Genomic DNA, 112,382 nt, shown 5'->3' with positions numbered 1-112,382 from the left:
CCGCGGCAAACAGCTCTTCGGGGTTGGTGGCGCCGCGCTTGCCGCCGAGGCCTTCGGGCACCGACATGTCGAGGTCGATGACGCCCGAGGTGGAGCGCACGTGGCCGCTGCGGCCGCCGACGGCCTGCGCCTCAGCGGTATACAAGGTTTTCTTTTCGGACGAAGCCATAGGAACGGAATTAGGGTTTGGGTTGGTATCAGACTAAACTGCCAACCGGAATAGAAGGTTGCGGGCGGAATTTTCAGGAAAACGCCGCCGGGATTTGGCTGCGCCGCATTTTTGCCTACTTTTGTCGCCCACTACCGGCCACGTAGTACAACGGATAGTATAGGAGTCTCCGAAGCTCTTGATCCAGGTTCGATTCCTGGCGTGGCCACTTTTCAAGCTGCTTGCCCTTGCCGCCCGGCGCCTTCACTGGTAGCCGGGCGGTGGCTTTTGGAGCGTTGATGAGTAGCGCAGCAATCCGGTCGGGGGGCAGGCGTCGTAAGTCGGGTACAGTTCAATCTCACCCACACCAACACCTTACGACCATGCTTAAGCACGCTTTTACCGCCGCCCTGCTGCTGGCCCTCACGGCCGGCTATTCCGCCACGGCCCAGGCCCAAACCAAAATGAAGGCCAAGGAAGACCGGGTGAAAATGAAGGACAAAGACAAAAAGGCCATGAACGGCACCACCACCGGCGGCGGCATGGGCACCTCCGGCAGCATGGCCGGCTCCTCGGCCGGCGTGATGGTAGGCGGCGCGATGATGACGCCCGACAAGGACATCGTGGCCAACGCCCTCGGCTCGGCCGACCACACCACGCTGGTAACGGCCGTAAAGGCCGCCGACCTGGTGCCCACGCTGCAGGGCGCGGGGCCGTTTACGGTCTTCGCCCCGACCAACGCGGCCTTCGGCAAGCTGCCCGCCGGCACGGTGGAGACGCTGGTAAAGCCCGAAAACAAGGCCAAGCTCACCACCGTGCTGACCTACCACGTAGTGCCCGGCCGCTACCTCGCTTCTGACCTGAAGGACGGACAGAAGCTCACTACGGTGGAAGGCGAAACGCTGACGGTGATGAAAAAGGGCAACGCAGTGATGCTGCACGACACCAAAGGCGGCATGGCCACGGTGACCATTCCGAACGTGGTATCGAGCAACGGGGTGACCCACGTGGTGGACACGGTGCTGATGCCGGCCCGCTAAGCGGCAATTTCGCTTTTCCTAAAAAGCCCTTTCCAAGCGCCGGAAAGGGCTTTTTTGCGTACAGCGCGGGACAGCGGAGGCCCGTCTGGCACCCCCGGCGTTATCCAGAATGAATGGCGTGCGTATAAGGGGGCACTAGGATTCCCTTTCTAACCTCCCAACCAAGACCCGTCATGTTGAAGCAAACCATTTCTGTACTCGCGCTGGGCCTGGCCCTCTGCACGGTAGCCGAAGCTCAAACCACCAAGACTTCGAGCGACGGCACCAAGACCAAAACCAAGGACATGGACACCAAAACCAAGTCCAAGGACGACGACAACGGCAATACCAAGATGAAGGGTAAGTCGGAAGCTGGCGACAAGATGAAGGCCAAGATGAAGCCCATGAACGGCACCACCGACGCCTCCATGAGCGGCAGCAGCGGCGGCTCGATGATGAACTCCTCGACCACCGAAACGACCACGACCCCGGCCACGGGCACGATGTCGACCACGCCGACCACGCCCGCTACCGGCACCACCACTGATCCGGCCATGAACTCGTCGGGCACGATGTCGACCACGCCCGCTACGACCACGCCGGCCACCGGCACCATGAACAGCGGCACCGACATGAACCCTACGGGCGACACCAACCCGGTGAGCGGCACCACGACCACCGTGGGCGGCGTGACGACGCCCGTTGCGCCGGCGGATGACATGCGCGTAGGCCGCCGCATGAAGCCCGATAAGGAAACCAAGATGAAGGAGAAAAAAGACAAGATGAAGGCTAAGTCGGAAATGTAAGCCCGGCTACTGCCCTCACTCGCGCGGCGGGTCACGGAAACTTAACCGTGACCCGCCGCTTTTTTTTGGGCCTGCATAGGCGAGTAACTAAAGGATTTCAAGACCTTTGAAATCCTTTTGCATTTCCCAACACACTTACCTATTGCATGAAGCACTTCTTCGCTAAGCACATCTGCGCGGCCCTGGCCGCTACGGCCCTGGTGCTGAGCACGGCGACGGCGCAGGTTCTGCCGCCTTCGCCGCCCGCCAACCTGCAGGGCGTGGCCCTGCGCGACTGGCTGCGCCAGAACTGGTACGACGGCAAGCGCGTGGACCTGGGCTACGACGTGGCCCGCGGCAAGATGTACAACTACGTGGACGTGTTCAACGGCCAGCTGACCTGCGTGTACTCCGGCTACTCGGTGCCCAAAACCATCGACTCGACGGCCACCAGCACGGCCAACGTGGGCCTGATCAACTGCGAGCACAGCATTCCGCAGTCGTGGTTTAACGAGGTGAGCCGGATGCGCTCCGACATTCACCACCTCTACCCCACCTACACGCAGTGGAACTCCAACCGCGGCAGCGACATGTTCGGTGAGATTCCGGATGCGCAGACGCAAACCTGGATGCGCAACACCACCAGCCAGAGCAGCATTCCGACCAGCAACCTCGCCGAATGGAGCGAGGATACGAACTCCATGTTCGAGCCCCGCGAAGACCACAAGGGCAACCTGGCCCGCACGGCCTTCTATTTCTACACCATGCACGCCGGGCAGACCTTCGACGCGGGCAAGGACGTGATTACCGCGCTGGCCAACCTGCAGACCCTCTACCAGTGGCACCTGGCCGACCCGGTGGACGCCCGCGAACGGGAGCGAAACCGCCGCGCCGCCAAGGCCCAGGGCAACTTCAACCCCTACATTGCGGACCCCTCGCTGGTGGCCCGCGCCTGGGGCTTCGTGACGGGCCCGACGGTGAGCTTCGCGGCCGCTGCGGGCAGCATCGGGGAGGGCAACACCGGCACCAGCACTTACACCGCCACGCTCACGCTGAGCCAGGCCCAGACCACCGCTGCAACCGTGCAGGTGAGCGTGGACGCGGCCAACTCCACCGCCACCAACCCCTCGGACTACACCTTCACCACGCAGACGGTGACCTTCGCCGCCGGCCAGACCTCGCAGACGGTGACGGTGACCATCAACGGTGACACCCAGCCCGAAGCCAACGAAACCGTGCGCCTGACGCTCGGCACCACTTCGACGGGTCTCTCCGTCGGTTCGCCGAACGCCCACGACCTGACCATCACCAACGACGACGGCCAGCCCCCGCTGGTGAGCTTCGCGGCGGCCACGGGCAGCATCGTGGAAGGCAACGCGGGCACCAGCACTTACACGGTGAACGTGGTGCTGAGCGGTGCCGCGCCCACCGGCGCCTTCACCCTGCCCATCACGGTGGATGCGGCCGGCACCACCGCCGACGCCTCGGACTACACCCTGAGCACGACCTCGCTGAGCTTCGCGACGGGCGTGACCACGCAGGCGGTGACGGTGACCATCAACGGCGACACGCAGTCGGAGGCCAACGAAACCGTGCGCCTGCTGCTGGGGACGCCCAGCGGGGGCGGGGTAGCCGTCGGCGCGCCCACCAGCCACGTGCTCACCATCACCAACGACGACGCGCCGCTGCCCGGCGGGGGCGGCAACTGCTCGGACCTGTTCTTCACGGAATACGTGGAATCGAGCGGCGCCACGCGGGCCGTGGAAATCTACAACCCCACGGCCGGCTCGATTAACCTGAGCAGCTACCGCCTGCTGCGCTACGCCAACGGCAGCACCACCCCGCAGGCACCCTACACGCTGAGCGGCACCATCGCGGCGGGCGGCACCTACGTGGTGGCCACCACCGGCTCGGTAGCGGCCGTGACGGCCGTGGCCAACGTGACCAACAACGTGGTGGATTTCAACGGCGACGACGCCATGGCCCTGTTTAAAGGCACCGACACGCTGGACATCATCGGCGTAATCGGGCAGCAGGCCAACTGGACCGTAACCGGCGGCACCACCCTGAACAACACCCTGCGCCGCCTGCCCACCGTGGCCGGGGGCAGCACCCGCTGGAGCACCGCCGCCGCCGGCTGGACGGCCGTGGGCGTGGACGTCTTCACGGGCCTGGGCAGCCACAGCAGCACGGCCTGCACCACCACCGCTACCACCAAGCCGAACGCGCTGGGCGTGGGCATCGAGGTATTCCCGAACCCGGCCGCGGGCGCGGTGCAGCTGCGCCTGCCGGGTCTGAGCGGCCGCCAGTCGGCCCGCATCGGCCTGTATGACGCGCTGGGCCGCGAGGTGCTGACGACCACTCGCGCCCTCACCGGCGCCGACGTGACCACGCTGGAGCTGCCCACGCTGCCCGCCGGCCTGTACTCGGTGCGCGTGACGGTGGCCGGGGTGCAGTACGCCGCCCGCCTGGCCGTACAGCGCTAAGGGCGGCCGCCGGTTTCGGCACGGCTGTTCCACGATTTTCTAAAAAACGCCTCCCCGTTCGGGAGGCGTTTTTTATTGCGGCTCATCTGCAGGCGGCCCGGGCAGGCGGTTTCGGGAACGGTGTAGCGCGGGCTTGGCTATGCCGGTTAGGAAACGGCTATAGGCAGTCCGAAGCGAGTCAGGGCACGGCCGGGGCCTGGTAAATAATCAACGCAATATTCACCACGCTTACAACTTGACTATTAGCCCTATACCCGCTTTGCAATTGCCGCCGCCCTGATTGTATCTTGCAAGGCCAAACGCCGCTAACCCCGGCATTGGCTGCTCCGCCCCTGCTTTCCACATCCCACCCGTTGCGTATGCTCGACGCTTACTCCCGCCGCGGCCGGCGCTGGCCGCTGCTCCTGGCCCTATTGCTGCTGTTGGCGCAGCCGCTCTGGGCCCAGCAAACCCACAAGAAAGTAGTGCTCCAGGCCTTTTGGTGGGACTACTGGAACAGCAACTACCCCGCCGGCTGGGCCAACTACCTGGCCGACCTGGCTCCGCGCCTCAAAAGCCTGGGCATCGACGCGGTGTGGATTCCGCCGACCGCCAAAAACAAAAACGCCACCTCGGACGTGGGCTACTCGCCCTTCGACCACTACGACCTGGGCGACAAGTACCAGAAAGGCGCCACCGGTACCCGCGTGGGCACCAAGGACGAGCTGCTGCGCCTGGTGGCCGTGCTGCACGCCAACGGCATCGAGGTCATTCAGGACGTGGTGCTCAACCACGCCGACGGGGCGGGCACCAACAGCGGCGCGGGCGGACAGGACCCGGACCCGTACGCCATGTCGAGCAACAACGGCTACAAGACCTTCCGCTACGCCTGCTACGCCACGCCCCTGCCCGAGGCGGGCGAAACCGCGGCGGAGTATCTGCTGCGCCAGGGCCGCTGGACCAAGAACTACCCCAACTTTCACGCCCACGCCGGCCACAACACCACCTCCGGCGACATGGCCGCCCCCCACTTCGGCCCCGACTTCTGCTACGGCGCCGACGACGGCGGCAGCGACGGCTACGGCCCGAGCACCAACAGCAGCTACAACCCGCCGCAGGGCGCCGGCTACTCGCGCGACCAGGCCCGCAGCTGGCTGGTGTGGCTCAAGAAACAAACCGGCGTCGACGGCTTCCGCTGGGACGCGGTGAAGCACTTCAGCTACGCCGCCCAGCAGGACTGGAGCTACAACCTGAAGTACCTGGCCGGCTGGGCCAACGGCGGCGAGGCCATGTTCAACGTGGGCGAGTACGTGGGCGGGGGCGGCGACCTGGACGCCTACGTGGGCAACGTGACGGGCCAGAACGGCGGCTCGGAGTTCCTGATGGGCACCTTCGATTTCGGCCTGCGCGACGGGCTCTACGGCATGGTGAGCGGCAACGGGGGCTTCAACATTGGCAGCCTGCCCGACTACCAGCAGGGCCGGCGGGTGGCGCAGTACGGCTCGGGCAGCAGCGCCGTGTACGTGCACCGCACGGTGCCCTTCGTCAACAACCACGACACCTTCCGGCCCCGGCTCGACGCCGACGGCAACTACACCGGCTGGAACACCGGCTCGGAGCTGGCCCCGCACATCGACCCGTTCGACCCGCGCCTCTCGGCCGCCTACGCCGCCGCCTTTGCCGTCGACGGCAACCCGCAGGTGTTTTTCGAGGACCTGTTCAACGTGGGCGGCACCGGCAAAAGGTTTTCGCACCTGCCCACCTCAGCCGCCGACCTGCCCCTGCGCGACGACCTGGTGAACCTGATCTGGTGCCACCAGAACCTGCACTTCAAGGACGGGGCTTACAAGGTGCGCGCCCGGCAGGCCGACCACCTCGTTATCGAGCGCGGCGCCAAGGCCCTTATCGGCATCAACGACAGCTACGACACTTGGCAGGAAACCTACGTCGACTCGGACTTCGCGCCCAACACCCGGCTGATCGACTACTCCGGCGCCAACGGCAGCTACGTGTACGTGGTGCCCCAGGACCAGCGCGTGCGCATCAACACCCCGCCCTGCAACGGCTCGGCCCTGGGCGGCCGCCGCGGCTACTCGGTGTGGGCGCCCGAGGGCCAGGGCAGCAGCAACGTGCTGCCCGCCCGCGCCGCCGCCACCATCCAGGAGTGGGAGCTGGCCGACGACCTGGGCGACCAGAACTGCCAGAGCCTGGGCCAAGGCGGCCGCCTGCCCGATAACTCCACCAACCAGCGCGTGGTGGGCAAAATCTACGTGCAGAGCGGCCAGCCCGTGCGCTACGAGCTGTACCCGGAGCACGGCGGCACCGGCCGCGACCTGACCTTCGGCCTCTACGACCGGCAGGGCAACCGCCTGCAGGCCGCCACCGGCGCCGGCACCCTCACCGGCACCTACACGCCCACTGCCACCGACTGGCTGGTGCTTAAGCTGCGCAACACCAGCAGCACCTACGCCGGCCAGCGCTGCTACGTGAAGGCCACTTACACGGCTCCGCCCACGCTCGGGGCCATCGGGGCGCCGGCCGCCAACACGGTGGCTATCTGGACCGGCAACGACAACAGCGCGGACGCCGGCAGCTGCCGCAACTGGGAAGGCGGCCGGCAGCCGGAAGCCGGCACCGACGTGCTCATTCCGGCCGGCAGCAGCTACATGCCCACCCTCGGCAGCGGCACCCTGCAGGCCCGCAGCCTCACCGTGGAAAGCGGCGCTACCCTCACCCTGGCGGCCGGCAGCACCCTGCGCCTCACCGGCAACCTAACCAACCACGGCACCGTCGCCGGCAGCGGCACCGTGGCGCTGGCCGGCTCCAGCCTCCAGACGCTGGGCGGCGCCCTGAGCTTCGCCAACCTGACCATCGACAACGCCGCCGATGTGCAGCTGCTGGCCCCGGCGAGCGTGACGGGTACCCTCACGCTGCGCACCGGCCACCTGCTGCTCGGCGACCAGAACCTGACGCTGGCCGGCACCGCCACCATCAGCGGGGCCGATGCCAGCCGCTACGTGGTAACCAAAAACGACGCGGCCAGCGGCGGCGCCCTGGTGCGCCCGGCCCCGGCCGGCGCCACGCTGCTCTACCCAGTGGGCACCAGCGCCAGCTACACCCCGCTGACGGTGCAAAACACCGGCAATACCGCCCCATCGGTGCCGGTGCGCGTGTTTGGCGGGGTGCGGCAAAACGGTACCAGCGGCGCCGCGCACGCCCAGGCCAGCGCCTTCGTCGACCGGACCTGGGACATCAGCCCCAGCACCGCGCTGACGGCCGCGCTGACCTTTCAGTGGAATGCTCCGGACGAAAACGCCGGCTTTGAGCGCAGCCGCGCCGCCGTGCTGCACTACAACGGCAACGGCAGCTGGGGCTCGTACTCAACCACGGCCGTGAGCGGCAGCGGGCCTTACACCGTCACGGCCACCGACGTGAGCAGCTTCTCGCCGTTCAGCATCGGCACGGGCGGCGCGGTGCTGCCCGTCACCCTGCTCGATTTCGTGGCCCAGCGCCGCGGTCCGGCCACGGTGCAGCTGCGCTGGACCACGGCGCAGGAGCAGGACAACGCCGGCTTCGAGGTGGAAAAATCCGGTGACGGACGCGCGTACCGCCGCATCGGGCAGGTGGCCGGGCGCGGCACCAGCACCCAGCGCCAAGCTTACTCGTTTGCCGACGAGGCCGCGCCAGCCGCCGCCTACTACCGCCTGCGCCAGACCGACTTCGACGGCAAGGCCACCTACAGCGCCCCGCAGTACGTGGCCGCCGGCCCGGGCCCCGAGCTGGCCATCCACCCCAACCCCACCACCGGCGACGTGCGCCTCGACGGACTGCCGGCCACCGCCCGGCTGCAGCTCACGCTGCGCACCGCGCCCGGCCGGGTGGTGCTCAGCACCCCGCCGCTCGCGTCGTCGGAGGCCTCGGCCCGGCTGAGCGCGGCGCTGCGCCGCGCCGCTCCCGGCCTCTACGTGCTGACGGTGCTCCTCGACGGGCGGCCGCAGCACCTGAAAGTGGTGAAGCAGTAACGGCCCGACGCGCCGCAGCAAACGGCCGCTTCCGAATCCGGGAGCGGCCGTTGCGTTTAGAGAGGTCGGGGAAATCGGCTTTTACGGGCTGCTATCCTGGGGGCAGGGCGGCGTGGCCAAGGCTGCTGGGCGAAAAACCGCCACCGGCCTGCCGAACGGCTTATTTCCCGTCGGCTTGGTCCAGCAGCTCCTGGTACTCGGCGTGCTGCTGCACGAACTTGGCCATGTAGGGGCAGCTGGTGCGCACCCGCAGTTCTTCCTGCCGGGCCCAGTCGAGGGCGGCTTTGGCCAGGGCCTCGCCGGCGCCCTGCCCGCGCAGGTGCTCATCGACGTAGGTGTGCTGGAAGTCGACCACGCCCTCGGCGGGGCGGCTGTAGGCCAGCTCGCCTTCGTAGCCGTGGGAAGTGAGGTAAAACGTCTGGTCTTCGGTTTGGTGCTCGACGTGCATGGCCGCAACGGTTCGGAGAGAGAAGGAAAACAACAAGGCCGGGCCGGCGCGGCAAACCCGGCCGACCAGGCCCCTGTACGCGGGCGGGCGGCTGTCCGTTCGGGCGGCGTTTGCGTAGAAGGGACGCGGCGGCGTCCCACAGCCGTCGGTTTTTCCCGTATCTACCTATGAACCAAAACCCTACCTCCCCGCCCGCTGAGCAAACGCCCTTGTCGGCTCAGCGCCCCACTCCCACCGTTCCTACAGCGGCGGCCTCGGCTGCTGGTGTTGCCACCCGCCCCGCTCCCCGGCGCGTGCGCTACTGGGAGCAGCTCGATCCGGCCTGCCACAGTCTGTATCCCGTCGACTAACCGCTCAATCTTCCTCCCATGCATCCGGACACTCCCGAAAAAGCCCCCGACGCCCAACGCCCGCAGTCGGCCGCCGCTACCAGCCCCGACCACTCCGAAGGCACTTCGCAGAGCATGCTCGACCGCGAAACCTACGGCCAGATTCTCGACCAGCCCGCGCCTGATGCGGATACCTCGGACCTGACTTCAGCCCTCAACCAGCCCGCTTCGCAGCACCTTGGCAACGAGGAACGCGTGCCGGGCGAGGAAAACCCCAACGCGCGGGCCGACTAAGCCCGACCGAACTACTCGCCCCGGCCCCGCGCCGGGGCTTTTGGTTGCCCGTCGCGGCGGACTCTGGAGCCGCCGGCTCGTCCGCCCGGACGCGGACTACGTACAGGTAAGCCATACCCAACCTAGTTTCCACAACCATGGCAGCCAAATCCCAACAGCCGCAGCCCGCCGACGAGCAGCCGCGCCGCGACGCCTCGGACCGCCCCGACGCGGCCCAGGAAAACAACAACACCGAAGGCGGCAGCACGGCCATGCTCAACCGCGAAACCCACGGCCAGATCATGGCCCGCAACACGGCCGACCGCCTCTACTCCGACGGCAGCGACGAAACCGCTACCCCGCGCCCGCCCACGCTCAGCGACGACACGGCCGGTTTCGATCCGACCAACCGTTCCCACTAACGAGCTGTTAATCAACGTCCCGCCGGGCTGCCGTTTTTCTTCTCCGAAAAAATGGCGGCCCGGCGGTTTCTTTTTAACCGACTATGACGTATGTTTACGTCATACTTCATAACCACCCCATGACCTACGCCAAGCTCACCGAGTTTACCGAAGCCCAGCAGCAGCTGGCGCGGGTGGCCAAGGCCCTGAGCCACCCGGCCCGCGTGGCCATCATCGAGCTGCTGGCGGCCCGCAAAACCTGCATTTCGGGCGACATCGCGGCCGAGCTGCCCCTCTCGCGCACCACCGTGTCGCAGCACCTGCAGGAGCTGAAGGCGGCCGGCCTCATCCGCGGCGACATCGACGGGCTGACCGTGTGCTACTGCCTCGACACCGAGCTGCTGGCGCGGGTGCAGCGGCAGTTTGCCGGCTTCTTCGAGCAGGCCACCTGCTGCGACGGGCCCGCGGGCTGCGCCTGCTGACCCGGCCCCGCTTTTCCTCCGACGCTTCTCTCCGACGCTTTTCTGTTCTCACTTTTTCCAACCCTTTCTGCGCTATGACAACCACCCTCTTTCCCCGCATGCACGTTAGCCTGTACGTGGCCGACCTGGCCGCTACCATCGGCTTCTACGATGCCTTTTTCGGGCAGCCGGCCACCAAAATCAAGCCCGGCTACGCCAAGTACGTGCTCGACGCGCCCTCGCTGATCATTTCCTTTGTGCAGAACCCGGCGCGGGTGGCCAGCAACTTCGGCCACCTGGGCTTCCAGGTCGAAACCGTGGCGCAGCTGCAGCAGCGGCTGGCGGTGGCCAAAGCCGCCGGGCTGGTGCAGCGCGAGGAAATGGGCACGGCCTGCTGCTACGCCAAGCAGGACAAGTTCTGGGTGAACGACCCGGACGGTACGGAGTGGGAGGTGTACTACTTCCACGAGGACGCCGAGTTCAACGACCCGCGCTACGCCGACGACTACCAGGCCGACGCCAGTGCCCAGTGCTGCATTGCGCCGGCCGCCCAGGCCGTGCCCGCCGAGGTGCTGACCACCGCCCCCATGGCCTTCACGCTGCTCGATACGGCTGCCGCGCCGGCTGCCACCGAAGCCTGCTGCGCCCCGGGCAGCGGCTGCTGCTAACCTGTCCTGCTGTCTTTCGGAACGCCCCGCCGCGCACCTGCCCAGCGGGGCGTTCTGCCGCCAAGCCTCCTGCAAACCGCTGCTATGACCCTCGCCTTTTTCTCCGACGTGCACGGCAACCTGCCGGCCCTGGAAGCCGTGCTGGCCGACCTCGACCAACGCCGCCCCGACATGACCTTCTGCCTGGGCGACCTGGTGGGCTACGCGCCCTGGCCCAACGAAGTCATTGGCGAAGTGCGCCGCCGCGGCATTCCCACCATTGCCGGCAACTACGACCAAGGCATCGGGCTGAACAGCGCCGAATGCGGCTGCGCCTACAAAACCGACGCCGACCGGGCCCTCGGGGCGCAAAGCATTGCCTACACCAACGCCGTGGTGGGCGCCGAGGAGCGGCGCTACCTGCGCCTGCTGCCCCGGCACCTGCGGCTGGAGTTTCAGGACGAGCCGTGCCCGCTCAATCTGCTGCTGGTGCACGGCTCGCCGCGCAAAATCAACGAGTACCTGTTTGAGGACCGGCCCGAGGCCAGCTTCCGGCGCGTGCTGCAGGATGCCGGCGCCGATGTGCTGCTCTTCGGCCACACCCACAAGCCCTTTCACCGCGTGCTGCCCGCCGCCCCGGACGCCCCGCCGCACTACCGCCACGCCCTCAACATCGGCTCGGTGGGCAAGCCCAAGGACGGCGACCCGCGCGCCGCCTACCTGCTGCTGCACCTCGACGAGCAAACTTCCCTGGCGGAGCCGACCGGCCTGCGCTCCGAGCTGGTGCGCGTGCCCTACGACGTGGAGCGGGCGGCGCGGGCCGTGGAAGCCTCGCCCCTGCCCGACGCGTACGCCGACATGCTCCGCCGGGCGTACTAACATGGATGAAACGGAGCCGGTGAAACGGGAAGGGCCGTGCTACTTGCGCGAAATGCGCACTTTTGGCCTTCCGAGCACCAGCTCCCCGTTTCACCAGCTGTCATTTCACCGCCGATGACTATTTCGCCGCTTACCGAGGCGCACTGGCCCGACGTCCGGGCCATTTACGAAGCCGGCATTGCCACCGGCAACGCCACCTTCACCACCGAAGCGCCCTCCTGGGACGAGCGGCACCGCGGCCACCTGCCCCACAGCCGCCTCGTGGCCCTCGACGAGGCCACCGGCCGGGCGCTGGGCTGGGCGGCGCTGTCGCCGGTGTCGGGGCGCTGCGTGTACGGGGGCGTGGCCGAGGTGAGCGTGTACGTGGCCGCCGAGGCGCGCGGCCGGGGCCTGGGCCGCGCGCTGCTGCTGGCGCTGATTGCGGCATCGGAAACGCACGGCATGTGGACGCTGCAGGCGGGCATCTTCCCGGAAAACGAGCCGAGCGTGCGCCTGCACGAGGCCGCCGGCTTCCGGCTGGTGGGCCGCCGCGAGCGAATCGGCCGGATGGGCGGCCGCTGGCGCGACACCCTGCTGCTGGAGCGCCGCAGCGCCGTGGTGGGCACCGATGCCGAACCCCTGGCCCCTGCGACGGATGGGCGCTACCTCTGAGCCCACCCCGCGGGCGGCGCTGCTGGCCGAGCTGCTGGGTACGGCCTTCCTGGTGTTTCTGGGCACCGGCGCGGCCGTCGTCGACGAGCTGGCCGGGGGCGTCATCGGGCACGGGGGCGTGGCCGCAGCCTTCGGCCTGGTGGTCGTCGTGCTGATTTACACCTTCGGCGACGTATCGGGCGCGCACCTGAACCCGGCCGTGACGCTGGCCTTTGCGGCGGCCGGGCGCTTTGCCTGGCGGCGGGTGCCGGGCTACGCGCTGGCCCAGGTGCTGGGGGCCGTGGCGGGCAGCGGCCTGCTGCGGCTGCTGTTTCCCGGGGCCCGCACCCTGGGCGCCACGCTGCCGGCGGGCACGGCCGGGCAGGCCTTCGTGCTGGAAGTGGTGCTGACGCTGCTGCTGATGCTGGTGGTGCTGCGCGTCTCCACCGGGGCCCAGGAAAAGGGCATCACCGCCGGCCTGGTGGTGGGCGCCCTGGTGGCGCTGGAAGCCCTGGTGGCCGGCCCGATCTGCGGCGCGTCGATGAACCCGGCCCGCTCCCTGGCCCCGGCCCTGGTAAACGGGCAGCTGCAGCACCTGTGGGTGTACCTGACCGCGCCCGTGCTGGGGGCGCTGCTGGCCGTGCCGCTGGCGCGGGCCGTGCAGCCGCCCGCCGCCGAGCCGCCGGCCCCGCTTCCCAGCCCGCCGCCGGCCAAGCGGCTGTCGAAAATCAGCCGGGCGCAGGGCCCTTCCCCGCGGCAGAACTCGTAAACTAAGGCCCCGAAAGGCCCTTTTGTGCACCCTGAAACCGCCTTGCCCATGCTAACCCTGCTGGTTCTCACCGACTTTTCGCCCGCCGCCGACTACGCCCTGCGCTACGCCGCCACGCTGGCCGCGCCCGGCGGCGCCCACTTGGTGCTGCTGCACGTGCGCCCCTCGCTGCTCAGCCCCAACGCCCTGACGGCCGCCCCCGAAACCGAGGAAGACGCCCATGCGCTGCTGCGCCAGCGGCTGCAGAGTCTGCCCGCCGGCCTGCCCGCCAGCGCCGCCGTGGCCAGCGGTGAGGTGGCTGCCGAGGTGGCCGCCGCCGTGCGCCAGCGCGAGGCAGCCGTGGTCATCGTGGGCCGCCCCGAGCTGGGCCCGGTGCCCGACGAGCTGGTACACACCACTTCGCTGGGGCTGCTGCGCCACCTGCCCTGCCCGCTGCTGGTGGTGCCCCACCACGCCGCCGGGGCCGTGCCGCCGCAACGCGCCCTGCTCGCCGTCGACGACCAGCCGCTGCCGCACACGCCGGGTACCGCCGCGCTGCGGCCGCTGCTGGGCCAGGCCGCCCTTACGGTGGCCTTCGTGGCCGACGAGGAAGTGGCCGCCGACCCGGAGCAGGCCTTCCGCAACGCCCGGCACGCCGGGCTGCTGGCGGGGTTCGGGCCGGTGCAGGAGCGCGGCTTTGCCAACGCCGACGCGGCTGCCGGCATTGCCGACGCCACGGCCCTGGTGCAGCCCGATTTGCTGGCGGTGGTGGCGCGGCGGCGCAGCCTGCTCGGCCGCCTGTTTCACCAGAGCGTGACGGCGGCCGTGGTGCGCGACGCCACGGTGCCGGTGCTGGTGCTGCCCGAGCACGCCGATTGATCGGCTAACTTTACCGAAAAGTTACCAACCCGCTCCGCCGCAGAAACGCGGCGGCTTTTTCCGGCGTAGTCCGGCTGCTATGCGTATTGTTTCCTCCCTCCTGCTGGCGCTGTGGCTGACTGTCGGCGCAGCCCACGCCCAGATTCCGCAGAACCCGGCCGCGGCCCCGGCCGACACCACCAAGAAGTACGCCAACCCCGGCGGAGAACCGGCGCCGGTGAAGCAGCCCTGGTACCGCGGCAAGCTGGTGCGGGCAGTGGCCATTCCGGCGGTGCTCATCGGCTACGGGGCCAGCACCATCAACGGCAACGGCCTCTACAGCAGCTACGACGCCCGCCGCGACATCCGCCGGCAGTTCCCCAACTTCCACACCAAGGTCGATGACTACCTCATCTTCGCGCCCTACGCCGAGCTGGCCCTGGTGCAGATAGCCGGCGTGGAAGGCCGCAACGACCGGCTCAATACCCTGCTGGTCATCCTGAAATCGGAGGCTATTTTCGGGCTGACGACCTACGTGGTGAAGAACACCACCAAGGTGCTGCGCCCCGACGGCAGCACGCGCAACTCCTTCCCCTCGGGCCACACGGCGCAGGCCTTTCTGGCCGCCAGCATCGTGCACACCGAGTTTCGCGACAAAAGCCAGTGGTACGGCATCGGGGCCTACACCATTGCCACCGGCGTGGGCGCCCTGCGCATGCTCAACGACCGGCACTGGCAGTCCGACGTGTTTGCCGGCGCGGGCGTGGGCATCCTATCAGCCCACTTGGGCTACCTCTCCCACCGCAACCGCTGGGGCCGCAAGCCCCTGCCCGGCAAGTACGGCGTGGGCCCGCTCATCTACCCCGGCGCCACCGGCCTGACGGTGGTATGGCGGCCCTAGGCGGCGCGACGCACGCGGCATCCTCGGCGCGGGGCCGGCCAACCAGTGGTTGGCCGGCCCCGCGCGCGTTTGGCCCGAAAATGCCGCCCTCGCCCCAAAGGCCTGGCCGCGGCCAGGTGCGAGCTGCCGGCTGCGCAGCGGGCCCGCTGGCAGCGTAGCCCCGGCCGCGGCGCAACGGGACGCCGGGACGGCAGCGGCCTGATCCGCAAACGTTTGCCGGTGGCGCGGCCATAACCTGCGGCGTCGGCTGCCCGTTAGGGTAGGCTGTTGCCCTCTTTCCAACCACTCCCCGCACGCCCATGGACGCCACCGAATCGCGCCGGCAGTTTTTGCGGCAGGCCGGGCTGAGTGCGGCGGCGGCCGTGCTGGCCGGGCCCGCCGCCGCCACGGCCCTCGCCCCCCTGACCACTACCACCCGCTTCATGCAAGACGCCAACCAAAAGAAAGTCGGCTTTGCCATCGTCGGCCTGGGCAAGTACGCCACCGAGCAGATGCTGCCCAACTTCAAGAACTGCCAGCACGCTCGCATTGCGGCCCTGGTGAGCGGCTCGCCCGACAAGGCCCGCCGGCTGGCCGCCGAGTACGGCGTCGAGCCGAAAAACCTCTACTCCTACCAGAACTTCGACACTCTCAAGGACAACCCCGAGGTGGACGTGGTGTACATCGTGCTGCCGCCCGGCCTGCACGCCGAGTACACGGTGCGGGCCGCGCAGGCCGGCAAGCACGTGCTCTGCGAAAAGCCCATGGCCAACACGCCCGAGGAGTGCCAGCGCATGATCGAGGCCTGCCGCAAGGCCGGCAAACAGCTGATGATTGCCTACCGGGCGCAGTACGAGCCCTTCAACCTCGACGCCATTGCACGCATCCGCAAGGGCGAGCTGGGCAAGCTGCGCATGATTACGGCCGACCACGGCCGCCAGGTGCAGCCCACCAAGGACCCGGCCGACGCGTGGCGGGTGCAGAAAAAGCTGGCCGGCGGCGGCTCGCTTATGGACATCGGCATCTACTCGCTCAACGCCGCCCGCTACCTCACCGGCGAGGAGCCCGTGGAGGTGACGGCCCAGGAGCACTCCGACAAGGCCGACCCGCGCTTCCGGGAGGTGGAGGACGTGATTCACTTCACCCTGCGCTTCCCCAGCGGGGTGCTGGCCAGCTGCACCAGCGCCTACAGCATCGAGGGCGTGAAGCGCTACCGGGCCTTCGGCGACAAGGCCTGGCTGGACCTAGACCCGGCCACCGACTACAACCGGCACCGGATGATAATCGGCGACCAGGACGGGGAGCGGCAACCCCAGCTGAAGGAGGGCAACCAGTTTGCCGCCGAGCTGGACCACATGGCCGAGTGCGTGCGGCAGAACCAAACGCCCAAAACGCCCGGCGAAGAGGGCCTGCGCGACATCAAGCTCATCATGGCCATCTACGAGGCAGCCCGCAAAGGCAAGCCGGTAAAGGTGTAGCCCGCCGCCGCTGCCACTAGCCGCCCCGGTCACCCGCTGCCTTTTGGTTCGGGGGGCCGGGGCGGTTTGCATTTTCGGCGAATGATTGCACCATTAAATGGATTTAATTATAACAAGAATTAATTATACATTTTATTAGCACTATACCCATTTTCTCCTCCTTATGAAACAGCTCATCCTTCCCCTGGCCGCGCTGCTGGCGCTGGCCGGCTGCCAGAAGCAGGCCGTAGAGCCCGCCGCGCCCGTCTCCCTCAGCGCCCAGGCCGCGGCCGATGCCACCGCCCGGCTGGCCTGCGGCTCGTTCCGCACCTACTCGCAGGGCGGCTGGGGCAGCCCGGCCCGCGGCAACAACCCCGGCACCTACCGCGACGCCCGGTTTGCGGCCGCACTGATGAACGGCTCCGTCAACGGCCTCGTGGTGGGCGTCACCGGCCAGCTCAACCGCCACTACATCCGCTTCGAGACGCCGGGCGCCATCGAGGATTTTCTGCCCCAGGGTGGCACCCCGGCGGCGCTGACCGGCAGCTACGAATTTCCCTTCCTGACGCCCACGCGGCAGTCGGTGCTGCTGGGCCAGGCCGTGGCGCTGAAGCTCAACGTGTACTACGACAACGCCGAGAAGTACGGCACGCCGGCCCTGCACCTCTACGAGCTGGTCATTGTCCGCGGGCCGTTTGCGGGCTTGCCGGTGGGCGACTTCCTGGCGGTGCTGGAGCGCGCCGTGGGCGGCGACCCGGCCCGCACCGTCAGCATCGGCGGGCGCCCGGTCCCGTTCACGCTGGCCCAGCTCAACGACGCGGCGGCGGCCATCAACGAGAATTTCGAGGGCGGCAGCGCCAACAACGGCTTCCTGCGCTGCCCCGTCCCGGGCAGCTGATAGCCGCAGCCCGGCCCGCAGTGTACAACGGCGGCGCCGCCTCGCGCCGGGGCCGGTGGCCGCACGGCTACCAGCGCCAGCCGAGCGTGGCGCCGCCGTAGTAGCTGCGCCCCGGTGCGGGCTGAAAGGAGCGCCCGCCGAAGGCGTTCAGGTCGTTGCCGAGGGAGTAGCGGCGGTCGGTCAGGTTGTCGAGCCCGGCGTACAGCTCGGCTTCCAGCTTGCCGAAAAGCGTGTGGCGCCACCCCCCGCGGGCGCCGAATACCCAGTAGCCGGCGGCGTAGTCGGTGTTGGCGTCGTTGAGCGGCAGGCGGGCCTGGTGGCTGGTGGTGGGGCTGAGGTAAAAGCCCGAAAGCGCGCTGAAATCCAGGCCGGCCGTGAGCGTGTGCGGCGCCGTGCCGGTGAGGCGGTGGCCGCTGAAGTCTGCGCCGCCCGATTCGTAGCGGCCGAAGCGGTAGTGGTTGTAGGCGTAGCTGACAAAGGCGCGCAACCCCGGGCCCGCTTCCGCCGCGGGGCCGGCCGGTCTGCCCGGCGTCGCTTCCCGGCGCCCCTGCGGCTGCCAGAGCCAGCCGCTCAGGGCCGCTTCCACCCCGCGCTGCCGGGTGTGGCCGGCGTTGTAAAACAGCTGGGTCCCCTGCTCGTTGGAGCGCGTGACGATGGTGTTGCGCAGGCGGAAGTCGTAGGCGGCCACGTCGAATTTCAGGCGCTGCCCCAGGACTTCGCCGCGCAGGCCCAGCTCGTAGCTGCGGCCGCGCTCGGCCTGCAGGCCCCGGTTCAGCGAGCCGTCGGACGGGCGGATTTCCTCCTCCGTCGGCGGCGAGAAGCCGGTGCTGACGCTGGCGTAGGCCGACACGAGCGGCGTGAGCTCCTTGAGCACGGCCAGCCGCGGCGACACTTCGGGCCGGAACGTGCGGGTCACGTCGTAGGGTTGGGCGGGTGTGTTCAGGGCGTCCTGCAGGCGGTGCACGCGGTAGCGCAGGCGGTTGTAGCTGGCCGCGGCCGTCAGCAGCCAGCCGCGGGGCAGCTCCCAGTCGGCCTGCCCGAACGCGAAGCCGGTGAGCGTGCCGATTTCGTCGTCGTAGCGCAGCGGGCCGGGCGCGCCGGCCTGGTTCTGGTAGTTGCGGCTGCTCTCGAAGCTGGTTTGCAGCTCGGCCCCGGCCGCGAGGCGCAGCACTTGCCCGGCCAGCCGGGTGCGGTAATCGAAGCGGGTGCGCCCGCCGCCGCCGAGCTGCGTATTCCGCTCGAAATCGACCAGGTAAGGCGTGCGAATCACACTGCCGGTGCCGTAAAGGGTGGTTTTGCTGGTCAGCCGCCCGCTGAAGCGGTACTCGTGCGTAGCCCCGAGCAGGGTCGTGCGCGAGGCGTAGAAGGTGCGCTGGGCCACGGTGCCGGGCGCGGTGGCCGTGCCGGGGCGGGCCTGCCGCGGGTTCTGGTTGAACTGCGCCCGCGTGAGGCCGCCGGGCAGCTGGTAGCGCAGATCGGTGTAGAGCAGGTGCAGGCCCAGCGTGTGCCGGCCGGGGGCGGCCAGCTCGCCGTCGAGGGCCAGCACGTCGCGGCGCTGGGCGCTTTGCTGGCGGTAGCCCTGCAGCTCCTGCCGCAGGTACTGGGCCCGGATGAAGCCGTGGTCGGTGGCCGTTTCGGCCGTGGCCTGGTAGCGGCGCAGGCCGAAGGAGCCCACGCCGAACCCGAGCTGCGCGCGGGCCTGACCCGGCTGCGGGCGCCGGTTGCCGAGCAGCACCACGCCGCCGGTGCCCGCGCCGTAGGCGCTGCCCGCGGGCCCCTTGACGACCTCGATGCGGCCGAGCTGGGCGGGGTCGAGCAAGTTGAGTGGGGTGCTGCCGCTGGCTTCGGTGAAGGGAATGTCGTGGTAGTACACCTTCACGTTGCGCACCCCGAAGGGCGAGCGGAGCATGCTGCCGCGCACGCTGAGCCGGTAGCTGGCCGTGGCCCGCTCCTCCAGCCGCACCCCGGGCAGGGTGTTGACGGCCTGGGTCAGATTGGCTTCGCTGAAGCGCCCCACCGTGGCGGCGTCGACCACGCCCACGGCGGCGGCGGTGCGCCGCAGCGGCAGCCGCTGCCCGTAGCCCACCACGGTGGCCTCGGGCAGCCGTTGCACTACGACGGGCCCGTTGGTGGTATCGGGCGGCGCGGGCGACTGGGCCTGCAGGGCGGCGGGCAGCGTGGTCAGGAGCAGCAGAATCGGCGTGGAGTGGTGAGGCATTCGGAGAAGCTTGGTATGCCCTGCGCCAACGGCAAAGCGGCGGATGGGGTTGACTACGGGCGTAACCGGCGGCTGGCTCCTGGGTTTTGTGCTATTTACCAGCCGGGTGGAAGGCAGGTTGAAGCCCCGTTCTGGATATACCTCGGATTTACCTTCCCTTTACCTACGCTTTAGAAGCCATCCGGCAATAATTCAATATCCAGCATTTCAACAGGTAAGTTGTACGCGGCGGCCTTTGCGGAGCGTTATGACTGGCATGTACGTAGTTCGTCGTCATTCGCGCAAGCTGCTTTTCCCAGCCGGGCTGCTGGCTTTGGCCTGGCTGCCGGTGCTGGGCGGCGCGCTGCTGGCGGCGCGGCCGGAGCTGCGGCGGGGTCGGCAGCGGGTGCTGCAGCTCCGCATAGTTTCACCTGAACAAATAGAGGCGACGAAGCAGAAACCGTTAAGCGCCTTTTCACCCCAGCTGTACACAGCTCCGCTCAAGCTACCCACCCCGTTGCACACGGTGAGCTTTACCGGCAACGCCTGGCAGGATGACCTCAGCGTCCGCACAGCCACCTTCGTGGCCCGGCAACTCCAAGAGGAGCCCAATCAGGACCGGGGTCTACGCATCGAGTTCGAAGTTGACAGCCACTATCAGGCTCTCGTTAGAATGCTGGATTTAATGCGTTCGACTGACCAGAAAAGGTATTGGCTTGATTTAAAACGCTTGCCAGTTAGCCTCAACGCTTTCACGGTGTATCATCCACCCAGCGACACCGGCTGCTTCCTTTGCAATGATGTCATTCCATACACTCCCCCAACGCCGCCACCGCCATCGTGGCACCATCAGTTACGGGCGGAGTTGGCAGCGGCATTTCGCCTAAGCACCTGGCGCCCCCTGTTTAGCCCCGCCTGGCGCTACTCCACGCTGCTGTTGCTTCTGCTGCCGTTTGCCGCCGCCTGGCAACTGCGGCGCCTGTTCGCCACTAATTTCCGCCACTGATGCTGCTTTGCCGCCTTCGTCTGCGCCGCCGGGCTTTGCGTTTGCCGCTGGGGTTGCTGACGCTGATGCTGGTGTTGCTGCTGGCCGTGCAGCGGCTGGCGCGGGCCGTGTACCGCCCGCAGCGGCACGTGATGCAAATCAGCATGCCCATTCCCTGGCCGGTGGCCCAGGCCCGAATGCGGGAACGTCGCGAGGAAGTCCCTCCCGTGGGCTATTTCACCGTCCCGCCCGACCTGGACCGGCGCCGCCGCTGGCTCTGCTACACCCTCATCGGCAATGCCGGGCACGACGCGGCCATGCTGCGGGCGGTGGCCGAGCGCCTGCGCCGGGGCCGGACGCAGCCGGCCGAGCGGGCCGACTTGTGCATCCGTTTTGCGGCCGGGGCGCGCTACGCCAGTCTGGTGGCGGCGCTGGACTTGATGCCGCAGCTCAACCAATCGAAATACGCGCTGGACCTGTACCGGCCCGAGCCGGTGCTCTACGTGTTCGTAACGCCATTTCGGCCGTGGTGGTAGCCGGGCGCAACCCCGCACCCGGAATGGCAGTTTGAACAATCCTCATTCGTTCGATCTGCTCATGCTGCAATCCTCTTCCCTCCTGCTCTGGCTGGCCGCGACTCTGCTGCCCGCCCTGCCCATCGCCGCCCAGAACGTGCCGCCCGAGGCCACGCCGTTCAAGATGACGGGCAACATCTACCTGCCCAAGAAGCTGCCCGCCACGCCCGAGCGGGTAGCCAGCCTGAAGGCGCCGCCCGGCTTCGTTATCAGCCAGTACGCCACCGGCCTCGACATGCCGCGCATGCTGGCCGTGGCCCCGGGCGGCGACGTGTACGTGTCGAACCGGGTGAAGGGCACCGTGACGCTGCTGCGCGACGCCAACCGCGACGGCAAGGCCGAAGTGGTGCAGCAGGTGGCCCAGAAGCCGCACCTGCACGGCCTCGCGCTCAAGGACGGCAAGCTCTACATGGCCGCCATCCGGGAGCTGTACGTGGCCGACGTGAAGGCCGACGGCACCCTGGGCGAGCTGAAAACCCTCTACACCGACCTGCCCGACGCCGGCCAGCACGCCAACCGCACCCTGCGCTTCGGCCCCGACGGGCAGCTCTACCTCTCGGTGGGCAGCACCTGCAACGCCTGCGACGAGGACAACCCCGAAAACGCCACTTTGCTGCGCATCAAGACCGACGGCTCGGGCCGCACGGTGTACGCCCGCGGCCTGCGCAACACCATCGGCTTCGACTGGCACCCCGGCACCGGGCAGCTCTTCGGCATGGACCACGGCATCGACTGGCTGGGCGACGAGGACCAGATGGAGGAGCTGAACCAACTTAAGGAAAACGCCCACTACGGCTGGCCCAGCATCATTGCCGACGGCAAGCCCTACCCGGCCAACAAGCCCAAGAGCGGCGACTCTTACGCGCAGTTCGACGCCAAGTGCGTGCGGCCCGCGCTGCTCTACAAAGCCCACTCGGCCCCGCTGGCGCTGACCTTCAACCGCGTGCAGCTGTTCCCGCCCGCCTACGAAAACGACGCGTTCGTGACCATGCACGGCTCCTGGAACCGCGCCCAGCCCGCGGGCTACAAAATCGTGCGGGTGCACTTCAACGACCGGGGCCAGCCCGAGCGGTTCGAGGACTTCGTGACCGGCTGGCTGGTGGAGGGCGACAAGGCCGAGTTTGGCCGCCCCTGCGCCCTGGTGCAGGCCCCCGACGGCTCCCTGCTCGTCTCGGACGACGACAACGGGGTGATTTACCGCATCAGCTACAACGCCCCGCGGCAGGCCCCGGTGCCGGTGCAGAAGGCCAAGGTGAAGACGAAAGGCTAACCGGCAGCCGCACGGCGAAAAGCACGTTTTCCTGAGCACCGCGAACCGCCGGCCGACGGGCTTTTTCGCTGTGCCGGCCGGCTTCCCGATACCGGACCTCCGCCCGAACAACCCGCCTTTTCCCGCGTAACTTGCCCGGACATGAAGAAACTGACCAGCAACCTCACCGTCCAGGTACTCACGGCTATTGCCCTGGGCGTGCTCGTCGGGGCGTTTTTTCCGGGCGTGGGCGCGGCCCTGAAGCCGGTGGGCGAAACGTTCATTCGCCTGATCAAGATGCTCATCGCGCCCATCATCTTCCTGACGGTGGTGCTCGGCATTGGCAGCATCGGCTCGCTCAAGAAAGTGGGGCGCGTGGGCGGCAAGGCCCTGCTGTACTTTGAAATCATCACCACGCTGGCGCTGGTTATCGGGGTGGCGGCGGCCAACCTCATCCGGCCCGGCGCGGGCGTGGATACCTCGGCGGCCACGGCCCGGGCGGCCGAAACCCAGAAATACGCCGACCAGGCCGCGGGCATGGACTGGGTGGCCTTTTTCACCCACATCGTGCCCGAAAACCTGGTGGGCGCCTTCGCCCAGGGCGAAGTGCTGCAGGTGCTGCTGATAGCGGTGCTCTTCGGGCTGGCCCTCACGCGGGTGCCCGAGGCGGTGGGCCGGCCGCTGCTCAGCACCTTCGAGCGGCTGAGCCACGTGCTGTTCGGGGTGCTGGCCATGGTGATGAAGCTGGCCCCGCTGGGCGCGTTCGGCGGCATGGCCTACACCGTTGGCACCTACGGGCTGAGCACCTTGCTGCCGCTGGCCAAGCTCATGGCCTCGGTGTACCTGACCATGGCCGTGTTCATTTTCGGCGTGCTCGGGGCAGTGGCGCGCTACTACCGGTTCAGCATCCTGAAGCTGCTGGGCTTCATCAAGGAAGAGCTGCTGATTGTGCTCGGCACGTCCTCGTCGGAGTCGGCCCTGCCCCGGCTCATCGACAAGCTCACGGCTTTCGGCTGCTCCCGCTCGGTGGCGGGGCTGGTCATTCCCACGGGCTATTCCTTCAACCTCGACGGCACCACCATCTACCTTTCGATGGCCAGCATCTTCCTGGCGCAGGCGTTCAATATTCCGCTCACCCTGGGCCAGCAGCTCACCATTATCGGCATTCTGATGCTCACCAGCAAGGGCGCGGCGGGCGTTACGGGCTCGGGCTTCGTGGTGCTGGCTTCCACCCTGGCGGCCACCAAGGTCATTCCCGTCGAGGGCATGGCCCTGCTGCTGGGCGTCGACCGGTTTATGTCGGAGGCCCGGGCCATTACCAACATCATCGGCAACGCCGTGGCGACGGTGGTGGTGGCCAAAAGCGAAAACGAGTTCGACGAGGCCAAAAACCGGCTGGCCCTGGCCGGCGCCGTGCAGCCCGAAAGCGACGTGCTGCCCCCCGAGCACCCGCTGCCGCCCGCCCACGAGCCGGGGCCGCGGTAGGCCCGGCGGCGCGTCAGCGAATGACGAAGAACACCGCCAACTCGTAGGGCACCGCCACAGGCTGCCCTTCCACCACGGCCGGCGCCCAGCGGGGCATGGTCAGTAGCGCGTGCTCCACCGCTTCTTCCAGGCCGGCGCCCACGCTTTTGAGCCGTTGCGGCTGCTGCACCCGCCCCGTGCCATCGACCCAAAAGCGCACAAGCACCCGCCCTTCCACCTGGTTGCGCAGGGCCAGCGCCGTGTACCTCACTTTGCGCTGAATCCAGCCGGCCGCGGCCGTGTCGCCGCCCGCGAAGCTGGCCGGGCGACTAAAAGCGAAGTAAGCGGTGTCGTGGCCGGCGCGGGTGAAGCACCGGGCGCCGGTGCGCACGCCGCGGCGGTAGGTTTCCTGGCGCATCAGCTGGCCCGAGGCATACCAGGCGCGCAAGGTGCCGTGGCGCTGCCCCTGCGCGTACGGCAGCTGCCAGCGGCGCTGCCCGCCCGGGTACCAGGCCTGGGCCAGGCCGTGCAGCTGGCCGCGCTGGTAGCGGTAGGTGCTGGTGCGCCGGCCGGCGGTCCAGGCGGTGCTCGGGCCGTGCAGCTGGCGGGCGGGCAGGTGGGCGTACTGCTGCTGGTGCAGGCGGCGGCCATCGGGCCGGTAGGTGGTGATGGTGCCGCCCGCGCCGCGGCGCTGGGTGCGGGTGTAGTAGGCGGCCGAGTCGGGGGCGGCGGTGGGGCGGCCGGCGGCGGTGAAATAGGCGCGCGGCGGCAGCTGGGCGGCTACGCCGAGCGACGCCAAGAGCAGGAGGACTAAAAGAACGGGGCGCCGCATATGGAAACGGAGGTGGTGCAACATCCACTGCTTGATGCCAGCCGGCCCACGTTTCCACAAGCCCCCATGCCCTCATCGTCCGTGTACCTCGCCATTGCCGAGCCCTGCCCCGCAGACTGGGCCCGAATGACGCCCACCGCCTGCGGCCGTTTCTGCCAGGCCTGCCAGAAGGAAGTGCTCGACTTCAGCGGCCTGGCCCCGGCCGACATCCTGGCCGTGCTCCGCGCCCACCCCGCCGGCAGCGTCTGCGGCCGTATTCCGGTGGCCACGCTGGCCGAAAGCCGTCGGCAAGCCGCCGCGGCTACTACCAGCGGCGCCTGGCCCGGGGCGGCGTGGCTGCGGCGGGCACTGGCGGCGCTGAGCCTGCCCCTGCTGGCGCCGGCCGCCCTGGCCGCCCCGGGCCCGGCCGCCCCGGGCCCGGCCGCCCCGGCGCAGCTGGCTTCCGCCGCCGCGCCGGCCCGCCCATCCCGCGCAGTGGTGGTGCGCGTGCTCGATGCGGCCGCCAACCAGGGCCTGGGCTTCGTCCGCGTGCAGCTGTGGCAGCGCGGCGCCCCGCTGCTGAGCCTGCAGACCGAAGTCGACGGCTCGGTGCAGCTGTCCATCCCGGCCGACTACTGGGCCGATTCCTTGCAGCTGCGGGCCGAACTACCCGGTTATCAGCCCGCGGCGCTGACTTTCACGCCGGCCGAAGTAGCGGGCGTACTCGCCCTGCCGCTGACGCGCGGCCCCGTCGTGCTGCCGCCGGTGCGCAAGGAAGGCATCGGGTACGAGCAACGCTCGCACGTTACCGGCGGCGCCATCAGCGTCGTTACCTACACGCGGCCGTCGTTGCTGAAGCGCGTGGTGGTGTACCCGCCGTGGCGCCTCTACCTGCGCGCCAAGCGTTTGAGCCAGCACTTGTACTACCGGCTGGTGGACTAAGCACCGGTCGGCCACCGAATTTTCGGCCTGCGGCTCGGCGGCCGCCGGTTGGCGCGGGCCGCCCGGCGTAAGATTATTGACCTTTTCGGAGCCAAAAGGACGGTTTTTGCGTTATTGAAGGTCTAGTTCTTGTACGCATTCCTCCCCGATGGCTTCTCTTCCGCCCGCCCTGCGCAAAGCCCTGCTCAACCTGCCCCAGAAGGAAAAAGACCAGCTGCTGGTGCGCCTCGTCTGCCAAGACAAGGTGCTGACCGAGCAGCTGCAGTTTCGCCTGCTCGAAGGCCCCGACGCGCTGCAGGAGCGCCGCGCCCGCCTGCGCGAGCGGCTCGACGACCCGGTGCGCGGCTACCACCAGACGCCCAACGACCTGCTGCTCATCCTGCGCCAGCTGCAGAGCCAGATCGGCTACCACGCGAAAATCACCGGTGACCAGTTCGGCGAAGTGGAGCTGACGGCGCGCCTGCTCAACCACGTCTTTCAGCACCAGCCCGCCGCCGTGGCCCGCCTCACCGGCACCACCCAGCCCCTGCTCAGCCACCTGGCCCGCCGCGCCGACACCGCTCTGCGCCTGGCCGACAAGCTCGACGTGGACTACCACCTGGAGCTGGCCGACGCCATCAACGAGCTGCTCACCAACCTCTGGGGCACCGCCGCCGCTCCCCTGGCCCGCGACCTGGGCCTGCCCCGGCAGTGGGGCGGAATGGTCAAGTGGTGATTCGGTGAGCTTACGCGCTGCTCGCACCAGCTGTTAGCGCAGCTTTGTTGCTTGACCAAGTCACCCGAACGACACCTCACGAAGCCGCTAAATCACCAATTCACTTATTCCAGCGCCCGGAACACGATGGGCAGCGTCACGGCCACCTTCACCGGCTGGCCGCCGACGAGGCCGGGCGTCCACCAGGGCATGATGCGCACCAGGCGCAGGGCTTCCTCGTCGAGGCCGGCGCCGAGGCCGCGCACCACCTGCGGGTCGAGCAGGTGGCCGCGCTCATCCACCACGAACTGCACCAATACCTTGCCGGCCACGCGCTTACGCAAGGCTTCCTCGGGGTACTTCAGCTTGTCGCGCAGAAAAGCCAGCTGGGCCGCCGCGCCGCCGGGAAAGGCGGGCATCACCTCGGCCACGTGGTAGACGGCCGGGGCCGCCTCGGCTGCGCCCCCGCCCTCCACGGCCGATTGGGTGGCGCTGTCGGTGCCGGAACCGCTGATGGCGAGCGGCCGCCCGGCCTGGCCCAGCGCGGCGGCGCACCGGCCAAGCACCAACATAAACATCAGTATTACAATACGTTGCATAGGCAGCAAGGAGCTTCAAGGGGCGGTACGCAAAAGTAGGCGGGGGCCCAGGCCAGCGTATTACTGCTGCGTTATGGTTGAGTTGCATTTAGGTTGGTAACACGGCCGGGCGGGCGGCGGGGCATCTTTTCGGAGCCGGGGGCAGTACAAGGCCTTACCGCCGGGCGTGGCTGGCGGCCCTTCCCTCTCGCTTCTTGCCATGTCATACGTTCCCAATCCTAACCACATGCGTGCCCCCCACCACCTGAGCACCGTCGAGCTGCAGCAGGCGCTGGACGAGCTGGACACCAAAATCAAGACCCTGCATGCCCGCGCCAACACCACCGCGGCCGGTGCCCCGCACCACTACCACGAGCACATTGCGGCCCTGGAAGTGAAGCGCCGGCAGCTGGGCGAGCAGCTCGGCGACGCCGACCGCAGCACTCCCGCCGACGACGACCGGAGCGGCAGCGTGTGGACCGACCTGAAGCGCGGCATCGACACGCTGCGCGAGGATATCAGCAAGCTGTTCTAATCCCTGCCCCGATGCTGACCCGACGCCTTTTAGGCCTGATGCTGCTCGTGCTGCTGGGCTGGGCCCTACACGCCTGCACCGCCCAGGAAAGCTTCCAGAACGCGGAGCAGTGCGTGAAAGTGGACATTGGTATGACCCAGGAGCAGGTGCGCCGCACCATGGGCGCCCCCACCGGCGACGACACCCGCCCCGACGGCGGCCACACCTGGTCGTACCTTTTCGGCAGCGCCACCGATACGCAGCCCATTCGCATCCTGTTCGGCGCCGACGGGCGCGTGACCAGCAAGGAGTGCGCCCCCCAGGCCCGCGGCGACCAGCGCCCCGACGACAACACCACCAAGATGGAATAGGCGGCCCCGCCGCCCGGCCTTGCCGAACGCAGCGCCGTCACCAGCCCGCGCAGGGTGGTGGCGGCGCTGCTGCGTTCGGGCCGGCGACGGGGCCTCGGCCGCTGGTCGTTGCCGCTTCGCCATTCGCCCCGGCTTTTCGGCCCCTCGGCCCGGTGCCTTACCGCTCGGCCAGGTTTTGCTTCCGCCCGGGTCGGGCTTGCCCCACTTTTGGGTCATCAACCACGCTTCCAAACCCCTGATGACCATGATTCGCTTTGCTACCGCCCTCCGCACCGCCTGCGCCGCCCTGCTGCTGACCACGGCCGCCCCCTTCGCCGCCCAGGCCGCTCCGGCTGCCCCCGCGCCCGTCGACAACCCCGCCCAGCACCCCACCTTCACGGTGCGCGTGGTGGGCAAGGGCCGGCCGGTGCTGCTGATTCCGGGCCTGACCTGCCCCGGCGCGGTGTGGGACGAAACCGTGGCCCGCTACCGGCAGCAGTACCAGTGCCACGTGGTGTCGCTGGCGGGCTTCGGCGGCGCGGCGGCCCCGGCCAGCACCGATAAGCTGCTGCAGAACGTGCGCGACCAGCTGCTCGGCTACATCAAGGCGCAGCAGCTGCAGCGCCCGGCCGTCATCGGCCACAGCCTCGGCGGCTTTGTGGCCCTGTGGATGAGCGCCACCCAGCCCGAGGCCGTGGGCCCGCTGCTCATCGTCGACTCGCTGCCCTTTCTGGCGGCCATTCAGAACCCGGCCCTGACGGCCGAGGCGGCCCGCCCCATGGCCGAGGCCTCGCGCCAGCAGGTAAGCCAGGGCCGCATGCCGGCCGCCCAGCAGCGCCTGATGCTAGCCAGCATGATTACCGACACGGCCCGCCAGACCGTGGCCCTGCGCTGGGGTCAGCAGTCGGACGGCCGCACCGTGGGCCAGGCCATGTACGATATGTACACCACCGACCTGCGCCCGGACGTGGCCCGCATTCAGCAGCCGGTGCTGGTGCTCGGTGCCTGGGCGGCCTACCAGCCCTACGGCGCCACCCAGGAAAGCACCCGCGCCATCTTCGAGCAGCAGTACGCCCGCCTGCCCCAGCACCGCATCGAAATGTCGGCGGCCGGCCGCCACTTCCTGATGTGGGATGATACGCAGTGGTTTTTCGCCCAGGCCGACGCATTTTTGAAGCAGCGCCCGGTGGCGGCCCAGTAGCCGCGCCCGCCGCGGTGGCGCCGCGGCCCTACCTTTCGCCTCTATGCCCAAGCTGCTGACTTCTTACGCCGCGGTACCGCCGCCGAGCCGCCTGTACTGGCGCTGCCAGCTGATCGGCTGGACGTTCTACGCCGGCTTCAACCTGATGGTGTTTTCGATGTTCGGCCGTTTTTCCCTCGACGGCGTGTTCATCTCGGCCATCATTGCCCTCACGCTGCTGGGCCTCTCCCACGGCCTGCGCTACCACATCCGGGCCCGGGGCTGGACGCAGCTGGGCCCGGCCCCGCTGCTGGGCCGGCTGCTGCTCACCAACCTGCTGCTGGCTCTGTTCAGCCAGGTTATCATCTGGGGCCTGATTGCGGGCGTGGTGCGGCCCGCCTCCACCGGGCAGTCCTACGGGGTGGGCCAGTTTATCGGCTACGTGTTCAACGTCAACTTCCTGCTCTGGCTGTGGAGCGGGTTCTACTTCGGCTGGTTTTACCTGCAGCGCTACCGCCAGGCCGAAATCGACAAGTGGAAGCTCACGGCCGCCGTGCGCGAGGCCGAGATGCAGACGCTCAAGGCCCAGATCAACCCGCACTTTCTCTTCAACGGGCTCAACAACATCCGCTCCCTTATCGGCGAAGACCCCGAGCGCGCCCGCCACATGCTCAGCCACCTCTCCGAGCTGCTGCGCTACGCCATTCAGCTGAACCGCACCGAGCAGGTGCCGCTGGGCCGCGAGCTGGCCGTGGTGCGCGACTACCTGCAGCTGGAGTCGCTGCAGCTGGAGGAGCGCCTGCGCTACGCCATCGACGTGCCCGCCGACTGCCTGCCGGTGCTGGTGCCGCCCATGCTGGTGCAGGTGCTCGTCGAAAACGCGGTGAAGCACGGCCTGGCCCCGCTGCCGGCGGGCGGCGAGCTGCGCATCGGGGCCCGCCGCACCCCGCAGGAGCTGCTGCTGACGGTGGCCAACACCGGCCAGCTCACGCCCCACCCCACGGCCCCCCGCCCCGACGGCACCGGCACCGGCCTGCGCAACGTGCGCGAGCGGCTGCGCCTGCTGTTCGGCCCGCAGGCCGAGCTGCGCCTGGAGCAGGCCGACGCGGCTACCGTGGCCGCCACCGTGCGCCTGCCGCTGGGCAACGAGCCGCTGGCCCTGGGCACTGACCACCTGCCTTTGCCGGCGGCCGCCGTGCCAGGCGCGCCGGCCCCTGCTTCCTGCTGATTGCTCCTTATTCATTGACCCCATGAACGTTCTCGTAGTCGACGACTCCCGCCTGGCCCGCCAGGAGCTGCGCCGCCTGCTGCAGCGCCACCCCGACGTGACGGTGGTGGGCGAAGCCGCCAATGCCGATGAAGCCCAGCTGCGCCTGACCGAGCTGCGCCCCGATTTGCTGCTGCTCGACATTCACATGCCCGGCCGTTCGGGCTTCGAGCTGCTGGCCGACCTGGAGGACGCCGCCCCGCAGGTCGTCTTCACCACCGCCTTCGACCAGTACGCCGTGCAGGCCTTCGAGGTGAATGCGCTGGACTACCTGCTCAAGCCCGTGGACGAGCAGCGCCTGGCCGCCGCCCTGGCCAAGGCCCGCACGGCCCAGCCGGCCGGCCCCGCGCCCGACGCGGCGGAGCCCGCCGCCGCCGCCCGCGAGCTGCTGCGCGAAACCGACCAGGTGTTCGTCAAGGACGGCGAGCGGTGCTGGTTTGTGCGCCTGCAGGACGTGCGCCTGCTGGAAGTGGCCGACAACTACACGCGCCTGCACTTCCACGACGTGCGCCCGCTTATTCCGCGCACCCTGCAGCAGCTGGAAGCCCGCCTCGATCCGGCCGTTTTTTTCCGCGTCAACCGCCAGCAGATCATCAACCTGAAGTGGGTGGAGCACATCGAGCCCTGGTTTAGCAGCACGCTGAAAATCCGGCTGCGCGGCGGCGGCGAAGTGGAAGTGTCGCGGCAGCAGTCCACGCGCTTCCGCGAGGCCCTGAGCTTTTAGAAACGCGGTGCGGGCCGTAGTCCATGCGGCCCGCACCGCTTGCCGTTCGAGTCGGGCCTGGGCCCGTTCGGCGCCATAACTCGCCCGCTGACTGAAGCCCGACGTGGTGCGTGGCCGGTGGAAAACCCCGGCCTACCCGGTCGGCACAGCCCGACGATTCGTCATTTTATAAATTACCTTGTTTTTAATATTACTTTAACAATAATAACTTGAATTTGTGGTACCTTGCACAGACACCGCGGCTACTCCGCCGGTGGCCGCAGGCCATGACGACATTCAGCGTATTAATGAACGGCTCGGCCGCCGCCGACAATGCCCTGGCCTATGCTCTGATGTTGATTCGGCACCTGCGCAGCCACCAACAGCCCGCCGAGCTGCGCCTGCTGGCCGTGCTGCCCGCCCCCCACGATGCGGCGGCCGCGCACTTCCCGCTGCCGCCGGGCCTCTCGGCGGCCCAGCTTACCGCCCGCCTGCACACCCAGGCCGCTGCCCTGGCCACGCAGGGCCCCTGCCGCCTCACGCTCATAACCCGCGACGTGGCCACCGAGCTGGCCCGCTGCCCGCAGCCCGGCACCACCGACGTGCTGGTGGTCGGCCGCCCGCCCGCCGCCGATGCCCCCGGTCCGGCCGCGCACCCGCTGTTTTTGCTTTGCCGCCTATTGCCGAATCCGCTGCTGGTGGTGCCCGCCGCCTTCGCCGCCCCGGCCGAAGTGCCCACCCGCCTGGCCCTCGACACCGACGGGCAGGCCGTGCGCCTGCCCGGCAGCGCCCGCCGCGTGACCGAGCTGCTGCTGAGCCTGCGCCAGGACACGCGGGTGCTGTACCTGGGCAGCGGGCGGACCGCCGCCGCCCGGTTGCTGGCGCAGCTGGTTCCCTCCACCGTGGGCATCCACGTGTACACCGCCGACGAAGCCCTGCCCCCGCCCGCGGCGCTGCTTGCCCGCTTCGCCGAAATCGGCCTGCTCGGCGACCTGCCGCACACCCTGCACACGGCCTACCACGCCTCGGTGGAAGAGGGAATTCTGCAGCTGCTGCGGGCCTGCGACGCCGACCTGCTGCTCTTTGTGGCCCGGCAGCGCACCCTGCCGGGCGAGCAGTTCGACACCAGCACCGGGGCCCGGCTCATGCTGCGCAGCCCCATTCCCACGCTGGTGGTGCCCGAGGCCGCGCCGGTGCGCTGGCTGCGCCGGGCCTAACACCCAGCGGGTTGGCCTGCGCAGGCCCCCGATATTTCTGGGGCCGGGCATATCCTTTTCGGGCGGAAGGCAGTAAAAGGAACGGTGTGGTGCTTAGCTAATAAGCTGGCACTTCTCCCTTCTCTCACTTTCGCTGCTTCCACCATGAAACCTCTACTATACCTCCTCGCTGCGGGCTGCCTGCTCAGCGGCACGGCCTGCTCCCGCGGCGACGCGGCCATGCAGAATCCGCACAACTACAAGTCCGTCTCGAACCGCGGCGCCGAGCGCGGCAACGACAAGCGGCAGTACAAGCAGACCCGCGGCGGCAGCGTGGGCCTGGGCCTCGACACGAAAGCGAACAACCCCTACCAGTTCCGCACCGTGAAGGGCAGCAAGAAATTCAAGTACAGCAACGGCAACGCCAGCCGCAAGGCCGCTTCCAATTAAACGCGGCCGCGCAAGCACAAAAAAGGACCGTCAGTTTTATCTGACGGTCCTTTTTTAATGCTCAAGTTTTAATTGCCTTACACCGCTGGTTCGCGGAAGCCCACCCAGGTAAAGCGCTTGAGCACAAACTCGGGGTTGGTGAAGGAGGCGTTGCCGGCCGGGTTGCCGCCCGTGACGTGGAAGTCGGAGAAGGCCGCGTTCTGATTCACGTAGATGCCGCCGGTCAGGTTGAAGCTCACGGCGGTGCCCGCCAGGCTCATCTGGTCCATGATTTCCTCCTTGATGGCGGCATCGGTGGTATAGGCCGCGCAGCTAATGGCGCCGTGCTCCCGCGCCAGCTCGGCCGCCAGCCGGATGCTCTCATGCGTGTCCTTGGTCTTGATGGCCAGCATGATGGGCCCGAACAGCTCCTGGCTGAACTGCTCCTTCTGCGTGGCATCCACTTCGTAGAGGGCCGGCGAGCAGGTGCGCGCGTTCTGGAACATCGGGTTTTCCACCGGGCCGTGGGCCAGCACCGAGCGGTGCCCGCGGTCGGCCATCTGCGCCACGCGCTCGTGCGTGGCCGGGTTCTGAATGGCGCCCAGCACGTGCGGGGCGGCCTTGGGGTTGGTAGCCAGCCCTTGCACGGCGGCGGCCAGCTTCTGCGTCACTTCCTCGAAGGGCACCAGGGTGTCGCCCACTTTCACGCCGGCGGCCGGAATGAAGAAGTTCTGCGGGGCGGTGCACATCTGGCCCGAGTACAGGCTCACGGAGAAGGCCAGGTTCTGGGCCACCTTGTCGAGGTCGTCGCACGAGTCGAGGATAACCGAGTTGACGCCGGTTTTCTCGGTAAACACGGTTTTGCCCTGCTGCTGCAGGCCCTCGATGTAGTTGCCGAACTCGGTGCCGCCGGTGTAGTCGATGAGCTTCACCGCGGGGTTTTCGGCCAGCGCCTTGGTGATGAGGTGGTCGTCGGCATCGACGGCCAGCTGGCAGATGGCGGCGGGCAGGCCGTTGGCCACCAGCACTTTCTGCACCTCCGCTACCACAATGGCAATGGGCAGCACGGCCTTGGGGTGAGGCTTGATGATGACGGGGTTGCCGGTTACCAGCGAGGCGTACATGCCGGGCACGGTGTTCCACGTCGGGAAGGTGGAGCAGCCGATAACCAGGGCCACGCCCTTGGGCACCGGGCGCCAGCTTTTGTTGAGGCTGATGGTGAACTTGCCCATGGGCTTGTCCCAGCGCGTCTGCTCCGGGAAGCGCGTCTGCTCCTCGTAGCCGGCGGCAATGGCTTCCAGGGCGCGGTCGGCGGCGTGCGGGCCCGAGGCCTGGAACGACATCAGGAAGGCCTGCCCGGTGGTGTGCATGGTGGCGTAGGCAATTTCGAAGAAGCGCTGCTTCATGCCTTCCAGGCTCTCAATGAGCAGGGCGGCGCGGTCGGCGGGCTTCACCTTGCGCCAGGCGTCGAAGGCCGATTGGGCGTTCTGCACCAGCGTTTCGGGGGCGAAGAAGGGGTATTTGATATCCAGCCCGGCCTGCTCGTAGGGCGACTCTTCCTGCCCGGCCCAGCCCTGCGGCTCGCCCTGCTGCAGCTCCTGGAACTGCTGGCCGCGGCGGGCGGTGAAGGCCGCGCGGCCCTGGGCGTCGGCCTCGGCGCCGTACACGTCGGGCGAGGGGTTTTCGGGGTACTGGGCGAAGAACGTGCGGCCGTGCAGGGCCTGGACTGCCTGCTCCAGGGTAGCCTGGTGCTTCTGGGTCGTATCGGTCATAAACTGAGGTTGAGGGAATGCGGGGCGAAGTTGGTCGAAAAGTTCGGAGCCGATGCCGGCTCGGCGCTAAATTTACGTAGTTAGGTCCGAGCTGCCCTATCACATCATTTACACCGATGAACCGACTCCTACGCCTGTTAGTTACCGCCTGCGTCTGCTTTGCCCTGGCTTTCAGCTCCGCCGCTCAGCCGTCGGCGGCGGCCGGCGGAGCGCCCTCGCCCACGCTGCCCGGCACGGCGGTGCTGCGGCTGGCCGCGGGCGCCCAGATCGGGCAGCTCGAAGCCGCGCTGCGCCAGCTCGGGGCCAGCGGGCTGGAGCAGAAGTTTCCGCGGGCCCTGCCGCCGAGCCAGGAGCGGCCCGGCAGCGTGGAGCTGCGCGGCATCTACCAGTTCCGGTACGCCGCCGGGCTGCCGCTGGGCAAGGTGCGCCAGCAGCTGCTGAGCACCGGCCTGGTGAGCTACGTGGAGCCGCTCTACCAGCGCGCCCCGCTCTACCAGCCCAACGACCCGCTGGCCGACTCCACCATTGCCAACCAGGCCGCCACGCAGTATTACCTGCAGAAAACGCAGACCTACCGCGGCTGGGACCTGGACCGCGGCGACTCCACCGTCGTCATCGGCATCACCGATACGGGCACGCGCTTCACCCACCAGGACTTGCGCGGGCAGATCAAGCTCAACTACGCCGACCCCGTCGACGGCATCGACAACGACAACGATGGCTACGTGGACAACTTCCGCGGCTGGGACACGGCGGACCGCGACAACGACCCGAGCGTGGGGCCGCCCTACGGCGGGCACGGCGTGCTGGTGGCCGGCTGCGCCGTGGCCCGCCCCGACAACGGCAAGGGCCTGGCGGGCGTGGGCTTCAACTGCCGCTACCTGCCGCTGAAAATCTACCCGAGCACCGCCGCCGGGTCGTTCGGCGGCTACGAGGCCATCGTGTACGCGGCCGACCACGGCTGCAAGGTTATCAACGTATCGTGGGGCGGCACCGGGGGCAAGTCGCAGTACGAGCAGGACGTCATCAACTACGCCGCCCTCAACCGCGACGCGGTGGTGGTGGTGGCCGCCGGCAACGCCAACGCCGAGCTGGACTTCTACCCCGCTTCCTACGACAACGTCATTTCGGTGGCCGGCGTCTCGCCCACCGACCGGCAGGTCCTCACCTACAGCTACCGCGTCACGCTCTCGGCCCCCGGCGACTTTATCCTGACCACCTCGGCCGACCACGACAGCGCCTACGTGGCCGTGGGCGGCTCGTCGTTTGCCTGCCCCATCGTGGCGGCGGCGGCCGGGCTGGTGCGCCACCGGTTTCCGCAGCTGACGGCCGCGCAGGTGGCCGCCGTGCTCCGTCGCACCACCGATGATATCTACGCGGTGCCGGGCAATACCACCATTGCTGGCCGCCTCGGCTCGGGCCGCCTCAACGTGCGCCGCGCGCTGAGCCTGGGCCCGAACCAGCAGGCCGTGCGCATCCGCGCGCAGCGCCTGAGCCGCCCGCGCCTGCTGCCCACCGACACCGCCCGCCTCACCCTCACGGCCGAAAACCTGCTGCTGCCGGTACAGGGCCTCACGCTCACCGTCACCTCGCTCACGCCCGAGCTGACGGTGACCAGCGGCCCGACCACCCTCGGCAGCCTGGCCACCGGCGGCACCGCGCTGGCGCCGGTGCAGCTGCGCGTGGCCGCCGGCACGCCCATCAACACCCGCGGGGTGCTGCGCTGCCGCTTCACGGCCGCCGGCGGCTACCAAGACGACCAGTACGTGACCGTGGCGCTGAACCCCGACTACGTGGTGCTGACCGCCAACGACCTGCACCTGACCGTGACCAGCCGCGGCAACCTCGGCTACGACGGGACCAACAACGAAATCGGGGCCAGCATCACCTACCGCAACTCGCCCCTGCTGCTCTCGGAAGGCGGGCTGCTGGTGGCCACGGGCCCCACCCGCGTCATGGACCGCCTGCGCAGCGCCCCGCTCTACACCACCGATTACGACTTCTTCACCCGCCAGGCCATTCGGATGGTGCCCCTGACCACGGCCCACCAGCAGGCCAGCGGCACCTTCCAGGATTCGCTGCCCAGCCTGAGCCGGGGCCGCACCCTGGGCGTGCGGGTGCGGCAGCGGGCCCTGGCCTACGCCGCCCCCGCCGCCGACCGCGACTACGCCATCGTGGAGTACACCGTGCGCAACGCCTCGGCCGACACGCTCCGGCCCCTGCACGCCGGCCTGTTTATGGACTGGGACCTGCCCGCCGAAGCCGCCCGCAACGTAGCCGCCTGGGACTCGACGCGCCTGCTCGGCTACGTGGCCAACGCCGCCCAACCCACCGCCGCCAGCCTCTACGCCGGCGTGCGGCTGCTGCGGCCCGATACCCGCGCCGTGGCCTCGTACTACGCCCTGAACAACAACGCCGGTAGCACCGCCCCGGTGTATTTCGGCGACGGGTTTTCCTCGGCCGAGAAGTTTCTTACCCTCAGCAACCGCGCCCGGCAGCGCACGGCCGGCGGCTCCTTCGGCGCCGATGTGTCGCACGTGGTGGGGGCCGCCCTGGGCCGCCTCGCCCCCGGCGACTCCGTGGTCATAGCCTTTGCCGTGCTGGCCGCCCCGTCGCTCCCGCAGCTGCAAGCCGCCGCCGATGCCGCCCAGATTCGCTACCTGCAGGTGCTGCCGACGCGCGCGGCCGCCGCGCCGTTGGCCTGGCAGGTATATCCTAATCCGACCACCGGCCGCCTGCGCGTGGTGCTGCCGACGACCAGCCCGGCTCGCCGCGTCGAATTGCTCGATGCCTTGGGCCGCACGGCAGGCAGTTGGGCTGTACCCGCCGCCAGCAATGATTTGGACCTCAGCAGCGTGGCTCCGGGCGTATACTCGCTGCGCCTGACTTCGGTCGGCGGTGCAGAAGTGCGCCGCGTGGTAGTGCAGCGGTAAAACCGCCTCAGGATGTGCACAGCAAGCAACAACCGCTTTCCCACGCACCCGGAAACGGTCGTGCTGAGCTTGCCCCAGCGTCTTCACCGAGCAAAATCGTCTGGTAGAAACGCTTCGGCAAGCTCAGCACGGCGCCTTTTACTGGCCGCTCAGCCTAATCCGTTGCTTCAGCCGAGTGCCGCCTAGCTGCGCACCGCCCACAGCTCTTGCCAGTCGGTGGTATACAGCGCCGACATCATGTTGCGCCGCCCGCGCCACGCGGTATCACCAAGGCCGGTGGCGGCGTGGCGCACGGTGCCGCGCCCAAAGCGGGCATTTAGGGCGTCGAGGCGGGCCATGAGCTGCTGGCGCTGCTGCAGCTGCTCGGCCGAATGACCGAACATACTCAGCTGCGCCTGCCCGGCCGGCTCCAGGCCGCTGAGCGTCACGCCCGCCCGGTGGTAGGCCGTGCCGGGGCGCGCCAGCTGCCGCAGCCGCTGCAGCGCTACGCCGATCAGCTCCCCGGTGTCGGAGGTGGCGGTGGGCAGCGCCACCACGGCCGTGTGGGTGGGCGGGCCGCTGCCGGGGGCGTGCTTGTCGGTGCCCAGCAGCACGGTGAGCACGTGCGCGGCCAGGCCGTGACGGCGCAGCTTTTCGGCGGCCTGGCTGGTGAAGGTGGCCACGGCTTCGCTCAGCGCCACGAGGGAGCGTTGGGGCTGCCCAAAGGAGCGCGTACACGTCACGCTGTGGCGGCCCGGGGCTGGCTGCCCGGGCTCGGCGGCCAGCTCGGCCGGGTCGAAATCCAGGCAGGGCTGCCCGCGCAGTTCCTGCCAGAGCCGCACGCCCACCACCCCGCCCAAATGGCGCCGCACCCAGCTTTCGGGGGCCCCGACCAGGTCGGCGGCGGTACGAATGCCGGCCGCCTCCAGCTTGGGCGCGTAGCGGCGGCCGATGCCCCACACGTCGGCAATGGGCGTTTGACTGAGGGCGGCCCAGCGCTGCTCTTCCGTGGCCAGTACCAGCACGCGCTGGGCCGGCGGCTGCCGGCGCGCGAGGCGGTTGGCCAGCTTGGCCAGCGTCTTGGTGGGGGCCACGCCCACGGCCGTCGGGATGCCGACATGCGCCAGTACCGTGCGCCGAATGGCTTGGGCGTAGGCGTCCAGGCCCGCTCCGGCGCAGTACTGCAGGCCGTCCAGGTTCAGGAAGGCCTCGTCGATGGAGTACACGTCGACTTCGGGCGTGAAGTCGCTGAGCACGCGCAGCACCCGGCGCGACATGTCGCCGTAGAGGGCGTAGTTCGAGGAAAACACGCGCACACCGTGCTGCTGCAGCCGCGGCCGGGCCAGGTGGTACGGCTCCCCCATCGCGAAGCCCAGGGCCTTGGCCTCGTCGGAGCGCGAAATCAGGCAGCCGTCGTTGTTGCTGAGCACCACCACCGGCTGCGTTTCCAGCTGCGGCTGAAAAACCCGCTCGCACGACACGTAGAAGTTGTTGCAGTCGACCAGGGCAATCATGGCGGTCAGGGGCGTTTGCGCGGCCGGGCGGTCGGGGGTACGGCCCGCGCTTTTCGCTCGCGGAAGGAGTGGATAACGTGCGTGACCACCCCGAAAATCACCAGCTGGCAGCCTTCGTTGAGCCGGATGATGGGGTAGCGCGGGTTATCGGGCTCCAGCCAGGTTTGCTCGCCCAGGCGGCGCAGGCGCTTCACGGTGTGCTCCCCGTCGAGCACGGCCACCACGATGCTGCCGTCCTGCGGCTGCAGGGCCCGGTCGACGGCAATGATGTCGTCGTGGCGGATGCCGGCGCCGGTCATGGAGTCGCCCGATACGCGGGCCAGAAAGGTGGAGGCGGGGTGCGTAAAGAGCATTTCGTGTAGGTTGATGGGCGCGTCGAGGTGGTCGTCGGCCGGTGAGGGGAAGCCCGCGGGCACGGCGCAGGCAAAGAGCGGCAGGGTCTGCCCGGCCCAGTCGGTGCCAACGGAAAACGGGGTAATACGCATCATAGAGCGGGCCAACCCGCGCAGTTACGCCGGCGACGCTGCTATTTACTAATAATTTTAGTATTTAGTTTTCCGAGCCCGCTTGAATAGTTCCGCGACGGTTGACTTTTTTTCGCAGAACCCCAACTTGATCTACTTTACATCCCATTAAAAGCGCGCTAATCCGGAAAAATTCTTTCTATATTTCTACCTAATTTTTTTAGTTGTTGCCAAATATCCGTATTTTTGGATATGCGCAGAACGAAGAAGAGTCAACTTCCAACTCCCCTCCCCGTCCAGCAGTATGCCCGTTGCGTGGACGCCACCAGCCGCCCCACCGACCACATCGGTGACTGGCCCCTGGCCGGGCAGGTGTACCCGGTGGAATACCGCACCAACGCCCGCACCGGCCTGCCGCAGGTGCACGTGCTCGGCTTCTACGCCGAGCGCCCGTACGGCGCTTTCGCCACCCGGCGCTTCGAGCCGCTGGCGGAGGTGTGGCTGAACTAATCCCCCTCTCCTCCTTACTCCAACCCTCGTCCGGCCGCCCGCAGCGGCCGTTTCCTTTTGGTACCCACGGGGTTGCCCCAGCCGGCTCACCATTTTAGCTAAGCCGCGCGCCGCCGGGCCAGCAGCGCGCCCCCCACGGCCAGCAGCGTAGGCAGCCAGAGCCACCGAAACTCGCTCAGCAGCGTGGCCACGCCGCGGGCCGAAAAAAAGCCCCCGCCCACCGGCGACACCCGCACCGGCCGCCAGGGCAGAAAAAACCGCTCGGCGCTGAACGGGGCCAGCAGCGCCACGCCGAGGCCGCCGTTGGTGAGCATGTCGAGCACGGGGTGGGTGGCCGTGGCCAGGACAAACCACAGGGCCAGCGGGGCGCGCGGCCGGGCATCGGTCCGGGGCCAGAAAACATAGGCCATCAGCAGGCCCGCGAGGGCGGCGAAGACCAGGGAATGCGTGAAGCCCCGGTGCCCCCACATGCTCGCGTAGGGAATGCCGAGCCGGAAAGTGACGACGTCGAAATCGGGCAGGATGGCGCACAGGGCGGTGAGCCACCAGAAGCGGGCGGGCTGCCGGCGGGCGTATCTGATGCGGCCGAGGCCGGCCGCCACGAGGGCGTGGGTGAAGATGGTGGGCATGGCAGGCGGAGGATGCGCGGCAAGTAAGCCGCCGCCCGCCGAAGTGCCAAACCCGCGGCCGCCGTTAGCGGTAATGGCGGAAAATCCCGTGGTCGAAGGGCGTCCAGAGGGCAGCGCGCTGGCCGGCGGCCTTCAGGGCGGCGTTGGCCCAGGAGTTACAGGTGTAGAAGAGGTTGTAGGTGCCCCGGGCTTCGTAGAACGCGTCGCAGGGCCCGTAGCTGTGGCCCTCGATGTGCCGCGCGCGGCCGCGCCGGTCCAGCTCGAAGCTGTTGAGGATAAACCGAACCAGGCGGGCGTACTCGGGGCGGGTGAGGGTGATGGGCACGCACTCGGGGCCCGGTGCGGGGCGGTGGTGGAAGGTGGCATGCATGGCCGTGGTGCTCAGCCAGAACATGGCCTCGAAGGCCACGCGAGGCTGCAGCTCGGCCCAGGTAGGCGTGTTCAGGTAGAAGCCCTTGTCGCCCCAGCCGAAACCGAGGTAGTCCATCGTGGGGTCGGCGGCGGGGGTGTCGGCGTAGGCAATCAGGCGGCTCCAGTCCATCTGCGCGCTGCGCACGGGCACTACGATGTCGGTGTGCACGCCGTTGGAGAGAATAAAGCACTCGACGACTTCGGGGCCGTCGGGGCGGCGGCGGCGCACCGGGATGCGCGAAAGGGTGACGGCGGCCAGGCCGTACAGGGCCAGGGCGCCGAGCAGGCCGCCGCCGGCGTAGGCCGTGGCTTTGGCCGCTTTGCGTAGGTAGTTGGTCATTGCAGAATCGGCCGGTTTGCCGCGGCCGGCTGGGCCTGATACGGAGCCGACCCGGAGCCGGCTGCCGGGCCTGGCGCAAAAGTAGCTCAGCAGCCGATTCCGGTTCTGCGGGACTTCAGCAGGCCCTGCTATCCGGCCCATTCTACCCGCTTCAGCACCCTGCACTTAGCACCCACGACGGGGGGGCAGCTGCGGGGCTCGGAGGCAGGGCTAAGCCGCCGCTGGCCGGCGCCGGCGCAGTTGCCACCAGCCCAGGGCGCCGCCGGCAGCCAGTAGCAGGACGGCCTCGCCGTCGAGGGGTACGGCCGTGGGGGGCGTGTCGTCGCCGGCATCGAGGGCGCTGTGGGCCTTGAGCACCTCCTGCTGCTTGCGGCGCAGGGCCGCTTTCTGGGCCTCGTTTTCCAGCGAGAGGTAGGCCGTCAGCGGGGTGAGGATGCCCGAGCGGAAGCTGGCCTGGATGGCCGGCGGCCGGGTAGCTTCGGCCGCGGCGGGCCGCAGAGCCAGCAGTTGCTGGTAGCCCTGCAGCCGTAGGCCGGTCAGCCAGCGGGCTTCGGCCGTCGGCGGCACGGGCACGGCGGGCTGGTTCAGCACGATGCTGGCTTGTTGGTCGTCGGGCAGGTAGGCGCGCGGCCGGGCCACCGCTGGCCAGGCCCGCACCAGTGCCGGGCTGCCGGGCGCGGGCGCCCCAGACCAGACCCGGGCCGATTCGTAGCGCAGCGAACGGGCTTCGAGCGGGCCGCGGGTAGGCAGCACGTAGTAGGCCGGGCTTTCGGGGTAAGCGGCGGCTAAGTCAGCAAAATCTGGATCAAGGACGGCCTGGGCAGCGCGGTCCGTCACCACTACCAGCACCGGGTAGGTGGTGGCAGGATGCAGCTGCGTCTGGGCCAGCGTTTGCCGCAGGGCGCCGGCCAGGTATAGGCCACCCGCGTTGGGCGCATCGATCAGGGCTTGCTGCCAGTCGGCGCCGGCGGGCACGGGGCGGGTGTAGGCGTTGACCAGGCTGAAGCGCGGAGTACCAGGCAGCGGCTGCCGCGCCAGCAGCGTCCGCACCGCCCGAGTGTAAGCAGCCTTGCGCTCCTGCTGCCCGGCCGATACGTCGAGCAGGAAATGGTAGTAGGGCTGGCGCTGCACCCGCGGCAGGCGCTGCTTGGCGGCCCGGCTCAGGTACACCACCTCGCGCCCGGCCGTGGCCACTTCGCCCACCGCCGGCTGCCGCGCGGCGTCGCCCAACGTCAGGAGTTGGCCGTCGACTTGCAGCTGCACGGGCTCCTTGTGCACGAAGCGGATGCCGGTGCGCCGCACCTCGCCCGCCGCGAAGGGAAACACGCGCAGGCCCAGGCGGTTGCCGGTGAGATAGTGCAGGATGCCCGGGTCGCGGCTGCGGCCTTCGTTCAGTATCTGGGCGTACACCCAGGCGGCGGCCTTTTTTTCGGCCAGGATGCCGTGCTCCCGCCGCCCGGCAATGTCGAGGTAATAATCCTGCACCCAGCAGCCCGGCGGCAGGGCCAGCTCGGTGGCGTACTGGGGCTGGTTCCACGGTTGCACGCTGTCGGGAGCGGTAATTTCCAGGTCGACCCAGCTAATCCAGGCGGCTTGGGTGGCGTCGTAGGTGCTGCGGTGCTGCGCCCGGGTGAGGCGCGGACCGCCCGGCGGCCGCACGGGGGCGGGCGCCAGCCAGTTGTCAGCGGCCACCGAGTCAGCATCGGCCCCGAAAATGCGGCGCAGGTAGTCGAGCTTGTCGCCCGCCAGCGTCAGGTTGTCGAGCACCAGCCAGTTGAAGTACGTCGACAAGTACGGCTGCCCCCGGCCGGACCACTCGACGTCGATGGCTTTGTGGCTTTGCACCACGTTCAGGGTGGCCAGCAGCGCATCGGCGTCGAGGGGCTGCGGCGGCCGGGTGTAGTCGGGAGCGTAAACGTAGGCCAGGGCCGCGTGCAGGGTGCGGCGGCCGTGCAGGTAGGCGGCCGTCAGGCCCAGCGGCAGCACCAGCAGGCCGGCCAGCACGGTAGTGGTCAGGGCCCAGCGCGGGAAGGCGCCGCGCAGGCGCGTGAGGTCGTCGTCGAGCACCTGCGCGTGCACCAGCAGCAGAAGCAGCGGCGCCAGCATCAGAAAGCCGGTGCCAATCAGTATCACCGCCAGCACCGACAGCGGCAGAAACGGCAGGAACACCACGAAGAAGTAGAGCGTGTAGGCCAGCGTGACGCTGCGGCCCAGCAGCAGCGCCAGCCGCCCCCACCGCCCGGCCGGCGCGGGCAGGCAGAGCAGCAGGGCATTGAGCGCGGCCAGACCGTAAAACCACGGGCTGCGGAAGTCGCCGAACACGCCGGGCCGCGACAGGCTGGCGTTGACGGCCAGGCCCAGCAGCGGCAATACGCCGGCAATCAGCAGTTTCCAGAGCAGCTGGTGCTCGTGCCACAGGCCCGCTTTCCGGCTGACCACCACGTAAAGCCCCCGCGCCAGGAAAAACAGAAACACCAGCGGCGCCACGATGAACAGGCCCGTCACCAGCAGGTGTTCGATGGTGTGGCCGAAGCTCCCGGGCAGCGCCCCCAGAAGCTGAGCCAGCAAAAACGCGCCCAGCGGCACGCCCAACGCCACGCCGAAGCTGGGCAGCGCCGCCACGGGACGGTCGGCGGGCACGGAGTACACGACCAGCAGCAGCGTGGCGTGGGCCACCGTAGGCATCAGGAAGGTGAAGGCGTACAGCTCGGCTTCGCTGCCCACCATCCAGCGCGGCACCGCGGGCGGAAACAGCAGCTCGGCCCCCACGGAGAAGTAGTAGTACATGCCGCCGAGGTTGAGCAGCAGGGCCAGCACCCCGTAGGCTACCGGTAGGGCCTGGCGCCGCCACAGGCACCAGAGCGCGTAGCCGGTGTGCAGCGCGCCCAGCCCCAGCAGCCCCGCGCCCACCATACGCCAGGCGTGCAGGCTTTCGGGGCGGAGCAGGGACTGAATCACGCTGAACTTCCCGCCCAGTAGCAGGAGCAGCACCGCCACGGGCAGGGAGTTCAGCAGCAATAGCCACTTCGGATTCAACAGGTTGCGCATCGGACTTACTTAGCATAAGCGGCGGAACGGGCCGCGGTGGATAACGTCGCAAACATATTTCAAATTACTTTGCAATTCAAAGCATGATATAAAATATTATCTACTGCCTTGAATTTCCTGACGTCGCCGAGTCCCAGCGGCGTGTATTTTTGGCTTCTCTCCTACCCTACCTGCAATGCAACCGGCTGCCAACGACCCGATTTACGCCATTCCGGCGTCTTTCCGCCGCATGGAAAACCTGCACATCGTCTTCTGGCTGCTCAAGGACGTGGGCTGGTGCATGATCTGGAAGCCGCTGGGCCTGACGATGATAGTGCCCACCCTGGCCATTGCCGTGGTTATTGCCTGGCGCACCCGGCACCTGGCCTCCGAGCTGGCCCACAACCTGGCCATCGTGCTCTGGATTTCGGCCAACTCCTACTGGATGATCAGCGAGTTTTTCGGCTTCGACACCGTGCAGTTCGGCCACGGCATCACGGGCAAGCACCTGGCCCTCATCCCGTTTACCTTGGGCTTGCTGGTGCTGGCCTACTACTACCTGGTGCAGAAGCCACGCGAGTCGCGCGGCACGCAGGTGGCCACGCTGTAGCCACTACGCCACCGTTCTTTTGAAACAACGAAGGGCCGCTTCCCGGGAAGCGGCCCTTCGTTGTTTGGCCTAGCCTTAGGCAGGATGCTATTCAGGTTTGGGCTGCTCGCGGTTGCCTTCCATGCCGTTGGTCTGGTCGCTGTCGCCGTAGCTGCCGCGCTGGCCGCTGCCGTCGCCCATGTGGCCCTGGGTGATGATGGGCGCCGCTGCATCGGCGCTGGTGCCGTGGTCCACGGGCTGCTCGCTGCGGCGAGCAGCGGCTTCATCGGCTTCGTTGGGGATGCTGTCGAATTCTGCGGGGTCGGGTGTCATGGCGTGCGGAGGAAAAAAGGGTGGCGCCGTTCGAGTTGCAAGCGGCTTCCTCCGCTGTACGGCCGCCGGCCGCCGTGGTTCCTTGCCTACAGCGGCCAGCCGCCGCCAGCCACCACGCTCACACCTACCCGCGTGCCCGGCGCCAGGCCGCGCTCGGGGGTACGCACGCGCACGGCCGCGCCGCCCGTCAGCTGCACCGATGCTTCGTAGTAGCTGCCGAAGAACCGTACTTCCTGCACCGTACCCGGTACCCCGGCCTCGGGCCCGCCGAGCTGAAAATCCTCGGGCCGCACCAGCAGATTTTTGCCTTTTTTGACCGCGCCCGACGCCACAAACGGCCGCGCCGCCGCGCCGGGCAGCAGGTTGTAGTCGCCGAAGAGGGCGGCTACGTACTCGCTGCGGGGCTGGCGGTAAAGCTGCTCCGGCGGCCCCTGCTGCACCACGCGCCCGGCCTGCAGCACCATGATTTCATCGGCCCAGGACAGGGTATCGAGCGGGTCGTGCGAAACGAGCAGGTAGCTCAGGTCGAGCTGCTGGCCCACGTCGCGCAGCACGGTTTTCAAGGTTTGCTTGTGGGCGCTGTCGAGGTTGGAAAAGGGCTCGTCGAGCAGCAGCAGGCGCGGGGCGCCGAGCAGCAGCCGGGCCAGGGCAATGCGCTGCCGCTCCCCGCCCGAGAGCTGGTTGGTTTTGCGCGGCAGCAGGTGGTCGATCTGGCACAGCTCGTAGAGCGCGGCGGCCTCGCCGGGTCCGAGCTTGTCGGCGTAGCGCAGCACCTGCTCCACGCGCAAAAACTTGGGCAGCTCGAACTGCTGGGTGAGGTAGGCAATGCCCGGGTGGCCCGGAATCAGCTTTTCGTGCGGATCTTCTACCAGCTGCCCCTCGAAGTGCACCGTGCCGGCCGAGGGGGCGGTGAGCCCGGCAATGATCTGCAGCAGCGTGCTTTTGCCCGCGCCGGTTTCGCCGGCCACGGCCAGCTTCTGAAAGCGCCGCTGCCGGAAGCTGATGTCGCGTAGGCCGTTGGCGCCTGCTTCCTGAAACGTAATACCTGAAACCGAGAGAAAATCCATACCAGCCGAAAACGCGAAGCTACGACGCCCCTCGGCAGTACGGCGCCTTGCGAACTACGGCTGCACCGTCAGGTTGTCCAGCGGCTGCCGCAGCAACGGGCGCAGGCTGCCCTTCCGGCCGGCTACCGCACCGGTCAGTTGCAGAGTCTTGACCCCGATGCGGGCCGTCACGGACAGCGCGCCACCAGCCGTTTCGCGGATTTCGTACCGGGCCGAGCCGTTCTGGAAGCGCAGACTCAGCCCGGCTTTGGCGTTGTGCAGCGTGAAGGGCAGCGCTTCCGCCGCCTGGAGCGCCGGGTAGCTGAACTCCACGCTTTCGTCCTTGCGCAGCAGCGCGTAGTAGAGCGTGGTGGAATCCCGGGCGAAAAGGACGACTCGCTTGCCGTTTTCGGCCAGCCGAAACGAGCAGATTTCCTCCTCGCCGCTGGGATATAGCTCCTGCCACTCCGTCGACACCAACCGCTGGCCGTTCCACTCCTCCCGGGAGTACGTCACGAAGGGGTCCTGCGACTGGTCTTCCCGGTAGCGGCTCACCACAAACAGCTCGTTGTTTCGCACGCTGAACTGGGTTTCTTCCCCGCCCCAGGAGCCCGCCTGCTGCACGCTGATTCGCTTCCGCTCGGCGTCCACCTCGAACATGCCGCAATAACTCTGCGCCAGGTCGGTAAATGCTTCGTTGTGCGCGAAACCGGTAGGTGTCGCCAGGTACACCTGAAACGAGACGTTGCCGCGGCAGCTGTTGTGTCCGTCCTGAATGGCCAGGTCCGGGCGCCCGTCGAAGTTGAAATCGTTGCTGATGAGCCAGTGCTGTTCGGCGTAAGGAATGCGGGCAACGGCAGCACCGGGCCGTTGATAATCCGGCTCCACGTACAGCTCCGTCGACTCCAGTTTTATCAGCGGCTGCTTGGTCTGGTCGTACACGGCAATCCAGCCAACGCCGCTGGTGTCGTTGTCGACGTGGATGCGCGCGACATACTGCGAGGAGAAGTCATCAATGAGGTATTCCTGCTGGGCCCGGGCGGTAAGAGAAGCCAGCAACAGCATCAGGGCTACATAGCAGCGCATAGGAATAAGGCATCGAACTGTTTCGGCACAAAGAACGGGCATCGGTGGCTGTCCACTAGCCCACGACAGCAGATAGAGTTGTCCCGTTGGGCCATCCCGCGCAGGTTGTTGGGTGGGAGCTTTTCGCTGAACAAGATTCCCAGGTGTCAGCCCGCCAGATGTCCCGGCTTCGCTCGACATGACGGCCTTTTAGCGCAGTCCCCAAACGCAAAACCGGCCGCCTCCCCCACGGGAAGCGGCCGGTTTCTGCTTGGAGCCGTCGGGCAGCTTAGGCTACCGTCTGGGCCGACTGCTGCAGGCGGATCAGGTTCAGGGCCGAGCCGGCTTTGAACCACTCGATCTGGCCTTCATTGTAGGTGTGGTTCACCGTGATGAGGTCCGTGTCGCCGTCGGCGTGGTGCAGGCGGATCTGCAGGGGCTTGCCGGGGGCAAACTCGGTCAGACCGATGATGTCCACCGTGTCGCCTTCCTCGATCAGGTCGTAGTCGGCCTTGTTGGCGAAGGTCAGGGCCAGCATGCCCTGCTTTTTCAGGTTCGTTTCGTGGATACGGGCAAACGACTTCACCAGGATGGCGCGCACACCCAGGTGGCGCGGCTCCATGGCGGCGTGCTCCCGCGAGGAGCCTTCGCCGTAGTTTTCGTCGCCCACCACGATGGTGCCGATGCCCATCGACTTATAGTTGCGGGCAACCTGCGGCACGGCGTTGTACGACTCGCCCTGGGCCACGTAATCCCGCACGCTGTTGGCTTCGCCGTTGAAGGCGTTGGTGGCGCCGATCAGCATGTTGTTGGAGATGTTGTCGAGGTGGCCGCGGTACTTCAGCCAGGGGCCGGCCATCGAAATGTGGTCGGTGGTGCACTTGCCCTGGGCCTTGATGAGCAGGCGCAGGCCCGACAGGTCGGTGCCTTCCCAGGGTTTAAAGGGCTCCAGCAGCTCCAGGCGGTCGGAGTTCGGGTCCACCAGTACCTGCACCGAGGAGCTGTCCTCGGCCGGGGCCTGGTAGCCGGCGTCTTCCACGGCGTAGCCCTGGGGCGGCATGTCCACGCCGCGGGGCTCGTCGAGCTTCACCTGCTGGCCGTCCTTGTTGGTCAGCGTGTCGGTCAGCGGGTTGAAGGTCAGGTCGCCGGCAATGGCGAAGGCCGTCACTATTTCGGGCGAGGCCACGAAGGCGTGGGTGTTCGGGTTGCCGTCGTTGCGCTTGGCGAAGTTGCGGTTGAAGCTCGTAATGATGGAGTTACGGCGCTTGGGGTCGTCGGTGTGGCGGGCCCACTGGCCGATGCACGGGCCGCAGGCGTTGGCCAGCACCACGCCGCCCATCTGGGCGAAGGTGTCGAGCAGACCGTCGCGCTGCACGGTGTAGCGCACCAGCTCCGAGCCGGGCGTTACGGTGAACTCCGCGTTGACGGCTAGGCCTTTCGATACGGCCTGTTCGGCAATGGACGCGGCGCGGGTGATGTCCTCGTACGACGAGTTGGTGCACGAGCCGATCAGACCAACTTCCAGCTTCTCGGGCCAGCCGTGCTCCTTGACGGCGGCGGCAAACTGCGAAATCGGCCAGGCGGCGTCCGGGGTGAACGGGCCGTTGACGTGCGGCTCCAGCTCCGACAGGTTGATTTCGATCAGCTGGTCGTAGTAGGTAGCCGGGTCGGCGTACACTTCCGGGTCGGGGCGCAGGTGCGCGGCCACGGCGTTAGCGGCTTCGGCAATGTCCTGGCGGCCGGTGCCCGAGAGGTAGGTCACCATCGACTGGTCGAAGGCGAATACCGAGGTGGTAGCCCCGATTTCGGCGCCCATGTTGCAGATGGTCGCCTTGCCGGTGCACGACATGTTTTCGGAACCCTCGCCGAAGTACTCGACGATGGCGCCGGTGCCACCCTTCACCGTCAGGATGCCGGCGACTTTCAGAATCACGTCCTTCGGCGAAGCCCAGCCCGACAGCTTGCCGGTCAGCTTCACGCCGATGAGTTTCGGGAATTTCAGTTCCCAGGCCATGCCGGCCATTACGTCCACGGCGTCGGCACCGCCCACCCCGATAGCCAGCATGCCGAGGCCGCCGGCGTTGGGGGTGTGCGAGTCGGTACCGATCATCATGCCGCCGGGGAAGGCGTAGTTTTCGAGCACCACCTGGTGAATGATGCCGGCGCCGGGCTTCCAGAAGCCGATGCCGTATTTGTTGGACACCGAGGCCAGGAAGTCGTACACTTCCTTGTTCTCCGAGTTGGCAATGGCCAGGTCTTCGGCGGCGCCTTCTTTGGCCTGGATCAGGTGGTCACAGTGCACCGTGGAGGGCACCGACACTTTTACTTTACCAGCCTGCATGAACTGCAGCAGGGCCATCTGGGCGGTGGCATCCTGCATGGCCACGCGGTCGGGAGCGAAGTCGACGTAGGAAACGCCGCGGCCGAATGCTTGTTCGGGCGCGCCGTTGTAGAGGTGGGCGTATAGGATTTTTTCGGCCAGCGTGAGGGGGCGGCCCACTACGCGGCGGGCAGCTTCTACTCGCTCGCCCAGACCGTTGTACACGGTCTTGATCATTTCCAGGTCAAACGCCATGGGATATCAGCGGGAAAAGGGTGACAAAACCAAGCCTAAAGCGGCTAAGGCGCAAATATAGGCCCCGCCTCACCGGCCGGCAAACTTTATATTCGCCGCAAGGTTGTACGCGGGTTCGGCCATTGGGGTCGGCCACGGAGTGTACTTTTTCGGGTCTTTTTGCGCCCATCTTCCTTAGTAACAGATGACTTTTCAATTCGTTTCGGGCCGCCGGCTGCTGGGCAGCGCCGCCCTGCTGACCACGCTGCTGAGCGCCTGCAACTCAGGCGGTGATAAAAATGCCACTGCCTCGGAAAGTGGCAGCGCGGCCACCACGGCTACGGCCCTGACGGCCGGCACCTGGCGCGGCGTGCTGTCGGCTCAGGGCCAGGAAATACCGTTCCTGTTCGACTTGAAGGACGAAGGCGGTAAGCAGGTGGTATACCTTATCAACCGGGGCATCAACGGCGAGGAAAAGCTGCGTTGCGACGAAATCAGCACGGCTGGCGACTCTACGACCATCCGCCTCGGGGCTTTCGACGCGGCGCTGGTGGTGTCGGAGAGGTTGTCAAAAGCCGCCTCATCTGGAACACTCACTGGTTATTGGGTAAAGTACGATGCAAAAGGCTCTTACCGAGTACCCTTCAAAGCTTCTCATCCCACGCCACAAACCTTGTTTTTTGGGGAAGCAAAAGAGCGCACCGATTACCCATTACTGCACCAAGCACAGAGCTTCAGCGTAGTATTCAAAGATGATTCGGGTGAAACGTATCCGGCAGTAGGCATCTTCCGCAAGGAAGCTGACAGCGACAAAGCGTACGGCACTTTCCTGACTACCACGGGCGACTACCGTTACCTGAGCGGCAACATTGTAAAGATGCGCGACGGGAAGGAACGTTTACAGCTTGCCACTTTCGACGGTAGCCACGGGTGGCTATTTGATGCTACCTCGGCTGATGGTTTCAAAACTCTTCAGGGTGACTTTTACAGCGGAAAATCGGGCCATGAAACCTGGACGGCCACGCTGGACCCCAACGCCAAGCTACCCGACGCCAACGCCCTCACCGGCCTGAAACCGGGGCAGAAGCGGCTGGACTTCAAGTTTCCGAACATCTTCGAGGGCGGCAGCATCTCCCCCACCGACCCGAAGTACCGGGGCAAGGTGGTGGTGGTGCAGGTGCTCGGCTCCTGGTGCCCCAACTGCATGGACGAAACCAACTTCCTGGCGCCCTGGTACGAGCAGAACAAGCAGCGCGGGGTGGAAATCATCGGACTGGGCTTCGAGCGCACGCCCGACCAGAAACTGGCGTCGCAGAAGCTGCTGAAGATGAAGCAGCGCATGAACATCGGCTACGACCTGGCCGTGGCGGGCGTGGCCAACAAGGACTCGGCCAGCAAAGCTCTGCCGCAGCTGGCCAAGGTGCTGGCCTTCCCCACTACCATCTTCCTGGACAAGAAGGGCGAGGTGCGCAAGGTGCACACCGGCTTCTCGGGCCCCGGCACCGGCAAGTACTACGAGCAGGAAAAGGCGGAATTCGAGAAGACGGTGGCGCAGCTGCTGGCGGAGTAACCTCACGTGCGCCTCCCCCCCCGGCCCCCTCTCCGAAAAAGAGAGGGGGAGCCGGACGATTGATTCGGCCGGACGTAAGGGCCCGCTTTCTGTCGAAAGCGGGCCTTTTGGTTTTTTAGGATGAGGCGGCGAGGCGGTGGGAACGTGCGGCGAGGCCAATCTTTCCCCTCGCGGCAGCAACGCCGAAACCGGCAACGACCGAAAACGGCACCGCCGGAAACCAGTAGCTTAGGTTTCGGGCGGTGCCGTTGTTGTTCTGGCGACTTTGCAGTTGGTGCGTATTGGGTCGGCGGTGCTACTGGAGGGCGGATTGCTTCGGCTACGCCGCGCAACGACGGCCAGTTGCGCCGTTTTACTGGCCGCCGCGGGGGCGCTCCAGCAGCACGATGTCGCTGCCGTGGTAGGGCGAGCGGGCGTATTCGCGGTAGCCGAACTTGTGGGCCAGGCGCAGGGAGGCGGCGTTGTCGGGGTCGATGATGCAGGCGGTGCGCGGGGCGGGCAGGTGCTCGTCGGCCCAGGCCAGGGCCACTTGCAAGGCCTGGCTGGCGAAGCCGCGGCCGTGCACGCGCGGGGCGAATACCCAGCCGGCTTCGGGCGTGCCCTTCAGGGACGGGGTCAGGTCGCGCTGGTAGTCGAAGAAGCCGGTGGTGCCGATAAAGCGGCCGGTGGCTTTTTCCTCCACCGACCAGCTGCCGTAGCCAAGCATGGCCCAGAGGCCCTGCTGGCCCAGAATGCGGCGCCACACGGTTTCCTCGTCGTTGGGCTGGTTGCCGAGGTAGCGGTAGAAGGCCGGGTCCTGGTGCAGGGCGGCGGCTTCGAGCAGGTCGTCGGGGCGGGGGCCGCGCAGGAGGAGGTCGGGCGTTTCGAGGCGGGGAATGGCGGCCGGCGCGAGGCCGCCGAGGGTCAGGAGCTGCATGGCGGCAAAGTAGCACGCATCCGGCGTTGATTTATCTAGCAGACCGGTGACAGCACCCGGCCGGCGAGCTTTTCGGGCTTGGTGCGCAGCAGGCTGTTGAACGTCTTGCTGACAGAGCCAATTTCGTAGACCGTTTGGGCCGTTGGCACCTGCTGCCGGCCTTTTTGCGTCGAGCCGAAATGGTACAGGCTCTTCTGGCCGTGGTCAACGATGCCCACCGACAGGCCCACGTGTGTGGGAACCTGCACGAAGGCCGTGCCTAGCCTGCGGATAGCCGCGTCGGCGTCGGCCGGTTTCGGGGCGGATTGGGCCTGGGCCCGTGGTCCGGCCAGGGCCAGTAGGCTGACCGCAAAAAGTACCAGTTTTCCAGTCATAAGAAAGCAGCTACGCCGTGGCATGGGCAGGAATTGATTGTGCGGCCGGAAACTGGGCTTGTGCGAAAAGATTACCGGCGACCAAACCTTTTGCCAGCGGGCGGGCACCGGCCACCAAAACGCGGGTGCCGGCCGCGCGGCGTAGCATATTCGGCCAATCCGGCTCGTGCTGGATGGGCGACAAAACGCGGCTGTTCGTCGGGGTTTTGGGGCCGATGCCAGAGAACCGGCCCAGCGCCCCCGCACTTCGGCACTGGGCTTGCAAAGCATCTGGCAAGGACGCAGCGTCCTGAATCTCAACGTCGAAACCAACCTCCCAACCATTTGTCACCCATGAAAAAGCAACTCTTCAGCCTCGCGCTTATCCTCGGTCTGGCCGGCTCGTTTGCCGGCAGCTCCTTTGCCACCGATTTTGGCCAAGACACCGGCCAGGACCGCCGCGAGCTGCGCCAGGACCGTGACAAAGACGGCGACAAAGACCACAAGAAGGGCCGCAAGGACGACGCCCAGCGCCGGCAGCAGCGCAGCGAAAAGCTGGCCAAAGAACTCGGCCTGAGCAGCAAGCAGAAAACCAAGGTCGACCAGATCTTCCTGGAGCAGCAGCAGCAGATGCAGGCCCTGCGCGGCCGCGCCCAGGGCGCCGACCGCAGCCAGCTGCGCGGCGAGGCCCAGCGCATCCACGAAAGCACCGACAAAAAGCTCAAGGACGTGCTCAGCAAAAAGCAGTACGCCCAGTTTGAGGCCAAGCGCCAGGAGCGCCAGAAGCAGATGCAGCAGCGCCGTGGCCAGCACGACGGCCGCCGCGGTGACTTCAAGCAAGGCCGCAGCTAATCCACCCCGTTCCTTCTCTCTCCGCCGCCCCGGTCGATTCTTCGGCCGGGGCGGTTTTGTTGGGTCCGGGTTGGGTCGTGCGGAGCGCCGCGAAGCATCTTTACCGAACAACGAAGCAGGCGAGATGCTTCGCAGGGCTCAGCATGACGTTCAAGTGTAACCCGTAAAGCCGCCGCCTCGCCCAACGGGTTTGGCGTGGGCATTTGGCAGCGCGGTAAAGTATTTCGCGTATCATCCCGACTACCACTACCGCGGCCCCGCCCCACTCCTACCCTGCCTATGCCCTACGTCAACGCTTCTGCCGCCCGCTCGGCCCGGTTCTGGGCGGCCCAGCGCCACTTGCTGCAGAGCATCGGCAGTACCGGCGGGGTGTTCGTGACGGTGCTGCTGGCCATGGCGCTGCTGCTGTGGGTGCCCAACCGGGCGCTGCTGCCACTGGCGCTGGTGGGCTTTCCCATCGGCTGGCTGCTGGGCCTGCAGGAAGCGGTGGGGTTTCCGTGGCTGGTGCAGCGGGTGTCGCTGCGCGCGGCCAAGCTGCTGCAGGGCCTCGGGCACTTGGTGCTGCTGGGGCTGCTCTACGGCGGGTTTCGGCTGGTAGCCCACCGGCTGGGGCTGCCGCAGCTGTGGGCCGAGCCGGCGCCGAGCACGGCCGGGCCGCTGCGCCACCTGCTGCTGGTGCCCGTCATCTACCTGCTGGCCGTGTTCGTCACCTCGCTGCTGCGGCAGCTGCTGCTGGGCATGAGCCAGCGCCGCCTGCAGGAGCTGCTGGGCGGGCGCTACCAGCAGCCCGAAACCGAGGACCGCATCTTTCTCTTCGTCGATTTGAAAGGCTCGACCCAGCTGGCCGAAACCCTGGGCAACGACGCCTACAGCCGCCTGGTACGCGACTTTTTCCGCGACGTGAGCCCGGCCATCGTGGCCACCCGCGGCGAGGTGTACCAGTACGTGGGCGACGAAGTGGTGGTGACTTGGCCCGCCGCCCGGGGCCTGCGCTACGCCAACTGCCTGCACTGCTTTTTCGAGATGCAGCGCGCCATAGCCGAGCGGCGCGACTACTACCTGCGCCACTACGCGGTGGTGCCCGAATTCAAGGCCGGCGCCCACGGCGGGCTGGTGACCACGGTGCTGGTGGGCACGGCCCACCGCGAGCTGGTGTACCACGGCGACGTGCTGAACACCACCGCCCGCATCCAGAGCCAGTGCAACGCCCTGGGCAGCCGGTTTTTGATTTCCGACGCGCTGCGCCAGCAGCTGGGCCCGCAGCCCGAGTTTCAGTTTACGCCCCTCGGCGGGCAGCCCCTGCGCGGCAAGGCCCGCGCCACCGAGCTGCTCGACGTGCAGGAATACTTCCACATCATTCAATGAGAAAACCCCTGAAAACCCTCAGCCGCTGGGCACTGAGCCTGCTGCTGCTCCTGCTGCTGGCCGGCGTGGCCTTTGCCAACCTCAGCCCCGAGCTGGGCGGCAAGCCCACCAAGGCCGAGCGCGCCGCCTACGCCAAAACCGGCCGCTACCACGACGGCAAGTTCGAGAACCTGGTGCCCACCGAGATGATGACCGGCGGGAGCATGATGGGAGCCCTGTGGCGCTTTCTGTTCAGCAAAGTGCCCAACACCGAGCCCGCCGCCCCGCTGCCCACCCAGCCGCTCGACTCGGCCCGCATCCGGCAGAAAACCACCGAAACCCTGCGCGTGACGTGGTTTGGCCACTCGGCCAGCCTGGTGGAAATAGCCGGCCAGAACCTGCTGCTCGACCCCATGCTGAGCGTGGACATGGGCCCGCTCTCCTGGGTGACGCCCAAGCGCTACAACCCCCAGCTGGCCATCAGCCCGCAGCAGCTGCCGCGCATCACCGCCGTGCTCATCTCCCACGACCACTACGACCACCTCGACTACAAAACCATCCGCCAGCTCAAGGACCAGGTGGCGCACTTCGTGGTGCCGCTGGGCGTGGCCGCTCACCTGCGCCGCTGGGGCGTGGCCGAAGCCAAAATCCACGAACTGAACTGGGGCGACTCGCTGCAGCTGCCCGGCGGCCTGACGGTCATCAGCCAGCCGGCCCGTCACTTTTCCGGCCGTGGGCTGACCAACCGCAACTCCACCTCCTGGTCGTCGTGGGTGATGAAGACGCCCACGCGCCGGGTGTTCTACAGCGGCGACGGGGGCTACGGCCCCCATTTCCAGCAGATCGGCCGGCAGTACGGTCCCTTCGACCTCGCCCTGATGGAGTGTGGGCAGTACGACCGGCAGTGGAGCCAGATCCATATGATGCCCGAGCAGAGCGTGCAGGCCGCCCTCGACGTACGCGCCCGCCTCTACCAGCCGGTGCACTGGGGCGCCTTCACCGAAGCCCACCACGCCTGGAACGAGCCCGTCACCCGCGCCTGGGCCGAAGCCGCCCGCCGCGGCCTGCCCATCACCACGCCCGAGCTGGGCCAGCCCGTCACGCTCGGCGCCGGTGCCCCGCCGCAGAACCGGTGGTGGCAGTAAGTAGGTGACTACGGCAGCCGGGTGAAGTCAGCGCACAATAGCCCGTCAGGCCGAGCGCAGCGAAGCAGTTCGCGTGCTGACGCCGGATAGCAAAGCCATGCTGAGCCCCGCGAAGCATGACCCTACTATATATCCGGCGAGATGTCTCGACTTCGCTCGACCTGACGGGCTATTTCGGCCATATTTCGGCCATATTTCGGCCAGAGCAAGCTCCACACGATGCTTCACGGCTGACGTTCAGGCTTGATTGCGCAACGTCAGTACGCGAGCTGCTTCGCTGCGCTCGGCATGACGTTCTAAATCGCCCGGGCCTTACCCTACCAGCGCGGCCAGCTTGCCGTAGAGCTCGGCTTCCTCGAAGGGCTTGGCAATGCAGTCGTTCATGCCGGCGGCCAGGTACTGCTCGGTGTCGCTCTGGAAGGCGTTGGCCGTCAGGGCCAGAATGGGCACCTGGGCGCGCCGGGCGTCGGGCAGGGCACGAATGGCGGCCGTGGCCTCCAGGCCGCTCATACCGGGCATCTGAATGTCCATCATCACCGCGTCGTAGGCGTGGGCGGTGGCCAGGGCCAGGCCCTCGGGGCCGTCCTCGGCCTCGTCCAGCTCGGCGCCCCACTCCTCCAGCAGCATGCGCACCACCAGGCGGTTGATGTCGTTGTCCTCGACCAGCAGCAGGCGGCGGCCGCGCAGCGCGCCGGTGTCGTACGCCGGGGCGGCGGGGGCCAGGGCGGCGGGCGCAGCCTTGGCGCGGGGCAGCGTCAGGCGCACGGTGAAGGTGCTGCCCTTGCCCAGCTCGCTGTTTACCAGGAGCGTGCCCCCCATCTGCTCCACCAGGGCGCGCGAGATGGTCAGGCCCAGGCCGGTGCCGCCGAAGTGGCGCGAGGTATCGGCGTAGGCCTGGGTGAAGTTTTCGAAGATGCGGTCCAGCTTGTCGGGCGCAATGCCCACGCCGGTGTCGCTGAAGCGAAACTCGATGGTGAGCGAGTCGTCGGTTTCGGCCAGCTGGTAGCCGCCGGCGGTGATGGTGCCCCCCGCGGGCGTAAACTTGATGGCGTTACTGAACAGGTTTAGGATGATCTGGCTGAGCCGGTGCGCGTCGCCGAGCACCTGGGGGTTCGGGCAGGACTCGTGCAGGCGAATGGCCTCCACGTGAATGCCCTTCTCCTCGGCCTGCACGAACAGCGGCTGCGCGGCCTGGTAGAGCACCTCGCACACGTCGAAGGGCTGCTGGGCCAGTTCCAGCTTGCCGGAGCTGATCTTGGCCATGTCGAGCACGTCGTTGATGACGCCCAGCAGGTGCTGGCCCGAGCTGCGAATGATGCCCAGCAGCTCCTGCTGGCGCGGGTCGAGCGGGGTTTTGGCCAGCTGGTTGGCCATGCCCAGCACCCCGTTGAGCGGCGTGCGGATTTCGTGGCTCATGTTGGCCAGGAAGTTCTCGCGGGCCTTGGCGGCGGCCGTGGCGGCCTCGGTGGCGCGCTTCAGCTCGGTCACGTCGGCACTCACGCCGAGCACGTGCACCGCGCCGTCGGCCCAGCGCAGCGGCTGCTTGATGGTGTGCAGGCAGCGCTTGTCGCCGTTGGGCAGGGTCAGCTCGTCTTCCACCACCAGCTGGCGGCCGGAGGCCAGCACCTGGGCGTCGGCCGCGTCGTAGCTGGCCAGCTGCCGGGCCTGCTCGGCGGCCAGCTCGGGCGTGGGCTGGCTGCCGGCCAGCTGCGCGCCCATTTCGCGGGTAATAGCGTTTTGAAATACGTACCGGCCGGCCGCGTCGCGCACATACACCAGCACCGGCACCGCGTCGAGGACCTGCTGGATGATGCTCTGCTGCGCGGCCTGCTCGCGCTGCGCCGCCACCAGGGCCGTCTGCTCGGTCAGGTACAGGTTCACGTATTGCTCCTGCGAAAACGGCACGAGCCGGGCCGCGAAGTAGCGCCCGCCCACGTGCAGCTCCCGCTGCATCTGCTCGCCGCTGGCCAGCGCCTGCATGGCCCAGCTGAACGCCTGCGCCCGCCCCTCGGCCAGCTCCTGCGGGGTCAGCGAGGCCGCCAGCCGCTCGGCGGCGGCGTTGGCGAACAGCCGCTGCTGGTTGGGCCCGAGGCGGTACACCGGGTTGGGGTTCTGCGCCGGAATGCGGGCCAGGGCCGTTTGCTCAGCCAGCGCCGTGCGGAGCGCCTGAATTTCGGCGTGGGCGTCCTCCAACGTGACCGGCAGGGCCTTATCAGCAGCAAGAAGAGTGGTCATAAAGAACAAATATGGTGCGGCAACACCCTGTCATACCGACGTTTTAGCCTTCAAAGGTCGGATATCATACTGATTTCTCCCAACCTTCGTCGTTTAACAAGCTACGCCGGCTTTTCGTGCAGCCGAAACCCCAGCCGGATGTCGTGGCGGGGGCGCAGGCTGATGAGCGGGCGCATGAGCACGGGCGGCTGCGCCACCCACTCCACCTCGAAGCGGCGCAGCACCTGCAGCAGCACCAGCTGCATCTCGGTGAGGGCAAACTGCTGCCCGATGCAGAGGCGCGGCCCGCCGCCGAAGGGCAGGTAGGCGTAGGGCGGCGGGCTCGGGGCCTCGGGGCCGAAGCGCGCCGGCCGGAAAACTTCGGGCTCGTCCCAGAGCGCGGAGTGGTGGTGCACGCCGTAAAGGTAGGCCGAAATCAGCGTACCCTGGGGCAGGCGCAGGCCCTGGTACTCGTCGTCGCGGGCGGCGCGGCGGTCCACCATCCACACCGGCGGGTAGAGGCGCAGGGTTTCCTGCACCGCCTGCAGGGCGTAGGGCAGCCGGGGCAGGTCGGCGAAGGTGGGGCGGCGCGGGCCCAGCACCGCCGCCAGTTCGGCGTGCAGGCGGGCGGCTTCCGCGGGGTGGCGGGCCAGCAGGTACCACAGCCAAGAGAGGCCGTTGGCGGAGGTTTCGTGGCCGGCCACCAGCAGGATGATGGCCTCGTCGAGCACCTGCTCATCGGTCATGGGCAGGCCGGAGTCCTCGTAGCGCACGTCCAGCAGCATCTGCAGCAGGTCGTCGGGGGCGGGGCCGGGCTGCTGCTTGCGCCGCCGGATGTAGCCGCCGATCAGCTGGCGCAGCTCGGCGGCCAGCCGGTCGTGGTGGCCGTACTGCCCGCGCAGGCCCAGCCAGGGGCGCAGGTAGGGCTGGCGCAGGGTGCGCACATAGAAGGCCTGCAGCTCGGTGAGCAGGCGCGAGAGGCGCTGCAGCTCGTCTTCGCTCATGGCCGAGCTGAACACTGAGCGAGCGATGATGCGGAAAGCGGTGGCGGTCATCAGCTCGTGCACCGGCACCTCCACGCGGCCGCCCTGCTGCCGGGCCGCGGCCACCACCGGCGCCAGGCACTCGTCGATGACGTCGAGCATGAGCTCGGTGAGAGTGGCAAGGCGCTGGCGGTGAAAGCCGGGCTGGATGAGGCGGCGCTGCTGCAGCCAGTAGTTGCCCTCGGCCGTGAGCAGGCCGTGGCCGAGGTAGCGCGCCAGCCCCTGCGAAATGTCGGATTTGGGGTAGTTGCGGTGATTTTTCTGCAGAATGTGCTGAATCAGGCCCGGGTCGCGGGTGAGCAGGGTGGGCCGCACGCCGCCCAGGTGCAGCCCCACGGTGTCGCCGTAGGTATCGAGGTAGCCGGTGATGACCGGAATGGGGTCGGCGGCCAGGGCCCAGGAGTTGCGGAAGGAGCGCAGCCGCGGCACCCGGGGCAGGCCGGCAGCGGCGGAAACGGCAGCAGGAGCCATAAGCGGAATGCTGGAGCAGAATAAGCGGCTCAAAGTACGCACAAACCTGGTTTGGCCCCGGCGCCGCTCGGGCCGGGGCCTCAGGCAGATACCGGTTGGCCGCGAAAGGTGGCCGGCCACGCCCCACATCTACATGTGATTGTCTGACAGCGGCCTGCGGCCGCTTCTTTGCAGCTCTTTCGCCCCTCCTACTTCCAACGCTATGAAACCATCTTTTTGCCTGCTGACCGCTACGCTGCTGCTGAGCGGCCTGGCCCTGCCCGCCCGGGCCCAGTGGCAGACGTACACCACCGCCAACTCCGGCCTGCATAGCAACGTGGTGCGCGAAGTAACCACCGACGAGAACGGGCACCTGTGGGTGGCCACGCAGGCGGCGGTGCAGCGCTTCGACGGCACCACCTGGACCACCTACACGCAGGCCCACGGCCTGGACTACGGCACGATTAAGTGCGTGGCGGCCCGGGGCGGCGTGGTGTGGGTGGGCCACGACCGGGGCCTGAGCCGCTTCGACGGCGCGGCCTGGACCAACTTCACCAACGCCGCCGACCTGCCCGTGGGGTTGTTCGGGCCCACCGACCGCAGCATCACCGACGTGGTCATCGGGCCCGACGGCACCGTGTGGCTGGCGGGCAGCCGCGGCCTGGGCCGCTACGACGGCAGCACCTGGCGCAAGTACAACCGCTCGAACTCGGGCCTGCAGGAGGAAGCTATAACGGCACTGGCTCTCGACGAAGGCCTGAACACGCTCTGGATAGGCACCAACTGCAACAGCGCCCAGGGCGGCGTGTACGCGCTGAACCTCACGGCCAGCAGCTGGCGCTACTTCAATATGGCCGGCCGCAACTGCGTGCACGGCCTGGCGGTGAGTACCGCCGGCACCGTGTTTGTGGGCACCTGCAACGCCAGCGGCCTGACGACCATCGACGCCGGCACCGGGACGCGGGGCGCGGTGACCAGCAGCGGCTGCGTGACCCTGGACGGCGTGGCGGCCGACCCCACGGACCCGGACCGGGCCTGGGTGGTGGCCGAACAAATGGGCGCGAGCCCCACGCCCTACGGCCTGCTGGCGTACGACGGCCGCCGCGGCACGTTTGTGGAGCAGCACGTACCCAGCAGCACGGGCCTGCCCAGCCACAACGTCAGCTCGGTAAGCGCGCAGCGCGTGGGCAGCGGCCAGCGGGTGTGGGTGGGCACCACCGACCGCGGCCTGGCGGTGTACCAGGCGGTGGTCAGCAGCTCGCGCCGCCCGGCCGACGCCCCCGCGCTGGCGCTGAGCCCCAACCCGGCCACCGAAACGGTGGAAGTAGCCGCCGCCCCGCCCGGAGCCCGCCTGGCCGTGTACGACAACGCCGGGCGGCTGGTGTACGCGGCCCCGGTGGCGGCCGCGCCGGTGCGCCTCGACGTGCGCAGCTGGCCCGCCGGCCTCTACCACCTGCGCCTGAGCTCGGCGCAGGGCACGCGTACCGGGCGCCTGCTCAAGCACTAGCGGATTTACGGGTCAGCCGGCACTTTTTGGCGCAGGGCTCGTACTCACTGGTACGGGCCGAACCCACGCGTTGGCCCGGGCGCCTTCCCATTCCAAACCAAACCCTTCGTCCCTATGTGGATTCAGCAAAAAGCCAACGAACCCGCCCCGCTCAGCGACCTGCAAGGCCACACGGTCGGCCTGAAATTCGAGTGCAACAAGTGCCACACCGAAGTCTTCACCGACCTGATTGGCATTCCGGCCCCCGACCACCTGGCCAACTCCACGGAGGATGACGGGCAGTTCGAGAAGGAAGAAATCAAATGCCCCGGCTGCGACATGACCCACCAGATTACCATCAAGAGCACCTTCGAAGGAGTGACCTTCGACGTGTCGGAAGTGGCGCAGGGCAGCGTAAGCTACCAGGTTCCGCCGGCCGAGGAAAAGTAACCTCCCGATTTTCAAATACAACGTCCCGGCGGGGCCGCAGCTCAGGTAGCTGCGGCCCCGCTGCTTTTTCGGCAGGTGGCGTTACTGCTTCGGCTCCTGGTAGTACAGCCGCTTGCCCCAGGTTACGCCCCAGTAGTCGAGCAGCCGGGCCGCCGTTTCGGAGGCTTCGGGGTAGGCCACCGGCTCCCAGGCCATGACGGTGCAGGTGCCCGGCAGGCGCACCACCGGGCCGGGGCTGTCGGCCAGGGTCTGGAAGGCCAGCCGCTCGCAGGCGTTGGTGCGCGGCAGCCCGGGGTGGTCGGAAACCAGGTAGAACGCCGACAGCACCAGCACCCAGGCCAGGTAGACGCGGCGGCGGGCGGCGGGCAGGTAGCGCAGCAGGTAGCAGCTCGTGAGCGTGTAGAGGGCCAGCAAGGCCAGCAGAATGGGCAGCACCGAGTCGCGGCGCAGGATGAGCGGGCGGTAGTTGCGGTAGCCGCCCAGGGGCAGCAGCAGCATGAACACCAGCGCGAACAGGCCCAGCCAGCGGCCCGCGCGCAGCAGGCGCCGGCCGGTGTCGGTGGCGGGCGTGGCCCAGCGAATCAGCACCAGATTCAGCAGCACCGCGCCGAGGAAGATGGGCAGGCCGGGGCGGCGGAACTGGTCGTTCAGGCCCAGCGGCAGGCGCTGGTACCGTTCCCATAGCGGCAAGGTGTGCGTGAGCCGCTCGGCCTCGAAGGTGCCGATGTAGAGCGAATACAGGCACAGCAGGCCGAAGATGACAAGCAGGCCGAAGGGCTGCCAGGGAATGCGCCGCCACACCTCGGCCCACTGCCGCTGGCGCAGCAGCGGCCCCTGCCGGCCCAGCCAGCGCAGCACGATGCCCGCGCCCAGCACCGCCACCACGCCCGGCACAATGGCCCCGTTGAAGCTCAGCACCACCATCAGCCCGAGCAGACCGAGCCAGGTCAGCGGCCCCACGCGGAAGGGCCGCTGCTCGACCTCAGCCTGGTAAAACGGCAGGAAGTAGAGCAGCAAGAGCAGCAGCGGGAAGCCGTAGAAGAAGGTGTAGGTAACGGAGTTGTCGGCAATGCCCATCTGGTTGTGGTAGCCCCCGACCTGAAACAGCGGCACCAGCAGCGCCATTGTCGCCCACAGGCGCCGGGAACGGAGGCGCCAGGTGCCGCTGGCGTAGCGGCCCAGCACGTACATAATCAGCGCCTGCACCAGGGTATTGAACAGGGCGCAGGCCGCGTAGATGCTGCTGACTGGGCTCAGGCCCAGCCGCTGCCACGCGAAGGGCACCGACTTAAAGTAGCCCACCATGGCCGCGTGGGCGAAAAAGCGGTTCGGGGCCACGTACACCTCGTGGCGGGTGAGGGCCGCCCAGCCGAACGGGTCCGTGAGCACCTGGCGGCAGTCGGGCGCGGGCAGCACGATTTGCGGCAGGTCGCCTTCCAGCGGCAGCTGATAGTTCTGCCAGAAGGTGTAGCCCAGATCGAGCAGCACCAGCAGGATCAGCAGCGGTAGCGGGAAGCGTTTGGGCATGGGCAGGCGGCAAAACGTCGGGGGTGCCGGTGGAACTGGTTTCGGCGTACCAACAAAGCTACGGCGTCGCCGTGGCTCCGCGCACCCGGCCGCCGGCTGCATTGGCCTTGCTTACTTCTCCCGCTCGATGGTGTACTCGATGAGCTGCTCCAAGGACACCCGGGCCGGGGAGGCCGGGAAGGTGTGCAGAATGGCCAGGGCCTCGTCGCGGAACTGCTTCATGCGCTCCACGGCGTATTCCAGCCCGCCCGACTTCTTCACGAACTCGATAACGGCCTGCACGCGGTCGGCGCGGCCGTCGTTGTTCTGCACGTTGTAGATGACGCGGCGCTTCTGCAGCCAGGAGGCCTGCTGCAGGGCGTAAATCAGCGGCAGCGTCATTTTTTTCTCCTTGATGTCGATGCCGACGGGCTTGCCGATTTCGGCCGTGCCGAAGTCAAACAAATCGTCCTTGATCTGAAAGGCCATGCCCACCTTCTCGCCGAACAGCCGGGCGCGCTCCACCGCCTCCCTGCTGGCGCCCACCGAGGAGGCGCCCACGGCGGTGCAGGAAGCAATGAGCGAGGCCGTTTTCTGGCGGATGATGTCGAAGTACACTTCCTCGGTGATGTCGAGGCGGCGGGCTTTTTCGATCTGCAGCAGCTCCCCTTCGCTCAGCTCGCGCACGGCCCGGTTCACGATTTTGAGCAGGTCGAAGTCGTCGTGCTCCAGGGCCAGCTGCAGGCCGCGCGAGAGCAGGTAGTCGCCCACCAGCACGGCTATCTTATTCTTCCAGAGGGCGTTGATGGAGAAGAAACCGCGGCGGTAGTTGGATTCGTCCACCACGTCGTCGTGCACCAGCGTGGCCGTGTGCAGCAGCTCGATGAGGGCCGCGCCGCGGAAGGTGGGCTCGGGCAGCGGGGCGGTGGGGTCAGGGCTGACGGTATGGGCGGTCAGGAATACGAACATCGGGCGCAGCTGCTTGCCTTTGCGCCGGATGATGTAGCCCATGATTTTGTCCAGCAGCAGCACCCGCGTTTGCATGGACTGGCGGAATTTCAATTCGAATTCCTGCATTTCGGCCGCTATCGGGGCCTGTATATCGTCCAGCGAATATTTCATGCGGTGGGTAGGGCGCGCAATGATACGCACGCGGCGGCAGTTTTCGGCTGCGGGCGGCGGCGAAGCTGGCCCCGTTGCGTAGATTGGCCCTTCGCAACCCCCAGCCCGCCTGCCCGTGTCAGCCACCGCCCCCACCGCCCGCGTCGGCGCCGCCTGCGCCACCTGCGGCACCGCGCTGCAAGGTTCTTTCTGCCACCATTGCGGCGAAAAGCGCCTCGACTACCACGATTACCACCTCGGCCACTTCCTGGAGCACGCCGTGGACACGGCCACCCACTTCGACCTGAAAGTGGTGAAAGGCGCGTGGAGCCTGCTGCGCCGCCCCGGCCTGATGACCCGCGAGGTGCTGGCCGGCCGCCGGGTGCCCTGGCCCAAGCCGCTGCAACTGTTTCTGGTGGTCAACCTGCTCTTCGTCTTCGCGGCCCACAAGCTGAAGCTGCAGATTTTCAACACGCCCTGGCGCTACCACCTCGACAACTGGTACGGTGGCTGGGCCGCGGGCCGTATGCAAAGCCTGGCCGCGCGGCGCGGCCTGGCCGTGGATCAGCTGGCCGAGCAGTTCAACGCCTCGGCCAACGTGCTGTCGAAAACGCTGATTTTCGCCTTCATCCCGCTGCTGGCGTTGCTGCTGACCGCGCTGTTCTGGCGGCAGCGGCGGTACTTTCTGGAGCACGTCGTGACGGCCACGCACCTGATCAGCCAGATTCTGCTGGTGGAGCTGGTGATGATTGCGCCGGGCACGGCCCTGATCTGGCTGATCAACCAGGCCCGGGATGAGCCGCTGGGCTTCGGCAACCGGGATATGGTGGCCACGGCCATTATCACCCTGAGCATCACGGCGTGGGCGGCCTTGCTGCTGCGGCGCACATACGGCGGCAGCGCCCTGGCGGCCGGGGCCCGCGGGCTGGCGGTGGGCATCGGCTTTTTCTGGCTGCTCATCAACGTGTACCGCCCGCTGCTGTTTCTGGTCACCTACTGGCTGCTGTAACCGCCGGCCGCCGCGCCGGTTGTCCTGTCTGAACCCCGCCCTACTCCCCTACCGCCATGGTTGCCCCCGTTGCCACCACCCGTCTGGATTTCACCCTCACGCCCGCCCACCACAGCCGCGCCTTCGCCGCCGATGCCCGCTTCGTGCCCGATGGCCGCGCCAAGCCGCTGGTGGTGTTCGTGCACGGCTTCAAGGGCTTCAAGGACTGGGGCCACTTCAACGTGCTGGCCGATTTCTTTGCCCGGCGCGGCTTCGTGTTCGTCAAGCTCGACCTCTCGCACAACGGCGTGGTCATCGGCGGCACGGGGGATTTGGAAGACCTCGACGCCTTCGGCCGCAACAACTTCTCGATTGAGCTGGACGACATCGGCTGCCTGCTCGACGCGCTGCACCAGCCCGGCCGAACGCCCGTGCCGGCCGCCGAAATGGACCTCGGGCGCCTCTACCTCGCGGGCCACAGCCGCGGCGGGGGCCTGGCCATGCTCAAGGCCGCCGAAGACGCCCGCGTGCGCGCCGTGGCCGCCTGGGCCCCGATTACCGACGTAAACCCCGGCTGGCCCGAGCCCATGATGCAGCACTGGCAGCAGGCCGGGGTGGTGCACGTGGAAAACGCGCGCACCAAGCAGCAGCTGCCGCTGTACTTTCAGATGGTGGAGGACTACCACCGCAACCGCCGCCGCCTCGATATTCAGCACAACCTGCGCCTGCGGCTGGCCCAGCCCCTGCTCATTATCCACGGCGACCAGGACGAGACGCTGCCGGTAACGAAAGTACCGCTGCTGCAGGCGGCCAAGCCCGACGCGGAAGTGGTCATCCTGCCCGGCGGCGGGCACATGTTCGGCGGCGCCCACCCCTGGGCCGACACCAGCCTGCCCCCGCTGGCGCAGGAAGTGGCCGCGCGCACGGTGGCGTTTTTCGAGCAGCACTGAGCGGCCGGTTTGGCTGGCGCCGGCTTAGCCGCTGCAGGCGTCACCGGTGCCTACCATCAGACCGGCTTTCCACCGGCATGCGGCGCCCGCCCCCCGGCCCGACGCAGCAAGGGTCGACGCCGGTTGAAAACCTGCTTTATTTTGGGCACCGGTTACGTCGCCCGCGGCAACTAAACCGGCGCCAGTAATTTTCTCCACTCGCATGAAACCACACGCCCACACCGCTTTTCTGCTCCTCGGCTCCAACCTCGGCGACCGGGTCGTCACGCTGCACCGCGCCCTGCTGGCCCTGGCCGAAAAAGGCGGCCGCCTGGTGGCCGTGTCGGGGGTGTACGAAACGGCGGCCTGGGGCCAGGAGGCGCAGCCGGCCTTCCTGAACCAAGCCGTGCAGCTCAGCACCGACCTCACGCCCGAGCAGCTGCTGGCCGCCTGCCAGCAGGTGGAGGCCGACCTGGGCCGGGAGCGGCTGGAGCTGTGGGGCCCGCGCACCCTCGACGTGGATATTCTCTTCTACGACAACCTGGTGCTGCAGACCGCGGAGCTGACCATTCCGCACCCGCGCCTGCCCGAGCGCCTGTTTGCCCTGGTGCCCCTGGCCGACATTGCCACCGCCTACGTGCACCCGCAGCTGGGCAAATCGGTGGCCGACCTGCTGGCCGACTGCCCCGACAAGCTGCCCGTGGAGCCCTGGTTTGGGGCCATGTAAGCCGCCGGGCGCTCAGCGCGGCGGCACCGGCAGCTGGTGGCAGAACCGGGCCACCCGCACCGCCCGCACCGCCGGGTAGGCCAGCCAGCACGCCAGCACCAGCAGCGCCCAGCGCCGCCCCGCGGCCAGCCGGCCGGCCGCCTCGGCCAGCAGCAGCACGAACGGGCCGTAAACCGCCGCGGCGTAGCGCTCCACGTCGTACACGTTGCCGCCGGCCCGGCTCAGCACCGTCAGGCCGATGTGGCCCAGAATATAGGTCAGCAGTACCGCGCCCAGCAGGCGCAGAAAGGCCTGCCGGCTGCGCCAGGCCACGGCCGCCAGGGCCAGCAGCAGCACGGGCAGCAGCAGCTCGAACAGCCAGTGCTTGGGCCAGCCGGCCTGCTGCACCGGCACCAGCCAGCGCGTGAGCACGTAGCCGTAGTCGCCGAGGGTTTCGCGCAGGCCCGGCCAGCCCCGGCTGCGGTATACTTCGGGCCGGGCGGCCACCTGCTGCGCGTGCCACAGCCAGCCCCCCGCGGCACTGCCGATGAGGGCCGCGTGCAGCAGCAGGGCGCACCCATAACGGCGCAGCTCGGCCGGATAAGCCAGCAGCAGCCCCACGCCCACCCCGAGCAGCAAAAACACGCCCGAGGTGCGCTGCAGCGGCAGCAGCAGTCCGGCCACCGTAGCGGCCCCCAGCCAGCCGGGCCGCCGGGTGCGCAGCCAGCGGTGCAGCGCCGCGGCGTAGAGCCCGAATAGGGCCTGGAATCCGGCCTCGGCCCAGACGAACTTGGCCGTAACCACCCAGGGCGCCGCCAGCGCCAGCAGCAGCAGGCCCCATGCCGCTGCCCGGCGCGGCAGCAGCTGCGCGGCCAGGTAGCCCCAGCTCCAGAGGCAGAGCAGGCTGGCCAGCACGTGCAGCGCGGTGGCCCAGGCCAGCACCTGCCGCCCGCCCAGCGCCAGCAGCAGCGGGTACAGCGGCCCCCACGAGGCGTAGGGCGTGCCGTCGGCGTTCAGCAGCTGGCCCGTTTCGGCGAAGCTGGCGGCGGCAGCCAGGTAGTGCCGCGAGTCGGCGGTGCGGGCCAGGCCGGGCAGCAGCGCGTAGAGCAGCAGGCTCAGCAGCAGCGCCGTGGCTGCCGCCGCCACGGCCGCGCGGGGCCTCGACCAGAATGCGGCGGCGGGGGCAGCGGTGTTCATGGGGGCGGATGCTAAAAGAGCCGGCTGGGGGCCGGCTCTTTCAACGAACGTACGCAATCGGCTCGATTTACTGGGCCGAGGCCGTGGCGGCCTGGGGCGAAATTTTCTTCACCAGGCCCTGCAGCACCTTGCCCGGGCCGCACTCCACGAATTCGGTAGCGCCGTCCTCGCTCATGCGCTGCACCGACTGCGTCCAGCGCACCGGCGCGGTCAGCTGGCGGATCAGGTTCTGGCGAATTTCGTCGGGGTTGGTGTGCGGGGCCGCGTCCACGTTCTGGTACACCGGGCAGCGGCCGGCGCTGAAGGTCGTGCGCCCGATGGCCTCGGCCAGCGCCGCCTCGGCCGACTGCATCAGCGGGGAGTGGAAGGCCCCGCCCACCGGCAGCGGCAGGGCGCGCTTGGCGCCGGCGGCCTTCAGGGCCTCGCAGGCCTGCTCGATGCCGGCCCGGGAGCCGCTGATGACCAGCTGGCCGGGGCAGTTATAGTTGGCGGCCACCACCACGTTGCCGCCCTGGCTGATTTCCTGGCAGATGCGCTCCACCGTGGCGTCGTCGAGGCCGAGGATGGCGGCCATGGTGCCGGGCTGCTCCTCGCAGGCGGCCTGCATGGCCTGGGCGCGGCGGGCCACCAGCCGCAGCGCGTCCTCAAACGTGAGCACGCCCGCGGCCACCAAAGCCGAAAACTCGCCCAGGGAGTGGCCGGCCACCATGTCGGGCTGCAGGCCGGGCGTGGCCACAAACTGCGCCACCGAGTGCACGAAGATGGCCGGCTGCGTCACGTCGGTGCGGCGCAGGTCGTCTTCGGAACCCGAGAACATGATGTCGGTGAGCGAGAAGCCCAGGATGTCGTTGGCCTGCGTCATCAGGGCGCGGGCCTCGGGGTGCTGCTCGAACAGGTCGCGGCCCATGCCGGTAAACTGGCTGCCCTGGCCGGGAAATACTACTGCTTTCATGCGGAAAAAAATCGGGGGAAAAAGCGTTGCAAAGTCGTTGTACGGTACGGCCGCCCAAACGGGCCGCAAGGTGCGCAATCAGGCCCTTATGCGCAAAACCGGGCCGCCCTCACTTCAGCGGTACCTCGGTCGGCTGCCCCGTGCGTTTGTCCACCAGGATCAGGATGCCGGCCGGCTTCCGGTTGTCGTTGCGTCGGATGAAGACCTACCAGCCAGCTGGTTGCTCCTGCACTTCCACCTGATCCAGCCGCAGCTGCCGCACGGTGCTGCTATCCTGCGCCACCCACCGCAGTGCTATTTCCCGGGCTTCGGCCGCCGTTTTTACCTGCGCCTCCGCCAGCGGCACCGGCCGGGGCGGGCGTACGGCACAACTGCCCAGCGCCGCCGCCAGGATCAGGCTGAAGCTCCATCGATTCATAGCCGGTAAGCTGAGGTGCGCGAACAGTAATTAAAAATCCTCCCAGCCCCTCGTGCTCCTCTAGCGGCCGCTTATCGAAGCCTTTCCACCGCTTCGTTGTTCGGCAGAGAGGCTGCGCTGCCCTTGGCCTGACCGTTCAAGGGGCTGACTGCTTACCCAAGCTGCCACCAGCACACTCTAAAGAAAAAGGGCCGTCGATTTCGACGGCCCTTTTTCTTTAGAGTGTGCTGGTGGTTAGCGCATCACCTCCACCCAGCCTTTGTAGGTCTTGGTGGTGCGGCTCAGGTCGGCAAACTGCACCTCAATGAGGTAGTAGTAGGTGCCGGCCACGGCCTTGGCGCCGGTGTCGCGGCCGCCAACTTCGCCGCCGGCCGCGCCGCCGCCGTCCCACAGCGTCAGGTCGGAGGAGGCATTGCCCTCGTACACTTTCACGCCCCAGCGGTTGAAAATCTGCACCTTGGCCCGCACGATGGGCGAGGCCGAAATCGGGCGGAACACGTCGTTGCGGCCGTCGTTGTCGGGCGTAAAGATGTTGGGCAGCAGGAAGAACTGACAGTTATCCTGGCAGGCCACGTTGCTCTGGGCGCTGCTGTTGCCCAGCGAATCCACGGCCACCACCGCGTAGCAGCCCGCCGCCGAGGCCAGGTTGCTGTGCACGAAGCTGGGCACCGGCGTCCGGCCGATTTCCAGCAGCGGCCCGTCGGGCGTGGGGCTGTAGAGCACCCGGTAGAAGGAAATGTTGCGGCTGCAGTCGGCCGGGGTGCTGCCCAGCGTCCAGGTCAGGCGGTTGGTGTAGAGCAGAGTGCGGCCGCGGTTCGGGGCCTGCTGGGCCACCGCAGCAATACTGTCGCAGTTGACGGGCAGCAGCGTCAGCACCGGCGGGCAGGGCACGGCGGCCAGCGTCACACACTGCACCTGGCTCAGGTTGAGCAAGTTGCTGGGTTGATTGGGGGCGCCGTAGGTCCCCACGGTTTCCACGCGGTAGCAATACGTCTGGTCTTTGCGCAGCGTGCTGCTGCGGTCGGTGAAGGTGCCCCCGGTGCGGGCGCCCACCGTGTCGCCCACCAGCACGAAGGGCGCCGCCGGGTCGGCGTCACGCCGGTAGATGCGGGTGCGCAGCACGCTGTTGTCCCAGGGCACGTTGTAAGTCCAGGTCAGCTTCACGGTGGTGCCCACCGGGTTGGCCGCCGCCACGAGGCGCACGGAGCTGGCCGGCCCGGCGGGCTCCACGACCTCGGGCGTGGCGCGGAAGAACTCCAGGCGGTAGGTGTAGGCCCGGTCACGGGTGTTCAGGTTGGTATCGGTGTGGGTGGTGTCCGTCAGGCTGGTGGCCGTGCGCACCAGCGTGTAGGCGTTGGCGGCCGGGCTCTGGCCCTCGGCGCGGTAGAGGCGGTAGCCCAGCGGGGCCGGGAAGCCCGCAGCCGGAGCCGGGGCCGTCCACCGCACTCCGATCTGGCCGGTGGCCGCGTCGGTGCGCTCCACCGTCACGTTCGTAAGCAACGTTGCCCGTCCCTGCATGGCCAAACAGACTTCCTGGGAGGCAATGCTGGCCCCACCCGCGGGGCGCGGAAACTCGGCGTAGATGCGGTAGCAGTAGGTTTTGCCCCGCTCCAGCCCGCGCCCGCCGTTGGTGTCGGTGTAGGTCTGCGCATTGGCCGCCACTTCCCCCACCAGGGTGTAGCCCGCGCTGGCCGGGATGCCCGTCTCGCAGCTGCCCGGGCTCCAGCCCGACTGGTTTTCCTTGCGGTAGATCAGGATGCGCGTCGCGTTCTGGCACACGTACCGGTCCCAGGTCAGCGTGGCCGCGGTGCCGGCGGCCACGGCGCGCAGGCCCGTCGGCGGCGGGCCCACCACGGTGATGCGCCAGGGCCGCTCGTCGATGAGCGTCTGGCCCGAAGCGGGCACGTCCTCCACCTTGAACAGCACGATTTTAGCATCGGAAGCCACGTCGCTGCAGCTGGTAGCCCAGCTGAAGCGGCCCACCGCCCGGCCGGGTTGGCTGAGCGTGGTCACGAAGCTGGCCGGGGTGGGCAGCATGCCGCCGTAGGCCGAGAGGCGCAGCGGGTTGTTGTCCGGGTCGGTGGCCGTGACCGTGCGCGTAATGGTGGTGCCGGCCACCACGCAGGTGTCGCGCGGCACGGTGATGATGGGGCGCTGGTTGCTGCTGGCAAACACCGTTATCTGCATGTCGCGCACCACTTCCCCGATCTTGCGCCGGCCCCCGAACGCGTCGCGCCGCCACTCCTCCACCACGAAGGCCACGTTGAATTCGCCCAGCCCGAGGGGACTCGGTGCGTTCCACACCATCTGGCCGGTGCGCTCGTCCATGACCAGAATGGCCGCCGTGCCCGGCACGCCCGCCGGGGTGCCCGAATACGCCACCTGCACCCCGTTGGGCGACACCATTTGGTCCTGCGGGTACACGTACCCCGGCAGGTTGACCGGGTTAGGCACGTTGCCGCCGCTGTTAATCACCCCATCGACGCCCCGGGGCTCCCACTGGCAGATGCGCAGCTTGTAGGCCAGCGAGTCGCCGTCCTCGTCGGAAGCCGCGGGGTTGTGCAAGTACACCTGAGCCGCCGCGGCCCGGTCTACGGCCGGGGCGTTGAGCACCGGCGAGTGGTTGACGACCAGCACCGGGTCAATCGTAATCTGGGTGTGGATGTAGAAATTACGCGACGACGACTGGGGCACGTTGCGGATGCCCCCGTTGCGGTTTTCGCCGATAAAACTCACCGTGTAGCGGCCGGCAGCGTTGTACAGGTGCTCGAAATAGTACACGTTGCGGTTCACGTTGTTGCCGATGTTGACGCGGCTCACCCGCGTAATGGCATCTTTCCCGCTGCTGGTGCCGTCGCCGAAAAAGATGGTTTCCGTATTATCGGCATCGGCGCCCTGGGTGGCATCCGTGTAGGTCACCATCTTAAAGAAGATGCGCAACGGGTTGCGGGCGGCCGTGGTATCGGTCTGGGCCTGAATGTCGCCGGCGCGGATGTGGGTGGCCCGGGCCGGCAGGGCGGTCAGTACACTCAGCACCACTAAGAACGCCGAACCGGCCCATGCCCGGAGGCGGCCGCGGAGTAATGGAAGAATCATACTGCTAGACGGTTAGAAAGCGTCGGCAAGAAAAAAAACGGCAGTAAAAAGAATGATTTCATCCTAACAAACGCCGCAAACAATGGGTTATCAGGATGTCCTCCTTCGTGTAACGGCAAGCCCGAAGCACTGGTTCACCTGCCCGGCAGCCATTTGGCAGGGAATGCGAAGCGAATTGTTTCGTTGCGGGTCGGGGTGTACCTTTGACCGGTTCAACCGACCTTTTTCTCACCCTTCCGTTCACCTATGAGTTGGCTTAGCAACGCGCTTACCAGCAGCATTGGCCGCAAAATCATCATGGCCGTCACGGGCCTGTTCCTGTGCTCGTTCCTGGTGGTTCACTTAGTCGGCAACCTCCAGTTGTTTAAGAACGACGGCGGCGCCGCTTTTAATATCTATTCCCATTTCATGGGGACCAACCCCATCATCCGCACCCTGGAATTCGGGCTGCTGTTCGGGTTTGGGTTTCACATCTACGAGGCGTTTGTCCTGACCGGCAAGAACCGCAAGGCCCGGGGCAGCCAGGGCTACGTAGCCAATCACATCGAGCAGAACTCGCCCTGGCAGTCGCGCAACATGGGCCTGCTCGGCACCATTATCCTGGTGTTCCTGCTGGTCCACCTCTACAACTTCTTCTACCGCGCCCGTTTCGGCGACCTGGACCCGGACATCAACAACAACGACGACCTGTACACGCTGGTGGTCAGCTCGTTCCACCAGTGGTGGTACGTGCTGCTGTACGTGCTGGCGCAGGTAGCCCTGTGCTACCACCTGATCCACGGCTTCAAGAGTGCCTTCCAGTCGCTGGGCCTCACCCACCGCAAGTACACGCCCTTCGTCACCTACCTGGGCTACGCCTTCTCGGTGCTGGTATGCGCGGGCTTTGCCGCCATGCCGCTGTACTTCTTCTTCCTTCAGTAACCCACCCGGTTTGCCTTTACTATGAACCTGGACGCGAAAATTCCCGAAGGCCCCCTGGCCGAGAAATGGGACAAGCATAAGTTCAACGTTAAGCTCGTCAACCCCGCCAACAAGCGGAAGTACGACGTTATCGTGGTGGGCACCGGCCTGGCCGGCGCTTCCGCCGCCGCCTCGCTGGCCGAGCTGGGCTACAACGTGAAGGCCTTTTCCTTCCACGACTCGCCCCGTCGCGCGCACTCCATCGCCGCGCAGGGTGGCATCAACGCCGCCAAGAACTACCAGAACGACGGTGACTCGGTGCACCGCCTGTTCTACGACACCATCAAGGGCGGCGACTACCGCGCCCGCGAAGCCAACGTGTACCGCCTCGCGCAGGTATCGGTGAACATCATCGACCAGTGCGTGGCCCAGGGCGTGCCCTTCGCCCGCGAGTACGGCGGCCTGCTGGCCAACCGCTCGTTCGGCGGCGCCCAGGTGAGCCGCACGTTCTACGCCCGCGGCCAGACGGGCCAGCAGCTGCTGCTCGGCGCCTACTCGGCCCTCTCGCGCCAGATTGCCTACGGCAAGGTGAAGATGTACAACCGCACCGAGATGCTGGACCTGGTGATTGTCGACGGGCAGGCTCGCGGCATCATCACGCGTAACCTCATCACGGGCGAAATCCAGCAGCACGCGGCTCACGCGGTGGTGCTGGCCACCGGCGGCTACGGCAACGTGTTCTACCTGAGCACCAACGCCAAGTACTCCAACGCCACGGCCGCCTGGCGCGCCCACAAGAAGGGCGCCCTGTTTGCCAACCCCTGCTTCACCCAGATTCACCCCACCTGCATTCCCGTGTCGGGCGACTACCAGTCGAAGCTGACGCTGATGTCGGAGTCGTTGCGCAACGACGGGCGCGTGTGGGTGCCCAAGACGGTGGAAATGGCCGAGCGCCTGCGCCGCGGCGAAATCCACGTCAGCCAGATTGCCGAAGAGGACCGGGACTACTTCCTGGAGCGCAAATACCCCGCCTTCGGTAACCTGGTGCCGCGCGACGTGGCCTCGCGCAACGCCAAGATGATGTGCGACGAAGGCCGCGGCGTGGGCTCCTCGGGACTGGCCGTGTACCTCGATTTCAGCGAAATCATCAAGCGCATCGGCGCTGAGGGCGTAAGCCAGAAGTACGGCAACCTCTTCGCCATGTACGAGAAAATCACCGACGAGGACCCGTACAAGCAGCCCATGCGCATTTACCCGGCCGTGCACTACACCATGGGCGGCCTGTGGGTGGATTACAACCTGCAAACCACCGTGCCCGGCCTCTACGCCACCGGGGAGTGCAACTTCTCCGACCACGGCGCCAACCGCCTCGGCGCTTCGGCCCTGATGCAGGGCCTGGCCGACGGCTACTTCGTGATTCCCTACACCATCGGGGATTACCTGGCCCAGACGCCGCCCAAGCCGGTGACCACCGAGCACCCGGCCTTCAAGGAAGCCGAAGCCAACGTGCGCACGCAGATTCAGAAGCTGATGAGCATCAACGGCACGCGCACCCCGGACGACTTCCACAAGGCCCTGGGCCACATCATGTGGGAGAAATGCGGCATGGCCCGCACCGCCGAAGGCCTGAAGCAAGCCAAAGCCGAAATTCAGCAGCTGCGCCGCGAGTTCTGGAGCGACCTGAAAGTGGTGGGCGTAAACGAAGAGCTGAACCAGACCCTCGAGAAAGCCGCCCGCGTGGCCGACTTCATCGAGCTGGGCGAGCTGATGGTCGACGACGCCTACAACCGCAACGAAAGTTGCGGCGGCCACTTCCGCGAGGAATACCAGACGCCGGAAGGCGAGGCCCTGCGCGACGACGAGAACTACGCCTACGTGGCCGCCTGGGAGTGGCGCGGTGACAACCAGCCCGAAGTGCTGCACAAGGAGAACCTCGTGTTCGAAAACGTGAAGCTCACCCAGCGCAGCTACAAGTAAAATCAATTAAAAATGAAGAATTAAAAATTGAGAATTATCAGGCACTGATCTAAGCATCAGCCTTTTAATTTTTCATTTTTTGATTTTTAATTCATAAAAAACCATGGCTGGAAGTAACCCCAACGCCAAACCCATGAACCTCACGCTGAAGGTGTGGCGGCAGAAAAACCGCGACGCCCAAGGCAACATCGTGGATTACCAGGTGCGCGACATTTCCCCGGACATGTCGTTTCTGGAAATGCTGGACGTGCTGAACGAGGACCTGCTGCGCCAGGGCCAGGAGCCAGTGGCTTTCGACCACGACTGCCGCGAAGGCATCTGCGGCTCGTGCAACCTGTTCATCAACGGCCGCGCCCACGGCCCCGAGCCGGGCACGACCACCTGCCAGCTGCACATGCGCAAGTTCTCCGACGGCGACACCATCACCATCGAGCCCTGGCGCGCCGAGGCTTTCCCGGTGAACAAGGATCTGTCGGTGGACCGCTCGGCGTTTGACCGCATCATCCAAGCGGGCGGCTACGTGTCGGTCAACACCGGCGGCGTGCCCGATGCCAACGAAATTCCGATTCCGAAGTCCATTGCCGACCAGGCGTTTGATGCAGCTACCTGCATCGGCTGCGGTGCCTGCGTGGCGGCCTGCAAAAACGCGTCGGCCATGCTGTTCGTCTCGGCCAAGGTGTCGCAGCTGGCGCTGCTGCCCCAGGGCCAGGTGGAGCGCAAAACCCGCGTGGAAAACATGATTGCGCAGATGGACAAGGAGGGCTTCGGCGCCTGCACCAACATTGGCTCCTGCGCCGCCGAGTGCCCGGTGGGCATTTCGCTGGAAAACATTGCCATCCTGAACCGCGAATTCCTGGCCGCTAAGGCTACCTCGAATAACCTTGCCTAAGGCTTCGTAGTTGTCAACGCAGAAAAGCGAACCAGCCTGCTGGTTCGCTTTTTTGTTGGCCCTGATTGCCGAATTAGGAGTTAAGAAGCTCGGCCGCTTTCCCACTCAGTCCACTTCTTGATTTTTAATTCCTAATTTTTAACTGACCTGATGATAACTATCGTTGCCGGTACCAACCGGCCCCAGTCGCGCGCCCGGCGCATCAGCGAGCTGTACGCCGCCCAGCTGCGCGAATTCGGAGCCGCGGTGCAGATTTTGGACCTGGCCGCCCTGCCTGCCGACTTCACGGCCACGGCACTCTACCACAACGTGGGCAGCCATCCGGAATTCAATGAGCTGGTGGACATGGCCAGCACCGCCGACAAGCTGGTGTTTGTGGTGCCCGAGTACAACTGCTCTTACCCCGGCGTGCTCAAGGCTTTTATCGACGGGCTGCCCTACCCCGGCGGCATCCGCAACAAGAAAGCCGCGCTGGTGGGTCTTTCCTCGGGCACCCAGGGCGGGCTGCTGGCCCTGAGCCACCTCACCGACGTGCTGATGTACCTGGGCACGGCCGTGCTGCCGCTGCGCGTGCGCCTGCCCAACATCGAAGCCAGCCTCACGACCACCGGCGAGCTGCACAATCCGCTGTTCGAGCAGCTGTTGCGGGAACAAGCGGAACAATTATTGCGGTTCTAGCGGAGCGGTCTTACAACCCGCGGCGCCGGAAGTGAATCATCGGATGACAACCCGGCCTTCATCTTATCTTTAGGACTGCCACTGCTTCTTCTGCCCGCATGCACCAGTGCCTAGTCGTGTTCCTTTCCCTGCTCATCCTGCTGCAGTCGTTCAGCCGGGAGGTGCTGGTATTGGATTACGCCCTGCGCTGGCAGCGCATCACGGAGCAGTTTTGCGTGAACAAAGCCCGGCCGCAGCTGCGCTGCAACGGCCGCTGCCACCTGCGCAAGCAACTGGCCCGAACGGACGACGCGGAGAAAAAAGCGCCGCAAGGCGCGGCCAAGCTTAAGTTTGAAGCCCTGCCGCTGGCGCGCTTCGGCTTCCAGCCGCCGGCCCGCCCCACCGCGACGGCGCGGCCGGCGTTTCGGCCTCTGCGCAGCCCGCGCACTGGGATGGAAGTGAACCGGGACGTATTCCGGCCGCCGGTGGGCCGAAGCTGATTGCTCCGTTTGTGTCGGCGCCGCGGCGTCCCTTCCCCACCATCCAGCGTTACTGTTCATGCTTTTTCGTACCCTTCCGGCAGCTCTTGCCACCCTGCTTCTCGGCGCCATCAGCCTCACCGCCTGCGACGACGACGACCAGCCGGCTACCGTCACCACCGGCAAGCTCAATTTCGAGCTTGAAAACGTGGTGGGCGCGCAGTCCCTGGCCTTTGGTACTCCCTACGCCACGCTGGCCGGCGACCCGTTCAGCGTTACCAAATTCAGCTACATCCTTAGCAATTTCAAGCTGACCAAGGCCGACGGTTCGGTGTGGGCTGAGCCGGAAAGCTACCACCTCATCAAGCAGTCCGACGCCGGCTCCCGCAACTTTACCATTGCGGATATTCCGCCCGGCGACTACACCGGCCTCACGTTCACCATCGGCGTGGATGCCGCCCGCAACACGGCGGGCGCCCAAACCGGTGCCCTGGCTCAGGACAACGATATGTATTGGGACTGGAACTCGGGCTACATTTTCCTCAAGCTCGAAGGCACTTCGACCCAGTCCCGCACCGGCGTGTTCACCTACCACGTCGGCGGCTTCAAAGACCCCTACAACAGCCTGCGCACCGTGGCCTTGCCGTTGCCGGCGGGCGTGACGGCCCTGCAGGTCAGCACCACCAAAACCCCGGAGTTGCACCTGAAGGCGGATGTGCAGCGCCTGTTTGCCGGCCGCTACCCGGTCAGGCTGGCTCAGATGATTACCACCGGCCACGGCGCCGACTCCAGCGCGGTGAAGCTGGCCATCAACTACGCGGCTGGCATGTTCCGCATCGACCATGTGCACAACGGCGACTGAGCCTTTCTACTCATGAAACGTGCTTGGACAGCCCCGCTGGCCGCCGTGCTGGCGGGGCTGCTCATGGCAGGGTGCCACCCCGATGCCGATGTGCTGACCTCGCCCGAGGCGGTGCCCGGCAGCGTCGTTCCCGCTAATTTCCCCCCGCCGGCTTACGGCCCCGAGCAAAACCCGCCCGACCGCGCCAGCTTCGAGCTGGGCCGCAGCCTGTTCTACGACCCGCTGCTCTCGCGCGACAGCACCGTTTCCTGCGGCACCTGCCACCGCCAGGCCGACGCCTTTGCCGATGCCGGCCGCCGGTTGAGCGTGGGCGTGCAGGGCCGCCTCGGGGCCCGCAACGCGCCGCCCCTGCAAAACCTGCGCTGGCGCCGCACCCTGATGTGGGACGGCGCCGTGTCGCACATCGAAGTGCTGCCGCTGGCCCCGCTCTCCAACGCGCAGGAAATGGGCGAAACGCTGCCGCACGTCCTGGCCAAGCTCAACCGTCACCCTAGCTACCCGGCCCGCTTTGCCCGCCTCTACGGACCCGGCCCCATCACCTCCTACCAGCTGCTGCGCACGCTGGCCCAGTTTACGGCCGCCCTCACTTCCGCCGACAGCCGCTACGACCACTACGTACGCCACGAAGCCGGCGGCACGCTCTCGTCGGCCGAGCTGCGCGGCCTCACCACCTTCCGCGCCCAGTGCGCTAGCTGCCACGCCACCGACCTCTTCACCGACGAAACCTACCGCAACAACGGCCTCGACGGCCGTTTTCCGCAGGATTCGGGCCGGGCGCACATCACCGGGCGGGCGGCCGAGCGGGGCCTCTTCAAAGTACCTTCGCTGCGCAACGTGGCCCTGACCGCGCCCTACATGCACGACGGCCGCCTCCAGACGCTGGCCGAGGTGCTCGACCACTACGACCACGGCGTCGTCGCTTCCGCCACGCTCGACCCGCTGCTGCGCCGCCCCGACGGCCACCTCGGCCTGGCCCTCGACGCCCGCCAGCGCACCGACCTACTGGCCTTTCTGCAGACACTCACCGACGACTCATTTCTGCACAATCCGCAATTAGCGCCGCCGCGCTGAACCGGTCTTGCCAGCCGGTAGTTACCTTTCCATCACACCTGATCCAGTTCTTCTGTGCTGCACACTGTTACGCTTCGTCGCCTGATTCCGCTGGCCGCTGCGGGTGCCCTGCTGGTAGCCGCCTGCAAGCCCGACAAAGACGTGGAGGACGCCTTTCCGGCGCCTACGCCCCTGACGCTGGCCAATCCTCAGGGCTTTCCGGCCATGGCATCCATGCCCGCCGACAATCCGCTGACCGAGGAAGGCGTGGCGCTGGGCCGGATGCTGTTCTACGAAAAGAAGCTTTCCAGCGACGGCACCCTCTCCTGCGGCTCCTGCCACCAGCAGAGCAAGGCCTTCACCGACGGCCGGGCGCGGGCCCTGGGCGTGGGCGGCCGGCAGCACGCGCGCGGCAGCATGGCGCTGATGAACTTGGCCTGGGCGCAGGACTTCACCTGGGACGGCTCGCATACGCAGCTGGAGCAGCAGGCCCGGGTGCCGCTGGAAAACCCGCTGGAGATGAACCAGCCGCTGGCGGCCGGCGTCGCCAAGCTGCAGCAGACCGGCAACTACCCCAAGCTGTTCGGTCGGGCTTTCGGCTCCGCCAAAATCACCGAGGAAAATGTGCTCAAGGCCCTGGCGCAGTTTCAGCGCACCCTGGTGTCGTCCAACTCGCGCTACGACAAGGCCTTGCGCTTCGAGCGCAGCCTCTCGTCCACCGAGCGGCAGGGTAAGCAGCTGCTGGGGCACGCCACCTCCTTCGTGCGCGGCGCCGAGTGCGTGCATTGCCACGACACCGAGCTCTTTGTGGGTCCCAAGCACACATTTTTCAACAACGGCCTCGGCCTGCCGCCTTTCACTGACCCGGGGCGCGGCGGCATCACCGGCGTTGCCTTCGACCGGGGCATGTTCAAGGCGCCCTCGCTGCGCAACGTGGCCCTGACCGCGCCCTACATGCACGACGGCCGGCTCCGGACGCTGGAAGAGGTTCTCGACCATTACAGCGAACATGTGCAGGCCAGCCCCAACGTTGATCCGCAGCTCTTGAACAGCCCGAACGACCCCTCCGGCCGTATCCTGCTCACGCCGCTGGAAAAGCAGAAAATCATTGCGTTCCTGCACACCCTGACCGATTCCACGTTTATCACCGACCCGCGCTTTTCCGACCCCAATCCGTAGTCGGCTCTGCCGGACCATAAACAGAAGGCCCCGCTCAGCAACTGAGCGGGGCCTTCTGTTTATGGTCCGGCAGAGCCGCTTAGTCCACGTTGTCGTGCAGGAAGCGGTTGTCGCCGAGCAGCTCGTTGTCGTCCGAAAGGTTGAAGCGCGAGATGTTGCGCTCCGAGGAGGGTTGCACCTGCTCCAGCTTCACCTGCCGACGCAGGTAGGCCGGCACTTCCAGCTGCTCCTTCATCGCGTCGTTGGAAATGCCGTTGCTCAGCTCCATCAGCCGGCGGCGGCGCTCCTCGGCGCGCGCGTCCAGCGAAGGCCGCGAAGCCGGCGCGGCCTGCGGCGCCTCAGGGGCCGCCGTCGGTTGCTGTTGCACGGCCTGCAGCGGCTCCGGTGCCGACGGCGTGGGGTACACCACCGGCGGCACGAAGGGCGACGGCGACTGATCCAGGTCGAAGCGGGCCTGCGGCTGCTCCGGCTGGGCCGACGGCGTTACGGGCGGATACTCGGCGCTGGCCACGGGGGCGGCTACCGGAGCGGCGGGCGCCACCACCACGGGGCTGGGCGTAGGCCGGGCCGCTACGGGCTCGTGCCGGTCCTTGTCGAACAGGTTGATCTGCGGATCAGCCGTTACCGGCACGGTCTCCGTCTTGGCCGGCTGCAGGTCGCTGAAGCCGCCCATGATGGAGATGCTGTGCGTGTCGCGGGCAAAGCCGGTGGCAATAACCGTCACGCGGATGCTCTGGCCCAGCGTGGAGTCGATGCCGTGGCCGAAAATCACCTCGGCGTCCTGGCCGGCTTTGGCCTGGATGTACTCCGTAATTTCCGTCAGCTCGTCCATTTCCAGCTCGGCCTGGTCGCCCGACATGATGCTGAGCAGAATCTTCTGCGCGCCGTGGATATCGGTGTTGTTGAGCAGCGGCGAAGCCAGGGCCTCCTCGGCCGAGCGCCGGGCGCGGTTTTCGCCCTCGGTGATGCTCGAACCCATCACGGCCGCACCCGAGTCCTTCATGACGGTTTTCACGTCTTCAAAGTCCACGTTCACGTCGGCCGTCACGGTGATGATTTCGGCAATGGACTTGGCGGCGGTGCTCAGCACGTTATCGGCCTTGGCGAAGGCCGAGCGGATGGGCAGGTTGCCGTACATCTCGCGCAGCTTGTCGTTGAGGATGACGAGCACCGTGTCGCAGTTCTCGCTCAGGTCGCGGATGCCCATTTCGGCCTGCTGCCGCTTCTTGCGCCCCTCGAACATGAAGGGCGCCGTCACGATGCCGACCGTCAGGATGCCCAGCTCCTTGGCTACTTTGGCAATAACCGGGGCCGCGCCGGTACCCGTGCCACCGCCCATACCGGCGGTGATGAACACCATTTTGGTCCCGTTGCTGAGCAGCTCGCGGATTTGCTCCCGGCTTTCGATGGCGGCCTGCTTGCCGCGCTCGGGGTTGGCGCCTGCGCCGAGGCCTTCGGTCAGGTCGACGCCGATTTGCAGTCTATTGGGCACCGAAGAGCTCTGCAAAGCCTGTTTGTCGGTGTTGCAGATGACGAATTCCACGTCCTTTATGCCCTGGGAGAACATGTGGTTGACGGCGTTGGAGCCGCCGCCGCCCACGCCAATCACCTTGATGATGGACTTGCCCTGGGGGGTAATATCAAATTTAAAATCCATATGGCGGGGGAGTCAGATGGCGGGGAAAATGGCCGGGGGCTTGACGTACCAAATGGTTAAATGGCTGGGAGTTCGGGAGCCGATTTGCGGTGCTTGAACGTCCAACCATTTAACCATCTGACAATGTAGCCATTTAGTACTGTTTATCGTCGAAATCGTCGATGAGCAGGCCTTTCGTACGGCTCAGAATGTCGCGGAAGAAACCGGCGGCCTTGCTCGGCTGCTTGGGTTGCTCGGGCTGCTTCGGCTGCTCCGATTTGGCCTGCTGGCCCTGCGGCTGCACTGGCTGGGTGTTCTGCCGGGCCGGCGCCTCGTGGGGCCGGGTCATGGTGTATTCGTCGTACTGCTGGCGGCCGCCGCGGTCATCCAAGGAGCGGTAGCCCGACAGCACCAGGCCCACCGTGGTGGCGTACATCGGCGACTTGACGGCCTCGATGCGCGACTTGCCCAGGTGCTCGTTGGGGTAGCCGATGCGGGTATCCATGCCGGTGATGTACTCGGTGAGCTGCACCAGATTCTGCAGCTGCGAGCCACCACCCGTCAGCACGATGCCGGCGGCGAGGCTTTTCTCCAAGCCGGTGCGCTGAATTTCGGCGTACACCAGCTCCAGGATTTCCTCCATGCGGGCCTCGATGATGTAGGCCAGGTTCTTGAGGCTGATTTCCTTGGGTGCCCGGTCGCGCAGGCCGGGGATGCTCACGATTTCGTACTCGGATGCTTCCTCGGCAATGGCCTTGCCGAACTTCACCTTCAGCTGCTCGGCCTGGTTCTGCATCACCATGCAGCCCTGCTTGATGTCCGAGGTGATGATGTTGCCGCCGAAGGGCAGTACCGCCGCGTGGCGAATGATGCCGTCCTTGAAAATGGCCAGGTCAGTAGTACCGCCGCCAATGTCAATCAGCACCACGCCGGCTTCCTTCTCCTCGTCCGACAGCACCGACATGCTGGACGCCAGCGGCTCCAGGATCAGGTTGTCGATTTCGAGCCCGGCCTTGGTGACGCACTTGTTGATGTTGTTGATGGCCGTGCTTTGAGCCGTAATGATGTGGAAGTTGCCCTCCAGGCGCACGCCCGACATGCCCACCGGGTCCATGATACCCTCCTCGTAATCCACCTTGTAGTCCTGGGGCATTACGTGGATGATTTCCGAGCCGGGCGGCGTCACCAACCGATACATGTCGTTGGTGAGGCGCATCACGTCTTCCTGGGTAATTTCCGAATCGGCCGAAGCGCGGGTAATCGAGCCGTTGTGCTGCAGCGACTTGATGTGCTGCCCGGCAATTCCCACATTGACAATGCCGATATTAATTCCCGACTGCTCTTCGGCCTGGCGGATGGCGCGCTTAATGGCGTCCACGGTCTTGTCGATATTCGACACGATGCCGCGCACCACGCCTTCCGACACGGCTTTGCCCATGCCCAGAATTTCGAGCTTGCCGAATTCATTTTTGCGGCCCACCAAGGCGCAGATTTTGGTGGTGCCGATGTCGAGGCCGACGACGATTTTATCTTGTTGCATGGGGTGAGTCAGGGCAGTGGAGAGGTGTTCGGGAGGGCGACCAGGGCAGAAAACGCAGAAATCCAGCGCATTTAAACGCTGGCGCTATTCGCAAATTATTTGGTTTTGGAATTCCACATTGACGCGGTGATAGGTGTCCCATCCTAAAGCTGGGGGAATCTGGCGGTAAAATACCATTAGTTTGGCAAATTTTTCCGGAATATTCTCCGGATATCCAAACTCCACTCGCTGGTCACCTACCTGCTGAGTGAAAATTATTTTCCCATTCGGGGACAAAAATACTTCGGCGACCTGAGCCCGCCAGAAAGCGTGTTCGTCTACGTAGCGCAGGAATTCAAGATACCGCGTTCCGGCAGAATCTTGGAAAAATTGAGCATTTAACGGCGTTCCTCCAACTCGGGCAATGGGCACCACCCGCGCCGAGTACAATGCCGACAGTGGCAGGGGCTGCCCGTCGGCGTCGAGGTAGCGGTCCTGGGCGGCGTCGGGGTGCACGAGGCGGGCAATGGGGCGGTTCTGGCGCACATCGGCGTGCAGGTTGCCGCCCAGGTCGCGGTACACCTGCGCGTCTTTCACGAACGGGTGCGTTTTGAGGCGGCCTTCGAGGGCGCGCAGGTCCAGGTCCTGCGGGGCGGCGCCGCGCAGCTGCTGGTTCCCGTCGCGCGTGAGCAGGGCCGTCACTTGCTGTTCGCTGATGAAAAAGTTGTTGAATTCGTTGCTGATCGTGACGATGACTGCGCCCACCGGCCGCGAGGCCTGCCGCACGGAGGCAAAGACCGACAGGGCCGTCAGCAACAGCAGACAGCCAATACCGAAAAGTACATTTTTTGCCTTACGCTTCAGCGCCATACCACTTATTCCGCAAGATTTTTTTCAATTCCGGCACCAGCTGGTCGATGTCGCCGGCGCCCACGGTGGCAATGACCTCAAACTCGTCGTCGGCGTAGCGTTCGGCCTGGATGGCCTGCTCTTTCGAGAGCAGGGCCTTGCGCGGGCTGGTGAGCTTGTCGAAGATGATTTCGGAGGTGACGCCCTCCATCGGCAGCTCGCGCGCCGGGTAGATAGGCAGCAGGATAACCTCGTCGGCCAGGCTTAGGCTCTGGGCGAAGCCCTCGGCAAAGTCGCGGGTGCGGCTGAAGAGGTGAGGCTGGAAGATGACGCGCAGCTTCTTGCCGGGGTACAGGGCCCGCACGGAGCGCAGAAACGCCTCGATTTCGCGCGGGTGGTGGGCGTAGTCGTCGAGGTAGGCCCGCTTCTCCCCTTGCGTCACCACGAACTCGAAGCGGCGGTTGACGCCACGGTAAGCGGCTACGGCCTCGGGCAGCTTCTCCCAACTCAACCCTACGAGATGAGCGGCGGCGGCGGCGGCCAGCATGTTTTCCACGTTGTGGAAGCCGGGCACGGGCAGCTCCAGGCCGGGCACGTGGGCATTTTCCAGGCCCGGCGCCACCAGCTCGAAGCGGAAGGTGTGGCCGTGGGCGTGCACGTCGGCGGTGTGCAGATCGGGGCCCTGCTCGGTGCTGAGGCCGTAGCGCAGCACCCGCACGCCGGGCGGCACGGCGGCGGCCACGCTGGCGTCCGCGGTGTGGTTGAGCAGCAGCGTGCCGCCGGGCTTGATCTGGCGGGCAAAGTCGCGGAACGACTGCACCAGCGCGTCCTTGTCGCCGTAGATGTCGAGGTGGTCGGCGTCGGTGCTGGTGACGATGGCCACGTCCGGGTGCAGGGTCAGAAAGCTGCGGTCGTACTCATCGGCTTCGACGACAATGGGCACTTCGGCGGTGGTCAGTCCCGGGTTGTCAGTTGCCAGTTGCTCGGCCGACGGGGGCAGCAGCAGGTTGGAGCCCAGATTCACCGAAATACCGCCCAGGAAAGCTCCGGCGGGCAGGCCGGCGTGGTGCAGCAGGTGCGCCACCATGCTGCTGGTCGTCGTCTTACCGTGGGTGCCGGCTACGGCCACGGTGCGGCGGCCGGCGGTGAGCAGGCCCAGCACCTGGCTGCGCTTGCGAATGTCGTAGCCGTTTTCCCGCAGCCAGGCCCACTCCTGGTGGTCCTTGGGAATGGCAGGCGTGAGCACCACCAGGGTTTGGTCCTTGTTGTCGCGCACTTCGGCCGGCAGGTGCTCGGGGGCGTCGTCGTAGTGAATCAAGATGCCTTCCTGGCTCAGCGCCTCGGTGAGCGGGGTGCGCGTCTTGTCGTAGCCCCACACGTGGTGGCCGTTAGCGCGGAACCAGCGCGCCAGGGCCGACATGCCGATGCCGCCGATGCCGAGGAAGTAGACGTAGGGAAACTGGGCGACGGGGTTCATCAGCGGGCTTGCTTGGCGCGTTGGCGGTCAATGAGGGCTTCCAGCTCGTCGACGATGGTAATCGTCGCGGCGGGGCGGGCCAAGGGCTGGATGTTGCGGCGCAGCTCGGCCTGCCGGGTCGGGTCGCTCAGCAAATCCAAGGCCACGTCGTAGAGCTTGTCGGCAGCTTCGGCGTCGGTGACGAGCAAGGCCGCATTGCGCGTGGAGAGGGCGCGGGCGTTTTTGGTCTGGTGGTCTTCGGCCACGTTGGGCGAGGGCACCAGCACGCAGGGCTTGGCCGTCAGGCACAGCTCCGATACCGACAGGGCCCCGGCGCGGCTGATGACCACGTCGGCGGCGGCGTAGGCCAGGTCCATGCGCTTGATGAACTCCAGCGCGTGCAGGTTGGCGCCTTGGTAGTCGGCGGCCTGCTGCTCGGCGGTGGGGAAGTAGAGCTTACCCGTTTGCCAGAGCAGCTGCACGCCGGCCTGTTGCAGGCGCGGCAAGGCAGCAGCCGTGGCTTGGTTCAGGGTGCGGGCGCCGAGGCTGCCGCCGATGACAAGCAAGACGGGCTTGTTGGGGTCGAGGCCGAAGAACTTCAGGGCTTCGGCCCGGTCGCCGCCGGCAATTTCGCTGCGCACGGGGTTGCCGGTCAGCACGAGGCGGTCGGCGGGGAAAAACTGCTCCATGCCCTCGTAGGCCACGCAGATTTTGTCGACGCGGCGGGCCAGCAGCTTGTTGACGAGGCCGGCGTAAGAATTTTGCTCCTGAATGAGGGCGGGCACGGCGCGGGAAGTGGCGGCCAGCAGCACCGGGGCCGAGGCGTAGCCGCCCACGCCCACCACCGCGTCGGGGCGGAACGACTCGACCAGCTTGCCGGCCTTGCGCACCGACTGGAACACTTTCAGCGGGAACAGCAGGTTTTCGGGCGTGAGGCGGCGCTGCAGGCCGCTGATGTTCAGCCCCACGATGCGGTAGCCGGCCTCGGGCACCCGGGTCATTTCCATGCGGCCGTTGGCGCCCACGAACAGGATGTCGGCGTCGGGGCGGCGGCGCTGCAGCTCGTTGGCAATGGCCACGGCCGGGAAGATGTGCCCGCCCGTGCCCCCGCCGCTGATGATGACGCGGCAAGAAGCAGTGGGGTTAGGCTCGATATGGAAGGCCGATTCGGGCATTGTGTCGTTCTGGAGTTGGTTTCCGCAGCAGGCGCGGAGGATTGCGCGGAGGGCGCAGAGCTGTTCTAACCGCGCTACGCCAGCGCAGTTTGTTTCGGAATGCGCGCTTCGTCTTCCGGTTCGCCCACCATCGGGCGAATTTCCCGCTCGCCGCGGCTCACGCTGAGGATGACGCCGATGCTGATACCAGTGAAAATCAGCGAGGTGCCGCCCATACTCAGCATGGGCAGCGGCAGGCCGGTAATCGGGCCCAGGCCCACGGCCACGCCCATGTTCACCATAGCCTGCAGCACCAGGCTGAAGCACAAGCCCGCCGAGAGCAGGCCCCCGAAGGCGCCGTAGCTGCGCATCACCGTAAGCAGACCGCGGTAGAGGAAGGCGAGGTACAGGAAGAGCACGCCAATGCCGCCAAGCATGCCGTACTCTTCGATGATGATGGCGTAGATGAAGTCGGAGTACGGGTGGGGCATGATGTTGCGCTCGGTGCTCTGCCCCGGGCCCTTGCCCGCCACGCCGCCGGTGGCAATGGCTATGTAGCTGTGCTCCAGCTGAAACGGCACCGGCTTGCTCTTGTCGGTGAAGCTCTCGATACGCGACTTCACCGTGCCCCAGCGCTGGCCCAGGGTCAGGGCCACGCCGCCCAGGCTCATCACAATGAGCACCGTGAGCATCATGTGCTTCAGCGGCACGCGGCCGATGAACATCAGCAGCAGGCAAGTGAAAAACAGCAGCAGGGCCGTGGAGGCATTGGACAGCACGATGAGCCCGCAGATGACGCCCACCCAGAGAATTACGGGCAGCAGCGTGGTTTTGAAGTTGTCGATGTACTGCTGGCGGCGGCTGAGCATGCTGGCCAGGTGCGAAATCAAGGCCAGCTTGGCCAAGTCGGAGGGCTGGAAGGTCTGGTTAATCACCGGAATGGTCATCCAGCGGGCCGCCCCGTTCACGCTGCCGCCCATCAGGTAGGTAAACAGCAGCAGGGGCACCGACAGCAGCAGCGCGTACAGCGAGAGGCGCGAGTAGTGCCGGTAGTCAATGCGGTGGGCCACCCACATCAGGGCCAGCCCGACGAAAATCAGGCTGGTGTGCTTGAATAAAATCATTTCCACCGAGCCGGCGCGGCCGCGCAGCTCGTTTTTGTACGCCAGCGTGCCGGTGGCGGAGTACACCACGGCCATGCTGATGAGCGAAAACACAATCACGATGCCCCAGAGCACCGGGTCGCCCTTCAGATTGCGCTGCAGCCAGGTTTTGACGGGTTCCATCGGCAAGTGGTGAAATGGTGAGTTGGTGAAATGGTGAGTTGATGGGCAGCGAAACGGTTACGTCAGAACGACAAACTCACCATTTCACGATTTCGCCAACTCACCGACCGCCTGGGCGAATTGCCGGCCGCGGTCCTCGTAGTTCTTGAACAGGTCGAAGCTGGCGCAGGCGGGCGAGAGCAGCACCACGTCGCCGGGCTGGGCCAGGGCGGCGGCGCGGCGCACGGCTTCGCGCACGTCCTGGGTTTCTTCCACCACCGGCACCACCCCGTCGAAGGCGGCGCGCAGCTTGGCGTTGTCAACGCCGAGGCAGATCAGGGCTTTCACTTTTTCCCGGGCCAGCGGCAGCAGCGTTGCGTAGTCGTTGCCTTTGTCGGTGCCGCCCGCAATCCAGACCAGCGGGGCCTTCACGCCGTCGAGGGCGTACCAGGCGGCCTCCACGTTGGTGGCCTTGCTGTCGTTGATGAAGGGCACGCCGTTGATTTCGCCCACCGGCTGCAGGCGGTGCGCGGCGTTGCTGAAGGAAGGCAGCGCCGCCTCCAGCTGCTCCACCGACAGCCCCGCCACCCGGGCGGCTAGCACGGCGGCGGCCATGTTCTGGCGGTTGTGCTGGCCGATCAGCGGCGAGCGGGCAATGCTCACGTCCTCCGGGCCTTCGTCCTGCACCTGCGGCACGTCGAGGCGCAGCGTGGTTTCCGACACGTAGCGGGCCGCGCAGCGGATGTCCGGGCGCTGGTGCAGGCTGAAGGGCAAATCGTTGGTATCCACGAACACCGACTGGTACTCCTGCTGAATCAGCCGGTCGTCGGCGTTGTAGATGAAGTAGGAGCTGCTGTCGAGGTTGCGGGTGATGCGCAGCTTGGCCTGGGCGTACTCCTCGATGCGGTAGTGGTACCGGTCGAGGTGGTCGGGCGTGATGTTGAGCAGCACGGCCACGGTGGGCGTGTAGTCGTAGGTATCGTCGAGCTGAAAGGAGCTCAGCTCCAGCACAAACCAGTCGAAGGTATCCTCGATAACCTGCTCGGCGAACGAGTGGCCCACGTTGCCGGCCAGGCCCACGTTGTAGCCGGCCTCTTTGAGCAGGTGGTAGGTCAGCAGCGTGGTCGTGGTCTTGCCGTTGGTGCCCGTAATGGCAATGCTCTGGGCCCGGGTGTAGCGGCTGGCCAGGTCGATTTCCGACAGGACCTTGATGCCCTTTTCGCGCACGGCCTGCATCACCGGGGCTTTTTCCGGAATGCCCGGGCTCTTCACGATTTCGTCGGCCGCCAGGATTTCTTCGAGCGTGTGGGCGCCTTCCTCGAAGCGGATGCCGGCCTGCGTGAGCTTGTCCTTGTAGGCCGGCTTCAGCGCCCCGCCGTCCGACACGAACACGTCGTAGCCCTTGGCCTGCCCGAGCAGCGCCGCCCCTACCCCGCTTTCGCCGGAGCCGAGAATGACCAGTTTTTTGCCTTCGCCGGAGTGCTGCATGGAGTTAGCGCAGTTTGAGGGTTACCAGGGTCAGCACGGCCAGCATGATGCCCACAATCCAGAAGCGCGACACGATTTTGGACTCGTGGTAGCCCAGCTTCTGGTAGTGGTGGTGCAGCGGCGACATGCGCAGCAGGCGGCGGCCTTCGCCGTACTTTTTCTTGGTGTACTTGAAGTAGCTCACCTGCAGAATCACCGAGAGGTTCTCGACCAGGAAGATGCCGCAGAGCACCGGAATCAGCAGCTCCTTGCGCACGATGAGCGAGAGCACCGCAATGATGCCGCCGATGGCCAGCGAGCCGGTGTCGCCCATGAACACCTGCGCCGGGTAGCTATTGTACCACAAAAAGCCCACGCAGGCGCCCACGAAGGCGGTGCAGAAGATGGTCAGCTCGCCCACGTTCGGAATGAACATGATGTCGAGGTAGTCGGCCAGCACGGCGTTGCCGCTCACAAAGGCGAAGATGCCCAGCGTGGTGCCGATGATGGCCGAAGTGCCGGCCGCCAGCCCGTCGAGGCCGTCGGTGATGTTGGCCCCGTTCGACACCGCCGTGATGATGAAAATCACGATGGGAATGTAGAAGAAGGCGTAGTACTCGTTGAAAAAGTCGCCGGCGGTGGCAAACAGGTCGCCGTAGTTCAACTCGTTGTTTTTGGCGAAGGGAATGGTGGTAATCATCAGCTTCACGTCCTGGTAGTAGCGGCTGGCGTCCACGGCCGAAAACTGCCCGTTCGGCAGCAGGTACTGGCGCACCGTCACGTCGTGGCTGAAGAAGAGCACCCAGCCCACCGTCAGCCCCAGCCCGATCTGGCCCAGCATCTTGAAGCGCCCGGCCAGGCCCTCCTTGTCCTTTTTCACCACCTTGATGTAGTCATCCACGAAGCCAATCAAGCCCAACCACACGGTGCTGAGCAACATCAGGATGACGTAGATGTTGTCGAGCTTGGCGAAGAGCAGGGTGGGCACCAGAATGGCCAGCAGAATGATCAGGCCGCCCATCGTCGGGGTGCCCTTCTTCTCCATCTGCCCGGCCAGGCCCAGGTCGCGGATGCCCTCCCCGATCTGCCGCCGCCGCAGAATGGCAATCAGCTGCTTGCCGAACAACTGGGCAATAATCAGCGAGGTGACCACGGCCATGGCGGCGCGGAACGAGGTGTATTGCATTACCCCCGTGCCGGGCACGTTGTAGTGGCGGTGCAAATAATCGAAGAGGTAGTAGAGCATTGGTCAGGGCTGGTGCGACGCCGGTTCAGGCGTCAGGAAGCCGCAAATTTTCGGCTTTTTCGGCAGTGGTCAAACGTTGCGTTTGTCGTGATTTTGTGCTATTCCGGTGCTCTTATTGGTCGTCATCCTGAGCGCAGCGCAGGACCTTGCTCGAACTATGCACCAACGATTGAGTCTAAGCTCAGACTTCGGCGGCAGTGCGAGGGTTGAGGAGGTTCCTTCGCTGCGCTCAGGATGACGGTTCCATCTCATAAGCTCAGCAACTCATACGCCTCCTGCAGCACCAGCCGGTCATCGAAGGCGCTGCGCTGGCCCTGGATTTCCTGGTAGTTTTCGTGGCCCTTGCCGGCTACCAGCACGATGTCGCCGGGGCGGGCCAGGGCGCAGGCAGTTTTGATGGCTTCGCGGCGGTCGGGCACGGTGAGGTACTTGCCCGCGTCGGTGGGGCGCACGCCGGCCTGCATCTGGTCGAGAATCACCTGCGGGTCCTCGTAGCGCGGGTTGTCGGAGGTGAGCACGGCGCGGTCGGACAGGCGGCAGGCCAAATCGGCCATGATGGGGCGTTTCGCCGCGTCGCGGTTGCCGCCGCAGCCCACCACCGTAATGACGGCCTGCTCGGGGCGGCGGATGTCGGCAATGGTCTGCAGCACATTTTCCAGCGCGTCGGGCGTGTGGGCGTAGTCTACTATACCCACCACCCGCTTGCGCGGCGACACCACCGGCTCGAAGCGGCCCGGCGCCGAGGTCAGCCCCGACAGCACCGTGAGCGTCTCTTCGGGGTCCTCGCCCAGCAGCACGGCCGCGCCGTACACGGCCAGCAGGTTGTAGGCATTGAACACCCCGATCAGGCGAAACTGCACCTCGCGCCCGTCCACTTCCAGCAGCAGGCCTTCCACGCTGTTTTCGATAAGGCGGCCGCGCACGTCGGCGGCGCCGCGCAGGGAGTAGGTGGCTTTGCGGGCCTTGGTGTTCTGCAGCATCACCAGGCCGCGCTTGTCGTCGGCATTGGTGAGGGCAAAAGCCCCGGCCGGCAGCATGTCGAAAAAACCTTTCTTGGCCTTCAGGTAGTTGTCGAAGGTGCCGTGGTAGTCGAGGTGGTCGTGGGTGAGGTTGGTGAACAGGCCCCCGGCAAACTGCAGCCCCGTCACGCGGTGCTGCACCACCGAGTGCGAGCTGACTTCCATGAAGGCGTGGGTGCACTTGGCCGCCACCATGCGCGCCAGCAGCTCGTTGAGCCGGATGGCGTCGGGTGTGGTGTGCGTGGCCGGAATGACCTCCTCCCCGATCTGATTTTGCACCGTCGAGAGCAAGCCGGCCTTGTAGCCGCGGGCCGAAAACAGCTTGTGCAGCAAGGTGGCGCAGGTGGTTTTGCCGTTGGTACCGGTCACGCCCACCAGCTGCAGCTGCTTACTGGGGTGACCGAAGAAGGCCGCCGCCATGTGGCCCATGGCTTCGGCACTGTCGGCCACCAGCACATAGCTCACCGCATCATCTAATTCGGCCGGCAATTCCTCGCACACCACCGCCGTAGCGCCCTGGGCCACGGCTTTCGGGATGAACTGGTGCCCATCGGCCTGCACGCCGCGCAGGGCGAAGAACACCGCGCCGGGCGCCGCCTGCCGCGAATCGAGCGTGAGGCTGCGCACTTCGGCATCGGCCGGGCCGCGCTGCTCCCGCACCGTTACGGCCGCGAGCAGGTCAGTGAGTTGGTGAGAGGCGGGTTTGGAAGAAGTCAAGGCGGGAAAGCGGGAAAGTCAGCGAAGGAAATTAGGCCCGGCGGCCGGCGCGGCTGCGGCCCGCGGGCTGGGCGGCCGCCGATTTGGGCCGGGCCGGCTTCTGGCCGGGGAACAGCTCGTCAGGCCGGGTGATGGGCTGGCCCGTGGGCGACACCGGCTCGGGAATCACCGTGGGCTCGGGCGCCACGGTGGGCTTGGGCGGGGCGTAGGGCAGCACCGGCGCCGGGGCTTTGGCCACCAGCGTGGGGTCTTTCAGCTCCAGCACCACCGTGGCGCCGCGCTGCACCGGCACGCCGGCCGGCACCGACTGGCGCGCCACCCGGCCCGCCCCCACGGTGCGCACGCGCAGGCCGCGGTTTTCGAGCAGGAACAGCGCGTCGCGGCGGCTGAGGCCGGCCACGCTGGGCATGCGGCCGCGGCGCACTGGCAGGGCATTCCACTGCACCTGGCGGGCGCCCTCGGCGGCCTGGCCCTGCACCCAGTCGTCGGGGGCGGTGCCGGCGGCCTGGTTGGTCACGCCCATGTGGTTGCAGATCAGCTGCAGATCCTCCTGCATGCCGCCGTAGCTGGCGGGCACCAGCGTTTTGCGCACCGGGGCGCGGGCCAGCAGGGGGCGCTGGCTGGCCTGGTCGCGGGCCATGGCCTTGTCGGCCACTTCGCGGAACACCGGAGCGGCCACGTCGGCGCCGTAGATGCGGCCGTTCTTGGGCGAGTCGACCACCACGATGCACGAGTACTTGGGCTTGTCGGCCGGGAAGTAGCCGCAGAAGGAAGTCGAATAGGTCTTGGTGTAGCGGCCGTTCTTGAATTTCCAGGCCGTGCCCGTTTTGCCGGCAATGCCGAAGTCGGGTGTGCGGATGCCGCGGGCGGTGCCGTGGGTCACCACGCCTTCCATCATGGCCTTCACCTTGGCCAGCGTGGCGTCGGAGCAGATTTTGGGGTTGAGCACCTTAGCCTCAAACCGCTCCAGCACCTGCTCGTCCTGGCGGATTTCCTTGACAATCATCGGCTGAATCTTCACCCCGTCGTTGGCCACGGCGTTGTAGAAGGCCAGCGTCTGCAGCGGGGCCAGCTTCAGCTCGTAGCCGATGCTCATGGTCGACAAGGAAGTGTGGCTCCAGGAGCGGTCCGAGGGGTCCTTCACGTAGGGCTTGGCCTCGCCCGACATCTGGAAGCCCAGCGGCTGGTGCAGCCCGAACTTCTTCAGGTAGTCGGTGTAGTCGGCGGGCTTGGCGGCAAAGTGGTCGTTGACCAGCTTGGCCACCCCGATGTTCGAGGACTTCTCGAACACCTGCTGCACGGTGATGCGGCCGTAGGGGTGCGAGTCGGTTTTTACGGCCCCGGCAATCTTCATCGAGCCGGTGCGGCCGGTGTTGACGGTATCGGTCAGGTCCAGCTCGGGGTTGTCCTCGAAGAGGGCCATCATCGAGGCCAGCTTGAAGGTTGAGCCGGGCTCGGTGCGGCCCTGGTCGGCAATGGCGTAGTTGTAATCCTCGCGGTACACGCCGTCGGCCACCTTGCCCAGGTTGGCCACGGCCTTGATTTCGCCGGTTTTCACCTCCATCAGAATCACCGTGCCGTACTGGGCGTTGTTGTCCATCAGGCTGCGCAGCAGGGCATTTTCGGCCACGTCCTGCAGGTTGATGTCCAGCGTGGTCATGATGTCGAGGCCGGCCTGGGGCTTGATTTCCGAGCCGTCGTACACGGGTTTGAGGCCGCCGGGCAGGCGCTCAAACAGCGCCTCGCCGTCCTTGCCGGCCAGCTCCTTGTTGTAAGTGTACTCCAGGCCCGCGCCGTGCTTCTCCTCGTTTACGAAGCCGATGGTGCGCTGGGCCAGCCCGCCGAAGGGCCGGAACCGCTTGTCCACCTTCTCGAAGATGACGCCGCCCTTGCGCTTGGCCCGGAAAATGGGCCAGGAGGCCAGCAGCTTCTTTTCCTGGAAGTTGATCTGCCGCGAGTTCAGGCGGATGTAGCGGCTGTTCTTTTTATACGCGTTGACGAGCCGCTGGCGGTATTCGCGCGGGCTTCGGTCCCCGAAAAAACGGGAAAGTAGCAAGGCCAGCGAATCGGCCTTGCTGTCGAACAGTTCGCCGCTCACCACCGAAGGGTCCCAGGCCACCCGGTAGAAGGGCAGCGAGGTGGCCATGATGCTGCGCCCGTCGGCGGCGAAAATGCTGCCGCGGGTGGCAAACACCGGCTGGTACACGATGCGGCGTTGCTGCTCCAAGGAGCGCCACTTCTCCCCTTCCTGGTACTGAATGCGCTGAATCTTCCAGACGATGGCGCTGGAAAACAGCAGCACGCCCAGGAAGGCGAGGCGCACCCGGGTGACAATGGATTTCTTAACGCTGCCCTGTTGCTGCTTGCTCATGGCTGGTGGGCGTTAGTGTTGCGGTTCGGCTTCGGGGGCCGTTTCCGGTTCGGCGGCCGGTAGCGCGGGCGCCGTGGCCGCGGCGGCCAGCGAGTCGCGCACGGCCTGGGCGGCAATGGAGTCGGCCGTCAGCACCGGCAGCTCGTCGAGCTTGGCTTCTTCCAGTCCGCCGGCCGGCACCTTGATGCTGAACGGCGGCGAGGAGCTTTCCACCAGCCCGTAGGCGGCCACTTTGCGGGCCACCTCGCTCTGCTTGCTGGCCTCCATGTAGTCGGCCGAGAGCGTGGTGTAGTCGGCGCGCAGGTCTTCGGTTTCGGTTTTCAGGCGCTGAATGCTGCGGTTCATGCGGGCCGCGTAGTGCGTGTTGCCGATGTAGACCAGAATCAGGAACATCACGAACAGCGTGTGCGGCAGAAAGCGCACCGGCACCCCGTCGCGAAACAGCCCGTCGACGTTGACCACCCGCTCCACCAGGGAGAAAATGCTCCACGTCGACTGCTTGCGCGGCCGGGGCTCGGGGCGCGGGGCGCGCTCGGCCTTAGGCGCGGGCTCGGCGTCCGGTTCGGGCGCGCGCGCGGGCTCAGGCGCCGGGGGCGGCACCACTTCGCGCGGCGTGTTCTGGCGCGGCTGGGCGGCGGGTGGACGAGCAGTATTGACAGCCACGGACGGTTCAGGACTTAGGGTTCAGCGGGAAATCGTTCCGGATTCCAATCCGCAATTTAGCGCTGCGGGCCCGGTTGTTCAGCTGCAGTTCTTCCTCCGACGCGGTAATGGGCTTGCGCGTCAGCACCTCGAAGGGCTTTTGGGGGTTGCCGTACAGGTCCTTGTCGGCCTCCCCGAAGAATTTTCCGGCCGCCAGGTAGTTTTTCACCAGCCGGTCTTCCAGCGAGTGGTACGACATAACCACCAGCCGGCCGCCGGGGCGCAGCACCTGCGCGCACTGCGTCAGCATCTGCTGCAGCACTTCCAGTTCGTTGTTGACTTCGATGCGCAGGGCCTGAAATACCTGCGCCAGGTACTTGTTTTCCTTGCCGCGCGGGGTGCAGCTGGCAATGGTTTTCTTAAGGTCGGCAATGGTCTGAATGCCGCGGGTACCCCGGCCCTGCGCCACGGCTTTGGCCAGGGTGCGCGCGTTCTGCACCTCGCCGTACATGCCGAAGATGCGGTGCAGCTCGGCCTCCGAGTAGTCGTTCACCACGTCGGCCGCCGTGGGGCCTTCGTCGGGGTTCATGCGCATGTCCAGCGGCCCGTCGAAGCGGGTGCTGAAGCCGCGCTCCGGCGTATCGAACTGGTAGGACGACACGCCCAGGTCGGCCAGCAGGCCGTCCACGGGAATAGCGCCGCGGCTTTCCAGCTCGCGCTGCAGCTCGCCGAAGTTGGCCCGGATGAAGGTAAACCGGTCGCCGCGCGGGCCCTGCTGCAGCACCTGGGCCTGCCGCTCGGCGTCGGCGTCCTGGTCGAAGGAAAACAGGTGGCCCTGCGGCCCGAGTTGCTCCATAATGGCCCAGCTGTGCCCGCCGCCGCCGAAGGTCACGTCGACGTAGCGGCCGTCGGGGCGCAGGTCGAGCCCGTCGAGGCACTCCTGCAGCATCACGGGGCGGTGGTACGTGGCGTTGGGGGTGTCCATGCTCATGCGGCGAGGCCGCCGGCGGGCGGGGTATCGGTGGTAAGAAACTTCTGGGCCAGCTTGGAGAAGCTCTGCTGGTCTTTGATCAGGAACTCGTCGTAGCGCGCCGGGTCCCAGATTTCGCAGCGGTTGCCCATGCCCACCACAATGGCTTCCTTCTCGATGCCGGCGTAGCGGCGCATGGAGCCCGGCAGCCCGAAGCGGCCGATGTTGTCCAGCTCCACCTCGGTCATGCCGCGGAAGAAGTTGCGCTGAAACTGCCGGTACTCCTCGTTGAACTCGTCCAGCGCCATCACCTTCTCGTGAATCACCTGCCAGGCCGAGCGCGGGTAGAGCACCAGGCAGGGCTCGAAGCCGCGCACCAGCACCAGCTGATTGCCCGACTGCTCGGGCAGGTTGGCCTTCACCTTGGCCGGCAGCACGAGCCGCCCTTTCGGGTCAAGCTTGCAGTCGTATTCGCCGGAGAGCAGGTGCATGGTGAGGATGGGAAACAGGGTCGGTAAGCAAAAGTACGCAAGCCCCGCGAAAAGGCCACCACCTTTTACCATTTTCTACCACCTGGCAAAATGGGCTTAACAGGCCTGTTTGGGCCATTTTTAACCGTGAGTGGTAGCGAGTAGGGAAGAAAGTGGTAAGCACGAACAGGCCGTTGCCAAAATGGCAGACGCCCGGCAGGGCCCGGAACCGGCATGGCCATAGCGTGGACTTGAGCGCGCGTCTGCTAGAAGCCATTCACCGATTTTGTTTAAGCGGATGCGAACCAGAACCCGGGCTGCTTTCCAAATCCTGCACACGCCGCGCCGCATTCTGTACCGGGCTATCCGCGCGGCGACCTGTATCTTTGGGGCTGTGAACCAACGCTCGTTGCTCCTGCGCCTCACCAGCCTGTGGCTGGCCCTGCTCGTTCTCACCGCTTCGGTGGGCCTGACGGTGCAGCAGCACACCTGCCACGTGAGCGGCCGCACCCAGCGGGCGGTGGTGCTCACGCCGCGCCACGGCTGCGCCCCGGCCGGCATGGCGGCGGCCGAGCTCGGCTGCCAGCGGCCGGCGCCGCTGAAACAGACGAGCGTCAAGGGCGGCTGCTGCGAGTTCAGCGCCCACCACCACAAGGTCGAGGCCTCGGCCCACGACCTGAGCCTGGGCAAAGTACCGGTGCCGGCCTTGGTAGCCGTGCTGCCCGCGCCGCCGATGTGGCCGCCGCCCGCCGCCGTTGCCACTGCCGCCGAAGCGCGCATTCTGCACGCCGCCGATGCCTCGCCCCCACCCCGCGCGGGCCGGGCGCTGCTGACGTTCGTGTGCGTGCTCGTGGTCTAGAGCCGGATTCTTCGCGCCGCAAGGGCTGCACCCACGGGTGCGCCGTTGCCCCATCAGCTCGACCGTAGCTGGTGCTCAACCGCCGGAAGAATCCTAACTTTCTGACCACATGGCCGCTACTTTGCGAAGCCGCGTGCTGCGCGCCCTGCCCCTGCTGACGCTGGGGGCCGCGCCCGCCGCCTTCGCCCAATCATTCGCCGCCCCCGCCCGGGGCGAAGTAACCGATGGCGCCACCCGCGCCGCCCTGCCCGGCGCCGTGGTGCGCTGGCTCGGCACCGACCAAGCCGCCACCACCGACGAGCGGGGCCTGTTCGTGCTGCCCTACTCCACCAAGGCCACCTCCAGCCGCCTCGTCATCAACGCCCTCGGCTACCGCGCTGACACGGTGCAGGCCGGGCCCTACGTGCGCATTGCGCTGAAAGCCAATGCCGAGCTGCAGGAAGTCGTCATCACCGACCGCGCCCCGAGCTACTCCTCGCTCACGCCCACCAACACCCAGGTCATCAGCAGCCGCGACCTGACCAAGTCGGCCTGCTGCAACCTGGCGGAGAGCTTCGAAACCAACGCCTCGGTGGAAGTCACGACCACCGACGCGGCCTCCGGGGCCAAGCAGATTCAGCTGCTGGGCCTCGACGGCAGCTACTCCCTGCTCACCGTCGACAACCTGCCGGCCCTGCGCGGGCTGTCGTCGCCGTACCGGCTGAACTACCTGGCCGGGCCCTGGATCGAGAGCATCGACATCATCAAGGGCATGGGCTCGGTGGTGAACGGCTACGAGTCGATTTCGGGGCAGGTGAACGTGCGCCTGAAGGAGCCGGAGAAAACCGACCGGCTGCTCTTCAATGCCTATGCCAACGACTTCGGCAAGTTCGACCTGAACCTGAACACCTCGGCCCGCATCAACGCGAAGTGGAGCACGGCCCTGCTGCTGCACACCGACCACCTCGGCACCCGCGTCGACCGGAATAAAGACGGTTTCCTGGATTTGCCGCTGGCCACTCAGTACAACGTGCTGAACAAGTGGAAGTACAAGTCGGGCACGGCGGTGGTGAGCGAGTGGGGCGTGGGCGCCCTGCGCGAAACCCGGCAGGGCGGGCAGGTGGATTTCCGGGCCGATGACGCCAGCAACGCGGCGTACGGCATCACCCAGCAGACCACGCGCTACACGGCCTACGGCAAGACCTCCTACACCTGGCCCACGAAGCCCTACCAGAGCCTGGGCCTGCTCGTGTCGGGCACCAGCCACGACTTCCGGTCGAGCTACGGGGCCAGCCAGTACGGCGTGAGCTTCGACTACACCCACGACCCGGACCACGCCGGCCACTTCCGCCCGCAGCGCCAGTACAACGGCCTGCAGCGCACCGGCCTGGCCACGCTGCTGTTTCAGAGCGCCATCGGCAACACGGCCCACGTGTACCGCCTCGGCGCCAGCTACCTCTACGACGACTACCAGGAGCACCTGCGCACCGGCTTCCGCGCGGGCGAAACGGCCGCGCAGGAGCGGCTGCGCAGCCTACGGGCCCGCACCGAGCGCGTGCCCGGGGCCTTTGCCGAGTACACCTACCAGAACTCCAAGAACCTGACCGTGGTGGCCGGCGCCCGCGCCGATTATCACAACCTCTACGGCTGGTTCTTGACGCCGCGCCTGAACGTGAAAGTCGACGCGACGCAGAGCACCGTGCTGCGCCTGGCGGCCGGCCGGGGCTACCGCGTGGCCAATCCCATTGCCGAAAACACCGGTATGCTGGTGAGCAGCCGCCCGTTCAGCGTGGCCACCGATTTGCAGCCCGAACAGGCCTGGAACGTGGGCGGCAGCTTCTCGCAGTACTTCACCGTGGCGGGCCGGCAGGCCACCTTCGTGGTCGATTACTACCACACGCTCTTCCAGAACCAGGTGGTGGCCGACCCCTACACGGTGCCTTCCCTGCTGCTGATCCGCAATCTGGAGCCGGGCGGACGCTCCTTCTCGCGCAGCTTCCAGGCCGAGGTGCAGGTGGAGCCGCTCAAGGGCCTGCAGGCCAAGGCCGCCTACAAGTGGCTGGACGTGAAAACCACCTACGGCGGCGACTTGCTGCCCAAGCCGCTCACGCCCCAGCACCGCCTGTTTGCCAACCTGAGCTACGCCAGCGCCTTCGACAAGTGGCGCGGCGACCTGACGGCCCAGTGGTACGGCCGTCGTCCCTACGCCCCCAGCCTCATGCACCAGCACGAGGCGGGCGCCGCTCCCCAGAAAGTGCTCTACTCGCCGCGCTACGCCACCCTCAACGCCCAGCTCACCCGCGCCTTCAAGCGCATCGACGTGTACGCGGGCGTGGAAAACCTGACCAACTTCCGCCAGCGCAACCCCATCGACGCGGCCGATCAGCCCTTCGGCCCGAACTTCGACGCGGCCATGAACTGGGGGCCCATCTACGGGCGTTTAACCTACGTGGGCCTGCGCTTCCGCCTGGAATAGTTATTGCCAACACCCGCCTGGCCGGGCCCAAACCGGCCGCTGTTTCTCATCTTCGCCGCGCTTTTTCGTTTCCTATGAACCTCTTCCGCTCCCTCCTGCTGGGTTTGTCCCTTTTCTTCACCGCCGCCGCCGCCCAGGCCCAGACGACGCCCCCGGCAGCCAAGGCCAAAGCCAAGTCCGGCGCCGAGCAGGTGCAGATCAAGACCTCGGCCGTGTGCGACATGTGCAAGGCCCGCCTCGAAAAGTCCCTGGCCTACGAGAAAGGCGTGCAGTCGGCCCTGCTCGACGTGCCCACGCAGGTGCTCACGGTAACTTACCGCGCCGACAAAACCACGCCCGAGGCCCTGCGCGCCGCCGTAGCGGCCACCGGCTACGACGCCGACGCCACCGCGGCCAACGCCAAAGCCTACGACCGGCTGCCCGACTGCTGCAAGAAAACCAACGCCGTGCACTAAGCCCGGCCGCTGACGGACAACCCGCCTGTCACGTATTCCCTGCCATGCGGCGGGCTGGCCTACCGGAGCAGCGCTCCGGCCGGCCAGCCCGCCGCTGGTGTTTTGCGCGGCCGCGGCCTCAGGCCAGGGCCGCCATCTGGGTTTCGAACTCGAGCTGTAACCGCAGGGGCAAGGGCCGGTTGAAGCGCCGCCGGTGCGTGCCCGACAGCTCCAGCGTAAACCAATCGGCCCGCAGGTAATCGAGCAGGTTCACGCGGCCCTGCACCTCCATCTGGATGTGGTCGGGCTGAATATCTTCCTCGTCGAAGACGGCCAGCAGCGCCTTGCGGCTTTGCGTGGTAATGAAGCAGTTGCCGCTCGACAGCGCCGCCAGCGCGGAACGGTGGTGCGCCCGGCCGCTGGGGTGAGCCGGGGGCAGCAGCTCCAGGCGCGCAGCGCGCAGGTACAGCGCCACCACGCCGGGCTGGGTAAGCGGCCCGAGGCACTCCAGATTGCCCGGCAGGGTCGCTTCGATCAGGTATATCTGTTCGAGCGAGGGGTCGATGCGCAGTTTAACGGAACGCGTCCGGATGGTTGAGGCCAGGGGCCGGGGCCGCTCGCGGCGCGCAATCGTCAGCGCCACCCCTAATACCACCGGGGGCGGGGCCGCAGTGCTGAGCTGAGCCATGGGACAGGAAAGGGTAAGCGTGCAACAGGGGTAAGCAGCAGGAGGCGGAGCACAAGTCGCAGATAATCAGCGGTGATTATCACGGTAGCCGGGTGGTGTCGGCGGGGTCATACTAGTCTACGCAAAAAATGTCACCTTAATTGCTTAAAATGAAAAAACCTTTGCCCGGGGGTCGACCAACCCGCTCTGACAGTCGGTCAACTGACATTCTTTGGGGGATGAACTAGCATAGGCATTGCCTGCTTAGTATATTCACCGCCGTTCTTGCCGCTCTACCGCTCATGAAGATTTCTTGCTTGCTTCTCGATGATGATCCGTTGGTGTTGGACTTGCTGCAGGCGTACGTGTCGATGACGGACGTGCTGGACGTGAAGGCCACTTTTACGGACCCATTGGAAGCCCACAGCTACCTGCTCGAACATTCCGTGCAGGTGCTGTTTTCGGACGTCACCATGCCCCACCTCTCGGGCCTCGACCTGGTGCGCTCCTTGCACGAGCCGCCGCTGGTGGTGCTGATGACGGCCTACCCGCAGTATGCCATGGAGGGCTTCAACCTCGACGTGTGCGACTTCCTGCTCAAGCCGATTTCGCTCGACCGGTTTCTGAAGGCCGTCAATAAGGTAGCTGGGCTGCTGCGCACCAGCCAGGCCCCGCCCGCCGGCGCCGACGACCTGCTCTCCGGCTGGGGCTCCTTCTTCATCCGCACCGATTCGCAGTTTGTGCGCCTGCACTACCGCGAAGTGCTCTACATCGAAGCCCTGAAGGACTTCACCAAAATCAACACCGTGGACGGGCGCACGCACCTGACCCTGGTAAACTTGAAAAACATCGAAGAGCAGCTACCGGTGGGCATGTTCGTGCGCACGCACCGCTCCTACCTCGTCAACGCGGCCCGCATCGAGTCCTTGAGCAGCCAGGAAGTGAAAGTGGGCGGCCGCGCCCTGCCGCTGGGCCAGACCTACCGTGACCAGGTGACCGAGCGCGTGGTGAATAAAGCGCTTATTCGGCGGCAACACTAGGCGCTACGCCAGACCCCGCCCCCAGGGAGCGGGTACGGGCCGCCGCATCGGGGGCCGGGGCAGCAGACGGTTCGGCCGCCGATATGGTGAAGCGGAACGTCGAGCCCCGGCCCTCTTCGCTTTCGAAGGTGAGCTGCCCGCCGTTGCGCTCCACGAAGTCCTTGCAGAGGCGCAGGCCCAGGCCGGTGCCCTTTTCGCGGGCCGTACCCAGGGTGGTGTGGTGGCCCGCCTCGCCGAAAATCTTGGTGTAGTCGGCCGGCGCGATGCCCACGCCGGTGTCGCGCACGCTTACCTGCCACCACTTGCCCTGCCGCTCGGCTGCGAGCGTGACGGTGCCGCCCGCGGGCGTGAACTTGATGGCGTTGGAAAGCAGGTTGCGCAGCACCAGGCGCGTCATGTTCAGGTCGGCGCGGGCGGGGTATTCTTCGCGCAGATGGTTGATTACCAGAATATTTTTACGCTCCGCGTCGCCCAGCAGCAGCGAGAGGCATTCCTCGGCAATGGCATCGAGGCGGAAGTATTCGGAGCGCGGCCCGCCGCCCTGCATCTGGGTGGCGGCCCAGTTGAGCATGTTGTCGAGCAGGCGCAGCGTGGTGTCGAGGGTGCGGGTGAGGCGGTCGGTGTGCTGGGCCATTTTCTCCTGCGAAAGGCTGCCCAATGACAGCAGCGTCATCAGCGAGTAGAGGGAGCTGAGCGGGCTGCGCAAGTCGTGCGAAATCACCGAAAACAGCGTGTCCTTGGTGCGGTTCAGGCGGTCCAGCTCCTCTTTCTGCCGGCTGATGGCGGCGTTCTGGCGCTCCAGCAGCAGGTTGATGCGCAGCTGTTCCTTGCGGCCGCGGTAGAGGGCGGCCACCGTCAGCAGCAGCAGCACGGTGCCCACCGCCAGCACGTTGCGGGCCAGCTTCTGCCGGCGCAGGTTGGCTTCCTGCACTTCGCGCTTCTTGATGAGCAGCTGAATCTCGCGTTCCTTCTTCTCGGTTTCGTAGCGCGTGCGCAGCTCGGCCACCTGCTCGGCGCGGCGCTCGGCGGCGGCGCTGTCCTGCAGACTCACGTAGCGCGACAACGCCGCCAGCGCCGGGGCTACTTCGCCGCGCTGCCGGTAGAGGTTCGATAGGCTCTGATACACTTGTCCGAGGCGGGCCTTGCTGCCAGCCCGCTGCACCAGGGGCTGGGCGCGGGCCAGGTAGCGCTCGGCCGTTTCGGCATTGCCCAGGGCCACGTTGCCCCGCGCCAGCGACTCGTAGAGCGTGGCCTCCAGCTCGGCCGGCGGCGCGTGGCGCGGCAGCTGGCCCAGGGCGCGGGTGTAGTAGCCGAGGGCCACTTCCTGGTTGCCCACCACGGTGGCGTAGGCTTCGCCCGCGCTGTGCAGGGCGTAGGCCACGCCCACGCTGTCGTGCAGGGCGGTGGCCTGCTCGGCGCTCTGGCGCAGGTAATAAACGGCCCGGCTAAAGTTGTGCTGCTCCAGGTGCATGCGGCCGATGGCGTGCAGCGTCACGGCGGCGCTGCGCAGGTTGCCCAGCCGCTGCCAGATGCCGTAGGCGCGCTGGTAGCCGCTGAGGGCGGCGGCCCAGTTTCGCTCACTGGCGTAAAGGTCGGCCAGGTGCTCGTAGGTGTGCGCCTCGGCGGTGGCGTCGTGCAGGCTGCCAAACTGCTTCAGGGCCTGCACGTAGCTGACGCGCGCCCGACCAGTGTCGCCCTGGGCGAAACGGACCCGCCCGAGCAGCAGCCAGGTAGAGGCCGTGGGCTTGTCGGCCTGCTGGTAGAGGCGCAGGGCTTTGTGGGCGTGGCCCAAGGCCTGGTCGTAGCGTTGCAGGTGCAGCAGCGCGGTGGCCACGCGCGCGTGAGCGGCGGCAGTGGTGCCGGCCGAGCCGCCCGCGGCCAGTTTCAGCTCGCGCCGGGCAGCCTGCAATGATTCCGGCTCGGCCGTGGCCAGCGGGGCATAGCGCAGGCTGCCGGGCAGACCCACCTGGTCATCGTCGGCGCGAATTTCGGCCCGCGCGCCGGGCGCCAGCAGCCACCCCAGCAGCAACAGCCAGCCCAGCAGGCGGTAACGGCGGACGGTGCAGCGAAGGGTTACGGACATGTCGATTCGGGCGTGGACGGGAGTCCAAAACGCTGGCTTCTTTTTTGGCTACCTAAAAATAGGAAAAAAGAAGGACAATCGACTTTTGCCGCGTCAGCTATTTGCCAAGCTCAGCCTTTATTTGGTCCGCCAAAGCCGCCACCACGGCAAATAGGGCTGGTCGTGGTGCTCGTAGTGGTAGCCGAAAAAATAACAGCTGACGAAGGCCCACAGGTGATGCGGCAGCTGCGTGCGCGACTTGTGCGGGTTGTCGGGGGCGTGTTCCCCACGGTGGGGCAGATACGTCCCAAAATAGAACAATTGTACCGTAGCAAGAACAGCCGGCACCATCCAGAAGGCAATGACGTTGCCCATCGGGAAAAAGTACTTCAGCACATTGTAGGTCAGGGCCATCAGCAGCACCTGCCAAATGGTAATGTAGTTGCGCGCAAACCGCAGCAGCCACGGCAGAAAAGCCTGGTGCTGCCCGTCGTGAAAATCGGGGTCGGCGGGGGTGGCCACGTGGCGGTGGTGGGCGTGGTGGCGCGGCAGCAGGCGCGGAAACCAGTTGTAGGCAAACAGCAGCGCTGCCACGGTGCCGATGGCGTTGTTGAGCCGCTTGTTCGGGCTGACCACCCCGTGCATCGCGTCGTGAGCGGTGATGAAGAGGCCGGTGTAGAGGTGCGTCTGCAGCAGCAGCAGCAGGTAGGGCGCGGGCGTGCGCCAATCGGGGCGGTAGAAGGCCAGCAGGTAGGTCAGCAGCCCGCTCCAGCAAGCCATAATCAGCCCGGCCACCGCCGCGCCGCGCCAGCCCAGGGGCGCGGGCGCTACGCGGCGGTGAGATGCTGAAATGGTGAGGTGGTGAGCTTGGGCTAAATTCATCTGGAGTCTTTACTGGAACGCACTCCGCGCAAGCGGAACGACACTCACTATTTCACCATCTCACCATTTCACAGACGAAGCAGCGCGTCGCGCACGTCTTCCATCAGCCACATGGGGGTGCTGGTGGCCCCGCAGATACCCACTGTCTGCCCGGGCCGGAACCACGCGGCGTCCAGCTCGTCGACCTTGGAAATGAAGTGGGTGTTGGGGTTGGTGTCCTTGCAGGCCTGGTAGAGCACCTTGCCGTTGGAGCTTTTCGTGCCCGATACGAACATCACCTGGTCGTACTCGGCGGCGAAGCGGCGCAGCTCCAGGTCGCGGTTCGAGACCTGACGGCAGATGGTGTCGTTGGCCGATACCTGGTAGCCGCGGGTTTCCAGCTCGCTTTTGATGCGGTAAAACGAGTCGGTGCTCTTGGTGGTCTGGCTGTAGAGCGTGATGTTCGAGGGCAATTCGTGGCGCAGCAGCTCGTCGAGGTTTTCGAACACCACCGCGTCGCCGCGGGTCTGGCCGAGCAGGCCCTGCACTTCGGCGTGGCCGTGCTTGCCGTAGATGAAAATCTTGTCCTTCCGGTCGTAGCTGGTCTTGATGCGGTTCTGCAGCTTGAGCACCACCGGGCAGGAGGCATCGATGAGCGTCAGGTCGTTCTGCAGAGCCATCTGGTAGGTGCTGGGCGGCTCGCCGTGGGCCCGGATGAGCACCTTCTCGCCGCGCAGCCCGGCCAGGGTAGCGTAGTCGATGATGCGCAGGCCGCGCTTTTCCAGCCGCTCCACCTCCTCGTCGTTGTGCACGATGTCGCCGAGGCAGTACAGATACCCCTGCTCGTCGAGGATGTCTTCCGCCATCTGAATGGCGTAAATCACCCCGAAGCAGAAGCCGGAATGCGGGTCGATGCGGACGCTGAGATTGAGCGACATGGTGAAAATGTAACCGCGTAGAAAGAGAGAAGGTTGCAGGATAACGGAAGGCGGAAGCGGGGGTCAGAGGCGGCCGAAGACCCGGCGGCCTTCGAAGTCGCGCACCACCCGCTCCTCGACGGGGCTGGCGCGGATAATTTCGTTGTCGCGCCAGAACTGCGGGTTGTAGCGGCGCTTACGAATTTGCTGCAAATCGTTGGTTTGCTGACTCATGGCGGCGTAAGGCTGACCTTTCAGCCGCGGCGTAAGCTGGTACACCAGAAACATCGACGACACGTGCACGTCTTCCGTGAAGGCCTCGCGCACCAGAAACTGCATATCCAGTTCGGCCCGCTTGCTGGCCAAGCGGGTGAGCGAGTCGGCCACGGGCACCAGGTCGGTGGTCAGGTGTAGCAGGGCGCCTTCCCGGCTGGCGCCAGGTCCTTTCGCGCCGCCCGTGTTCAGCATGGCGTCGGCCGGTAGCACCAGCTCCAGGCGGTGCAGGGCGGCGGTGGCCGGGTCGATGTAGAGCTTGCCGCTGGCGGCGGTGGGCTGGCCGGCCGGCGGCGCAAAGCTCACTACGGCTAGCTCACGGCCCTGCTCAGTCAGGTAGGCCTCGAGCGAAAAGGTGCAGGCCTGGAGGCCGGCCGGACTCAGCGGCAGCAGCAGGCGGCTGGGCTTGTCGGCGGCGGTCTGAAACAGGGGCAGCAGACGGGTAATGGCCGAAAAGTTGGTGAAGTCGACGCCGCCGGGCGTGTAGGCAAAGCGGGCCTCGCCCAGGTCCCACCCGTCGATTTGCTGCGGGGAAAAGCGAATGTCGGCGAAGGCGTCGAAAAACTCGCGGTACTGCCCGGCCTGGCTGGTTTTCTGGCGGTAGAAGCCCTTGCCGTAGTAGGTATCGGCCTGGTGGCGCAGCAGCTTGGCGTAGGCCCGCCGCACCAGGGCCGTGGCCTGCTCCCGGCTGCTGACGCGCACCTCGGGCAGGGCCACCACGCTGGCCGGCAGCGTGACGGTGAGCGGCTGCCCACCCGCGGGCACGGCCGCCGTGGTGCGCTGATACCCCACGCCGAACACCACCAGCTGCGGCGCCGGAGCCGCCAGCCGCAGCCGGAACTCCCCTACCTCGTTGGTGGCCGTGCCAGTGCTGCCGTCGGGCAGGGCCACGCTCACGAAGGGCACCGGCTGCTGCTTTTCATCGACCACTCGCCCCTGCACTACTAGCCCCTGGGCACGCAGCCCCGCCACGCTGCCGAGGCCGAGCAGCCACAGGCTACCCAGGCGCCGCAGCGCGGTAGCGGGTTGGTGAATCGGGGCAATGGTCATGGTGTGGAAGGCGGGCGGCGGTTGGGAAATGCTATATCGGCAGCTGGCGCACGCGGTGGGCCTGCTCGTCGCTGAGGTGCTTGCCCTGCACCAGGTAGTCGCGCACCGCCTGAAAGGCTTCCGCGTCGAGGCCGGAGCGGGGGTGGGCCAGCAGCGTCTGCACCAGCAGGCCCTTGTCTTCCTGCACGTGCTTGCTGGCCCCGAGGAAGCTGGGCAGGTTGCTTTCGATGCTGAAGCGCAGAAAGCGGATTTCGGGGTGCTTGGGGTCGAGGCTGACGGCGTGGTCGAACAGGCGGCCGGCCGTTTTCACCCGGTCGAGCTTGTCGAACAGGCCGCCGGTGTGCTTGGCCAAAATGGCTTCGGCCGCGGCTTTGTAGGCCAGCACCAGCGCGTTGTCGGCGGTGTACTGGCTCATCAGCTGGTGAAAATGGCGGCTGGCGGCTTCATCGTGGGCGGCCTGGCGGTAATGCCGGCGCAGGGCGGGCAGCGCGTAGGGCGAGTGGGCGTCGGTGTCGGCGGTAGAAAGCACGGTGGTCAGGCAGGTGAGCAGTAGCAACGCGAGGTCGGTGAGGTTGGGGGCGGCCCGCGTCAGAGGGCGCGCAGGCGGTAGCGGAAGTACGAGCCGAGCAGCAGCAGCAGCTTGGTGTTGTCGGGCACGCGCACGCGGCCGGCCAGAATACGGGCGGCGGGCAGCTGGCGGATTTTGTCGAAGAGCTTGAGGTAGTACACGTAGGCGAGGTACACGCCCAGCCGAGCCGTGCGCGGCAGCGCGCAAATGCCCTCGTAGCCGGCCTCGAAATCGGCCCGGATGTCGGCCTCGATGGCCTGCTTGGCCGTATCGTCGAAGGCCTCGTAGCGCAGGCCGGGGAAGTACACGCGGCCCCGCTCCTCGTAGTCGGAGCGTAGGTCGCGCAGGAAGTTGATTTTCTGGAAAGCCGCGCCCAGGCGCCGGGCCGGGCGGCGCAGGCGCTCAAACTCGGCCTCGTCGCCTGCGCAGAACACGCGCAGGCACATCAGCCCCACCACCTCGGCCGAGCCGTAAATGTACTCGTCGTAGAGCTGCTGGTCGTAGTCGATATCCTCCAAATCCATGGCCATGCTGTGCAGAAAGGCCTCGATGAACTCCTTATCGATGCCGTAGCGGTGCACGGCCAGCTGAAAGGCGTGCAGCACCGGGTTCATACTGAACTGCTCGTCGATGGCCCGGTAGGTTTCGTCGCGAAACTCGCGCAGCAGGGCCGCCTTGTCCCGGTCGTGGAAAGTGTCCACGATTTCATCGGCCCAGCGCACGAAGCCGTAGATGGCGTAAATGGCCTCGTGAAAGCGCACATCGAGGGTGCGGATGCCCAGCGTGAACGAGGTACTGTAGCACTGGGTGATGCGCTTGCTGCAGGCCAGGCTGGCCCGGTCGAACAGGGCCACGTGGTCCACGACGGGCGGCGGCGAAACGGCGGGTGGCGGCAAAGTGGCCATGCGGGGTGTTATTGGTGGGAACCGGCTGCGTGCTGCTCCGGCAGAGCAGCGGCATCAGAGAGACAAGGCAGGTAAAAACTAGCGGCGGAGCGGGCTGGAGAATCTTCAGCAGCGCTTCAACGCTGACTATAAGATACGGGATTCGCGCCGGCGGTGGGCAGCGCCGCAGCGGTGGGCGTGGGTACCGGGTATTCCTTTTCCACCTCGCCGGCCACCACCTGCCCCGAAATCAGGGAGGGCGGCACGCCGGGCCCGGGCACGGTGAGCTGACCGGTGAAGTAGAGGTTGGCAACTTTGGGGCTCTTCAGGGTGGGCTTGAGAATGGCCGTCTGGCGCAGGGTGTTGGCCAGCCCGTAGGCATTGCCCTTGAAGGCGTGGTAGTCGGCCTCGAAGTCGCGGTGGGCGTAGCTGCGCTGGTAGGTCACCCACTCACGCACGGGCTGGCCGGTATGGCGCTCCAGCCGGGTCATTACCATATCAAAGTAGTGCTGGCGGGTGGCGTCGTCGTCGCCGCCGATGCCGGGGGCCACGGGAATGAGCAGAAACAGGTTTTCCTGGCCCGCGGGCGCCACCGAAGCATCGGTTACGCTGGGCACGCAGGCGTAAAACAGGGGCTTGGTGGGCCAGCGCGGCGCCTCGTAAATCTCGTGGGCGTGCTGGTTGAAGTCCTCGTCGAAGAAGAGGTTGTGGTGCTCCACGCCGTGCAGCTTGTGCTTCAGCCCCACGTAAAAGAGCAGGGAAGAAGGCGCCATGGTGCGGGTGTCCCAGTACTTGGGCGAGTAGTGTCGGTGTTCGGGCGCCAGCAGGTGCTGCTCCACGTGGTGGTAGTCGGCGCCGGCCACCACCACGTCGGCGGCGGTGCGGCCCGTAGCAGTGCGCACGCCGGTAGCACGGCCGTCCGCCACCTCGATTTCCTCGATTTCTTGGTTGTACTCGATGCGCACGCCCTGCTCCTCGGCCACCCGCACCATGGCCTTCACGATTTCGTGCATGCCGCCCAGCGGGTACCAGGTCCCCAGCACCAGGTCGGCGTAGTTCATCAGCGAGTAGAGGGCGGGCGTGTTCTGCGGCGTGGCGCCGAGGAAGAGCACCGGAAACTCCATCAGCTTCACCAGCTTGGGGTTCTGGAAGAAGCGGCCCACGTGACGGCGCATGTTGGAGAGCAAATCCAGCCGCACCGCATCCACCAGCAGGCGCGGATCGGCAAACTCGCGCACCGAGCGGCCGGGCTTGGTCACGAATTTGCCCATGCCCACCTCGTACTTATAGCCAGCCTGGGCCAGAAACGCGTCGAGGCGGCGGCCGGCGCCGGGCTCCAGCTGCTCGAAGGTGCGGCGGAGCGCGTCCAGGCCCGCGGGCACCGGCAGCACGTCACTGGGGCCGAAGATGACCTGATACGAGGGGTCGAGGCGCACCAGCTGGTAGAAGTCGGCGGGGCGGTGACCGAAGCGGGCGAAGAACTGCTCGAACACGTCGGGCATCCAGTACCAGCTCGGCCCCATGTCGAAGGTGAAGCCCTGGGCCTGAAACACCCGGGCGCGGCCGCCGGGGCCGTCGTTTTTTTCCAGTACCGTCACCGCGTAGCCGCGTTGGGCCAGGCAGGCCGCGGCGGCCAGGCCGGCAAAGCCAGCACCGATAACAACAACTCGGGGAGCAGAAACGGGAGGGTTCAAGTGGGGCTGCAAGGTAATGGGGTCGTGGTAAGCTACCGATTGCGGCAGGACTTTGTTGCGCTAGCTCGGCAATTATTGGTAGGATTTCCCATTAAATAGTCTTAACCCAACGGGTTTTCACAGTTGACAGGATTCTCAGGGTACCACCAGCAGCCAATATTAGCCCCGACAAAGATTGGTACCATACTACCCGCCGACTGGCCCCGCAGCGGGCAGCGGCCACGAAAAAGGCCGCAAGCCACGGCCTCGTTGAGGTTGCAGCTTGCGGCCCGTAACGCGCCCGGCGTAGTTACTCCTTCCCCCTACGCGCCGGGAGCGTAGACCTTAAGGGCATCTTTCAGCTCCTTGCGGGCAATGTGAATGCGGTTCTTGACGGTACCGATGGGAATTTGCAGCTTCTCCGCAATTTCCTGGTACTTGTAGCCGATGTAGTACATCATAAACGGCGTGCGGTATTCATGACCGAGGTGGGCAATGGCCTCGTTGATGTCCGTCACCACGAAGTCCGATTGGGCGCCGTTGTGGGTGATGTAGTTTTCGTCGGTGTTGAAGTACTGGAAGTACTCAGTGGTGTCAATGTGGCTATTGCGCTTCGTTATCTTGTTGTAGTTGTTGATAAACGTGTTGCGCATTATGGTGTAGAGCCACGCCTTGAGGTTGGTCCCGGTCTTGAACTTTTCTTTGTTCAAGAGGGCCTTCAGCAGCGTTTCCTGCACCAAGTCCTTGGCATCATCGGCGTCGCGGGTCAGGTTCATGGCCGCGGGCCGGAGTGAGTAGGAAATCTTCTGTACTTGGTCGGTGAATTCCAGGGAAGTCATACAGCCTGTTTAACGTTTGGTGACCAAAAGCTAAACAAACATACGAAAGAACTCCCTAAGCATACGGTCACCCCCACTTTTATTTGCCCGGTTTCGGCCAAGGGCCCGATATAGTCGGCAAACGGGCTGATTTATCCGGTGAATGTGCCGGCGGCCGCCATGAGCTGGCTGTCAAGCCTCAACAGCCTACCGCCCGAAACAAACTCGCTTAAAATAAGCAGCTTACATACTACCCGCACAAGCTATCTGCACTACCAAACCCTGGCTAACCAGCCAGCTCCACTGCCGTCAGCTGGTCCACGAAGCCGATAAAGTCGGTCATGCGCTCCACGCGCCGGAAGCGGGGCGGCAGCACCACCTCGGGCTGGTGCACGAGCGGGCCGTAGAGCACAAAATCGATGTCGGCGCAGAGGTGGGCGAGCTTGCCGAGGAACTGCGGCAGCTGGTCGCGCTCGGGCACGGTGGTGAGCACCGTGGCCACGTGCTGGGGCCGGTAGTGCTGGCACACTTTGGCCAGCTCGCAGATGGGCAGGTTCTGGCCCAGGTACAGCACCCGGAAGCCGCGCACCCGCAGCAGGTAGTTCATGAAGAGCAACGCCAGCTCGTGCAGCTCGCCCTCGGGCAAAAACAGCACCCAGCGCGGCGCCTCGTCGTGCTCCGTG

Annotated in this window: 101 protein-coding genes and 1 tRNA gene (2 of these 102 only partly in view); 54 read left to right on the top strand and 48 right to left on the bottom strand. The window is 66.7% G+C overall.

Features of this window, described 5'->3' with window-relative positions; all coding sequences use genetic code 11:
* Nucleotides 1-169: the 5' portion of an Ohr family peroxiredoxin gene (locus DLM85_RS15905; RefSeq protein ID WP_111479083.1), read on the bottom strand. It extends 314 nt beyond the left edge of the window; the window shows 169 of its 483 coding nt (coding positions 1-169); it begins with the start codon at nucleotides 167-169; its stop codon lies beyond the left edge, outside the window.
* Between the two features lie 136 nt (nucleotides 170-305).
* Between DLM85_RS15905 and DLM85_RS15900 the strand changes: the two genes are divergently transcribed.
* From DLM85_RS15900 to DLM85_RS15880, 5 genes are all read left to right on the top strand, one after another.
* A tRNA-Arg gene (locus DLM85_RS15900) sits at nucleotides 306-377 on the top strand.
* A gap of 313 nt (nucleotides 378-690) precedes the next feature.
* Complete coding sequence (locus DLM85_RS15895; protein ID WP_243635986.1) at nucleotides 691-1,188, top strand: fasciclin domain-containing protein; 498 nt, start codon at nucleotides 691-693, stop codon at nucleotides 1,186-1,188.
* A 173-nt stretch (nucleotides 1,189-1,361) separates the two neighbouring features.
* Nucleotides 1,362-1,973, top strand: coding sequence for a hypothetical protein (locus DLM85_RS25520; RefSeq protein ID WP_165822159.1), 612 nt, complete (start codon nucleotides 1,362-1,364; stop codon nucleotides 1,971-1,973).
* A 146-nt stretch (nucleotides 1,974-2,119) separates the two neighbouring features.
* Nucleotides 2,120-4,438, top strand: a complete 2,319-nt coding sequence (locus DLM85_RS15885) for an endonuclease (protein ID WP_111479082.1) — start codon at nucleotides 2,120-2,122, stop codon at nucleotides 4,436-4,438.
* Between the two features lie 359 nt (nucleotides 4,439-4,797).
* Entirely contained in the window at nucleotides 4,798-8,439 is a 3,642-nt protein-coding gene (locus DLM85_RS15880) for an alpha-amylase family glycosyl hydrolase (RefSeq protein WP_111479081.1), read from the top strand.
* A gap of 160 nt (nucleotides 8,440-8,599) precedes the next feature.
* Here the strand turns inward: DLM85_RS15880 and DLM85_RS15875 are convergent, their stop codons facing one another.
* Nucleotides 8,600-8,887 carry a GNAT family N-acetyltransferase gene (locus DLM85_RS15875; protein ID WP_111479080.1) on the bottom strand — a complete coding sequence of 96 codons (288 nt, stop codon included), beginning with the start codon at nucleotides 8,885-8,887 and terminating at the stop codon, nucleotides 8,600-8,602.
* Between the two features lie 167 nt (nucleotides 8,888-9,054).
* Between DLM85_RS15875 and DLM85_RS25100 the strand changes: the two genes are divergently transcribed.
* From DLM85_RS25100 to DLM85_RS26225, 12 genes are all read left to right on the top strand, one after another.
* On the top strand, nucleotides 9,055-9,237 hold the full coding sequence (locus DLM85_RS25100; RefSeq protein ID WP_133257090.1) for a DUF1674 domain-containing protein: 183 nt from the start codon (nucleotides 9,055-9,057) through the stop codon (nucleotides 9,235-9,237).
* A gap of 18 nt (nucleotides 9,238-9,255) precedes the next feature.
* Nucleotides 9,256-9,510 (top strand): hypothetical protein, encoded by a 255-nt coding sequence (locus DLM85_RS15870; RefSeq protein WP_111479079.1) that lies wholly within the window; start codon nucleotides 9,256-9,258, stop codon nucleotides 9,508-9,510.
* Nucleotides 9,511-9,647: 137 nt separating this feature from the next.
* The gene (locus DLM85_RS15865; RefSeq protein ID WP_111479078.1) at nucleotides 9,648-9,911 is read left to right on the top strand and encodes a hypothetical protein; all 264 of its coding nucleotides are present in this window, start codon (nucleotides 9,648-9,650) and stop codon (nucleotides 9,909-9,911) included.
* A 119-nt stretch (nucleotides 9,912-10,030) separates the two neighbouring features.
* Nucleotides 10,031-10,372, top strand: coding sequence for an ArsR/SmtB family transcription factor (locus DLM85_RS15860; RefSeq protein ID WP_111479077.1), 342 nt, complete (start codon nucleotides 10,031-10,033; stop codon nucleotides 10,370-10,372).
* Nucleotides 10,373-10,446: 74 nt separating this feature from the next.
* Complete coding sequence (locus tag DLM85_RS15855) at nucleotides 10,447-11,019, top strand: ArsI/CadI family heavy metal resistance metalloenzyme (RefSeq protein ID WP_111479076.1); 573 nt, start codon at nucleotides 10,447-10,449, stop codon at nucleotides 11,017-11,019.
* 84 nt (nucleotides 11,020-11,103) lie between these two features.
* Nucleotides 11,104-11,877, top strand: coding sequence for a metallophosphoesterase family protein (locus DLM85_RS15850; protein ID WP_111479075.1), 774 nt, complete (start codon nucleotides 11,104-11,106; stop codon nucleotides 11,875-11,877).
* Between the two features lie 114 nt (nucleotides 11,878-11,991).
* Nucleotides 11,992-12,528, top strand: coding sequence for a GNAT family N-acetyltransferase (locus DLM85_RS15845; protein ID WP_111479074.1), 537 nt, complete (start codon nucleotides 11,992-11,994; stop codon nucleotides 12,526-12,528).
* A complete protein-coding gene (locus tag DLM85_RS15840; protein WP_111479073.1) occupies nucleotides 12,512-13,276 on the top strand; it encodes an MIP/aquaporin family protein in 765 nt (254 codons plus the stop codon). The genes DLM85_RS15845 and DLM85_RS15840 overlap by 17 nt, the downstream gene beginning before the upstream one ends.
* 48 nt (nucleotides 13,277-13,324) lie before the next feature.
* Nucleotides 13,325-14,134, top strand: a complete 810-nt coding sequence (locus DLM85_RS15835; RefSeq protein ID WP_111479072.1) for a universal stress protein — start codon at nucleotides 13,325-13,327, stop codon at nucleotides 14,132-14,134.
* Between the two features lie 79 nt (nucleotides 14,135-14,213).
* On the top strand, nucleotides 14,214-15,014 hold the full coding sequence (locus DLM85_RS15830) for a phosphatase PAP2 family protein (RefSeq protein ID WP_111479071.1): 801 nt from the start codon (nucleotides 14,214-14,216) through the stop codon (nucleotides 15,012-15,014).
* Nucleotides 15,015-15,313: 299 nt separating this feature from the next.
* A complete protein-coding gene (locus DLM85_RS15825) occupies nucleotides 15,314-16,471 on the top strand; it encodes a Gfo/Idh/MocA family protein (protein ID WP_111479070.1) in 1,158 nt (385 codons plus the stop codon).
* A gap of 163 nt (nucleotides 16,472-16,634) precedes the next feature.
* Nucleotides 16,635-17,348, top strand: coding sequence for a hypothetical protein (locus tag DLM85_RS26225; RefSeq protein ID WP_111479069.1), 714 nt, complete (start codon nucleotides 16,635-16,637; stop codon nucleotides 17,346-17,348).
* 67 nt (nucleotides 17,349-17,415) lie between these two features.
* Here the strand turns inward: DLM85_RS26225 and DLM85_RS15815 are convergent, their stop codons facing one another.
* Nucleotides 17,416-19,566 carry a TonB-dependent receptor family protein gene (locus DLM85_RS15815; protein ID WP_111479068.1) on the bottom strand — a complete coding sequence of 717 codons (2,151 nt, stop codon included), beginning with the start codon at nucleotides 19,564-19,566 and terminating at the stop codon, nucleotides 17,416-17,418.
* A 247-nt stretch (nucleotides 19,567-19,813) separates the two neighbouring features.
* Between DLM85_RS15815 and DLM85_RS15805 the strand changes: the two genes are divergently transcribed.
* The 4 genes from DLM85_RS15805 (at nucleotide 19,814) to DLM85_RS15790 (ending at nucleotide 23,839) form a co-directional block, all read left to right on the top strand.
* Nucleotides 19,814-20,551 carry a hypothetical protein gene (locus DLM85_RS15805; protein WP_165822158.1) on the top strand — a complete coding sequence of 246 codons (738 nt, stop codon included), beginning with the start codon at nucleotides 19,814-19,816 and terminating at the stop codon, nucleotides 20,549-20,551.
* Nucleotides 20,551-21,066: a hypothetical protein gene (locus DLM85_RS15800; protein WP_133257089.1), complete on the top strand. Its 516-nt coding sequence runs from the start codon at nucleotides 20,551-20,553 to the stop codon at nucleotides 21,064-21,066. Before DLM85_RS15805 ends, DLM85_RS15800 begins: the two co-directional genes overlap by 1 nt.
* Before the next feature lie 61 nt (nucleotides 21,067-21,127).
* Nucleotides 21,128-22,375 carry a PQQ-dependent sugar dehydrogenase gene (locus DLM85_RS15795; protein ID WP_111479065.1) on the top strand — a complete coding sequence of 416 codons (1,248 nt, stop codon included), beginning with the start codon at nucleotides 21,128-21,130 and terminating at the stop codon, nucleotides 22,373-22,375.
* Between the two features lie 141 nt (nucleotides 22,376-22,516).
* Complete coding sequence (locus DLM85_RS15790; RefSeq protein WP_111479064.1) at nucleotides 22,517-23,839, top strand: dicarboxylate/amino acid:cation symporter; 1,323 nt, start codon at nucleotides 22,517-22,519, stop codon at nucleotides 23,837-23,839.
* A 13-nt stretch (nucleotides 23,840-23,852) separates the two neighbouring features.
* On the opposite strand, the gene DLM85_RS15785 is transcribed toward DLM85_RS15790, so the two are convergent.
* Nucleotides 23,853-24,617 (bottom strand): energy transducer TonB, encoded by a 765-nt coding sequence (locus DLM85_RS15785; protein ID WP_111479063.1) that lies wholly within the window; start codon nucleotides 24,615-24,617, stop codon nucleotides 23,853-23,855.
* A gap of 99 nt (nucleotides 24,618-24,716) precedes the next feature.
* Between DLM85_RS15785 and DLM85_RS25515 the strand changes: the two genes are divergently transcribed.
* Nucleotides 24,717-25,571 (top strand): hypothetical protein, encoded by an 855-nt coding sequence (locus DLM85_RS25515; RefSeq protein ID WP_165822157.1) that lies wholly within the window; start codon nucleotides 24,717-24,719, stop codon nucleotides 25,569-25,571.
* Between the two features lie 148 nt (nucleotides 25,572-25,719).
* Nucleotides 25,720-26,286 (top strand): hypothetical protein, encoded by a 567-nt coding sequence (locus tag DLM85_RS15770; protein WP_111479060.1) that lies wholly within the window; start codon nucleotides 25,720-25,722, stop codon nucleotides 26,284-26,286.
* A 104-nt stretch (nucleotides 26,287-26,390) separates the two neighbouring features.
* Here the strand turns inward: DLM85_RS15770 and DLM85_RS15765 are convergent, their stop codons facing one another.
* Nucleotides 26,391-26,864: an energy transducer TonB gene (locus tag DLM85_RS15765; RefSeq protein ID WP_133257087.1), complete on the bottom strand. Its 474-nt coding sequence runs from the start codon at nucleotides 26,862-26,864 to the stop codon at nucleotides 26,391-26,393.
* 226 nt (nucleotides 26,865-27,090) lie between these two features.
* Here DLM85_RS15765 and DLM85_RS15760 point away from each other — a divergent pair, with 226 nt between their 5' ends.
* The 7 genes from DLM85_RS15760 to DLM85_RS15730 all read left to right on the top strand — a co-directional run bounded on the left by DLM85_RS15760 (nucleotide 27,091) and on the right by DLM85_RS15730 (nucleotide 32,503).
* Nucleotides 27,091-27,378, top strand: a complete 288-nt coding sequence (locus DLM85_RS15760) for a sll1863 family stress response protein (RefSeq protein ID WP_243635978.1) — start codon at nucleotides 27,091-27,093, stop codon at nucleotides 27,376-27,378.
* Between the two features lie 11 nt (nucleotides 27,379-27,389).
* Nucleotides 27,390-27,728, top strand: a complete 339-nt coding sequence (bamE, locus tag DLM85_RS15755) for an outer membrane protein assembly factor BamE domain-containing protein (RefSeq protein WP_111479057.1) — start codon at nucleotides 27,390-27,392, stop codon at nucleotides 27,726-27,728.
* A gap of 244 nt (nucleotides 27,729-27,972) precedes the next feature.
* Nucleotides 27,973-28,908 carry an alpha/beta fold hydrolase gene (locus tag DLM85_RS15750; protein ID WP_165822156.1) on the top strand — a complete coding sequence of 312 codons (936 nt, stop codon included), beginning with the start codon at nucleotides 27,973-27,975 and terminating at the stop codon, nucleotides 28,906-28,908.
* Between the two features lie 43 nt (nucleotides 28,909-28,951).
* Nucleotides 28,952-30,115, top strand: a complete 1,164-nt coding sequence (locus tag DLM85_RS15745; RefSeq protein WP_111479055.1) for a sensor histidine kinase — start codon at nucleotides 28,952-28,954, stop codon at nucleotides 30,113-30,115.
* A 22-nt stretch (nucleotides 30,116-30,137) separates the two neighbouring features.
* Complete coding sequence (locus tag DLM85_RS15740) at nucleotides 30,138-30,878, top strand: LytR/AlgR family response regulator transcription factor (protein WP_111479054.1); 741 nt, start codon at nucleotides 30,138-30,140, stop codon at nucleotides 30,876-30,878.
* Nucleotides 30,879-31,144: 266 nt separating this feature from the next.
* Nucleotides 31,145-32,074 (top strand): adenine nucleotide alpha hydrolase family protein, encoded by a 930-nt coding sequence (locus DLM85_RS15735; RefSeq protein ID WP_133257086.1) that lies wholly within the window; start codon nucleotides 31,145-31,147, stop codon nucleotides 32,072-32,074.
* 144 nt (nucleotides 32,075-32,218) lie between these two features.
* A complete protein-coding gene (locus tag DLM85_RS15730; RefSeq protein ID WP_111479052.1) occupies nucleotides 32,219-32,503 on the top strand; it encodes a hypothetical protein in 285 nt (94 codons plus the stop codon).
* A 77-nt stretch (nucleotides 32,504-32,580) separates the two neighbouring features.
* Here the strand turns inward: DLM85_RS15730 and paaN are convergent, their stop codons facing one another.
* Complete coding sequence (paaN, locus tag DLM85_RS15725; protein WP_111479051.1) at nucleotides 32,581-34,254, bottom strand: phenylacetic acid degradation protein PaaN; 1,674 nt, start codon at nucleotides 34,252-34,254, stop codon at nucleotides 32,581-32,583.
* A 116-nt stretch (nucleotides 34,255-34,370) separates the two neighbouring features.
* Between paaN and DLM85_RS15720 the strand changes: the two genes are divergently transcribed.
* Nucleotides 34,371-37,187 (top strand): S8 family peptidase, encoded by a 2,817-nt coding sequence (locus DLM85_RS15720; RefSeq protein WP_111479050.1) that lies wholly within the window; start codon nucleotides 34,371-34,373, stop codon nucleotides 37,185-37,187.
* A 182-nt stretch (nucleotides 37,188-37,369) separates the two neighbouring features.
* On the opposite strand, the gene DLM85_RS15715 is transcribed toward DLM85_RS15720, so the two are convergent.
* Together DLM85_RS15715 and DLM85_RS15710 are read right to left on the bottom strand one after the other, a co-directional pair.
* On the bottom strand, nucleotides 37,370-38,680 hold the full coding sequence (locus tag DLM85_RS15715; protein WP_111479049.1) for a Y-family DNA polymerase: 1,311 nt from the start codon (nucleotides 38,678-38,680) through the stop codon (nucleotides 37,370-37,372).
* A 5-nt stretch (nucleotides 38,681-38,685) separates the two neighbouring features.
* Complete coding sequence (locus DLM85_RS15710; RefSeq protein WP_207891036.1) at nucleotides 38,686-39,168, bottom strand: LexA family protein; 483 nt, start codon at nucleotides 39,166-39,168, stop codon at nucleotides 38,686-38,688.
* A gap of 291 nt (nucleotides 39,169-39,459) precedes the next feature.
* Between DLM85_RS15710 and DLM85_RS15705 the strand changes: the two genes are divergently transcribed.
* A complete protein-coding gene (locus tag DLM85_RS15705; RefSeq protein ID WP_111479048.1) occupies nucleotides 39,460-39,654 on the top strand; it encodes a hypothetical protein in 195 nt (64 codons plus the stop codon).
* A gap of 98 nt (nucleotides 39,655-39,752) precedes the next feature.
* On the opposite strand, the gene DLM85_RS15700 is transcribed toward DLM85_RS15705, so the two are convergent.
* The 3 genes from DLM85_RS15700 to DLM85_RS15690 form a co-directional block, all read right to left on the bottom strand.
* Nucleotides 39,753-40,283, bottom strand: coding sequence for a metal-dependent hydrolase (locus DLM85_RS15700; RefSeq protein ID WP_111479047.1), 531 nt, complete (start codon nucleotides 40,281-40,283; stop codon nucleotides 39,753-39,755).
* Nucleotides 40,284-40,347: 64 nt separating this feature from the next.
* The gene (locus DLM85_RS15695) at nucleotides 40,348-41,034 is read right to left on the bottom strand and encodes a TIGR02117 family protein (RefSeq protein ID WP_111479046.1); all 687 of its coding nucleotides are present in this window, start codon (nucleotides 41,032-41,034) and stop codon (nucleotides 40,348-40,350) included.
* 210 nt (nucleotides 41,035-41,244) lie between these two features.
* Nucleotides 41,245-44,082, bottom strand: a complete 2,838-nt coding sequence (locus tag DLM85_RS15690; RefSeq protein ID WP_111479045.1) for an MSEP-CTERM sorting domain-containing protein — start codon at nucleotides 44,080-44,082, stop codon at nucleotides 41,245-41,247.
* Nucleotides 44,083-44,257: 175 nt separating this feature from the next.
* On the opposite strand from DLM85_RS15690, the gene DLM85_RS15685 reads away from it, so the two are divergent.
* Nucleotides 44,258-44,671, top strand: coding sequence for a hypothetical protein (locus tag DLM85_RS15685; protein ID WP_207891035.1), 414 nt, complete (start codon nucleotides 44,258-44,260; stop codon nucleotides 44,669-44,671).
* 87 nt (nucleotides 44,672-44,758) lie between these two features.
* Here the strand turns inward: DLM85_RS15685 and DLM85_RS15680 are convergent, their stop codons facing one another.
* The 4 genes from DLM85_RS15680 to DLM85_RS15665 form a co-directional block, all read right to left on the bottom strand.
* Nucleotides 44,759-44,983, bottom strand: coding sequence for a hypothetical protein (locus DLM85_RS15680; RefSeq protein WP_111479044.1), 225 nt, complete (start codon nucleotides 44,981-44,983; stop codon nucleotides 44,759-44,761).
* An 86-nt stretch (nucleotides 44,984-45,069) separates the two neighbouring features.
* On the bottom strand, nucleotides 45,070-46,050 hold the full coding sequence (locus DLM85_RS15675; RefSeq protein ID WP_111479043.1) for an ABC transporter ATP-binding protein: 981 nt from the start codon (nucleotides 46,048-46,050) through the stop codon (nucleotides 45,070-45,072).
* 54 nt (nucleotides 46,051-46,104) lie between these two features.
* Nucleotides 46,105-47,115, bottom strand: a complete 1,011-nt coding sequence (locus tag DLM85_RS15670) for an XAC2610-related protein (protein WP_111479042.1) — start codon at nucleotides 47,113-47,115, stop codon at nucleotides 46,105-46,107.
* A gap of 268 nt (nucleotides 47,116-47,383) precedes the next feature.
* Complete coding sequence (locus DLM85_RS15665; protein WP_111479041.1) at nucleotides 47,384-49,669, bottom strand: aconitate hydratase; 2,286 nt, start codon at nucleotides 49,667-49,669, stop codon at nucleotides 47,384-47,386.
* Nucleotides 49,670-49,853: 184 nt separating this feature from the next.
* On the opposite strand from DLM85_RS15665, the gene DLM85_RS15660 reads away from it, so the two are divergent.
* The gene (locus tag DLM85_RS15660) at nucleotides 49,854-51,218 is read left to right on the top strand and encodes a peroxiredoxin family protein (protein WP_111479040.1); all 1,365 of its coding nucleotides are present in this window, start codon (nucleotides 49,854-49,856) and stop codon (nucleotides 51,216-51,218) included.
* Nucleotides 51,219-51,570: 352 nt separating this feature from the next.
* Here DLM85_RS15660 and DLM85_RS15655 read toward each other — a convergent pair whose 3' ends face one another.
* Together DLM85_RS15655 and DLM85_RS15650 are read right to left on the bottom strand one after the other, a co-directional pair.
* Entirely contained in the window at nucleotides 51,571-52,134 is a 564-nt protein-coding gene (locus DLM85_RS15655) for a GNAT family N-acetyltransferase (protein ID WP_111479039.1), read from the bottom strand.
* A gap of 35 nt (nucleotides 52,135-52,169) precedes the next feature.
* Nucleotides 52,170-52,508 carry a serine hydrolase gene (locus DLM85_RS15650; RefSeq protein WP_111479038.1) on the bottom strand — a complete coding sequence of 113 codons (339 nt, stop codon included), beginning with the start codon at nucleotides 52,506-52,508 and terminating at the stop codon, nucleotides 52,170-52,172.
* A 333-nt stretch (nucleotides 52,509-52,841) separates the two neighbouring features.
* On the opposite strand from DLM85_RS15650, the gene DLM85_RS15645 reads away from it, so the two are divergent.
* The 3 genes from DLM85_RS15645 (at nucleotide 52,842) to DLM85_RS15635 (ending at nucleotide 55,828) form a co-directional block, all read left to right on the top strand.
* Nucleotides 52,842-53,339, top strand: coding sequence for a hypothetical protein (locus DLM85_RS15645; RefSeq protein ID WP_111479037.1), 498 nt, complete (start codon nucleotides 52,842-52,844; stop codon nucleotides 53,337-53,339).
* Between the two features lie 279 nt (nucleotides 53,340-53,618).
* Entirely contained in the window at nucleotides 53,619-54,704 is a 1,086-nt protein-coding gene (locus DLM85_RS15640) for an adenylate/guanylate cyclase domain-containing protein (protein WP_111479036.1), read from the top strand.
* Entirely contained in the window at nucleotides 54,701-55,828 is a 1,128-nt protein-coding gene (locus DLM85_RS15635) for an MBL fold metallo-hydrolase (protein WP_111479035.1), read from the top strand. The genes DLM85_RS15640 and DLM85_RS15635 overlap by 4 nt, the downstream gene beginning before the upstream one ends.
* Before the next feature lie 312 nt (nucleotides 55,829-56,140).
* Here DLM85_RS15635 and DLM85_RS15630 read toward each other — a convergent pair whose 3' ends face one another.
* Both DLM85_RS15630 and DLM85_RS15625 read right to left on the bottom strand, forming a co-directional pair.
* Entirely contained in the window at nucleotides 56,141-58,063 is a 1,923-nt protein-coding gene (locus tag DLM85_RS15630) for an ATP-binding protein (protein WP_133257085.1), read from the bottom strand.
* A 101-nt stretch (nucleotides 58,064-58,164) separates the two neighbouring features.
* Nucleotides 58,165-59,556, bottom strand: a complete 1,392-nt coding sequence (locus DLM85_RS15625; RefSeq protein ID WP_165822155.1) for a cytochrome P450 — start codon at nucleotides 59,554-59,556, stop codon at nucleotides 58,165-58,167.
* 202 nt (nucleotides 59,557-59,758) lie between these two features.
* On the opposite strand from DLM85_RS15625, the gene DLM85_RS15620 reads away from it, so the two are divergent.
* Entirely contained in the window at nucleotides 59,759-61,042 is a 1,284-nt protein-coding gene (locus tag DLM85_RS15620) for a T9SS type A sorting domain-containing protein (protein WP_111479032.1), read from the top strand.
* A 114-nt stretch (nucleotides 61,043-61,156) separates the two neighbouring features.
* Nucleotides 61,157-61,471: a hypothetical protein gene (locus DLM85_RS15615; protein WP_111479031.1), complete on the top strand. Its 315-nt coding sequence runs from the start codon at nucleotides 61,157-61,159 to the stop codon at nucleotides 61,469-61,471.
* Nucleotides 61,472-61,552: 81 nt separating this feature from the next.
* Here DLM85_RS15615 and DLM85_RS15610 read toward each other — a convergent pair whose 3' ends face one another.
* The gene (locus tag DLM85_RS15610) at nucleotides 61,553-62,998 is read right to left on the bottom strand and encodes a hypothetical protein (RefSeq protein WP_111479030.1); all 1,446 of its coding nucleotides are present in this window, start codon (nucleotides 62,996-62,998) and stop codon (nucleotides 61,553-61,555) included.
* Nucleotides 62,999-63,109: 111 nt separating this feature from the next.
* Entirely contained in the window at nucleotides 63,110-64,099 is a 990-nt protein-coding gene (locus DLM85_RS15605; RefSeq protein WP_111479029.1) for a polyprenyl synthetase family protein, read from the bottom strand.
* 115 nt (nucleotides 64,100-64,214) lie between these two features.
* Between DLM85_RS15605 and DLM85_RS15600 the strand changes: the two genes are divergently transcribed.
* The 3 genes from DLM85_RS15600 to folK all read left to right on the top strand — a co-directional run bounded on the left by DLM85_RS15600 (nucleotide 64,215) and on the right by folK (nucleotide 66,722).
* On the top strand, nucleotides 64,215-65,087 hold the full coding sequence (locus tag DLM85_RS15600) for a DUF3667 domain-containing protein (protein WP_165822154.1): 873 nt from the start codon (nucleotides 64,215-64,217) through the stop codon (nucleotides 65,085-65,087).
* Between the two features lie 56 nt (nucleotides 65,088-65,143).
* Nucleotides 65,144-66,016, top strand: coding sequence for an alpha/beta hydrolase family protein (locus tag DLM85_RS15595; RefSeq protein ID WP_111479027.1), 873 nt, complete (start codon nucleotides 65,144-65,146; stop codon nucleotides 66,014-66,016).
* Nucleotides 66,017-66,218: 202 nt separating this feature from the next.
* Nucleotides 66,219-66,722, top strand: a complete 504-nt coding sequence (gene folK, locus DLM85_RS15590; protein WP_111479026.1) for a 2-amino-4-hydroxy-6-hydroxymethyldihydropteridine diphosphokinase — start codon at nucleotides 66,219-66,221, stop codon at nucleotides 66,720-66,722.
* Nucleotides 66,723-66,734: 12 nt separating this feature from the next.
* On the opposite strand, the gene DLM85_RS15585 is transcribed toward folK, so the two are convergent.
* The 4 genes from DLM85_RS15585 to DLM85_RS15570 form a co-directional block, all read right to left on the bottom strand.
* The gene (locus DLM85_RS15585; RefSeq protein ID WP_111479025.1) at nucleotides 66,735-67,898 is read right to left on the bottom strand and encodes a hypothetical protein; all 1,164 of its coding nucleotides are present in this window, start codon (nucleotides 67,896-67,898) and stop codon (nucleotides 66,735-66,737) included.
* 67 nt (nucleotides 67,899-67,965) lie between these two features.
* On the bottom strand, nucleotides 67,966-68,850 hold the full coding sequence (gene fabD, locus DLM85_RS15580) for an ACP S-malonyltransferase (protein ID WP_111479024.1): 885 nt from the start codon (nucleotides 68,848-68,850) through the stop codon (nucleotides 67,966-67,968).
* 205 nt (nucleotides 68,851-69,055) lie between these two features.
* Nucleotides 69,056-69,268: a hypothetical protein gene (locus DLM85_RS15575; RefSeq protein ID WP_111479023.1), complete on the bottom strand. Its 213-nt coding sequence runs from the start codon at nucleotides 69,266-69,268 to the stop codon at nucleotides 69,056-69,058.
* Nucleotides 69,269-69,502: 234 nt separating this feature from the next.
* Complete coding sequence (locus DLM85_RS15570) at nucleotides 69,503-72,364, bottom strand: T9SS type B sorting domain-containing protein (protein ID WP_111479022.1); 2,862 nt, start codon at nucleotides 72,362-72,364, stop codon at nucleotides 69,503-69,505.
* 246 nt (nucleotides 72,365-72,610) lie between these two features.
* Between DLM85_RS15570 and DLM85_RS15565 the strand changes: the two genes are divergently transcribed.
* From DLM85_RS15565 to DLM85_RS15530, 8 genes are all read left to right on the top strand, one after another.
* The gene (locus tag DLM85_RS15565) at nucleotides 72,611-73,285 is read left to right on the top strand and encodes a succinate dehydrogenase cytochrome b subunit (RefSeq protein WP_111479021.1); all 675 of its coding nucleotides are present in this window, start codon (nucleotides 72,611-72,613) and stop codon (nucleotides 73,283-73,285) included.
* A gap of 21 nt (nucleotides 73,286-73,306) precedes the next feature.
* Nucleotides 73,307-75,241: a fumarate reductase/succinate dehydrogenase flavoprotein subunit gene (locus DLM85_RS15560; protein ID WP_111479020.1), complete on the top strand. Its 1,935-nt coding sequence runs from the start codon at nucleotides 73,307-73,309 to the stop codon at nucleotides 75,239-75,241.
* Nucleotides 75,242-75,374: 133 nt separating this feature from the next.
* Complete coding sequence (locus DLM85_RS15555; protein ID WP_111479128.1) at nucleotides 75,375-76,130, top strand: succinate dehydrogenase/fumarate reductase iron-sulfur subunit; 756 nt, start codon at nucleotides 75,375-75,377, stop codon at nucleotides 76,128-76,130.
* 150 nt (nucleotides 76,131-76,280) lie between these two features.
* The gene (locus DLM85_RS15550; RefSeq protein WP_111479019.1) at nucleotides 76,281-76,808 is read left to right on the top strand and encodes an NADPH-dependent FMN reductase; all 528 of its coding nucleotides are present in this window, start codon (nucleotides 76,281-76,283) and stop codon (nucleotides 76,806-76,808) included.
* Nucleotides 76,809-76,906: 98 nt separating this feature from the next.
* The gene (locus DLM85_RS15545) at nucleotides 76,907-77,287 is read left to right on the top strand and encodes a hypothetical protein (RefSeq protein ID WP_111479018.1); all 381 of its coding nucleotides are present in this window, start codon (nucleotides 76,907-76,909) and stop codon (nucleotides 77,285-77,287) included.
* Between the two features lie 58 nt (nucleotides 77,288-77,345).
* Nucleotides 77,346-78,128: an MbnP family protein gene (locus DLM85_RS15540; protein ID WP_111479017.1), complete on the top strand. Its 783-nt coding sequence runs from the start codon at nucleotides 77,346-77,348 to the stop codon at nucleotides 78,126-78,128.
* Between the two features lie 12 nt (nucleotides 78,129-78,140).
* Entirely contained in the window at nucleotides 78,141-79,199 is a 1,059-nt protein-coding gene (locus DLM85_RS15535; RefSeq protein ID WP_111479016.1) for a cytochrome-c peroxidase, read from the top strand.
* 54 nt (nucleotides 79,200-79,253) lie between these two features.
* Nucleotides 79,254-80,357 (top strand): cytochrome-c peroxidase, encoded by a 1,104-nt coding sequence (locus DLM85_RS15530; protein WP_243635976.1) that lies wholly within the window; start codon nucleotides 79,254-79,256, stop codon nucleotides 80,355-80,357.
* A 79-nt stretch (nucleotides 80,358-80,436) separates the two neighbouring features.
* On the opposite strand, the gene ftsZ is transcribed toward DLM85_RS15530, so the two are convergent.
* From ftsZ to mraZ, 13 genes are all read right to left on the bottom strand, one after another.
* Nucleotides 80,437-82,014: a cell division protein FtsZ gene (gene ftsZ / locus DLM85_RS15525; RefSeq protein ID WP_111479015.1), complete on the bottom strand. Its 1,578-nt coding sequence runs from the start codon at nucleotides 82,012-82,014 to the stop codon at nucleotides 80,437-80,439.
* Nucleotides 82,015-82,147: 133 nt separating this feature from the next.
* Nucleotides 82,148-83,533, bottom strand: coding sequence for a cell division protein FtsA (ftsA, locus tag DLM85_RS15520; protein WP_111479014.1), 1,386 nt, complete (start codon nucleotides 83,531-83,533; stop codon nucleotides 82,148-82,150).
* 84 nt (nucleotides 83,534-83,617) lie between these two features.
* Nucleotides 83,618-84,382, bottom strand: a complete 765-nt coding sequence (locus tag DLM85_RS15515; protein ID WP_243635974.1) for a cell division protein FtsQ/DivIB — start codon at nucleotides 84,380-84,382, stop codon at nucleotides 83,618-83,620.
* The gene (gene murC, locus DLM85_RS15510) at nucleotides 84,366-85,838 is read right to left on the bottom strand and encodes a UDP-N-acetylmuramate--L-alanine ligase (RefSeq protein WP_111479013.1); all 1,473 of its coding nucleotides are present in this window, start codon (nucleotides 85,836-85,838) and stop codon (nucleotides 84,366-84,368) included. Before murC ends, DLM85_RS15515 begins: the two co-directional genes overlap by 17 nt.
* Entirely contained in the window at nucleotides 85,838-86,992 is a 1,155-nt protein-coding gene (gene murG, locus DLM85_RS15505; protein WP_111479012.1) for an undecaprenyldiphospho-muramoylpentapeptide beta-N-acetylglucosaminyltransferase, read from the bottom strand. Before murG ends, murC begins: the two co-directional genes overlap by 1 nt.
* Before the next feature lie 74 nt (nucleotides 86,993-87,066).
* Nucleotides 87,067-88,257, bottom strand: coding sequence for an FtsW/RodA/SpoVE family cell cycle protein (locus DLM85_RS15500; protein ID WP_111479011.1), 1,191 nt, complete (start codon nucleotides 88,255-88,257; stop codon nucleotides 87,067-87,069).
* A gap of 84 nt (nucleotides 88,258-88,341) precedes the next feature.
* Nucleotides 88,342-89,724 (bottom strand): UDP-N-acetylmuramoyl-L-alanine--D-glutamate ligase, encoded by a 1,383-nt coding sequence (murD, locus tag DLM85_RS15495; protein ID WP_111479010.1) that lies wholly within the window; start codon nucleotides 89,722-89,724, stop codon nucleotides 88,342-88,344.
* A 4-nt stretch (nucleotides 89,725-89,728) separates the two neighbouring features.
* Nucleotides 89,729-90,949 carry a phospho-N-acetylmuramoyl-pentapeptide-transferase gene (gene mraY / locus DLM85_RS15490; RefSeq protein ID WP_111479009.1) on the bottom strand — a complete coding sequence of 407 codons (1,221 nt, stop codon included), beginning with the start codon at nucleotides 90,947-90,949 and terminating at the stop codon, nucleotides 89,729-89,731.
* A 248-nt stretch (nucleotides 90,950-91,197) separates the two neighbouring features.
* Complete coding sequence (locus DLM85_RS15485; protein WP_424321695.1) at nucleotides 91,198-92,685, bottom strand: UDP-N-acetylmuramoyl-L-alanyl-D-glutamate--2,6-diaminopimelate ligase; 1,488 nt, start codon at nucleotides 92,683-92,685, stop codon at nucleotides 91,198-91,200.
* Between the two features lie 31 nt (nucleotides 92,686-92,716).
* The gene (locus DLM85_RS15480; protein WP_111479008.1) at nucleotides 92,717-95,056 is read right to left on the bottom strand and encodes a penicillin-binding protein; all 2,340 of its coding nucleotides are present in this window, start codon (nucleotides 95,054-95,056) and stop codon (nucleotides 92,717-92,719) included.
* A gap of 12 nt (nucleotides 95,057-95,068) precedes the next feature.
* Nucleotides 95,069-95,719, bottom strand: a complete 651-nt coding sequence (locus DLM85_RS26025; protein ID WP_243635973.1) for an FtsL-like putative cell division protein — start codon at nucleotides 95,717-95,719, stop codon at nucleotides 95,069-95,071.
* 7 nt (nucleotides 95,720-95,726) lie between these two features.
* Nucleotides 95,727-96,689 (bottom strand): 16S rRNA (cytosine(1402)-N(4))-methyltransferase RsmH, encoded by a 963-nt coding sequence (gene rsmH / locus DLM85_RS15470; protein ID WP_243635972.1) that lies wholly within the window; start codon nucleotides 96,687-96,689, stop codon nucleotides 95,727-95,729.
* Nucleotides 96,686-97,159 (bottom strand): division/cell wall cluster transcriptional repressor MraZ, encoded by a 474-nt coding sequence (gene mraZ / locus DLM85_RS15465; RefSeq protein ID WP_111479007.1) that lies wholly within the window; start codon nucleotides 97,157-97,159, stop codon nucleotides 96,686-96,688. The genes rsmH and mraZ overlap by 4 nt, the downstream gene beginning before the upstream one ends.
* Before the next feature lie 373 nt (nucleotides 97,160-97,532).
* Here mraZ and DLM85_RS15460 point away from each other — a divergent pair, with 373 nt between their 5' ends.
* The 3 genes from DLM85_RS15460 (at nucleotide 97,533) to DLM85_RS15450 (ending at nucleotide 100,907) form a co-directional block, all read left to right on the top strand.
* Nucleotides 97,533-97,997: a hypothetical protein gene (locus DLM85_RS15460; protein ID WP_133257084.1), complete on the top strand. Its 465-nt coding sequence runs from the start codon at nucleotides 97,533-97,535 to the stop codon at nucleotides 97,995-97,997.
* A 109-nt stretch (nucleotides 97,998-98,106) separates the two neighbouring features.
* Nucleotides 98,107-100,452, top strand: coding sequence for a TonB-dependent receptor (locus tag DLM85_RS15455; protein ID WP_111479005.1), 2,346 nt, complete (start codon nucleotides 98,107-98,109; stop codon nucleotides 100,450-100,452).
* A 74-nt stretch (nucleotides 100,453-100,526) separates the two neighbouring features.
* The gene (locus DLM85_RS15450; protein ID WP_111479004.1) at nucleotides 100,527-100,907 is read left to right on the top strand and encodes a heavy-metal-associated domain-containing protein; all 381 of its coding nucleotides are present in this window, start codon (nucleotides 100,527-100,529) and stop codon (nucleotides 100,905-100,907) included.
* Nucleotides 100,908-101,025: 118 nt separating this feature from the next.
* Here DLM85_RS15450 and DLM85_RS15445 read toward each other — a convergent pair whose 3' ends face one another.
* On the bottom strand, nucleotides 101,026-101,574 hold the full coding sequence (locus DLM85_RS15445) for a hypothetical protein (protein ID WP_111479003.1): 549 nt from the start codon (nucleotides 101,572-101,574) through the stop codon (nucleotides 101,026-101,028).
* Between the two features lie 281 nt (nucleotides 101,575-101,855).
* Between DLM85_RS15445 and DLM85_RS15440 the strand changes: the two genes are divergently transcribed.
* The gene (locus DLM85_RS15440; protein WP_111479002.1) at nucleotides 101,856-102,593 is read left to right on the top strand and encodes a LytR/AlgR family response regulator transcription factor; all 738 of its coding nucleotides are present in this window, start codon (nucleotides 101,856-101,858) and stop codon (nucleotides 102,591-102,593) included.
* On the opposite strand, the gene DLM85_RS15435 is transcribed toward DLM85_RS15440, so the two are convergent.
* The 9 genes from DLM85_RS15435 to DLM85_RS15395 all read right to left on the bottom strand — a co-directional run.
* Nucleotides 102,574-104,676 (bottom strand): ATP-binding protein, encoded by a 2,103-nt coding sequence (locus tag DLM85_RS15435; protein WP_111479001.1) that lies wholly within the window; start codon nucleotides 104,674-104,676, stop codon nucleotides 102,574-102,576. The two genes, DLM85_RS15440 and DLM85_RS15435, sit on opposite strands and share 20 nt — an antisense overlap.
* Before the next feature lie 117 nt (nucleotides 104,677-104,793).
* Nucleotides 104,794-105,435, bottom strand: a complete 642-nt coding sequence (locus DLM85_RS15430) for a fatty acid desaturase (protein WP_207891041.1) — start codon at nucleotides 105,433-105,435, stop codon at nucleotides 104,794-104,796.
* 170 nt (nucleotides 105,436-105,605) lie between these two features.
* Nucleotides 105,606-106,454, bottom strand: a complete 849-nt coding sequence (locus DLM85_RS15425; protein WP_111478999.1) for a 4-hydroxy-3-methylbut-2-enyl diphosphate reductase — start codon at nucleotides 106,452-106,454, stop codon at nucleotides 105,606-105,608.
* A gap of 63 nt (nucleotides 106,455-106,517) precedes the next feature.
* On the bottom strand, nucleotides 106,518-107,756 hold the full coding sequence (locus tag DLM85_RS15420; protein ID WP_111478998.1) for a carboxypeptidase-like regulatory domain-containing protein: 1,239 nt from the start codon (nucleotides 107,754-107,756) through the stop codon (nucleotides 106,518-106,520).
* Nucleotides 107,757-107,787: 31 nt separating this feature from the next.
* The gene (locus tag DLM85_RS15415) at nucleotides 107,788-108,312 is read right to left on the bottom strand and encodes a hypothetical protein (RefSeq protein WP_111478997.1); all 525 of its coding nucleotides are present in this window, start codon (nucleotides 108,310-108,312) and stop codon (nucleotides 107,788-107,790) included.
* Nucleotides 108,313-108,344: 32 nt separating this feature from the next.
* Nucleotides 108,345-109,229: a phytoene/squalene synthase family protein gene (locus tag DLM85_RS15410; protein ID WP_111478996.1), complete on the bottom strand. Its 885-nt coding sequence runs from the start codon at nucleotides 109,227-109,229 to the stop codon at nucleotides 108,345-108,347.
* A 116-nt stretch (nucleotides 109,230-109,345) separates the two neighbouring features.
* Entirely contained in the window at nucleotides 109,346-110,902 is a 1,557-nt protein-coding gene (locus tag DLM85_RS15405; RefSeq protein WP_111478995.1) for a phytoene desaturase family protein, read from the bottom strand.
* Between the two features lie 302 nt (nucleotides 110,903-111,204).
* Complete coding sequence (locus tag DLM85_RS15400) at nucleotides 111,205-111,720, bottom strand: RNA polymerase sigma factor (RefSeq protein ID WP_111478994.1); 516 nt, start codon at nucleotides 111,718-111,720, stop codon at nucleotides 111,205-111,207.
* A 265-nt stretch (nucleotides 111,721-111,985) separates the two neighbouring features.
* Nucleotides 111,986-112,382: the final stretch of a MerR family transcriptional regulator gene (locus DLM85_RS15395; protein ID WP_111478993.1), read on the bottom strand. It continues 506 nt past the right edge of the window; 397 of the gene's 903 nt are visible here — the last part of the coding sequence; its start codon lies beyond the right edge, outside the window; the stop codon is at nucleotides 111,986-111,988.

Source organism: Hymenobacter edaphi (genome assembly GCF_003258365.1).
In the GTDB taxonomy this organism is placed as follows: Bacteria; Bacteroidota; Bacteroidia; order Cytophagales; family Hymenobacteraceae; genus Solirubrum; species Solirubrum edaphi.
This window is presented reverse-complemented; position numbering and strand designations above follow the sequence as displayed.

Coding starts and splice junctions, on each gene's coding strand:
- DLM85_RS15895 (WP_243635986.1), top strand. CDS start 691: ATGGGCACCTCCGGCAGCATGGCCGGCTCCTCGGCCGGCGTGATGGTA.
- DLM85_RS25520 (WP_165822159.1), top strand. CDS start 1,362: ATGTTGAAGCAAACCATTTCTGTACTCGCGCTGGGCCTGGCCCTCTGC.
- DLM85_RS15885 (WP_111479082.1), top strand. CDS start 2,120: ATGAAGCACTTCTTCGCTAAGCACATCTGCGCGGCCCTGGCCGCTACG.
- DLM85_RS15880 (WP_111479081.1), top strand. CDS start 4,798: ATGCTCGACGCTTACTCCCGCCGCGGCCGGCGCTGGCCGCTGCTCCTG.
- DLM85_RS15875 (WP_111479080.1), bottom strand. CDS start 8,887: ATGCACGTCGAGCACCAAACCGAAGACCAGACGTTTTACCTCACTTCC.
- DLM85_RS25100 (WP_133257090.1), top strand. CDS start 9,055: ATGAACCAAAACCCTACCTCCCCGCCCGCTGAGCAAACGCCCTTGTCG.
- DLM85_RS15870 (WP_111479079.1), top strand. CDS start 9,256: ATGCATCCGGACACTCCCGAAAAAGCCCCCGACGCCCAACGCCCGCAG.
- DLM85_RS15865 (WP_111479078.1), top strand. CDS start 9,648: ATGGCAGCCAAATCCCAACAGCCGCAGCCCGCCGACGAGCAGCCGCGC.
- DLM85_RS15860 (WP_111479077.1), top strand. CDS start 10,031: ATGACCTACGCCAAGCTCACCGAGTTTACCGAAGCCCAGCAGCAGCTG.
- DLM85_RS15855 (WP_111479076.1), top strand. CDS start 10,447: ATGACAACCACCCTCTTTCCCCGCATGCACGTTAGCCTGTACGTGGCC.
- DLM85_RS15850 (WP_111479075.1), top strand. CDS start 11,104: ATGACCCTCGCCTTTTTCTCCGACGTGCACGGCAACCTGCCGGCCCTG.
- DLM85_RS15845 (WP_111479074.1), top strand. CDS start 11,992: ATGACTATTTCGCCGCTTACCGAGGCGCACTGGCCCGACGTCCGGGCC.
- DLM85_RS15840 (WP_111479073.1), top strand. CDS start 12,512: ATGGGCGCTACCTCTGAGCCCACCCCGCGGGCGGCGCTGCTGGCCGAG.
- DLM85_RS15835 (WP_111479072.1), top strand. CDS start 13,325: ATGCTAACCCTGCTGGTTCTCACCGACTTTTCGCCCGCCGCCGACTAC.
- DLM85_RS15830 (WP_111479071.1), top strand. CDS start 14,214: ATGCGTATTGTTTCCTCCCTCCTGCTGGCGCTGTGGCTGACTGTCGGC.
- DLM85_RS15825 (WP_111479070.1), top strand. CDS start 15,314: ATGGACGCCACCGAATCGCGCCGGCAGTTTTTGCGGCAGGCCGGGCTG.
- DLM85_RS26225 (WP_111479069.1), top strand. CDS start 16,635: ATGAAACAGCTCATCCTTCCCCTGGCCGCGCTGCTGGCGCTGGCCGGC.
- DLM85_RS15815 (WP_111479068.1), bottom strand. CDS start 19,566: ATGCCTCACCACTCCACGCCGATTCTGCTGCTCCTGACCACGCTGCCC.
- DLM85_RS15805 (WP_165822158.1), top strand. CDS start 19,814: ATGACTGGCATGTACGTAGTTCGTCGTCATTCGCGCAAGCTGCTTTTC.
- DLM85_RS15800 (WP_133257089.1), top strand. CDS start 20,551: ATGCTGCTTTGCCGCCTTCGTCTGCGCCGCCGGGCTTTGCGTTTGCCG.
- DLM85_RS15795 (WP_111479065.1), top strand. CDS start 21,128: ATGCTGCAATCCTCTTCCCTCCTGCTCTGGCTGGCCGCGACTCTGCTG.
- DLM85_RS15790 (WP_111479064.1), top strand. CDS start 22,517: ATGAAGAAACTGACCAGCAACCTCACCGTCCAGGTACTCACGGCTATT.
- DLM85_RS25515 (WP_165822157.1), top strand. CDS start 24,717: ATGCCCTCATCGTCCGTGTACCTCGCCATTGCCGAGCCCTGCCCCGCA.
- DLM85_RS15770 (WP_111479060.1), top strand. CDS start 25,720: ATGGCTTCTCTTCCGCCCGCCCTGCGCAAAGCCCTGCTCAACCTGCCC.
- DLM85_RS15765 (WP_133257087.1), bottom strand. CDS start 26,864: ATGCAACGTATTGTAATACTGATGTTTATGTTGGTGCTTGGCCGGTGC.
- DLM85_RS15760 (WP_243635978.1), top strand. CDS start 27,091: ATGCGTGCCCCCCACCACCTGAGCACCGTCGAGCTGCAGCAGGCGCTG.
- bamE (WP_111479057.1), top strand. CDS start 27,390: ATGCTGACCCGACGCCTTTTAGGCCTGATGCTGCTCGTGCTGCTGGGC.
- DLM85_RS15750 (WP_165822156.1), top strand. CDS start 27,973: ATGATTCGCTTTGCTACCGCCCTCCGCACCGCCTGCGCCGCCCTGCTG.
- DLM85_RS15745 (WP_111479055.1), top strand. CDS start 28,952: ATGCCCAAGCTGCTGACTTCTTACGCCGCGGTACCGCCGCCGAGCCGC.
- DLM85_RS15740 (WP_111479054.1), top strand. CDS start 30,138: ATGAACGTTCTCGTAGTCGACGACTCCCGCCTGGCCCGCCAGGAGCTG.
- DLM85_RS15735 (WP_133257086.1), top strand. CDS start 31,145: ATGACGACATTCAGCGTATTAATGAACGGCTCGGCCGCCGCCGACAAT.
- DLM85_RS15730 (WP_111479052.1), top strand. CDS start 32,219: ATGAAACCTCTACTATACCTCCTCGCTGCGGGCTGCCTGCTCAGCGGC.
- paaN (WP_111479051.1), bottom strand. CDS start 34,254: ATGACCGATACGACCCAGAAGCACCAGGCTACCCTGGAGCAGGCAGTC.
- DLM85_RS15720 (WP_111479050.1), top strand. CDS start 34,371: ATGAACCGACTCCTACGCCTGTTAGTTACCGCCTGCGTCTGCTTTGCC.
- DLM85_RS15715 (WP_111479049.1), bottom strand. CDS start 38,680: ATGATTGCCCTGGTCGACTGCAACAACTTCTACGTGTCGTGCGAGCGG.
- DLM85_RS15710 (WP_207891036.1), bottom strand. CDS start 39,168: ATGATGCGTATTACCCCGTTTTCCGTTGGCACCGACTGGGCCGGGCAG.
- DLM85_RS15700 (WP_111479047.1), bottom strand. CDS start 40,283: ATGCCCACCATCTTCACCCACGCCCTCGTGGCGGCCGGCCTCGGCCGC.
- DLM85_RS15695 (WP_111479046.1), bottom strand. CDS start 41,034: ATGACCAACTACCTACGCAAAGCGGCCAAAGCCACGGCCTACGCCGGC.
- DLM85_RS15690 (WP_111479045.1), bottom strand. CDS start 44,082: ATGCGCAACCTGTTGAATCCGAAGTGGCTATTGCTGCTGAACTCCCTG.
- DLM85_RS15685 (WP_207891035.1), top strand. CDS start 44,258: ATGCAACCGGCTGCCAACGACCCGATTTACGCCATTCCGGCGTCTTTC.
- DLM85_RS15680 (WP_111479044.1), bottom strand. CDS start 44,983: ATGACACCCGACCCCGCAGAATTCGACAGCATCCCCAACGAAGCCGAT.
- DLM85_RS15675 (WP_111479043.1), bottom strand. CDS start 46,050: ATGGATTTTCTCTCGGTTTCAGGTATTACGTTTCAGGAAGCAGGCGCC.
- DLM85_RS15670 (WP_111479042.1), bottom strand. CDS start 47,115: ATGCGCTGCTATGTAGCCCTGATGCTGTTGCTGGCTTCTCTTACCGCC.
- DLM85_RS15665 (WP_111479041.1), bottom strand. CDS start 49,669: ATGGCGTTTGACCTGGAAATGATCAAGACCGTGTACAACGGTCTGGGC.
- DLM85_RS15660 (WP_111479040.1), top strand. CDS start 49,854: ATGACTTTTCAATTCGTTTCGGGCCGCCGGCTGCTGGGCAGCGCCGCC.
- DLM85_RS15655 (WP_111479039.1), bottom strand. CDS start 52,134: ATGCAGCTCCTGACCCTCGGCGGCCTCGCGCCGGCCGCCATTCCCCGC.
- DLM85_RS15650 (WP_111479038.1), bottom strand. CDS start 52,508: ATGACTGGAAAACTGGTACTTTTTGCGGTCAGCCTACTGGCCCTGGCC.
- DLM85_RS15645 (WP_111479037.1), top strand. CDS start 52,842: ATGAAAAAGCAACTCTTCAGCCTCGCGCTTATCCTCGGTCTGGCCGGC.
- DLM85_RS15640 (WP_111479036.1), top strand. CDS start 53,619: ATGCCCTACGTCAACGCTTCTGCCGCCCGCTCGGCCCGGTTCTGGGCG.
- DLM85_RS15635 (WP_111479035.1), top strand. CDS start 54,701: ATGAGAAAACCCCTGAAAACCCTCAGCCGCTGGGCACTGAGCCTGCTG.
- DLM85_RS15630 (WP_133257085.1), bottom strand. CDS start 58,063: ATGACCACTCTTCTTGCTGCTGATAAGGCCCTGCCGGTCACGTTGGAG.
- DLM85_RS15625 (WP_165822155.1), bottom strand. CDS start 59,556: ATGGCTCCTGCTGCCGTTTCCGCCGCTGCCGGCCTGCCCCGGGTGCCG.
- DLM85_RS15620 (WP_111479032.1), top strand. CDS start 59,759: ATGAAACCATCTTTTTGCCTGCTGACCGCTACGCTGCTGCTGAGCGGC.
- DLM85_RS15615 (WP_111479031.1), top strand. CDS start 61,157: ATGTGGATTCAGCAAAAAGCCAACGAACCCGCCCCGCTCAGCGACCTG.
- DLM85_RS15610 (WP_111479030.1), bottom strand. CDS start 62,998: ATGCCCAAACGCTTCCCGCTACCGCTGCTGATCCTGCTGGTGCTGCTC.
- DLM85_RS15605 (WP_111479029.1), bottom strand. CDS start 64,099: ATGAAATATTCGCTGGACGATATACAGGCCCCGATAGCGGCCGAAATG.
- DLM85_RS15595 (WP_111479027.1), top strand. CDS start 65,144: ATGGTTGCCCCCGTTGCCACCACCCGTCTGGATTTCACCCTCACGCCC.
- folK (WP_111479026.1), top strand. CDS start 66,219: ATGAAACCACACGCCCACACCGCTTTTCTGCTCCTCGGCTCCAACCTC.
- DLM85_RS15585 (WP_111479025.1), bottom strand. CDS start 67,898: ATGAACACCGCTGCCCCCGCCGCCGCATTCTGGTCGAGGCCCCGCGCG.
- fabD (WP_111479024.1), bottom strand. CDS start 68,850: ATGAAAGCAGTAGTATTTCCCGGCCAGGGCAGCCAGTTTACCGGCATG.
- DLM85_RS15575 (WP_111479023.1), bottom strand. CDS start 69,268: ATGAATCGATGGAGCTTCAGCCTGATCCTGGCGGCGGCGCTGGGCAGT.
- DLM85_RS15570 (WP_111479022.1), bottom strand. CDS start 72,364: ATGATTCTTCCATTACTCCGCGGCCGCCTCCGGGCATGGGCCGGTTCG.
- DLM85_RS15565 (WP_111479021.1), top strand. CDS start 72,611: ATGAGTTGGCTTAGCAACGCGCTTACCAGCAGCATTGGCCGCAAAATC.
- DLM85_RS15560 (WP_111479020.1), top strand. CDS start 73,307: ATGAACCTGGACGCGAAAATTCCCGAAGGCCCCCTGGCCGAGAAATGG.
- DLM85_RS15555 (WP_111479128.1), top strand. CDS start 75,375: ATGAACCTCACGCTGAAGGTGTGGCGGCAGAAAAACCGCGACGCCCAA.
- DLM85_RS15550 (WP_111479019.1), top strand. CDS start 76,281: ATGATAACTATCGTTGCCGGTACCAACCGGCCCCAGTCGCGCGCCCGG.
- DLM85_RS15545 (WP_111479018.1), top strand. CDS start 76,907: ATGCACCAGTGCCTAGTCGTGTTCCTTTCCCTGCTCATCCTGCTGCAG.
- DLM85_RS15540 (WP_111479017.1), top strand. CDS start 77,346: ATGCTTTTTCGTACCCTTCCGGCAGCTCTTGCCACCCTGCTTCTCGGC.
- DLM85_RS15535 (WP_111479016.1), top strand. CDS start 78,141: ATGAAACGTGCTTGGACAGCCCCGCTGGCCGCCGTGCTGGCGGGGCTG.
- ftsZ (WP_111479015.1), bottom strand. CDS start 82,014: ATGGATTTTAAATTTGATATTACCCCCCAGGGCAAGTCCATCATCAAG.
- ftsA (WP_111479014.1), bottom strand. CDS start 83,533: ATGCAACAAGATAAAATCGTCGTCGGCCTCGACATCGGCACCACCAAA.
- DLM85_RS15515 (WP_243635974.1), bottom strand. CDS start 84,382: ATGGCGCTGAAGCGTAAGGCAAAAAATGTACTTTTCGGTATTGGCTGT.
- murC (WP_111479013.1), bottom strand. CDS start 85,838: ATGAACCCCGTCGCCCAGTTTCCCTACGTCTACTTCCTCGGCATCGGC.
- murG (WP_111479012.1), bottom strand. CDS start 86,992: ATGCCCGAATCGGCCTTCCATATCGAGCCTAACCCCACTGCTTCTTGC.
- DLM85_RS15500 (WP_111479011.1), bottom strand. CDS start 88,257: ATGGAACCCGTCAAAACCTGGCTGCAGCGCAATCTGAAGGGCGACCCG.
- murD (WP_111479010.1), bottom strand. CDS start 89,724: ATGCAGCACTCCGGCGAAGGCAAAAAACTGGTCATTCTCGGCTCCGGC.
- mraY (WP_111479009.1), bottom strand. CDS start 90,949: ATGCTCTACTACCTCTTCGATTATTTGCACCGCCACTACAACGTGCCC.
- DLM85_RS15480 (WP_111479008.1), bottom strand. CDS start 95,056: ATGAGCAAGCAGCAACAGGGCAGCGTTAAGAAATCCATTGTCACCCGG.
- rsmH (WP_243635972.1), bottom strand. CDS start 96,689: ATGAGCATGGACACCCCCAACGCCACGTACCACCGCCCCGTGATGCTG.
- mraZ (WP_111479007.1), bottom strand. CDS start 97,159: ATGCACCTGCTCTCCGGCGAATACGACTGCAAGCTTGACCCGAAAGGG.
- DLM85_RS15455 (WP_111479005.1), top strand. CDS start 98,107: ATGGCCGCTACTTTGCGAAGCCGCGTGCTGCGCGCCCTGCCCCTGCTG.
- DLM85_RS15450 (WP_111479004.1), top strand. CDS start 100,527: ATGAACCTCTTCCGCTCCCTCCTGCTGGGTTTGTCCCTTTTCTTCACC.
- DLM85_RS15445 (WP_111479003.1), bottom strand. CDS start 101,574: ATGGCTCAGCTCAGCACTGCGGCCCCGCCCCCGGTGGTATTAGGGGTG.
- DLM85_RS15440 (WP_111479002.1), top strand. CDS start 101,856: ATGAAGATTTCTTGCTTGCTTCTCGATGATGATCCGTTGGTGTTGGAC.
- DLM85_RS15435 (WP_111479001.1), bottom strand. CDS start 104,676: ATGTCCGTAACCCTTCGCTGCACCGTCCGCCGTTACCGCCTGCTGGGC.
- DLM85_RS15430 (WP_207891041.1), bottom strand. CDS start 105,435: ATGGCTTGCTGGAGCGGGCTGCTGACCTACCTGCTGGCCTTCTACCGC.
- DLM85_RS15425 (WP_111478999.1), bottom strand. CDS start 106,454: ATGTCGCTCAATCTCAGCGTCCGCATCGACCCGCATTCCGGCTTCTGC.
- DLM85_RS15420 (WP_111478998.1), bottom strand. CDS start 107,756: ATGACCATTGCCCCGATTCACCAACCCGCTACCGCGCTGCGGCGCCTG.
- DLM85_RS15410 (WP_111478996.1), bottom strand. CDS start 109,229: ATGGCCACTTTGCCGCCACCCGCCGTTTCGCCGCCGCCCGTCGTGGAC.
- DLM85_RS15400 (WP_111478994.1), bottom strand. CDS start 111,720: ATGACTTCCCTGGAATTCACCGACCAAGTACAGAAGATTTCCTACTCA.